Below are 112,370 nucleotides of genomic sequence, written 5' to 3'. Positions count from 1 at the left end.
CGTTTCGCGCGGGTCTGGCTGGCGGCGCGGATCTCATGAGCACCGAACTGCGCTGGCAGCGGCTGCAGGATCTGTTCCATGCCGCCTGCGAATTGCCGGAGCAGTCGCGCGAAGCCTTCGCGCACGAACACGCCGGTGATGACCCGCAGCTGCTGGACGAGCTGCTGGCGATGATCCAGATCGAGAACAGCGCCACCCGCCGCGTGCACGAACCGCTGTGCAGCACGCGCGAACTGATCGCCGCCGCCAACCACATCGCGCCCGGCACCCGCTTCGGGCCGTGGGCGGTGGTGCGCCAGATCGGTCGCGGCGGCATGGGCCAGGTGTATCTGGCGCATCGCGCCGATGGCGCCTACCAGCGCAACGTCGCATTGAAGGTGGTCGGCGATCTCCAGATGGATGCGCAGCAGCGCGCCTTCTTCGAGGTCGAACGCCAGCTGCTGGCGCAGATGGACCATCCCGCCATCGCCCAGATCCACGACGCCGGCAGTGATGACACTGGTCGTCCGTGGCTGGTGATGGAATACATTGAAGGCAGCCCGATCACCAGCTTCTGCGAGCAGGCCGGGATGTCCTTGCGGCAGCGCATCGAGCTGTTCATGCGGGTCTGCGAAGGCGTGATGCACGCGCACCAGAAAGGCGTCGTGCACCGCGACATCAAGCCGGCCAACGTGCTGGTCAGCCAGGTCGATGGCGTACCGATGCCCAAGCTGATCGATTTCGGCATCGCGATGGGGATCAGCGGCGGGCCGGTGCAACCGGCCGGCACGCCCGGCTACATGGCGCCCGAACAGCTGGATCCACAACAACGCAGCGACAGCCGCAGCGACATCTATTCGCTCGGGGCGCTGCTGTATGAAATTGTCGGCGGCCTGCGCCCACCGGACTGCGCCAGCCTGCCGCCCGGTGGCGCACGTCCCTCCTTGCAACTGGACACGCTCGACGCCGACGACATCCAGACTCTTGCCCGCCGCCGCGGCCTTGCGCCAAGGCGCCTGATCAGCACCCTGCGCAACGAACTGGACTGGGTCATCGCCCAGGCGATGCAGCCCGATCCGGCCGCCCGCTACAGCTCGGTTTCGCTGCTCAGCGGCGATCTGCAGCGTTTCCTTGATGGCTACCCGGTGCACGCCGCACCGCCAAGGCGCAGCGTGGCGATCCGCAAATTCATTGCCCGCCATCGCTCCGCCAGTGCCGCTGCACTGCTGGCGACAGCGGCACTGCTGGCCGGCATCGGCGGTATCATCTGGGGTCTGCAGAAGGCTGAACGCGAAGCCCAGCGCGCGGTCGCCACCGCCGACTTCCTCGGCACGATCCTGGGCAGCGTCGATCCGGACGTCGCTCGCGATCTGGACAAGACCCTGATGCTCAAGGTGCTGGATGAAGCCTCGCGCCGGGTCGCCACCGAATTGCAGGACCAGCCGGATGCGAAGATCCAGGTGCAGTTCGCCATCGCCGAGAGTTACACCGCGCTGGGCATGAACGCGCAGGCCATCGAGCACTTGGAATCAGCCCGCGAAACCGCGATCGCCACCCACGGCCGGCACAGCTGGACCGATCTGTTGGCGATCCAGCGCATGAGCCTGATCCTGCCACCCGAACAGGCCCTGGAGATGTTGCAGGAAGCGATTCCCTTCGCCGCCCGCCACCAGCACGGCAGCAACCGCACCCTGGCGCCGAACCTGCGATCGCGCATGTCCTGGGCACTGCGCGATCTTGGCCGCCACGAGGATGCGCTGCGGGAAAGCGAGCGCGCCTACCACGAGCTGCGCGAACTGGTACCACCGGATCATCCACAGCGTCTGGACGCCGCCCAGTACCTGGCCGCCAATCTGGCCGATGCCGGGCGTTTCGATGAAGCCATTCCGATGCTGCGCGAAGCCATCGAACGGCGCGCTGAAACCCTTGGCATCGACCACCCGCGCACCCTCGGCCAGCGCCTGAGCCTGGCCGTGTTCCACCTGCAGAAACGCGATTACGCCGGCGGTGAAGCCGAACTGAAATCGATGCTGGAACCGGTCGCCAGCCAGTTCGGCGCCGACAGCGCGATGATGATGCGGGTGCGCAACAACCTCGGCGGCGCCCTGCGCCAACAGGGCAAGATCGAAGAGGCCGGGCCGCATTACGAATTTGCCTACGACTACGCGCTGCACCGCAACGGCCCCACCCACCGCCTCACGCTGATGACCCGCCACAACCACGCCAACTGGTTGCTGGATGCCGGCCATGTACGGCAGGCGCTGGACGAGCAGCTGGCCTGTCTGGACATTGCGATGCAGACCCTCGGCCCGGACCACGGCATCACCTCCGAAATCCTGCGCGGCCTGGGACTGGCGCAGATCGCCAGCCATGATCTGGCTGGCGCACGCCAAAGCCTGGAGCGCTCACTTGCGATCAAGCGCGCGATGTATGGCGACAAGCCCGAACCGCTGGCGCGGATCAACGAGGCCCTTGCCCTGCTGCAAACCGCCGAAAACCAGCCGCCGGCGGTCGTGGAGCTGAAATAGAAAGCCCACCCACACCGGCTGCGCAAAAACCTGCCGCCGGCACCGCCTTTATCCTGCCCAGCCCGTTCGCGTGCGCATCAGCGCGGCCGGTTCGACGCCGCTAGAAAACCGGCCACCGCATCCGCATCGAACGGCCAGTCCAGCTCATTGCCGGACACCGCATCGCGCAGCACCGGCACGCGCATGCCGTAGCGCGCCTCAAGCCCTGCGTCACCATCGATGAACACGCTCTCGAACTCCGGCGTGCCGGCTGAGGCCAGCACATCCAGTGCCAGATCGCACAGATGGCAGTCGTCGCGCTGATAGAGAATCAATGACATATGGCGGTGCAACAGATGGCAAGGGCGGTGGCCGACTAGAATAGCCGGCTACCCAGACCGCACCACTACCAGGACTCGAAACTCCATGGCTGTCAGCACCTTTGACCTGTTCAAGATCGGCATCGGGCCGTCCAGTTCGCACACCGTCGGGCCGATGCGTGCCGCCGCCCGCTTTGTCTCGCACCGGCTCGAAGAAGCCGGCCTGCTGCCACGCGTCACGCGGGTGCTGGCCGAAGTCTACGGCTCGCTCGCACTGACCGGCCGCGGCCACGGCACCGACACCGCCCTGCTGCTCGGCCTGGAAGGGCAGGAACCCAACCTGATCGATCCGGATCTGATCCCTGCCGCGCTGGAGCGCATCCGCAGCGAGCGCGCACTGATGCTGGGCGGCAAGCACCGCATCGCATTCGAGGAAAAAAAGGATCTGGCGATGCACAAGCGCCAGAAACTGCCGTTCCACCCCAACGGCATGCGCTTCACCGCCTTCGACGAGGCCGGCGAAATACTGGCCACGCGCGAGTACTACTCGGTCGGCGGCGGCTTCGTCGTCAACCAGGATGAGGCCGCCGCCGACCGCATCGTGCCGGACAAGACCCCGCTGCCCCACCCGTTCGACAGCGGCGATGAACTGATCCGCCGCGCCAACGAAACCGGGCTGTCGATCGCACAGATGATGTTCGCCAATGAACAGGTCTGGCGCAGCGCCGATGAAATCCGCGATGGTCTGCGCGAGTTGTGGGCCGCGATGCAAGCCTGCGTGCAACGCGGCATCCGCTCCGAAGGCACGTTGCCCGGCGGTCTGCATGTGAGCCGCCGCGCGCCGATGCTGTACCGGGAACTGTCGACGCGCCCGGAAGCCGCGATCCGCGACCCGCTGACCACACTGGACTGGGTCAACCTCTACGCGCTGGCGGTGAACGAGGAAAACGCCGCCGGCGGACGCGTGGTGACCGCGCCCACCAACGGCGCGGCCGGCATCATTCCGGCGGTGCTGCACTATTACGACCGCTTCTGTCCTGGCTCCAACGAACAAGGCGTGTTCGATTTCCTGCTGACCGCCGCCGCGACCGGCATCCTGTACAAGGAAAACGCCAGCATTTCCGGCGCCGAAGTCGGTTGTCAGGGTGAAGTCGGGGTGGCCTGTTCGATGGCCGCCGGCGGCCTGACCGCCGCCCTGGGCGGCAGCCCCAGCCAGATCGAAAACGCCGCCGAAATCGGCATGGAACACAACCTCGGCCTCACCTGCGACCCGATCGGTGGGCTGGTCCAGATTCCATGCATCGAGCGCAACGCGATGGGCTCGGTCAAGGCGATCAACGCCTCGCGCATGGCCTTCCGCGGCGACGGCAAGCACAAGGTCAGCCTCGACAAGGTCATCAAGACCATGCGCGAAACCGGCCGCGACATGCAGGACAAGTACAAGGAAACCTCGCGCGGCGGCCTCGCGGTCAACGTCATCGAGTGCTGAACCGGCGGGCCGCGCCACCGGCACTGCCACCGGCTTCACGCGAACAGATCTTTCCGGGCGTACCGGCGCGCGGCGCAACGCCGTGCATAAGCGATATCCGGGCCGTGCATGGCCCGCTCTGCCCCTGTTCCGCAGCCCCGTCAGGGCCGAACCCGCGAAACCTGTGGACATCACCGCGCGCTTTTGCGCGTATCGCCGCACCTGCCCCGGCTGCACGCCCTGCCGCAAAGCCGGCGCCCCGAGGCATCGGCCTGCGCACGGGCGCGGTGCCGGTCCTGCTGCGCGTGTTTCCGGAGCTGCGCACGCAGCCACTGATGATCCTGGGCGAACGCCTCCTCGCCGCCGGCGACGCGGTGATGCTGCACTTCAACACCAGTGTCGCCTTCGTGGCCTGCGTGCAGCAGGGCTGGGTCGCAACCGGCCTGCGCCTGCCGATGCTGCAGAAAATGCTCAGCACCCCGACCGTGCTGGATCAGATCACGCTTCAGTCGCTGAGCAGTACCGAAGCCGAAAAGGCGGTGCACGAACGCTTCGGCGTACTGGAACACCGCATGCGGCTGCCGCTGGACACGCTCACCTGGGAGCTGGCCGCCACCTGGTTCCCCGCGTTGAAACTGCACCCGCACGGCGACCTGCAACTGCGTCTGAAACGCCTGCCCAACTTCACCCGGCTGGGTGCCGTCGGGCCGCTCGATGTGCAACTGGCGGCCGCCTGTGCGCGCACACCGCAATCGATGACTGCGCTGGCGCGCCTGTTCCCGGGCCGCGAACAGGAGGTCTACCGTTTCGCGGTACTCACCCTGCTTTCCGGTGCGGCACAGGTCACGCCCGGAGACAGCGCATCGCCCGATGCCGCCGCACCATTGCCAAACGACGCGCAGCGGCGCGGTTTCTTCAAATTCCTGCTCGACCGGCTCTTCTGAGGACCACCCGCCCATGGCTGTGTACAAACTCGTTTTCGCAGGCCCGGTCGGTGCCGGCAAGACCACCGCGGTGCAGGCGCTTTCCGACATCGAAGTGGTCAGCACCGAAAGTGTGGCCACCGACGAAACCCGTCGTCTCAAGCGCACCACCACGGTCGCGATGGACTACGGCGTGATGCGGCTGGACAACGGCGACCAGGTGCATCTGTACGGCACGCCGGGGCAGAAGCGCTTCGACTTCATGTGGGAAATCCTCGCCGAGAACGCGCTCGGTCTGGTGCTGCTGCTCAAGGGCGACGCCGCCGACCCGGTGGCCGACCTGCGCACCTACGTCAACGAGTTCCGCAGCTTCATCGATCAGACCGGACTGGTGGTCGGCATCACCCACGCCGAAGCCGCCGGCTGGCAGGTGCGCCAGCAGGTGGCGCGGGAAATGCATAGCCTGGGTCTGCCCTCGGCGGTAATGGAAGCCGATCCGCGCAGCCGCGCGCACATGGCCACGCTGGTCGGCACCCTGATCCACGGTCTGGACCCGGTTCGCGCCGGCGCGCCGGGCTGAGCACGGAACGGCAATGAGCATCGCACCTGCCGATCCGTATCTGATGCTGACCCCGGCCGGAGCCTTGCTGGCATTCGCCGATCGCACGCCGGATACGACCAGCGCCCGCTTGCAGACCCTGGTGCCGCGCGGCTCGGCGCTGCGCCGCAGCGTCTGGCTGGGCGAGGATGCGGAACGTCAGACGCTGCTGGAAGAAGGCCTGAAACGCGGCTGGCTGCACGAGATCGGGCGTGAATTGCAGGCCCCGGACGTGGTGCTGGACGATTACCTGCCGCACGCGATTGCCGGTCTTTCCGGTTCGCGCATGGCGGCGCTGGCCTCCGATGACGGCTTCTGCCTGGCGCGCGTGGGCTATGCCCAGGACGAGGCCGACACCTTGTCGGTGGCGGCGGCGGATTTCCTGGATTTCGTCAACCGCCAGAAGCAGCGCGGCTACAAGGGCACCGGCCGCGCGGTGTCATTCCACGAGAGCATCGACATGCTGATGCCGGCCACCACGTTCACCCTGTTCTGGGTCGATGGCGTGGGTTACTGGCTGATCCTGGGCGGCGAACCGCTGCTCAACAATCGCGCGCTGGTGGAGCTGATCTGGGGCATCCGCATGGCCGGCGAGAAGTTCCGGCCAGGCTGATCCGGCCATCACGATCAGTGCAGGTCGCCTGCGTTGCGATGCAGCCGCCGCGTCAGCCACGCTGGCAACGGCTCCGATGTCACCAGCCTGCTGATCGCAGCCCCGGCGTCGGCGGCATCGACCTGACCGCAGCGCCGCGCCAGCCACCACCACGCCAGCCACCAGTGGCGCTCCATCTTGCTCAGGTCCGACTGCGCCGGGGGATTGGCCGCAGGCAGCGTGCAGTGGCCGGCGTCGGCGGCACGCAGCGCCTGGACGATGCAGAGCCGGCGGGTGAAAGGAGTGCGTGTTTCCAGTGCATCGCAGTGCGCTGGGGTGAAGGCCGCCAGCAATTCCGTTGCCGAGGGATCATCGCGTTCCCACAGCATCAGGCCAAGGATGCCGGCCACCCAGTCGGTGCGGGCGCGCAAGTCCGGACGCAGCTCCTGGTGCATCGCCCAGGCCTGGTGCGCGGTCTGCAATGCGGTCTCGGTTTCGCCGGCGCCTTCCTGTGCCAGCGCCAGTTGCCCGAGCGCGTTGACGTGGCTCGAGTGCGGCTCCGGTCCCAGCGCCTGCGCGATCATCGGCAGCAGGCGTTCGTATTCGCGTGCGGACGCTTCCGGCCCTGACCAGACCCGCAGCAGCGAGGCACGGTTGGCCATCACATGCAGGGTCTGCGGATGGCGTTCGCCATAGATCGCCTGGTGGCGTTCGAGCGCCTGCTGCATCGTTGCCTGGGCCTGATCGAAATGCTCCAGGCGATGCAACAGCAGCGCCAGATCGTTGAGGATCACCGCCATGCGCGGGTGTGCCGGAGCAATGCGCCGCTGCTGCGCTTCGGCCTTGAGCAATACCTCCAGCGCCGCCTCGCGCTGCCCCTGGTATTGCAGGCTCGCAGCGAGCACGCCGAGTGCGTCCGGATGGATCGGCGCATCATCCAGACCTACGGCACTGATGCGTTCGAGCGCCTGCCGAACCATGCGTTCGGCCTCGGCCTCGCGCTTGAGTTCGACCAGCATCTCGGCGCTGCGCACCTGCAGGAACAGACGCTCCGGCCGATCCGGTGCCAACCCGGCCTCGGCCGCGAGTTGTTGCGCCTGTTGCAGGCGTTGAAAAGCCCGCACCGGATCACCGCGCTCGTAGTCCAGCAAGCCGCGATCACCCAGCGCCATGACCCAGTCCGGATCGGCGCGACCGGCGCTTTCAAAAGCGGCAAGCGCCTGATCCAGCGAGGCCTGCGCATCATCCAGCAGGCCGCGTTCCAGCTGCACCCGCCCGATCGTGCCCAGCATCTGCGCACGCACCTGCGGATGCTCGGAAAACACATCGCGGATGCGTGAAGCACCACTGCGCAACAGTTGCGAGGCGGAGGGATCCTGGCCCGGTGCGATGTCCGGGTTGGCGGCGGAAAACAGTTCCAGCACGAAATCCCGCGCGGCCGCCGCCTGCACCGCCTGCTGACGCGCCTCGCGCGCCTGCCACAGGGTTCCGGCAAGGCCGCCGATCAGGGCCAGCACGATGCCGGCGGCGGCCGCGACACCAAAGCGGTGCCGCCCGATGAACTTGCGCAGGCGATAGCCACGCCCCGGCGGGGTCGCCAGTACCGGGCGCTGCGCCAGCCAGCGATCAAGATCGGCGATGAAGGCATCGACCGAGCTGTAGCGCTGCGCCGGATCGGTCGCCAGCGCCTTCATCAATACCCGGTCCAGATCGTTGCGCAGCGCCCGCAGATGGCGCGCGGCCATGCCGGCATCGGCCCGCGCCACGCGCGATGGCAGGGTGATCGAGACATCGCCGCCACCAGGCTCGGGCGATTGCCCGGTCAGCAGGCGGTACAGCACCGCACCCAGGCCGTAGATGTCGGTGGCGGTGCTCGGCGGGCTGTCGGTGAACTGTTCGGGCGCGGCGTAACGCGGTGTCAGCGCACGCCACTGGGTCGCGGTGGCCTGGTCGTCCGGACGGATCAGGCGCGCGATGCCGAAATCCAGCAGCTGCACCTGTCCCTCGGCATCGACCAGCATGTTGGAAGGCTTCAGATCGCGGTGTATCACCAGGTTGCGGTGCGCCGCCGCGACCGCCATCGTCACCTGGCGGAACAGTTGCACGATCTGGCGTGTGTCCAGGGCACGCCGTTCGCACCAGCGGTCGATGTGTTCACCCTGGATCAGCGGCATCGCCAGCCATGGGGTGCCGTCATCGGCGACGCCGGCGTCGATCAGGCCGACGATGTGCGGATGCGCCAGCCGCGCCAGGATGTCGGTTTCGCGCCGGAACTGGGCGCTGCCGTGGCAGCCCAGGCTGGCCACGGTCAGCAGTTTCAACGCCACCACCTGGTCCGCCGCGCCATCGACACGGTGCGCGCGGTACACCACCGCCATGCCGCCGCGCGCCAGTTCGTATTCGATTTCCCAGCTGCCCAGGCGCCGCCCGGCCATCGTCTGGCGATCCGGCGGCGCGTCGTCGTTCTGCTGGCGCTGCAACAACGCGCCATCGCGTTCCAGCCAGTCCGGTTGCTGTTCCAGCGTTTGCAGCATGCGATCCAGACAGGCGCGGACCGGTGGCGGCAGCGACATGGCCGCCAGCCGTTCCACACGCGTGGCCGGGTCCAGTTCGATCAGTCCGGAAAAGATGCGATCAGCCTGGATCCAGATCTCGCGCTCGGCCGCATCCATGGCATCAGCCCCGACAGCACACGCGGCGCTTGCGGAATGGCCGACAGCTCATGCCTGCGTGTCCAGCTGCGCCAGCAGCAACGCACGCGCGCGTTGCCAATCGCGGCTGATGCTGCGTGAAGAGCGGCCGCTGGTCTCGGCCAGCTGCGCCAGCGTCAGACCGGCGAACACGCGCATTTCCACCAGCTCGCGCAGACCAGGGGAAATGGCGTCCAGCCGATCCAGCGCCGCGTCGATATCGAGCAGTTCCGGTTCGCTCACGGCCACTTCGCCGACTTCGTCCAGGGTGCAGACAGCCAGTCCGCTGCCACGCTTGGCCGCGCCGCGTGCACGCGCACGATCGACCAGGATCTGCCGCATCGCACGGGCCGCGCAGGCATGGAAATGGTGCCGGTCGATCAGATCCAGACGGCTGGCCCCGGTCAGTTTCAGATAGGCCTCGTGCACCAGTTCGGTCGCGCTGAGGGTGTTCTCGCCCGGCTGCCAGACCAGGCGCTGGGCCGCCATGGCGCGTAGGCTCGAATAGACCTTGTCGAACACCGCATCCAGCGCCTTGCCATCCCCCGGGCGGGCCGCATGCAGAAGTTCGGTGATATCGCCCATGGAATGCCGCTCCGGCTGGCAACATGTCTCCATGTTACTGGAAGCGGCCCGCCGCGCCGGGCACATGCCGGCACCGCATAAGGTGATGCGACCCGCTTCGTTCGGTTGCCGCCGACGCGTTCCTAGAATCGTGCGCCTTCCCCTTTACGGGTATCGCGACAATGAGCCGTCTTCCCATCCACAGCATCGAGAGCGCGCCGGACGCCGCGCGTGAACGCCTGCAGGCCGCGCAACAGGCCAACGGCTTCCTGCCCAACCTGCTCGGCGTCCTGGCCAATGCGCCCACCGCGCTGGAAACCTACCAGGTGGTCGGCGCGATCAACGGCCGCAACAGCCTGAGCCCGGCCGAACGCGAAGTGGTGCAGATCACCGCTGCGGTCCACAACCGCTGCGGCTTCTGCATCGCCGGCCACACCAAGCTGTCGCTGAAGAAGCTGCAACTGGCGCCGGAACTGGTCGAGGCGCTGCGCACCACCAGCCCCGTGCCCGATCCGAAACTGGACACGCTGGCGCGCTTCACCGCACTGGTGATCGAGCATCGCGGCGACGTGCCCGATGCCGCACTGGCCGAACTGCGCGCCGCCGGCTACAGCGATGCGCAGGCGCTGGATGTGGTGCTGGGCGTGAGCCTGGCCACGCTGTGCAACTTCGCCAACAACCTGGCGCGCACCCCGATCAATCCCGAATTGCAGGCCTTCGCCTGAGCCCCGGAGGCCGGCATGAGCATCGTCGAACATCACCCGGCGCGGCAGGCGGCATTGCAGGCGCTGATCCAGTCCGGACTGGCGCCGCTGGTGGACGCCATCGACCGTGAAGGCCATTACCCGGCCACCTTCCTGCGCCAGTTCGGCGCGCTCGGCGGTTTCGGTGCCGGCGTGTCGACTGGCGAAGGCGGTACTGGGCTGGGCCTGGCCGCGCAGATCGACCACATCGCGCAGGTCGCGCGCAGCTGCGGCGCCACCGCGTTCCTGGCCTGGTGCCAGAGCGTGTGCGCCTGGTATCTGTCGCACAGCGACAACGCGCAGGTGCGCGAGCGCTATCTGTCCAAGGTGGCGCGTGGCGAACTGCTGGCTGGCACCGGCATGTCGAACACCGTCAAGCACCTGGCCGGGATCGAACGGATCAACCTGCGCGCCCGCCGCGAAGGCACCGGCTACCGCATCAGCGGCAGCCTGCCATGGGTCTCCAATCTGGCGTCCGGCCATCTGCTGATCGCGGCCGCTGCGGTTGAGGAAGGGGGCTATCTGCTGTTCGCGGTGGCGCCCGATTCACAAGCGCTGACGCTGCGCCCCTGCCCCGCCTTCGCCGGCATGGAAGGCACCGGCACCTTCAGCGTGCGGCTGAAGGAAGCCTTCGTACCGGACGCCGACGTACTGGCCACGCCGGAGCGTTTCGAACACTTCATGCAGCGCATCAAGCCCGGCTTCCTGCTGCTGCAGATCGGCATCGGGCTGGGCATCGTGCAGGCCAGTCTGGAAACGATCAGCGACAGCAATCAGCGGCTTGCCCACGTCAACCAGTTTCTCGATGACCAGGGCAGCGCGCTGGAAACCGAATTCCTCGCCTTGCAGGCCATGACCCGCGCACTGGCTGCGCAACCGCGCCAGGCCGCGCCGGTCGACATCCTGCAAGCACGGGCGCGGACCTCGGAGCTGGCGCTGAAGGCCACCCAATCGGCCGCGCTGCATGCCGGTGCGGCCGGTTATCTGATGGCGCATCCGGCCCAGCGGCGCCTGCGCGAAGCAATGTTCGTGGCCATCGTGACCCCGGCGCTCAAGCACCTGCGCAAGGAAATCCAGCAGCTGCAACACGAACAGGCGGCCTGACACATGAACCTTGCCGCCGCCATCGAAGCCCGCCTTTCCCCTGTTCCATCGCCCCGCACGGCAGCCCATTCCGGCACCCCTGCTCGGGTGCTGGAAGCGCATGGCGTCACACTGGGTTATGCCGGCGCCGCTGCGGTGCTGGAAGACTTCTCGCTGTATCTGGCCGAAGGCGAAATCCTCGCCCTGCTCGGCCCCAGCGGGGTCGGCAAATCCTCGCTGCTGCGCGTGCTGGCCGGCCTTCAGCCGCCGCTGGCCGGACAGGTGCACATCCGCGGTCGCGAACTCGATGGACCGGACCCGCGCCTGGGTTTCGTGTTCCAGGACCCGTGCCTGCTGCCGTGGCTGGATCTGGAGGAAAACGTCGCCTTCGGCCTGGATTTCCGCCACCAGCCGCGCCTTTCCCTGGAGACCCGCCGGCAGCGCGTGCAGCAGGCCATCGACGAAGTCGGCCTGACGGCGGCGCGCCATCGTTTTCCATCCGAACTGTCCGGCGGCATGGCGCAGCGCACCGCGCTGGCACGCAGCCTGGCGCGCGCGCCGGAAATCCTGCTGCTGGACGAACCCTTCGCGGCGCTGGATGAAATCACCCGCGCGCAGATGCAGACGCTGCTGCTGGATGTCACCGCGCGCCATCGTGCCGCCGCGATCCTGGTCACGCACGACATCGACGAAGCCCTGCTGCTGGCCGACCGTATCGTGCTGGTCGGCGGCCAGCCCGGCTGCGTTGTCGGCCAGTGGCAACCGCAGCCGGCACAGCCGCGCGACATCACCGATCCGCAGCTGGCCGCACAGCGCGTGCAGATCCTGCAGGCGTTGCGCAGCGCCTTTCCGTCTTCCAGCTCCCCCGCCAAGGACCACGCCGCATGAGCCTGCCACCGATCGATCCGCACTGCGGTTGCGAGGACGGAATCCATTCCAGCCGCCGCCAGTTCCTGAAGCTCTCGCTGCTGTTCTCGGCCGCCACCGCGCTGCCGCTGCTGCAGGCCGGCCGCCAGGCCCATGCCGCCGATCCGGATGCACCGGTGCGCATCGGCTACCTGCCGATCACCGATGCCACCCCGCTGCTGGTGGCGCACCACAACGGCCTGTTCGAACAGCAGGGTCTGAAGGTGGAAAAACCGCGCCGCTTCCGCAGCTGGGCGCAGATCGTGGAAGCCTTCCTCAGCGGCCAGGTCAACGTCGTGCACCTGCTGATGCCGATGACGGTCTGGGCGCGCTACGGCAGCCAGGCGCCGATCAAGGTGGTGGCCTGGAACCACATGGAAGGCTCCGGCCTGACCGTGCGCCAGGACATCAACTCACTCGACGAACTGGGCGGCACCAGCGTCGCGATCCCGTTCTGGTATTCGGTGCACAACATCGTGCTGCAGCAGGTGCTGCGCGAGGCCGGGCTGGAGCCGGTCAGCAACGGCAACCCCGGCCCGAAGCAGGTCAAGCTGGTGGTGATGTCACCGGCCGACATGCTGCCGGCACTGGGTTCAAAGCAGATTTCCGGCTACATCGTGGCCGAGCCGTTCAACGCCATCGCCGAGGAACTGCAGGTCGGCAAGATCCAGCGCTTCACCGGCGATGTCTGGCGCAACCACGCCTGCTGCGTGGTAACCATGCACGAGCGGGATCTGGAACAGCGCCCGGAGTGGTCGCAGAAGGTGGTCAACGGCATCGTCCAGGCGCAGGACTGGATCCGCAACAACCGCGCTGCCACCGTCGACATCCTGGCGCGCGGCAACCCAGCCGACTACACCCCGCACGACAAGGCCGTGCTGGGCCGCGTGCTGCTGCCTTCGGCCGAACGCGATGCGCATTACCACGACAGCGGCGCGATCCTGCATCCGCAATGGCAACAGCAGCGCATCGACTTCCAGCCTTATCCGTACCCCAGCTACACGCAGAAGCTGGTGGAACTGCTCAAGCTCACCCATGTGGAAGGCCGCAACGACTTTCTCCAGGGGCTGGATCCGGCAAAAGTCGCCACCGATCTGGTCGATGAGCGCTATGTGCGCCACGCGGTCGAAGCCATCGGCGGCATCACCCGCTTCGGCGTGCCGGAAGGCTACAGCCGCAGCGAAACCTTCTCGGTGGGTGCGTGAACACCCGCCAGGCGCCCTTGCCCGGCGGCCGCCATCTGGTGCTGAGCCTGGGCGGCCTGCTGGCGCTGCTGCTGTTCTGGGGCATCGGCGTCTGGCTGCTGCGCGACGGAATGGGCATGGCGTCCGCGTTTTCGCCGGCCAAGGCGCTGTCCAGCCTGTGGCAGCTGCTGGCCGACAACCAGCTCACCTCGCATACGCTGGTGAGCCTGAAGCGGGTCGCGGTCGGGCTGTTTTTTGCGCTGCTGATCGGCGTGCCGCTGGGGCTGGCGATCGGCGCTTCGCGCAAATTCGAATCCACCACCAGCGGCGCCTTCCAGTTCCTGCGCATGGTGTCGCCGCTGTCGTGGATGCCGATCGCGGTGATGCTGTTCGGCATCGGTGATGCGCCGATCTATTTCCTGCTCGCCTTTGCTGCGGTCTGGCCGATCATCCTCAACACCGCCGCCGGCGTGCGCCAACTGGATCGCGGCTGGCTGCTGCTGGCCCACAGCCTGAGCGCCACGCGCTGGGAAACCCTGCGCCGCATCGTGCTGCCAGGCGCGCTGGGCCATATCCTGACCGGCCTGCGGCTGGCCATCGGCATCGTCTGGATCATCCTGGTGCCCTGCGAAATGCTCGGCGTCAGTTCCGGGCTGGGCTATTTCATCCTGGATACACGCGACCGCCTGGCCTATTCCGAACTGATGGCCGCCATCGTGCTGATCGGCGCGCTCGGTTTCGTACTCGATGCCGCCGCCCAGCACCTGCACCGCCACTGGATGCGCGGCCGGCATTGAACGTACACGTAGCCCGGACATCCCGGAAGAAGGAAGCAGCCGGCACTGCTAATCTGGCCGCCTGTCACCCTCCCGGAGTCGCCATGCGCCGCCTGATCCGCCACCTCAGCCTCGGCCTGGGTTTCTGCCTCGCACTGTCCGCCGCCGCCAGCGAATACGGCGGCCGTCTGGAAGGCTTCGACTATCCGCACCCGGTCAGCATCTTCACACTGGAAAGCCAGGGCCAGACGCTGGAAATGGCCTATATGGACGTAACGCCGAAAGAGCCCAACGGCGACACCGTGGTGCTGCTGCACGGCAAGAATTTCTGCGCCGCCACCTGGGAAGCCACCATCGACGCACTGGGCGAAGCCGGTTACCGCGTCGTGGCGGTGGACCAGATCGGTTTCTGCAAATCCAGCAAACCCGAGCACTACCAGTTCAGCCTGCACCAGCTGGCCGCCAACACCCGCGCCCTGCTCGCGCATCTGGATATCCAACGCAGCCACGTGCTCGGCCATTCGATGGGCGGCATGCTCGCCGCGCGCTACGCGCTGATGTACCCGCAAGCCACCAACGGCCTGCTGATGGTGAACCCGATCGGGCTGGAAGACTGGCAGGCCATGGGCGTGCCCTGGCGCAGCATCGACGACTGGTTCGCACGCGAAAAGCAGACCAGCGCCGACAGCATCCGCAGCTACCAGCGCGACATCTATTTCAACGGCGAATGGAAACCCGAATATGATCGTTGGGTGGACATGCTGGCCGGCATGTACGCCGGCCCCGACGGCGAGCGCGTGGCGTGGAACCAGGCCCTGACCTCGGACATGGTGTTCACCCAGCCGGTGGTGCATGAATTTCCCAACATCCGCGTTTCCACCACGCTGTTCATCGGCCAGCGCGACCGCACCGCCATCGGCCGCGACCTCACCCCGGAACCACTCAAGTCCCGCCTCGGCAACTACCCAGAACTTGGCCAGCGCGCGGTGCGCAGCATCCCGTTCTCGACCCTGGTTTCATTCGACGAACTCGGCCACTCGCCGCAGGTGGAAGCCCCGGAACGCTTCCACAACGCGCTGCTGGCGATATTGCGGCGCTGAGCCAGCTATGACTGCGGCTGCAACGTCCAGCCGCAGTAGCCACCCAACGCCTCAATCTGGCCCTTACCGATGATATCGGGGAGTATGGGGCGGTACGGGCGGGCGTGGACGCGACAGCTCAGTGTCACTCGCGGATGACGAATCTGCCGCCACGATATCCAAGTCATGTCCTGCACCGCTCCTTCCAGGAGCATTTGGAATCAAACCCGCCATCACATCGCAATGGATAACGAGATGAGTTCCATCGAATACCAATTCTTCACCGACCTGGAAAAAAAACTCTGGACCGCCGCCGACAAACTTCGCTCCAACCTCGATGCCGCCGTGTACAAGCACGTCGTGCTCGGGCTGATCTTCCTCAAATACGTCTCCGACGCTTTTGAGGAACGCCAGCACGAACTGCGCGAACAGTTCACCGATCCAGACCATGACTACTACATGGACCCGGACGAGTACGGCGGCCTGCTGGACTCTGGTGAAGCCACGCAGGAGTATGAAGAAAACATCGCCGCCGAGCTGGAAGTACGCGACTACTACACCGAGAAGAACGTGTTCTGGGTGCCGGTAGAAGCCCGTTGGCAGACCCTGCGCGACTGCGCGCAACTGCCACCGAAGGCGGCGTTGCCGTGGAACAAGCCCGGCAAGGACGAGCCGGAAGAAATGCGCTCGGTCGGCTGGCTGATCGACAACGCCATGGAAGCTGTCGAGCGTGAGAACGCCCGTCTGAAGAACGTGCTCAACAAAGACTTCGCCCGCGTGCAGCTCGACTCCAGCAAGTTGGCCGGGCTGATCAGTCACTTCTCGGATACCGACTTCGCTGCCCGCGAATACAAGGGCCAGCCGCTGGACCTGAAATCCAAGGACATCCTCGGCCACGTCTACGAATACTTCCTCGGCCAGTTCGCCCTGGCCGAAGGCAAGAAGGGCGGCCAGTACTACACGCCCAAGAGCATCGTTACCCTGATCGTGGAAATGCTTCAGCCGTTCAAGGGCCGCGTCTATGACCCGGCCATGGGCTCCGGTGGCTTCTTCGTGCAAAGCGAAGAGTTCATCGAGCAGCACAGTGGCAAACCGGCCAACGGCCAGGGCAAAAAAGCAGCCGGGCAGATCAGCGTTTACGGGCAGGAAAGCAACCCCACCACCTGGCGGCTGGCCGCGATGAACATGGCCATTCGCGGTATCGACTTCAACTTCGGCAGCGGCCCGGCCGACACCTTGTTGAACGACCTGCACCCGGACCTGCGCGCCGACTTCGTCATGGCCAACCCACCCTTCAACATGAAGGAGTGGTGGAACGAAAAGCTGGCCGCTGACCCGCGCTGGATCGCCGGCACGCCACCGCAGGGCAACGCCAACTTCGCCTGGTTGCAGCACATGCTCTGGCACCTCGCGCCTACCGGCAGCATGGCGCTGCTGTTGGCTAACGGTTCGATGAGTTCCAACACCAACAACGAAGGCGAAATCCGCAAGCGGCTGGTCGAGGACGACTACGTCGAGTGCATGGTCGCGCTGCCCGGCCAATTGTTCACCAATACCCAGATTCCGGCCTGCATCTGGTTTCTGACCCGCGACAAGCAGAACGGATTTGCGCTGGACAAGAAGAAGCGCGACCGGCGCGGCGAATTCCTGTTCATCGACGCCCGACAGCTGGGCTACATGAAAGACCGCGTGCTGCGCGACTTCACCCCAGACGACATCCAGAAAATTGCTGACACCTTCCATGCCTGGCAGATGCCCCCCTCTCCCCTCGTGGGAGAGGGCCGGGGAGAGGGGGCCTACCAGGACATCCCCGGCTTCTGCTACTCCGCCACACTGGAAGACATACGTAAGCATGAGCATGTGCTCACGCCGGGGCGCTATGTGGGTGCAGCAAAGCAGGAAGAAGACGGCGAGCCCTTTGCCGAGAAGATGCAGCGGCTGACAACGCAACTAGCGGAGCAGTTTGCGGAGAGTGCGAAGCTGGAAGCGGAGATCAAGAAGAATTTGGCAGGGTTGGGTTATGCAATCTAAGCCCTTCAAAGATCTGTTTGCTATTCCGCTCCGTAATGGATTGACGAAGCCCAAAGCAGTACGAGGTGCAGGGACAAAGATGGTCAATATGGGGGAGCTTTTTGCTAACCCACGGATGACAAATGTCACAATGGATCGTGTCCCGCTAAATCAGGCTGAACGAAATTCCTCGCTTCTCGCAGCTGGCGACCTATTATTTGCGCGACAGTCTTTAGTATTTGCAGGTGCTGGAAAATGCTCGATCTTCGTGAATGACGACGAGGAGGTTTGCTTCGAGTCCCACGTGATTCGGTGTCGCCTTAATCGCAACTTGGCTGACCCGGACTTCTACTTCTATCTTTTTAGTAGCTTCACTGGGCGGAAATTGATCGAATCAATCGTCGAGCAAGGTGCGGGAGCATCGGGTATTAGAGGGTCAGACTTGGCTGAGCTTCAAGTCCCGTGGGTCGACTTGGCAATACAAATTCGAGTCGCTGCTGTACTTAGACATCTCGACGACAAGATCGACCTCAACCGCCGCATCAACCAAACCCTCGAAGCCATAGCGCAATCCATCTTCAAATCATGGTTTGTCGATTTCGACCCAGTCAAGGCCAAGATCACCGCCATCGAACAAGGCCAGGACCCGCTGCGCGCCGCCATGCGCGTCATCAGCGGCAAGACCGACGCCGAACTCGACCAGATGCCCCGCGAGCACCACGACCAACTCGCCGCCACCGCTGCGTTGTTTCCCGATGCAATGGAGGACTCGGTGTTAGGCGAGATTCCGAAGGGGTGGACGCCTACGCCGATCCGTGACGTTGCTGAAGTGGTAAAGGGGAAATCATATTCAAGCAAGGATTTGGTTGATAACGATCAAGCTGCGCTCGTAACCCTAAAGTCGTTCGAGCGGGGCGGCGGTTTTCGAATGGATGGTTTTAAGCCATACGTTGGCCCTTATAAGCCCGAACAGGTGGTTCTGGCTGGCGATCTCATCGTTGCCTATACCGACGTAACGCAGGCTGCCGAATTAATTGGAAAGCCTGCTGTTGTTGTTGGCGTTGACCATTTTAAGACCTTGGTTGCTTCCCTCGACGTCGGCATCATTCGCCCATTGAATAAACGAGTCAGCCGACAGTTTCTCTATGGCCTGTTTATGACTGATGCTTTTCAATCTCACACCTTCGCGCACACCTCTGGTACAACGGTTTTGCACTTGTCCAAGGAAGGTGTTCCTTCATACTCTTTTGCTTGTCCAGACGAGCGGCTGGTCAGCTTTTTTTCGGAAACGGCAGAAGCTATGGCAATGGAAAAGCAAAGGCTAATCGATCAGAATCGATCGCTTGCAACTCTTCGCGATGCCCTCCTGCCCAAACTACTCTCCGGCGAGTTGTCGGTGGCCGATGTGGAGATTCCTGCATGACAGGCACCGTGCATATCTACTGCGACGAATCCTGCCATCTGGAAAACGACGGCATGAAGGCGATGGTGCTGGGGGCATTGTGGTGCCCGGCAGACCAACGCAAGCTGTTGTCGCGCAAGATCAAGGCATTGAAAGCCGAACATGGCTTGCCAGCCAGCTTTGAAATCAAATGGGTGAAGGTGTCACCGGGCAAGTTGCCGTTCTATCAGGCGCTGCTGGACTTGTTTTTCGATGAAGCCATGCTGCATTTCCGTGGGTTGGTGGTGCCGGACAAGCAGTTGCTGGATCATGGACGTTTTACGCAAAACCATGACGCGTTTTATTACAAGCAGTGGTACACGCTGCTCAATCGGCTGATCGACCCGGAAAAGCATTACCGCATCTTTCTCGACATCAAGGACACGCAAGGCCGCCGCAAAGTGGCAAAGCTGCACGAGGTGCTGTGCAACGCGAACTACGACTTCGACCGCAGCATCATCGAATCCATCGAGCAGGTGCAGTCGCATGATGTGCCCTTGCTGCAACTGGCGGACTTGCTGATTGGCGCGCTTTCCTATGTGCATCGTGGGTTGCATGGCAGCCCGGCCAAGCAGGCGCTGGTGGCGCATATTCGGCATCGTTCAGGTTTGACGCTGGAGCAAAGCTCTTTGTGGCGAGCCGAGAAGTTCAATCTGCTGGTCTGGAGAGCGCAGTCTTGACGCAACCGCCCGACCTCATTTCCATGAGCGCTTTTCCGGGGTGGGAAGCGTATGAGGACGCGATCTACGCAATCTATTTGGAAACCGTGGCACATGCACGGCTGACGTTTTGCGGTAGCCCGCTCAAAGTGCAATTCAGACCTGAAACCAAGTGCAAAGGCTACGGGTTCTGGCACCTGATTTCTGAAGCGCCCGATCAGCGCAACCGCAACGAGGAAGAGCGCATCCCGGATCTACGGCGTTGTGAGCGGGTACGTTGGGTGGCTTGGTGCATCCAACATGCGGATGCTGGTTCGCCTGGGTTTTCGTGGTGGGAGAACGAGCGTCGGGGGCAAACCCACGTAGTGCTTTGGGCAGAGCAGCATGACTTTGCTGTGGTGCTGGCCAAGCGGCAGACCCGGCAAGGGCCAAAGTTCTATCTGTTGAAGACGGCGTACTGCCTGCGAGGACACACTATCGGCAAGTTCACGAAGGAGCGGAACGCATGGCGGGCAGCCCAGAAAGACTGAAGCCCCGGCACATTGCTGTGCAAGGGCTTCGGATACTCCTTCTACGCGTGGTAGATGAGCTGCGCGAAATTATAACGGCCGCGCTTAGCATAAGTCAAGACAGTGAGCAAGATGTGTTGTTGTGGCGCAGGCAGATGACCAACCAGTCGCTGCGTGAGCGCTTCGGCCTGTCCGAAGGCAGCAGCAACACGGTGTCGCAGATCATCACTGCCACCATCGAGCAGGGCTTGGTCAAGAACGACCCCAACGCGCCGGGCTCGCGGCGCTATGCCAGATACATCCCGGCATGGGCGTGAGTCATTTCATCGCAAACCGGGCAGGGTTGCCCGTATTGATACAAGTTGATGATTTACATGATTTTCTTGTTTCATCGCAAACCGAAGATGGCGCTGCGGCAGCCCACTTCAAGAGACAAGAGCCTCGGCACATGGCAGATGAGGTAGCAATGGTTATGGGCAATCATCGGCCGATAGCGACATCGGAAATGGCGGGTTGGGCATGACCTACCAGCCCCCCTACACCCTCACCAGCGATATCGTCTCGCTGGTCGCTGCCATCGCGGAACAGGTGGGGCGGCTGAGTCTCTTGCCGGAGCAGGGGCTGGATTTGCGCCTGCGTCGTATCAACCGCATCCGCACGGTGACAGGCTCGCTGGCCATCGAGGGCAATACGCTATCGGAAGAGCAGATCACGGCGTTGCTGGAGGGCAAGACCGTGCTGGCGCCGCCGCGTGAGTTGCAGGAGGCACGCAATGCGCTGTTGGTGTACGAGCACTTGTCGAGTTGGGGCGGTTCAAATGAAACAGATTTGTTGGCCGCGCATCGGCTGCTGATGACGGGGTTGCTCGATCATCCCGGGCAGTACCGGGCGAGCGGTGTGGGCGTGATGGCGGGCGACAAGGTGCTGCACATGGCACCGCCTGCCAACCGTGTTCCGGTATTGATGCGGCAGTTGTTCGGCTGGCTGGGAAGCACCCGGGAGCATCCGCTGATCGCCAGCTCGGTCTTTCACTATGAGTTCGAGTTCATCCATCCCTTTGCCGATGGCAACGGGCGCATGGGTCGGCTCTGGCAAACCTTGCTGCTGTCCCGCTGGCAGCCGGCGCTGGCGTGGTTGCCGGTGGAAAGCCTGATTCATCAGCGGCAGGCGGCCTACTATCAGGCGCTTAACGACAGCACCGCTGCCACAGACTGCGCGCCCTTCATCCAGTTCATGTTGACCTGTATCCGGCAGGCGCTGGATGGCCTGACCCCGCAAGATACCCGTCAAGTCACCCCGCAAGTTGAAGCCGTGCTTGCCGTAATGCGGGGAGAAATGACGCGGCATGAAATTCAAATCGCCTTGGGGCTGGCCGATAGAGAAAATTTCCGCAAGGTTTATCTGCTGCCTGCGTTGGCAACTGGCCTGGTGGAGATGACCTTGCCAGACAAGCCGAACAGCCGAAACCAGCGTTATCGCCTGACGGTGTTGGGCCATCAACGGCAAAAAATGGAACCGCGCACCCCATGATTACCGAACAACAACTCGAAGAAGCCGCCATCGGCTGGTTTGGTGAATTGGGCTGGAGCTATGCCAACGGCCCAGAGATTGCGCCTGATGGCGACAACCCTGCGCGCACCGACTACCGCCAAGTGGTGCTGCGCGAACGCCTGTTGGCCGCGCTCACCCGCATCAACCCGCACATCCCCGCTACGGCGCTGGAGCAGGCGGCACATGAGCTGCTGACGGTCAGCGAGCCACTGTTGATCGCTCGCAACCGTCGCGTGCATCGGCTGCTGCTGGCCGGCATCCCCGTCGAATTTTCCGTGAGCGACGAGAAGCGCACCGATCTGGCGCAGTTCATCGACTTCGCCAACCCACGCAACAACGATTTCCTGCTGGTCAGCCAATTCACCGTGACTGGCACCAAGCAGCCGCGCCGTCCCGATTTGGTGGCCTTCGTCAACGGCCTGCCGCTGGCGGTGATCGAGCTGAAGAACCCGGCCAACGAGCAGACCGACATCTGGGATGCCTTCAACCAGATCCAGACCTACAAGGACGAGATCGGCGACCTGTTCAACACCAACGTGGCGGTGGTGGTCAGCGATGGCTTCACGGCGCGGCTGGGTTCTCTGACGGCCAATCAGGAGCGCATGCAACCCTGGCGGGCGATTGCCGACGAGGACGACCGGCCGCAGCTTCAGTTCGAGCTGGAAACGCTGGTGCGTGGATTCTTCGAGCCGGCGCTGTTTCTCGACTATGTGCGCCACTTCGTGCTGTTCGAGCAGGATGCCGATCAGATCATCAAGAAGATTGCGGGCTACCACCAGTTCCATGCCGTGCGCGAGGCAGTGAAAGCCACGGTGATCGCCGCCAGCAGCCCGAACAAGGGTCTTCTGGAAGTGCAGGAGCCGCGTGCCACCTACGGCAAGGAAGTCCAGCCCGGCAGCCGCAAGGCCGGAGTGGTGTGGCATACGCAAGGCTCGGGCAAAAGCATCACCATGGCCTGCTACGCGGGCAAGCTGTTGCAGCAGCCGGAGATGAAGAACCCCACGCTGGTGGTAGTGACCGACCGCAACGATCTGGACGGACAGCTTTTCGGTACTTTCTGCGCCGCCGAAGACCTTCTCAGACAGACGCCGGTGCAGGCCGGCAGCCGCGAGGACCTGCGCGAGATGCTAGCCTCGCGTGAGGCGGGCGGCATCATCTTCACCACGGTACAGAAGTTTGCCTTGCTCGACGACGAGCAAAAGCACCCGCTGCTGTCGGGCCGCAGCAATATCGTGGTGATTTCCGACGAGGCGCACCGCAGCCAGTACGGCATGAAGGGGCGGCTGGATACCAAGACTGGCAAGTACGTATTTGGCTACGCCAAGCACATGCGCGACGCGTTGGCCAACGCCACCTTCATCGGCTTCACCGGCACACCTATCGCGCTGGAGGACAAGGATACGCGGGCGGTGTTTGGCGATTACGTCAGCATCTACGACATCCAGGATGCGGTGGACGATGGCGCCACGGTGCCGATCTTCTATGAAAGCCGCCTGGCCAAGCTGGACGTGAACCAGGCCGAGATCGACACGCTCAATGCCCAGGTGGATGAAGTCATCGAGGACGAAGAGGACATCACCGCCCGCGAGAAAACCAAGAGCGACTGGGCTGCGCTGACCAAGCTGGTGGGCGCACAACCGCGTCTGGAACAGGTGGCGGCCGATCTGGTGCAGCACTTCGAGACACGCACCGCCACGCTGGAAGGCAAGGCGATGATCGTGTGCATGAGCCGTGATATCTGCGCTGAGCTGTATAGCGCCATCGTTGCCTTGCGTCCGGACTGGCACGATGCCGACCCGGAAAAGGGCGCGATCAAGGTGGTGATGACCGGCTCGGCAGCGGACAAGCCCTTGCTGCAGCCGCACCTGTACAGCCAGCAGGTGAAGAAACGCCTGGAAAAGCGCTTCAAGGACCCGGCGGACCCGTTGAAGCTGGTGATCGTGCGCGACATGTGGCTGACCGGCTTCGACGCGCCCTGCTGCCACACCATGTACGTGGATAAGCCCATGAAGGGCCACAACCTGATGCAGGCCATCGCCCGCGTCAACCGGGTGTTCCGCAACAAGCCCGGCGGCTTGGTGGTGGACTACATCGGCATCGCCAACGAGCTGAAAGCGGCGCTCAAGACCTACACCGAGTCCAAGGGCAAGGGCGACCCGACGCACAATGCGGCCGAGGCGCTGGCCGTGCTGCTGGAAAAACTCGACATCGTGCGCGGGCTGATGCATGGCTTTGACTATCAACGCTTCGAGACCGACGCGATGAAGCTGCTGGTGCCCGTGGCCAACCACCTTTTGGGGCTGAAGGACGGCAAGCAGCGCTTTCTGGATGCCATGCTGGCCGTGAGCAAGGCGTTTTCCCTGTGCAGCACGCTGGATGAAGCCGCCGCCCTGCGCACCGAGATTGCCTTCTTCGCCGCCGTCAAAGCCGCCATCGTCAAGTTCACCACGGTGGACCGCAAGCGCTCCGACGCGGACAAGAACAGCGCGCTCAAGCAGATCCTGGACAATGCCATCGTCGCAGACGGGGTGGCGGATATCTTCGCTCTGGCGGGCCTGAATAAGCCCAACATCGGCTTGCTGTCGGAAGAGTTCCTGGAAGACGTGCGGCAGATGAAGAGCCGCAACCTGGCGGTGGAACTGCTGGAAAAGCTGCTGCGCGACGAGATCAAGGCGCGGGCGCGCAACAACGTGGTGCAGGAGAAGAAGTACGGCGACCGCCTGCTGGAAACCTTGCGCAAGTACCACAACCGGGCCATTGAGACGGCACAGGTCATCGAGGAATTGATCCAGATGGCCAAGGACTTTCAGGCAGCGTTGGCGCGTGAAGCCGCACTGGGGCTAAATCCCCACGAGATCGCTTTCTACGATGCTCTGGCTAATAACGAAAGCGCCGTGCGTGACCTCGGCGACGAGATTCTCAAGAAGATCGCCGTCGAAATTACCGAAAAACTGCGCAACAGCACCACAGTGGATTGGCCGGTACGCGAAAGCGTGCGTGCCAGGCTGCGGATTCTGGTGCGGCGTACCCTACAGAAATGGAAGTACCCACCTGACAAGCAGCCTGAAGCTGTGGAATTGGTGTTGAAACAGGCCGAATCCCTATCAAACCACTGGTCCAGTCGAGATGCCCACTGAATTCGGACCACCGGTGCGTTGAAGTCAAACTCGCTGCAACCGAGCGGGAAGCCAACAACTGCAAGCAGCCGGCATACGCGCCTCAATATCCACGCCGCCTGATGGCAGGAGCCACCATGATCACCATTGAAAACCTCTCGCGCATGGAAAAGCTCCGGATGATGGAAGCCTTGTGGCGCGACCTTTCCGCCAATGCCAACGAGTTGGCATCGCCGGCCTGGCATGGTGAGGCGCTACAGCAGGCGGAAGCGGCGCTGGCCGGCGGCACCGCCCGTATGGTGGACTGGGCAGACGCCAAGGAGATGCTGCGCAAGCGCGACGGCTCGTGAACATTCGTATCCTGCGCCGCCGGATCAGTAGCGCACGCTGGCCGATGCCTGCTCTGCATCGACCACGTCAGGCAGACGACACCCTCACCTGCCTTCGCTGGCCGGCACCAGATAGTCGCGTTTCAGGGTGTCGGCGATCAGCGCGTCGGCGGTCTTGATATCAAATTCCTCCTCGCCATCGGCCAAGGCCTGGGCGTAGCGAAAGAACGGAACGAACAGGTGCGCCTGATCGACCGCGGCCTGAAGCTGGTAGTTGCTGGCCGACAGCGCCTGCCAGCTGGCGGAAACGCCTTCGGCCGGCGTCACTTCGGTGTCTTGCGTGGTGGCACCGCGCGGCTTCGGCGCATCCTGTGCCAGCGGCCAGGTGAAGGTGTAGCGGGCCGCATCGGACGATGATTCGCCCGCCATAACGGGAAGACTGGACGCGGCCAGCAGCAGGAACGGCAGCAACACGCGGAAAACGGGACTCATGGCGGCCTCCGGGCAATCGGCGGGCCGGACCACTTGAAAACCATTCTCATTTAAGCCAGGACTGCCTGCGCACGATAGGGCCGATGGCTGTTTTTCGACCTCAGCCCGCGAGGTGTGCGGACGGTCGATGAATGCCGCCACATGACTGGGCGGGCGGCGCGGCAGCAGACGTTTGCGCAAGGAATTTCCGGGCTAGCATGCGCGCTCCCTCCACCACGCCACGCCGCCATGCCCGCCTCGCCAACCTTGGCCACCTATCTGGTGCCGATCCTGATGCTGCTGTGTTCCAACATCTTCATGACCTTCGCCTGGTACGGGCATCTCAAGCACAAGGGCGCGCCACTGCTGACGATGATCCTGATCAGCTGGATGATTGCGCTGCCCGAATACATCTTCCAGGTGCCGGCCAACCGCATCGGCCATGGGGTGTATTCGCTGGTGCAGCTGAAGACCATCCAGGAGGTCATCACGCTGACCGTGTTCGTCGGCTTCAGCGTCTGGTACATGGGCGAGGCGATCCGCTGGAACCATCTGGCCGGATTCGCGCTGATGGTGCTGGCGGCATGGTTGATCTTCAAAGGCTGATCTCGAGCGCCTTGGCGGAAAGCCCCATCGCGGCCAAGGCCGCTCCTACGGAAGCGGGGCCGCTGCCTGTGCATGCGGACAGCTGATCAATATCCCGTGGGACCTGGCTTGCCTGCGATCCTGATGCCGGAGCATCGCCGGAGAACCCATCGCGCGCAGGCTCGCTTCCGCGAGGTTCAGGGAGCGCTGTGTTGTTTGATCGCGCCCCCTGCGGGTGCGCTCCTACAGCGGCGGCGACAGTGGATGGATGGGTTTTGCGGTGGCTGGATTTGCCGTTGCCGCCGATCAGCCCTTGCGTTCCTGCGCCTTGACCTGCTGCCACAGGATTTCCTGCTCGTGCAGCGCAAGCTCGTCAAAGCGTTGGCCGTTGGCTCGGGCGAGGGTTTCCATGGCGCGGAAGCGGCGTTCGAACTTGGCGTTGGCGCGGCGCAGTGCGGCACCCGGGTCGACCTTGGCGTGCCGGGCGAGGTTGACGCAGACGAACAATACGTCGCCGATCTCGTCTTCCAGCCGCTGCGGATCGGCACCCTGCGCCAGTTCGACCTGCACTTCGGCGATTTCCTCGTGCAGCTTTTCCAGCACCGGCGTGGTGTCGGGCCAGTCGTAGCCGGTGCGCGCGGCGCGTTTCTGCAACTTCTGGGCGCGCATCCACTCCGGCAACCCGGCGGCGATGCCGGCCAGCGCGCTGGGGTCCGGATCGCTGGCGGCGCGCTCCTGCTGCTTGATCGCCTCCCAGTTCTGCAGCACGGCAGCGGAATCGTGTGCGGCGCTCTGGCCGAAGATGTGCGGATGGCGGCGCACCAGCTTGTCGTGCAGCGCGTCGACCACGTCGGCGAAACCGAAGCTGCCTTCTTCCTGCGCCATCTGTGCGTGGAACACCACCTGGAACAGCAGGTCGCCGAGTTCCTCGCGCAGCGCGGCGCGGTCCGCTCGCGCGATCGCATCCGCCACTTCGTAGGCTTCTTCGATGGTGTAGGGCGCGATGCTGTGGAAATCCTGTTGCAGATCCCACGGGCAACCATGCTGCGGATCGCGCAGGCGCGCCATCAGCGCCAGCAATTCATCCATCGAGGCCATCGGTCCATCCACGCCAGGGCAGCCCGGGGTCGCCGAGCGCAATGAAATCCGGGTTCAGCAGCGACGGTCCACGGTTGTAGCGGAAGGGTTCGCCATCCAGCCCCAGCACGGCGCCACCGGCGGCCTCCAGCACGCACTGGCCGGCGGCGGTATCCCATTCTGAGGTCGGGCCGAAACGCGGGTAGACGTCGATGCGGCCTTCGGCCAGGCGGCAGAATTTCAGCGAGGAACCCAGTCCGTGGCGTTCGTGTTCGCCCAATGCGTCCAGCACCTGCACGGTGCGCGCATCCAGATGCGAGCGGCTGGCGGCCACGCGCAGCGGTGCCTGCGCCGGGCGGCGCGAGGCCAGCGCGATGTCCTGGCCGCTGGCGCTTTCGCGCAGCCAGGCACCGGCGCCGCGTTGGGCGTGGACCATGTAATCGAACACCGGCGCATAAATGATGCCCAGCAGCGGCACGCCGTCTTCGATCAGCGCGATGTTGACCGTGAATTCGCCGTTGCGCTTGACGAATTCGCGCGTGCCGTCGAGTGGATCGACCAGCCACCAGCGGCGCCAGTGACGGCGCTGTTCCCAGTCGATCGCGGCGCCTTCTTCCGACAGCAGCGGCAGCTGCGGCGCCAGTTGCGCAAGGCCGGCAGCGATCATGCGGTGCGCGGCCATGTCGGCTTCGGTCAGCGGCGACTGGTCGGGCTTGGCGGTGACATCGAAATCACTGGCGTAGACCTTCAGGATCGCGGCGCCGGCCTGGCGCGCGATCTCGATGCACTGTGCGCGCCAGTCCGCCAGTTGCGCGCGCTCGCTCATGCGCCGAGGTCCTGCGCCTGCGGCGCATCGGGCGGCAGTTCGCCACGGGCGCGCAGCGCGAGGTATTCACGCACCAGGAACATCGCCGCCAGCGAGCGGCCTTCGGAACAGTCCTCGCGCAGCATCAGCTGGTCCAGCTGGTCCAGGCGCCACGGGATCACTTCCAGTTCTTCCGGCTCGTCGCCGGGCAGGCGTTCGGGATACAGATCCTCGGCCAGCACCAGCCAGGTCTGGTGGCCCATGTAGGAAGGCGCCAGCGTCATCGCGCGCAGGATCGTGACGCGGCGCGCGCCGAAGCCGGCTTCCTCCTTCAGTTCGCGTACCGCCGCCTGCTGCGGGCTTTCCTCGCCATCGATGCGGCCCTTGACCAGACCCAGTTCGTAGCGGTGCGGGCCGCAGGCGTATTCGCGTACCAGCAGCATCGTGTCCGGATCGCGCATCGGCACCACGATCACCGCGCCACGGCCGCGCGGGGCCATGCGTTCGTAGGTACGTTCGACGCCGTTGGAAAAGCGCAGATCAAGGCGCTCGACGTGGAAGCGCCCGCCGAAATCCAGTTCGTGGCGGGCCAGGATCTTCGGCAGCTCAGCGCTCATCACGCCACCCGGAGAATCGTTCCAGCACCGGTGCATGCAGGGCCGGCACCGCCGCCAGCACGCTGCCGGTGTCCAGATCCGGCGGTGCGCCATCCAGATCGGTGAACACGCCGCCGGCCTCGCGCACGATGACCGCCAGCGCGGCGATGTCCAGGATGTTGACGTCCGATTCGATGACCACATCGACGCTGCCCTGCGCCAGCAGGTGGTAGTGCAGGAAATCGCCGTAACCACGGCCACGGTTGGCGGCGATCAGCAACTGCCCGAGGGCATCCCAGCGCGGGCCTTGCGCCAGCGATGTGAGGTTGCCGGTGGACACCACGGCATCGGCGATGGCGGCGGTCGGCGCCACATGCAGGCGCGTGACGACGCCCTGCGCATCTTCAACGAACGCACCGCCACCGCGCCGTGCCCAGGCGGTCTGACCGAACTGGCTGGCGCAGGACACACCCAGCAGCAGTTCACCGCGATGCATCAGCGCGATCTGGGTGGAAAACACCGGATTGCGCCGCACGAAACTCTTGGTGCCGTCGAGCGGATCGACCAGCCACAGGAAATCGCCTTCGCCATCGCGGCCCTGTTCTTCGCCGTGGATCGCGTGATCGGGGAAGGCATCGCGCAGCACGGCGCGGATCGCCTGTTCGGCCTCGATATCAGCCTGGGTCACCGGGCTGGCGTCGGGTTTGAGTTCGGCGCGGAAGTTGCCACGGTAATACCCGTCGATGACCTGTGCGGCGGCCGCAGCGGCGCGGCGTGCGACCTCCAGCGCGGCATCGAGGAACGCAGCATCCGGCGCAGTGCCGGCGGCCGCAGCCACGGCATTCATCGGCGCGACCCCAGCCCGCCCTGGACGTGGAACATCACGCTGCCATCGGCCTGCGGCTGGCCGATATGACGCAACGCGCGCAGCACCTGCGGATTGTCGTTGCGCGCACGCAGCGTGGCGCGGGCCTCGTAGCCCAGCAGCGTGGTGCGGAACTCGCCTTCTGCCGCCAGCGGACCGTCTTCATCGCTGAGGGTGCCGCCGAAACCGCCGCCGGGCAGCGGTCCGAATTCGGCTACCAGGGTGCCGAAGGTGGCCTGTTCCTGGCCGCTGACGGCGGCATCGTGCCAGCGCGCGCTGCCTTTCAACACGGTCGGCACGGTGTTGTTCTGCAGTTCCAGCGTATCGAGCTTCACTTCCACCTGGCCGAGCAGATTCAGTGCTGGAATGTCGAGCATCGGTTCCAGCCGGCTGGCCGGGAAACTGGCATCGACATCGCTCATCCGCAGGGTGCCGTCGCCGGCGCGCGCGACCCGGCCCTGGCCGCGATAGACCGGGCCATCGAGAATGACATCGGCATCGATCACGCCCGACAGCAGCGAGCGCGGGTGCACCTTCCAGCCCAGCACACCCAGATCATCGCCATTGCGCAGCACGCGCCCGGCTCGGCCCTTCCAGATTGTGCCCGAGACATCCTCCAGCTGCACCGGCGCGTTCGCCGGCATCGCCTTCTCCAGCACCAACCGGGCCGGCAGCAGTACCACCACGACGACCGCGATCACCAGCATCACCAGCAGCAACAACAGCAGTTTCTTCACTGTTTCAATCTCCGATCCGTTCAAGGGCCAGGCGCGCATCGACGCGGCCGACGCCGGCAGCGCGGTTGGCGTTGAAGTCGCCCAGCACCACACCCTGACGGGCGCCCAGTTCTTCCAGCCATTGCACCAGCGCGTCGAAATCCGCGCCTTCGAAATACACCCGCACCTGGTTGCCAGCCACCGGTTCGACCCGCAGCAGCGCATCGCCTACACCCGACGTGCGTGCGGTCGCGTCCACCAGTGCCAGCAACGAGCGGCCATCGCGCACCCCCGCGGTGCCGCCGCCGGCGCTGGCCAGTGCGCGCAGTTGCGGGGCGTGCGCGCGCATCCAGGCCAGATCGTTCTCGCCGGCCTGCACCCGCGTGCGCCAGGTGTCGCGGGCCTTGGCCAACGGCTCCCAGACCAGCAGCCAGCCACCGATCAGCAGCAGCGCGACCGCGCCCAGACGCAGCACGCGCTGTTCGCGCGGCGCCAACGCGTTCCACCAGTCACGCAGCGCGTTCATGCGCCGGCTCCGCGTACGCGCAGCTTGCCTTCGACACCGCCGCTGCCAGGCACCATCGACACCAGTTCGGCGCCCAGCCCGAGCGTGACGATGCGTTCACGCAGTTCGTCCAGCGTGGCGACATCGCTGCTGCGCAATGTCAGATCGAGCACGCCGTTGCGGTATTCGACCGCATCCAGCGTGTAGCGCCCGCTGCCCGACAGCACCGGTGCGATCTGCGCCAGCATCGACAGCGCGCCCTGCGGGCCGCCGTGACCGGCAAGCCGCGCCAGTTCGCCAGCCATTTGCGCGCGCGGATCGACGATGCGCTGCACCTCCGGCAGGGATTCGCGCAGCAGTGCTTCCATCTGTACGCGTTGCACTGTGTGGCGGCGTTCCAGTTGCCAGCGTTCCAGCGCCATCGCGCCGATGCCAAGGGCCACGGCGGCCAGCGCCAGGATCGCGGCCCAGCGCCACAGGCGGCGGGCGCCGGCATCACGCTGGCGCGGGGCGTAGGCGCCGCTCAGCAGATCCAGCGTCGGCGCGCTGCCGGCGGAAAGACGGCTGGCGAAATATTCCAGCGGCGAGGCGATCGCCTGGCTCTGGATGCCTGCGGCCCAGACCAGCCCGCTGGCGCTTGCGGCGGCCAGCGCATCGCCCTGCCCGAGCAAGGTCAGCGGTGCATCGGGCGCGACCGATTCTTCGATGATCGCCAGCCAGTCGCCGGCTTCCCCTACATCACCGGCCAGCACACCGGCGCGGGCGTGGCGCAGGCTGGCGGCGCTGCCATCCAGCAGCAGACCGGGGCCGTTTTCATGCGGCAACAGCCAGGATTCGGGCAGCAGATGATCGGGCGTGATGTTGTGGGCGGAGAGAGTTGCCAGCCAGGCGTCGATCCGTTCGCGCGCCACCACCGCCGCGGTCACGCTGTCGGCATCACCGCCTTCGGCCAGCGCCACATGGCAATGCTCGACCGGCATCGCGAGCTGGTCTTCGATCGCGTAGGGGATCGCCTGTTCCAGCTGGCTGCGCTGGCGTGCGATGCGCGCGGTCTGAAGCAGCAGCACATCGGCCGGAGGCACCAGCACCACGGTCTGCACCGCCTGCGTGGCCGGGAAGCCCTCGGCCGGGCCCGACAACACACGCCCGGAACGGTCCTGCGCAAGCCATTGCGCGCGGCCGTCGGGAAGCAGGCGGATCAGGTGACGATGGGACATGGCGATCTTCGTTGGAATCCCCGGATTCTAGCCGCATTCCCGCCGGCAACGATGCCCGCCGCCACGCTTTTCACCAGCGCCCGCGTGCGCGCGCCATCACGTGCACGCCGTCCGGGCGGCGTTGCAGCAGCGAGGAATAGACGAAGGGAATGCCGTCCGCCACGATCTGCGCTTCCAGCACGAACCACTGGCTGCCAACGCCGAAACCGGTCAGTGGCATCGGTCCCAGGCCCAGCTGTTCCAGTTCCTGCGTGACCGCCTCCAGCGATTCGTAATTGGCTTGGCCATCGCGCGCCAGACGCTGCGCCAGATTCAGCGTGATCGCATCGGCCAGGCTCATCCACATCGCCTCGCTGGCGAAGTTCAGATTGATCGTGGTGCCGGCCGGCAGCGCGCAGGTTTCCGCCGCCAGCACGGCGTGGATCTCCGGCGTGACGCCGGGCAGCAGGCGCAGTTCGGAAACGTGCGTGAAAGGCTGGTTGGCCGCACGCATCGGCGGGTTGCGCGCCAGCAGTGCGGAATCCTCGGCGCCGCCCGAGCGCGGAATGGCATCGGCATCGATCCAGTCCAGCACCTGCTGCGCCAGCATCGGATCGAGCTTCAGCGCACGCAGCAGGCGCTCGAAACGCGCCAGCGCGAGCGCGTCCTCACCTTCACCCGGATGCAGATTGTTGAGGTTGAAGCAGCCGTTGCGCTCGTACAGCTGGGCGAAGATGCGCACCCCGGGCAGGTCGATCGGCGGCATCGGCTGGGCCCAGATATCGCTACGACTGTCGATATGCGGCGCATCGCGGAAATCATCGCGCAGCACGCTGCCGGCCCAGGCTTCGACCCCGCGCATCAGTTCCCAGCCCTGTTCGGCGCGTTGCAGATTGCGGGTGCGGGCCTGCGCGGCCTCGCTGTGGTCCAGCAGTGCGGCGATCAGCACCGTTGCCAGCGCCACCACCAGCAGCGCCGCGATCAGGGCCACACCGCGTTGCTGCCGGGCGCTCATGCCGGCGGCTCCTGCGGCAGTTCCAGCACGCGGCGGATTTCGCCGAAATCCTCCAGCTCCAGTGTCAGCCTGACTGCGCGTGGCAGGGTTTCGCTGACGCCGTGCGGCGGTGGCCATTGGCGGTGTTCGCGCCCTTGCCCGTCCAGATAGACGACCTCCATGCGGGTGACGCCTTCAAGCAGTTCATCCTCGACCGGGCGGGTGCCGGGCGAGCGGTCCAGCACCGGCCAGCGCAAGCGCAGCAGCTGCCCGTCGCGGCGCTGGTAGGCCACGCGCTCCAGTTCGGCACGCGGCAGCGCCAGCACGTTGGCGTAGCCGTGGCGGGTCAGTTCGATGCGCTGGGCTTCGCCCTCCAGCGCCGGGCGCGGCACGCCATAGCCATCGCGGATGCCACGCCGCGCGGCACTGGTGATGTCGCGTTCGATCAGGCTGACCGCAAACTGCAAGCGGCCCAGCTGCGCCTTGGCCTGGCTGCTTTGTTCCTGCGCCTGCACGATGCTGCGCAGGCCGCCGTAGGCCAGCGCCGAGGCGATCGCGAACAGCAGCACCGCAACCAGCATTTCCAGCAGGGTGAAGCCGCGCTGGCGCGGGCCGGATTTCGGCAGCCGCCGCCGTCCTGGCGCCCTATGCGAAGCGGCCAGCACAGGCTGCCGATATGACGGAACCAGTCTCATGGCTGGCTCGCAAAGCCGGTCAGGCGCGCCGCGCTGCCGTCGGCGCGGGCCGATTCCAGTGCCACCACGTCCACATCCATGCGCCGGATCAGCGGTTCATCGGTGGCGCTGACTTCCAGCGTCCAGCGCCAGCGTCGGCCGCCCATCGTGGATTCGCCATTGCTGCGGCCCACGGCCGGAAATCCGTCTCGCAGCCGGGTTTCCGCCAGCACATTGGCCGCGACCCACTGCGCCAGCGTGGCCTCGTGCAGTTGTGCAGTGGCGCGCGCATCCAGCCCCGCCAGGCGCACCAGCGCGACCAGCGCCAGCGACAGCAGCAGCAGCGCGACCAGCACTTCGAGCAGGGTGAAACCGCGCCTGCGTGCTGCGCCACCAGCGCCGCGTATCACGGCAGAAATGGGCACACGTGATGGAGCTGGGACTGCGCGGGAATCCGATCCCGGCAGCCATCGGCAACGCGTATCGGATGGACGTTCAGCGCTGCTCACGTTGCACCTGTTGCAGCAGCAGTTCGCCATCGAGGCGGCCTTCCAGCTGCCATCGCTGCTGCGCATCGGGGCGGTCGATATGCAGCACGAACGGCGTCAGTTCGCCCGAGGACAGGCAGGCGAACGCCGGTTCGCGTTCGGGTTCGTCGGGCAGCGGCAATGCGATGCCTTCCCGATATGCGGCCAGCAGCAGATCGCGGCCGAGCGGACGGGCTCGCAGTTCGTCGCTGCCGGTGTCATCGCGCGGATGCCAGCCGTCGATTTCGAAATAGCCGAAGCGCAGGCCATCGCGCACCACGGAAAAACCGATATCGCGCCCGCCGATCAGCGCACGCTCGCACGCCAAGCGGATCAACGATTGCGCCCGGCGCGCAGCGTTTTCCACCTCGCGCTCGCCGCTGCCGCTTACCGACAGCACAGTGCCTGCGACCACCATCGCCACGATGACCAGCACCACCAGCAGTTCGATCAGCGACAAGCCGCGCGCAGCCCGCCGCCAGATTACGCCCGGATCACTCGCCCCAGCTGGTGACATCGGCATTTCCGCCCTCGCCACCGGGCTGGCCATCGGCACCGTACGAATACAGGTCGAAGTCACCACGCTGGCCCGGGCTCAGATAGACGTAGTCGCGGCCCCACGGGTCTTTCGGGATGCGGTCGATGTAGCCGCCGCTGCGCCAGTTGCGCGCTTCCGGGCTGCCACCCGGGCGGTTGATCAGTGCTTCCAGACCCTGGTTGGTGCTGGGGTAGACGAAGTTGTCGAGGCGGTAGAGATTGAGGGAAGTCTTCAAGGTGTCGATATCCGCCTTGGCTCGGGCCTGCATGGCGCGATCCGTCTCCCCCCAGAGGTTGGTCATCACTGCACCAGCCAAAATGCCGATGATCACCACCACGACAAGGATTTCGATCAGGGTGAAGCCGCGCGCATGGCGACGTGGGTTTACAGCGGGAAAGCGGCTCGGGATCATGTGCGGCTCTTTCACTTTCAAACGATGCCCGGATTCTAGCCCAATGCCCGCACTCCCCGACCTGTGCCGCCGCGATCTGGACGTGCTCTGGCACCCCTGCACCCAGATGCGCGAGCACCCGGATGTGCTGCCGCTGTTGCCGGTCGCGCGCGGCGAAGGCGCGTGGCTGATCGGCGCGGATGGCAGGCGCTGGCTGGATGCGGTGTCGAGCTGGTGGACCAATCTGTTCGGCCACGCCGAACCGCGTATCGCAGCTGCGATCGCGCAACAGGCCACAACGCTGGAACACGTGCTGCTGGCCGGTTTCACGCACGAACCGGCGGTGCGTCTGGCCGAACGCCTGCTGGCGCTGGCCCCCTCCGGACTGGCGCGCGTGTTCTATGCCGACAATGGCTCGGCGGCGGTGGAAGTGGCGTTGAAGATGAGCTTCCACAGCCATCGCAACCGGGGTGATACGCGCCGCACGCGCTTTGTCACGCTGCGCAACAGCTATCACGGTGAAACCCTCGGTGCGTTGTCGGTCGGCGATATTCCGTTGTACCGGCGCACCTACGCGCCGCTGCTGCTGGAGCCGCTGTTCGCGCCCTCGCCCGATGCGTTCAATGCCCTGCCCGGCGAAGACGCGGAAGCCTGCGCGCTGCGCTGCGCGGAGGAACTGGCAGCGCTGCTGGACGCACATGGCGACACGGTCTGCGCCTTGATCATCGAGCCGCTGGTGCAGTGTGCCGGCGGCATGCGCATGCATCATCCGGCCTGGCTGCAACGCGCACGACAGTTGTGCGATGCGCACGGCGTGCACCTGATCGCCGATGAAATCGCGGTCGGTTTCGGTCGCACCGGCACCATGTTCGCCTGCGAACAGGCCGGCATCTCGCCGGACCTGATGTGTCTTTCCAAAGGCATCACCGGCGGCTTCATGCCACTGGCGGCGGTGCTGGCGACGCAGGCGATCTACGACAGCTTCCTCGATGATTCGCGTGAGCGTGCCTTCCTGCATTCGCACAGCTACAGCGGCAATCCGCTGGCCTGCGCGGCGGCGCTGGCCACGCTGGACATCTTCGACAGCGATGATGTGCTGGCACGCAATGCGGTCACCGCCGGCAAACTCGTCGCGCATGGTCGCCACATCGCGCAACACCCGAAGATCGCGGATTTCCGCCACACTGGCATGATCCTCGCCTTCGAACTGATGGCCGACCCGGCCACGCGCACGCCCTTCCCGGCGGAAGACCGTATCGGCCTGCGCATCTACCGCGCCGCACTGCGCCATGGACTGGTGCTGCGCCCGCTCGGCGATGTGCTGTACTGGATGCCGCCCTATTGCATCACCGATGAGGACATCGCCCATCTGGCCACGGCCACGCAGGCGGCGATCCAGGAGGTTCTGCCATGCGCCTGACGCGCTGTTACATCGACACGCCGCTGCATATCGGCGCCTTCGTGGCGCTGCCCGAAGGCGTCACCGCGCATCTGACCCGGGTGCTGCGTCTGGGACTGGGCGCGCGGCTGGTGCTGTTCAACGGCGACGGCCACGATTTCGAGGCCGAGCTGTGTTCGCTGGAAAAAAAGGGCGCACGCGCCGAGGTCATCGCGATGCGCGAGGTCGCCAGCGAATCACCGCTGCGGCTGGTGCTGGCGCAGGCCGTGGCACGCGGCGAGAAGATGGATTTCGTGCTGCAGAAGGCGACCGAACTGGGCGCCGCCGGCTTCGTGCCATTGATTACCGAACGCACCGAGGTGCGGCTGGATGCGGAGCGCGGAGAAAAGCGCCGCGCGCACTGGCAGGGCGTGATCGCCTCGGCCTGCGAACAGAGCGGCCGCGCGCGTCTGCCGCAACTGGCAGCTGTCACCCCCCTGCCTGACTGGCTAGCCGCACGCGGTGCCCCGGGCAGTGAACCGGATGGCGCACATGCCACAGCTGACAGCGCTCCAGCGCCGCTGTTCTTTCTGGAACCGGACGCCTCACTTTCGCTGCGCGAGTTGCCCGAACTGGCGCGCAGCAGCGCCTGCTTCGTCATCGGCCCGGAAGGCGGCCTGGGCGATCGCGATCTGGCCCAATTGCGTACCGCCGGTGCGCAGGGCATCCGCATCGGCCCGCGCGTGCTGCGCACCGAAACAGCAGGACTTGCGCTACTGGCCGCGATGCAGGCTTTGTACGGGGATTTCTGACGCAACCTGACCGCGAGGCACCCCAACAGTCGCCTACTTCAAAGCGGATCTTTTGCAGAAGTTCGCAGTGCGCCAAGCAAAATCAATACAAAAAGAGTGACCAATGCCGTGATCGAGCTGTTGGGCACAGCAACCGGTGCCGACAGGACGGCAAGACTGACGGTCTGCGGGGGATAAATCACTCCACCCGGCCCGGTCGGCGCGTATACCAGTGTGTATTGTCCAGCAGGAAATGCGCCGATCCGGAACATCACACCCCTTGGCGGCAACGAAACACCGCAGAACGTGTGGACCTCATGCGTGAAAGTGATGATGCTGCCATCGACGTGCACCTCCACTTCATAGGCAGGTTCCCAACCCCCACAGCCATCGAACCCGAGCACTGCGTAAACCGGCTCGAATGCCATGACCGGAGATGGCAGTACACGCAGATTCGTCAGTGGCGGGGAAAGATCGCCTGCGCGCGCCACTGGACAGACAAAGAAAAGCAACAGCCCCAGCAACCAGCCGATGCCGCCTGACGAGAGCTTCACTCCCATGGATCCGGGCACTTCAAGCCGCGCGCAGCGCGTCCAGTGCAGTGATGCGGTCTTCGATCGTGGCCAGGTCGGGGATCACCGCGTCCTCGTCGTGCAGGCGTACGCGCATCATCACGCTGTCGTCCTGCATCGCCGTGATGCCTTCATCGACTTCAGGCTGTTCCAGTGCATCACGCGATACCGTCACCAGACGCGGGAAGCCCTGCGCCAGCAGTGCGAAATAGGAGTGGCGCGGATTGCCGCCCAGCGCCTTGAGCACCACGACCTTGGCACCGAATTCACCCTCGTCCTGGGCACTGCCGATCATGCGGGCATAGGAAATCACCGGCAGGCTCCAGCCGCGCCAGCGGATATGCCCGAGCATCCAGTTCGGGGCCGCGTCCATCGGCTCCGGCGGTGAATAGGTGATCACCTCGGCGACGGTGGCGTTGGGCAGCAGCACGCGTGCACCGGTGACACTGATCATGACGCCCCGGATGTCGCGGGAAGGCTGACTGCTCATCGGGATTCTCCGTCAGTGGTTGAACATGGCGATGCAGCGCTGCGCAAGATCGCGCGGCGAGCCGGTGAATTCGACGACACCACGGGCGCGGGCGCCATCCACCATCGAACTGACCACGCAGGTCTGCGGGTCCTGGGCCCAGACTTCGCCGCCACGCCCGGCCAGGTAGACCGCACCTTCGACCGCATCGCCGGCCATGCCGCTGAAGATGATGGCGGTGGCACGGTTGCCGAACAGATCGGCGACCGACTGCAACACGGCATCGATCGAGGGGCTGTATTGCGGCGGCGCCGGATGTGGCTCGAACGTGACCTGGCCATTGCTGTCGACCGATACCCGGTCGCTGGCCGGAACCACCAGCACTTCACCGTGGCGAGCGGTGCTGCCAGCGGCCGCCACCTTCACCGGCAGCGGCGAGGATTTCTGCAACTGCTGGGCGAGACGCTCGAAATAGCCGGATTCCAGATGCTGGACCAGCAGGAACAGGGCCGGGAACTGGTCGGGAAACTCCGACAGGAAGGTGCGCACCGCATCCGGGCCACCAATCGATGCACCCAGCACGATGACACGCTCGATGGCGCCGCCGGCGGTGGCCGGAACCACGGTCATTTTCGAGTCACCCAGATCCGTTGCAGCCGCGAGCGAGGCATCCTCGGCAACTGCCGGCGCTTCCTCGGGTGATTCCACCAGGCCCATCGCCACCAGCAGCGGATCGATTTCGGAATCCGCAGTGTCCGCTGCAGGGGTCGCTTCTTCTTCGCCTTCTCCTTCCAGCGGTTCAAGGCTCAGCCCGGAGAGGGAGCCGAAGTCGTAGCTCGGCTTTTCGGGTGCGGGCTGCGCATCGCCGGCGTCAGCGTCCTGTTGCTCCAGAGGCGCCAGTGACAGCGAGGCGGCACCTGCCAGCAGGGCTTCGGAATCGCGCCCAGGTGCGGCTTCCGTCGCTGTTGCGGCACTGGACTCGGCTGCCGGTGCTGCGGGCTCATCCTGTTCCAGATGGCTGAAATCCAGACCGGCCGGCACCTCCTCGCCCGCCGGCGTGTTGCTGGCTTCCAGTGCGTCCAGCTGTGCGGCAAGCGCGGCGACGTCGTCGTCCAGCGCCAGGTTTTCGTCGAAGCCGCTTTCATCCGAAGACACGTCCCAGGCGGCGGCATCGAAACCGCCTCCGGTGGCGGCTTGCGTATCGCCAGTGGCGTCCGGCTCTTCGCCAGCTTCGGAGGAAAGCTCGTTGATATCCCAGGAAAAGTCAGCCTCCAGATCCTCTGCTGCCGGGGCGGGCGTATCCGCGCCGGCACTTCCCGCAGAAACCGGATCCGGCGCCTGGCCGCTGTCCGTGGTGCTGAAGTCGATGCTGAAGCCGGCAGCTTCGCCAGCGGCTGCGGTATCGACCTGTGGTGTTTCAAACGATGCAGCCCCGGGCGATTCCGCAGCCGGCTCCGCGTCGAAATCCTCGAAGCTGTAATCGAAGGTTTCTTCCACCGCTGCTGGCGATTCGTCCTGCCGCGCAGTTCCGGCGCCGACATCCGGTTCCACGGATGCGGCATCGGCTGGCGATGTGACCATGTCCAGCGTGCCGACATCGATACCGGCAAGGCTCTGCTCTTCCACCGACTCGGGAGTCGGCGGCAGGCGCTCCGGTGGCGGGCTGTCCTGCAGCGTGAGTGCGTCTTCCAGCATGGAGAAGTCGATCTCCAGACCGGCGTCGTCGGCAGGCGTGGGATCGTTGCCAGATGACATGCCCGCCACTTCGGTCTGTGCGGCCGACGCTGGCGACAGCATTCCGGAAAGTTCGTCAGCCGGCACTGCATCGGAAGCATTGTGTGCTTCGTCGCGGAACGTGTCCATGGACTGTTCCGGTGCCAACTGCGCAGGTGTCGGCACGGCGCCGGGCGTGGGCATCAGATCGCGCGGTTGTAGCAGTTCGGCGCCTTCCGGCGGCGGCGGCATGGTGTTGTCGTTGCCCAGCACCTTGGCGGCCAGGTGTCGCGCCCAGCGCGCCAGATCCCAGCCTTCCAGGCTACGGCTGACGCCGGCCTCGTTGAACACGACATTGATCGCCGGGTCGTCGAACAGCGCCTGCAGGTGGTCCAGATCGTCCTCGGCACCTTCTTCCAGGTTGACGATCACCACGTTGGGCGCGGCATCCAGCACGTTGGCGCCGGACACGCTGGCCGGTTCGCCTTCAAAGGCGACCGCCGCACCCAGTTCCTCCAGCGCCTGACGCAACTGGTGGCGTGCACCGTCATCGCGCCCGAGCAGCGCGACGACGCAGGAATCAACCGAGATCGCCACGCTGCACCTTCAGGATTTCGTCCACATTCCGCATCAGATCGGCCTCCTGGTAGGGCTTGCCAAGGTAACGGTCCACACCGATTTCGAACGCGCGCTGGCGATGCTTTTCGCCGGTACGCGAGGTGATCATGATGATCGGGATGCCGCGCAGACGCACGTCATTACGCATATGCGTGGCCAGCTCATAGCCGTCCATGCGCGGCATTTCGATGTCCAGCAGCATCACGTCCGGCACCCGGTCGGTGAGTTTTTCGATCGCGTCCACACCGTCCTTGGCGGTGAGCACTTCGTAGTTGTGGCGTTCCAGCACGCGGCCGGTGACCTTGCGCATCGTGATCGAATCGTCGACCACCATCACCAGCGGCACACGCCGCACCGGGGCGGCCGGCACCACGACTTCCGGTTCGTCGGTCCTGGCCTGCGCGTTGTAGCGGCGCACCAGCGGGGCGACGTCGAGGATCACGATGACGCGACCGTCACCCATGATCGTGGCGCCGAAGATGCCAGGGATCGAGCTGACCTGGGCGCCGACCGGCTTCACCACGATTTCGCGGCTGCCGATGACATGGTCCACGCAGATCGCCGAACGCAGATCACCGGAGCGCGCCAGCAGCAGCGGCACCTGCAGGCTGTCCTCGGCCCGCGCCGCACCCTGGCCCAGCAGCTTTCCCAGATCGTGGATCTGGTAATCCTCGCCGGCGTAGACGAAGGTCGGCGAGCCACTGGCCAGCTGGGCATCCAGCTCACTGCGGTCGATGCGCGCCACGCCCTGTACCGAGGCGATCGGCACCGCGTAGGAGGTATCGCCCTGCTCGACGAATACGGCCTGGGTCACCGCCAGCGTGAACGGCAGGCGGGTGGTGAAGACCGAACCCTTGCCCCGCTCCGAATCGATGCCCAGGGTGCCGCCGAGCTGGCGGATTTCGCTGTGCACCACGTCCATGCCGACGCCACGCCCGGCGACCTTGCTGACCGACGAGGCGGTGGAGAAGCCGGATTCCAGGATGAAGCCGTACAGCGCCTGATCGGATACCTGCGCGTCGGCCGCAAGCAGGCCACGATCAATCGCCTTGCGGCGGATTGCGTCGCGGTCCAGGCCACGGCCGTCGTCGGTCACCTTGATGACCACTTCCGAGCCTTCGCGCAAGACCGAAACCTTGATCGTGCCCTCTTCCGGTTTGCCGGCGGCACGCCGTTCTTCCGGCGTTTCCAGACCATGCGCCAACGCGTTGCGCAGCATGTGCTCCAACGGTGCGGTCATGCGGTCCAGCACGCTGCGGTCCATTTCGCCCTGTGCGCCTTCGACCTTGAGTTGGGCCTTCTTGCCCAGTTCGGCGGCGGTCTGGCGGATGATGCGGCGCATGCGCGGCACCAGCGAATCGAACGGCACCATGCGGGTGCGCATCAGACCTTCCTGCAGGTCCGAGCTCACGCGCGACTGTTGCAGCAGCAGCGTTTCGTACTGACGGGTGTGGTCTTCCAGCGTGCTTTGCAGGCTGACCAGGTCGGCGGCCGACTCGGACAGCGCGCGAGAGAGCTGCTGCAGGGTGGAGAAGCGGTCCAGTTCGAGCGGATCGAAGGTTTCTTCGCCGCCCATTTCCGCTTCGCGCTGGTAGCGCGCGACGATCTGCGCCTCGGTTTCGATTTCCAATTTTCGTAGCTGGCCGCGCAGACGCTCGGTGGTCTGCTCCAGTTCCGCCAGGTTGCCGCGGAACAGGCCCAGTTGCTGCTCAAGGCGGGCGCGGTAGATCGCGACTTCACCGGCGTAGTTGACGAGGCGGTCGAGCAGGTCGGCGCGGATGCGGATCTGCTCCTGCGGCGCACGCACGCCAACGTCTTCGTCATCCAGCGCGGTGGGCGCCAGATCCAGCGCGGTCGGTTCGGCCACGGCGGCCTCGACGGCGGCGGCGACTGCTTCCGGCGCAACCGTTTCGGCGGCGATCTCCGGCACCAGTTCGTCCAGTTCCAACTCCGGCTCTTCGCCACGCGCGAGCATTTCCACACGCTGGATCAACAGCGTCGGCGAGGTCAGTGCGCGGCGTTCGCTGACGCGCGCGGTCAGGCGGTTGAGGCGGTCGAAGGCCAGTTCCAGCACGTCGATGCCGTAGGACGGCAGTTCACGTTTGCCCTCGGCCACGATCTCCAGCAGGCTTTCCATCACATGGCCAAGATCGCCGATCGGATGGATGCCGGCCATGCGCGCACCACCCTTGAGGGTGTGCAGATCGCGTTGCAACGCGACCACGACCTCCTGGTCATTCGGCGACTCGCGCAGCTGAACCATGAAACCGTCGGAATGGTCAAGGATGTCGGTGGCCTCCTCGACGAAGATGTCCAGCAGTTCCTCGTCCATGTCGGCCAGCATCAGCGGGCCTTCCGGATCCGGATCGGCAACATCCAGGCCGGCGAGGAAATAGACCGCCAGCTGTGCATCACGGCTGCTGACAGCGCCGGTTTGCGGTGCCTCCTGTGCTGCAGCCAGCACATCATCTTCCGTCTCGACGCTGTCGGTTTCGCTGATGGCAGGTTCGCTGGCGGAGATTTCCTGCGGCGGGTCGTCAAACGTTTCCACGGCCTTGGTGATGGCGTCGACAGCCATGTCAGCCACGGTGGGTTCGAGCGCGGCCGCATCGGTTTCCGCAGGTTCTGCGGCTTCCTCGACGCTGCTGATCGCCGCTTCATCAGCGGATTCAACCGCTGCATCCGTTTCGGCCACATCCTGCGCCGGCGTCGCATCCTCGAAGGTGACGTCCTCGAAGCGGACCTCTTCCGGCTCGTCCATGTCACCGGGCTGCGGTTGGGCATCGGCAACGCCGGCGTCGACGGGTGTGTCCCCATCGTCGGAACGCGACTGCTGCTCCAGGCTGTCGACATCAAAGCCTTCGATCTCGATCCCGATATCGGGCGTGAAGGCCTCTGCGGCCGGCAGCTCCACCGGCTCGCTGGTTTCAAAGAAGGTATCAGCCGAGACGATGCCGCCAGTTTCTGCCGGCGAAGCGTCAATCTCGGATGCCTGTGGCTCTTCCGCCGCTGCGCCGGTATCGGCCACCTGCTCCCCGGTACTTGCGTCCGCATCGGCAGTGGCATCGACGAAGCCGGCGACCAGGCCACTGGACAGCGCTTCCGCTTCCGGCGTCTCCGCCTCGGGTTCAGTGGTGTCGTGCGGCGTTGCGGCCGGTTGTTCCTGACTGGCGGCGGACTCGTCGGCCAGCCAGCGGCGGATCATGTCGTCGACGCCTTCCGCCGCTGCATCGGGCTCGCTGGCGGCAGGATCGATTGATTCGAGCGGCGCTGCAGGTTCATCGGCGACAGACGGGTCGTCGACGGCGAGCGGCTCGGGCTGGACGGATTCGCTGTCGAACCCGGATTCAACCACGTCGAGCCAGTCATCCGACGGCGTTTCGGATGCTGTCGTTCCGGAGGAAACCAGATCGACCCATTCGGTTTCGATCGCCGCCGGGACTTCGTCTGGCGTATCGTCTGCTTCGGCCACATCAGGCTGCGATGCGGCAGGAGTGTCTTCTTCGGAAATCCCTTCGGCCGGCGCCGCGAAGTCCGCACCGGCCTCGGCCTGCGGCGTGGTGGCTGCGCCATCGGCGAGGAATGCGGCGGCCTCCTGCGCGATGCCGTCCAGGCCGATGCCGTCCAGTGCGATGTCCTGACCACCCAGGGCGTCCAGTGCCACGGCATCGAAGGGCTCATCGCCCGCAGCCGCGTGTGCAGCTTCGTCCTGCGCGCCTGCGGTTTCGGCGATTTCATCCTGCCCGGACTCGGCGCTGGCAGGCGCGGCGATGGCATCGTCGAGCTGCTCCAGGGTCTGCTCGAGATCTTCACCGAGGTCGACCGACACGGCAGTGCTCAGGTCCGGCATGTCTCCGGCATCGTCCGCCGGATGGGCCGGCACGGCGGTGCCGGTGGCATCGGGCAACTGGTCGCGCTCGGCCACGATGCGGGCCGCGATGTCGGACAGCGGAGTCAGGCGCGGCGCCGGGGAATCCAGTTCCTCCAGCACATTGCGCAACGCGCGCGTGGCATCGCCCAGTGCCGAGGCACCCGCCGGCGACAAGGCCAGGCCATGTGCAAGTGCACGTTTGAGGTAGTTTTCCAGCGGCGCGGTGACTTCGGTGACCACCGGAACCTCGGTCATCGCGAACGCGCCGTTCATGGTGTGCACGGCGCGCACCAGGGCATCGTCGACCGGCCGCTCGCCCTGGGCGAGGAACGCATCGACGGTATCCAGATGGCCGGACACCTCCGGCTTGAGGATATCGAACAGCACCGCATCGATCGCGGCGACCGCGATCCGGTCCGTTTCGGGAGCAGCGCTGTCGGCACCGATATCGGCATCGGCATCCGGCTCGAAGGCGGCAAGCGCTTCTTCCAGCTCGGCTGCGACCTGCTGCGCCGGTTCCTCTGCGGGTGCATCGGCGGTTGGTGCTTCAGGCTCGGGCACGGACGGCTCTTCGATCTGTGGAGCGGCGGTTTCCGGCACGACCACGTCGACCGGTACCACCGGTGCCGCGACCGCTTCGGCGGCAGGCGGCGCAGGCACGTAACGGGCCTGCTCGCCGGCGGCGAGACGATCGGCAACATCCTTGATCGCCTCAAGATCCGTGCGCACGCTGCGTTCACCACGCAGCGCGGCAAGAACTTCCGGCAGCACATCGTTGGCCGCCTGCACCAGCTCCAGTACCGGCTGCGTGGGCTGGATGGTGTTGTCCAGAACACGGTTCAGCATGTTCTCGATCTTCCAGCTGAACTCGCCCAGCGTCAGCGCGCCAACGAGGCGGCCGCTGCCCTTCAGGGTATGGAAGACGCGGCGGATCGACTTGACCTGCTCCAGGTTGCCAGGATTTTCGAGCCAGCCACCGAGCAGTTCGCCCAGGTTTTCGATTTCCTCTTCGACTTCCTCGACGAAGACCTCGCGGATCTCCTCGTCGATTTCGTCGGAGGTGGCCTCGAAACCACCGATGATGATGCCGTCCGCTGCCGGCTCTTCCGCCGCCGCGGGTTCGGCCACCTCGGGTGTTGCCGGCTCGGCGGGCGTGACGGGCATTGGCTCCGCCGCCACGGGTTCGGGAACGGCAACCGCCGGCGGCGGGGTGATGTCGCCGACAGCGGGCGCAGCGGGCTGCGGCTCCGGCACCTGTTCGGGCTCAGGCTCGCGGGCCTGCGCCGGAGCCGCTGCGGCCGGAGTTTCCGCAGGCGTGGCGTGCGCCGCATCCTGCGCGGATTGCACCAGTGCTGCGGTTGCATCGAAGGCAGGATCGTCGAGCGCGATATCGGGCGCCAGTGCAGCCGCCTCGCTGCTCGGAATCGGCCAGTAGCCGAGCTTTTCCAGGCTGGATTGTGCCGTGACCAGAATGCGGTCGCGGCCCGGGCGCAGTTCGGCCTGGGCTTCGAGGAAGTATTCGAGACTGGCCAGCGCATCGGCCAGGGTTTCCATCTGCACCACGCCCGGCACACGGCGATTGTCGAGCAATTCGACCTGGGTGAAGCGGCTGACCGCGTCCAGGTAGTCCGCCGCCGCAGGCAGTTCCACGATGCGCAGCGCGCCGGCCACCTGCGACAGCAGCTCCGGCGCGTCCTGCAGCTGGCTGGCGTCCCAGCTGGATTCGATGTAACCGATAAAGCACTGTTTGGCGCGGGTGAAGTTGACCTGCGCCTCCTTCACCAAGGCCTGCATCACGCGCCGGGTTTCGATCGAAGGCAACGGCATTGCGCCTTCGCCACCTTCTGCGGCCGGCACGCCGCCCAGATGCTGGACCTGGTCATCGAGCGAAGCTTCCACGTACAGCAGCGCGCCGGCGATATCCAGCAGCGTGCTTTCATCGGCCGTGCGGGTGCCATCCACCACCGCCTGCATCGCGGCGCGCTGTTCCTGCACCACGCGGCGTGGCACGCCCAGACCGAGCATGCCGAGGGTGTCGGAGACACGATCCAGCACTTCGGCCTGATCGGCCAGCTGGGCGGTGTCGGCGCTGGGATTGCGCAGGTGCAGGTCGAGCGCGTCCTTGACCCGCAGCAGGTCTTCCTTGATCGCGCTGGAAACGGTATCCAGCAACGAACGGTTGTGCCCGCTCAGGCTGCTGCGCGCATGATCGATTTCGGCCTGGCTGGGCAGCAGTGCGCCGAGGTTGAAGACGTCGCGCAGTTCACCGATACGGCCATGCTGTGTCGGTGCATGGGCCACGAAATACAGCAGGTTGCGGGTCAGCTCGCGCGGCGGATCGGCGCGGAAGCTCTTCTCGCCCGAATCCACCAGACGCTTGATCTCGCGTTCGACCTTGCCGACCGTCTGCTTGAGCTGCGGACTGGGTTCGAACGCCTTGGCACGCAGCGCTTCCAGCACCCCGGCGGTAACCCAGAACAGGCGCCGGGCTTCTTCCTCGGAGATCAGTCCGATCAGCTTGTCGCAGGTATCGGCCAGACGCGCCAGGCTGGTATCGACATCGTCATTGCGGAACCACTTCAACAGCGCCAACTGGAACTGGTTGCGCAGCGGCTCCACCTGGGTGGCCAGTTCGGCATCGGACAGCGGCTGTGCCGGCGCCGCCACCGCACCGGGAAGCTCCTGGCCCAGATCGGGCGTGAACAGCGCGATTTCCGACAGACTCTTCTCCCCGCGCGCGGCGCGCAGGTCGTTGAGCAGCGGCAGCAGCACGATCGGAATATCCTTGTGTCCGCTCTGCAGGCGCTCCAGGTAGTCCGGCAGCTGCACCATGCCACGCATCAGCGCGGCATAGGCTTCGTCCTTCTCGGCCACCTGCCCGTCCAGCAAGGCAGCGGCCAGGTGTTCCATCTCCTCGGTGACCATCGCCGCGCCGTACAGCTCGACCATGCGCAGCGTGCCCTGCACCTGGTGCAGGTAGGTGGCGCAAAAGCGCATCTGGCTGATGTCGGATGGGTCCTCGACATAGGCCTCAAGCGCCTGTCGGGCCTGCTTCAGGGTCTCGTCGAGTTCGCCCTTGACCCAGGCAAGCGTGGTGAAATCAATGTCGTCTTGCGGCCTCATGCCCGGGTCTCTTTGGTATCGCTGATGTAAGCCAGGGTCTGGCGGCTGCCGGTCCGGCGCATGTCGGGGCGGCTCCAGCCGGACACTTCTCCCGGGCCGAGCACCAGCAGCCCGCCAGGCTGCAGCAGTCCGGCCAGGGCATCGAGCATCTGTCCCCGTCGTTCGCGCGCGAAATAGATCAGCACGTTCTGGCAATAGATGATGTCGAGCTTGCGCAGCGGTGCACGCGAGGCGTGCAGCAGGTTGACGCAGGCGAACCCGACGCGTTTGCGCAGCCGTTCGTCAATGCGGAAGGTTTCACCGTCGGGCTGGGCGTGGACCCCGTTGCGGTAGGCCGCCGGAATCTCCGACAGGCGCCGCATCGGGTACTCGGCATGGCGCGCGAGGGTCAAGGCCGCCTGACTGACATCGGTGGCGGTGACACCGAAACGGTGCGGCGGCGTGGCGCGCGACAGCTCGGCATCCAGCACCAGTGCCAGTGAATAGGCTTCCTCGCCGGTGGAGCAACCCAGTGACAGGGCCTGCAGCGAGGCATCGGGCGCAGCGGTTTCCAGCCACTGCGGCAGCCATTCGTCGCGGATCAGCTCGATCGACGGCAAGTGACGGAAGAAATGCGTCTCGTGCACCGTCAGATGGTCGACCAGCGAGGCCCACTCCATGGCGCCGCGCGCACCACTGACCAGTTCGTCGTAATAGATGTCGAAACGGGTATGGCCAGTCTCGCGCATGCGCCGGCGCAGGCCGGTTTCCAGGAACGGCTTGCGTTCGGGCGGCACGATCACGCCAGTGCGCGCCTCCAGCAGGCGCACCCAGCGATCGAACTCGGCATCGTCCAGCGGACGCATGAGCGCCGTGGGTGCCGATGTCGCAACACTAGCCATTCCGCTGCAACCCCCCTTCCGCCGTCACTCAGCCCGGCAGCTTGAAGTCCGCCACCGAGCGGCGCAGGTCGGCAGCCAACTGTGCGAGGTTTCCAATCGATTCGGCGGTCTGGCTTGCGCCGACCGACGTCTGCGTGGTGATTTCCTGAATCACGTTCATCGTCGCGGAGATGTTGGTCGCCGCAGCCGACTGCTGACGCGCCGCTTCGGAGATGTTCTGAATCAGGTCGGCCAGGTCGTTGGACACGGTCTCGATCTCGCCCAGTGCCAGGCCGGCGTCCTCGGCCAGACGCGCACCAGCAACCACCTCGGCGGTGGTCTGTTCCATCGAGGACACTGCTTCGTTGGTGTCGGCCTGAATCGTCTGCACCAGCGTTTCGATTCGCTTGGTCGCGTTGGCCGAGCGTTCTGCGAGGCGCTGCACTTCGTCGGCCACGACCGCGAAGCCACGGCCCGCCTCACCGGCCGATGCGGCCTGAATGGCGGCGTTCAGCGCCAGGATGTTGGTCTGCTCGGCAATGTCGTTGATCAGTTCCACGATCGAACCAATTTCCTGCGAGCTTTCACCCAGACGCTTGATTCGCTTGGAGGTTTCCTGGATCTGGTCACGGATCGAGTCCATGCCCTGAATCGTCTGGCGCACCACTTCGGCGCCCTTGGCGGCAATCTGCACCGAGCGCTGCGCCACGTCGGCGGATTCGGCCGAGTTCTTGGACACTTCGTCGATCGAGACCGCGATTTCGTTGATCGCAGCCGAGGCCGAGGTGATCTGCTGCGCCTGGTGCTCGGCCGCTTCGGCCAGATGCATCGCGGTGGCCTGGGTTTCCTGTGCGGCGGCAGCCACCTGCACGGCGGTTTCGTTAATCGTCGTTACAAGCGAGCGCAGCGCCTCGACCGCGAAGTTGATCGAGTCCGCGATCGCGCCGGTGATGTCTTCGGTCACCGTCGCGCGTACCGTCAGGTCGCCTTCTGCGAGCGAGCCCATTTCGTCCAGCAGGCGCAGAATCGCCTCCTGGTTACGCTGATTCAGTTCCTGCGTCACGCGGAAGCGCTTGACCTGGTCGCGGTACAGGGTGAACAGCAGGCCGAGGATCGCGATGATCGCGGCGGCACCGGCGGCAATACCGATCCACACGCTCGGGAACGGACGGCTGCTGGGCAGATTGATGAAGCTCTGGTTGAGGTTTTCCGCCGAGACCAGTAGTTCCACCGAGGAGCTGGAGATTTCGTCGGCGGCTTCCTTGACCTCGAACAGGTCGTTGGACGCGTTCAGGATGGTGTCGACGTTTTCTTCGATTTCACTGTAGAGCGAGGACACGCGCGCCAGCGACTGACGCGCGGCCGGGGCGTCGACACGGCGAATGTTCTGTTCCGGCAGGCCGTTGAGCAGGCCGCCCAGCACCTGGCTGAAAAGTGTGGCATCGCGCGAGAAGCGGTCGGCCGCCGACGTTGCCGCGGTACCGCCCTGCAGAATCTGGGTCACGTGGCGCAGCATGCGGTCAGCCAGCACGATCTGGCGGTAGGCGGTCGACATCTGCGAGAAGGTGACGTTGCCGGACTCGCCCATCGCACGGACGACTTCGTCCATCTCCGCCTGGATCAGCGGCACGTTGCCGGCGAACTGCTGCGCGGTATCAGTCAGGCCCAGCACCAGCTCCTTGCTCTCCAGGATACGCAGCGCGGCGGCGTTCATCGGCGACCAGGTATCGGTCAGCCGCTGCAGCGGCACCCCGACCACGGAATCGCCGGCGTAGGCCGGGTTGTCTTCGCCGCCGCGATTGAGCGCATCGAGATTGCTCTGGATGCGTTCGCGCGTGCTTTGCAGCTCATCGAACGCATCCACACCACCGGAGGCGGCGTCCTGCGCGGCCTTGGCCACCTGCTGCGACAGCACGCGGATGTCGGCGACGCGGTCACGCGCGCGTCCCTCCTCACCCGAATACTTCGCCGACAGCACGGCGTTGGCGATCAGCGCCAGCAATGCGATTACCAGCAGGAAGATCCAGAAGTTGATCATTCCGCTGCGTTCTTTGCCGCTACCGGCGCCCAATGTGCTCATTGCAAGAACCTCACCCTGAAATGCGTCGTTTGCCGCCTTACGCGGCAGCCGCCTGCCGGAATTCCGGCGTGCGCGTCAATCGTGCCATATCGAAAACACCCCAGACCGCATCGCCGACCCGATAGGCCTGCTGCACGAACGGGGCATAACGGCCCTCACCGATCTGTCCCACCTCGGTGATCTGGCCCTGATGGAAGTTGCGCTGCCCGAGCAGTTCGTCGATCAGCACCGCGACGTTGCCGCCGCTCTGCCGCACGACCAGCGCCCGGGTGCCCGCGTGCTGCACGGTGCGCTCGCCTTCCAGATACTGTTTGAGGTCCACCACCGGCAGCAGCGAACTGCGCAGGTTGGCAACGCCGATCAGCCAGACATCGCCGCCGGGCACCTGCGTGAGCGGCGGCACCGGGATGATTTCGACCACTTCGGAAAAACTGGACGCCAGCAGCCGCGAGCCAAGCCGGAACGCGATCCCGCGCCACATGCCGGGCGCGTCGATCTGGTCCGGCACACCGGGCACATGCTCGAGGCTGCGGTGTTCGTAATCGAACAGCACATCGAACGGACCCTGCCCCATCGCACCCATCATGACCGGGCACCCCGACTGATGACCGGGCGGCACAGGCCGGCAGCATACGCCGACGCCCGCATCAGGCGCTTGCCGGTTCTACTGGCGATGTAAGGATTCATTGCCATGCTCCCCCCGAAGAGTTGGCGGTCACGCAGCCGGCACATGTCGCCGGATCGCCGAGAGTAGCTCTTCCCGAGTAAAAGGCTTGGTGAGGTACTGCTCAGAACCGACGATCCGCCCCTTGGCCTTGTCGAACAGGCCGTCCTTGGAGGACAGCATGATCACCGGCGTGGACTTGAACAACTGGTTGTTCTTGATCAGCGCACAGGTCTGATAGCCATCCAGGCGCGGCATCATGATGTCCACGAAGATGATCTGCGGCTGGTTGTCGGCGATCTTGGCCAGCGCCTCGAAGCCGTCGGTGGCCGTGAACACCTCGCACCCTTCCTTCTTGAGCAGGGTTTCGGCTGTCCGGCGTATGGTCTTGGAGTCGTCGATGACCATGACCTTCATGCCGGTCAGGTCGGCCGTTTCCGCGTTGCGATCCATCCAGTGGTTCCTCTGTAGCGCCGCCAGCAATTGCGGTGCAGTTGGTTCTATATCGCAATGGATGTCGACTCCTGTCAAGGCGTGCCCCCGGATTGCCCCGACATCCCGGGTGTTAGTATAGACGAAGGTCCGCAGCATCGCGGCCGACTTCATCGAAAAGGTGCGTACGTGACGCTGGAAGTCATCGTGGTGATGGACCCGATCGGGTCGATCCGGATCACCAAGGACACGACGTTCGCGATGCTGCTGGAGGCCCAGCGGCGCGGACATCGGGTGTCGGTGGCCGAGATCCGGGATCTGGGAATCGAAGGCGGACGCGCGATCGTCCACGCCCGCCAGGTCACAGTGCGCGACGATCCGGAAGACTGGTATTCGGCGCAGCCGGCGCAGCGCCGGGCGCTGGCGGATTTCGATCTGGCCTTCATGCGCACCGACCCGCCGGTCGACGCGGCCTACATCCACGCCACCCAGATCCTGGGCCTGGCGCAGCGCGAAGGTCTGCACGTGTTCAACGACCCGCAGGGCCTGCGCGACATGAACGAGAAGCTGGCGGCGCTGCTGTTCCCGCAGTGCTGTCCGCCAACGCTGGTCGCGGCGCAGGCGGCCGCATTGAAGGCATTCGTCGGCGAACACGGCGACTGCGTGCTGAAACCGCTGGACGGCATGGGCGGGCGTTCGATCTTCCGCGCCCGCGCCGGCGAGGCCAACCTCAATGTGATCCTGGAAACCCTGACCGATGGCGGACGCCAGTTCGCGATGGCGCAGAAGTACCTGCCGGAAATCACCGAAGGCGACAAGCGCATCCTGCTGATCGACGGCGAGCCGGTGCCGTACTGCCTGGCGCGGATCCCGCAAGGCGACGAGTTCCGCGGCAATCTGGCCGCCGGCGGACGCGGCGAAGGCCGGCCGCTGAGCGAGCGTGACCGCTGGATCGCCGCCCAGGTCGGGCCGGAACTGAAACGGCGCGGCATGCGCTTCGTCGGCCTGGACGTGATCGGTGACTGGCTGACCGAAGTCAACGTCACCAGCCCGACCTGCATGCGCGAGCTGGATGCGCAGTACGGTCTCAATATCGCCGGCGACCTGTTCGAGCGGATCGAGGCTTCGATCGCGTGAGTCAGCGTCCGGCCGTCACCACCGGGGACCGACTTGCCGCGACCCTGGTGTTTTCCATCATCGCTCATGGCGTGCTGGCGCTGGGTGTAGGCTTTGCCATCGACGATGCGGCGCCGGTCCTGCCGACGCTGGATGTGATCCTGGTGCAGACCCATTCCAACGAGCCGCCGGACAAGGCCGATTTCCTGGCCCAGGCCAACCAGAGCGGCGGCGGTGAAAGCGAAACCCCGGAACGTCCGAGCGAAATGCAGCCGGCGCCGGCCCCGAACCCGACACCCGGCATCGCACCGGTGCCGCTGGAGGCCGGCTCGCCACGGCCGCAAACGCGTGAAAGCGAGGCCATCGTCGCGACAAAGGCAGCCGGGCGCGAGCAAGTCGACACTACGCGGCTGGTGCCCACACCCAGCACGCCGCTGCCGAGCAACCGTGAGCTGATCGAGCGCAGCCTGGAAATGGCGCGTCTGGCGGCTTCGGTGGAGCAGCGCGAGAACCGCTACGCCAAGCGCCCCAAGCGCAAGTTCGTCTCGGCCAACACGCGCGAATACGAGTACGCCGCCTACCTGCGCGCGTGGCAGGCGCGGGTCGAGCGCATCGGCAACCTCAATTATCCGGACGAAGCCCGCCGCCGCAGCCTGCTCGGGCAACTGGTGCTGACCGTGGCGGTGCGGCGCGACGGCAGCGTCGAGGACATCACCATCGTGCAGCCCAGCGGCGTGCCGGTACTGGACGAGGCCGCAATCCGCACTGTGCGCCTGGCCGAACCGTTCGGCCCGCTGCCCGATACCGGCGACGGCACCGACATCCTGCACATCACCCGCACCTGGCACTACCTGCCCGGCAATGTGATGGAAAGCCGCTGAGCGGCATTATCACGCCCAGCTGGAACCTCTCCTCCCCATCGGTCTGACGCACTTCCGGCAAAACCCCCGACAAGGCGCGCGGCTCGCGTGCTTCCCTGTCAAGCCGCAGGGCCTAGAATATCGCCCATGGACGCCCCCCCTTCCCTCGCCAACCACTTCCTGATCGCGGTGCCGGGCATGGACGACCCGAATTTCAGCCAGGGCGTGGCGCTGCTGTGCCATCACGACAGCAACGGCGCGATGGGGCTGATGCTGAACCGGCGCTCGGATTTCGTCTTCGGCGAAGTGCTGGCACAACTGGGCATCCAGACGACGGACAGTGACCTGTCGAGCCTGCCGGTGCTGGTCGGCGGCCCGGTCGCGCCGGAGCGAGGTTTCGTGCTGCACAGCCCGGAAGGCGGCCCATGGGATTCCACCTACAAGGTGTCCGAGCAGATCCACATGACCACCTCGCGCGACATCCTGGACGCCATCGCCAGCGGCAAAGGCCCGGAGCGCATGGTGATGGTGCTCGGCTACGCTGGCTGGGATGCGCAGCAGCTGGAAGACGAACTCAAGCAGCATATCTGGCTGTCGGTCGAGGCCGAGCCGGCCATCGTGTTCGAAACCGAACTTGACGGCCGCTGGAACGCCGCCACCCGCCTGATCGGCATCGACCCGGCCGCGCTCGCCGGCTACAGTGGCCACGCATGAACAGCGGCCCGGCCACTCCGGTCTGCGTGCTCGGTTTCGATGTCGGCGCGCGCCGCATTGGCGTGGCGGTGGGCAACACCATCTCCGCCACCGCACGCGCGATCGCGATGGTGGCCGCGCATGATGACGGCCCGGACTGGCCGGCCGTGGATGCCCTGGTACGCGAATGGCGTCCGGAACTGATCATCGTCGGCGAGCCGTTGACACTGGAAGGCGAGGCGCAGCTGGCCACCCACATGGCGCGTCGCTTCGCCCACACTGCGGCCGAGCGCTACGGGCTGCCGGTGGAACTGGTCGACGAACGTTCCACGTCGCGCGAGGCCGACCGCCGTTTCGCCGAACAGCGCCGCAGCGGCCAGGCCCGACGCCGGGACGCCAAGGCGTTGGACGCACTGGCCGCGCAGATCATCGTCGAACGCTGGCTTGGCGATCCGATGCTGCCACGCTGATCTTTCCCAGTAACCCCCATCGCCTGCACCTGCCCGGAGCCACCGATGCGCCACCTGCTTACGCTGCAAGACCTTCCACGCGACACCCTGGAACGCCTGCTCGATGCCGCCCAGGCACTGCGCCCGGACGCCTTGCGCCGCGGCCCGCATCGCCCGCTGCGTGGCCTGACCGTGGCCAACCTGTTCTTCGAACCCTCGACCCGCACCCGCGCCTCGTTCCAGCTCGCAGCGCAACGACTGGGCGCGGATGTGGTCAATTTCGACGCGGAAAGCTCTTCCACCCGCAAGGGCGAAACCCTGGTGGACACACTGCGCAATCTGGAAGCGATGGGCGCCGGGCTGTTCGTGGTACGCCACACCCACAGCAATGTACTGACGGCCCTGGCCGCTGCCGCTGCCGAGAACAGCAGCGTGGTCAGCGCCGGCGACGGACGCAGCTCGCATCCGACCCAAGGCCTGCTCGACATGCTGACGATCCGCCAGCACAAGGGCGAGTATTTTTCGCGGCTGTCGGTGGCTATCATCGGCGACATCCGCCACTCGCGCGTGGCGCGGTCTGACGTGGAGGCGCTGCGCACCCTGGGCGTCCGCGATATCCGGATTGCCGGGCCTGAAAGCCTGCTGCCGGACGCCGATGCAGAAGCCTTCCACGGCACCCGCACCTTCCATGATCTGGCGCAGGCGCTGGATGGTTGTGACGTGGTGATGATGCTGCGCCTGCAACGCGAGCGCATGGACGAAGGGCTGGTCAGTTCGCTGGAGGAGTACTACCGCGACTGGGGCCTGTCACCCGAAGCGCTGGCGCTGGCAAAACCCGATGCCATCGTGCTGCATCCGGGCCCGATGAACCGCGGCGTGGAAATCGCCGATGCCGTCGCCGATGGACCGCAATCGGTGATCCTGGATCAGGTCTCCAACGGCGTCGCGGTGCGGATGGCAGTGTTGGAAGCACTGGCGCGTTAGCGCTCCAACACCGGGATTGGTGATTCGGGATTGGGGATCGGCAAGAGCAAAAACCGAGGGTGCCGACGCTTTTACGAATCCCTAATCCCGCCCCCGGATCCCGAGACCGGCGAAGCCGGTCTCATCACCGACCTCACCTGGACTCCATCACCTCCACGCCGTCCAGGCCCTGGCTCAGCGTGTGTGCATCGCCGCCCTGTGCCAGCTTGATGCGCAGGCGCACTTCGTTGGCCGAGTCGGCGTGGCGCAGTGCGTCTTCGTAGGAAATCTCGCCGGCCTGGTACAGCTCGAACAGGCTCTGGTCGAAGGTCTTCATACCGAGGTTGGTCGATTCCTTCATGACCTCCTTCAGCTTGTGGATCTCGCCGTCGCGGATGTAGTCCTGCACCAGCGGGGTGCCGAGCATGATTTCCATCGCCACGCGGCGACTCTTGCCGTCCGGGGTCGGAATCAGCTGCTGCGCGACCACGCCCTTGAGGTTCAGCGAAAGATCCATCAGCAGCTGGCTGCGGCGGTCTTCGGGGAAGAAGTTGATGATGCGGTCCATCGCCTGGTTGGCGTTATTGGCGTGCAGCGTGCACAGGCACAGATGGCCGGTTTCGGCGAAGGCGATGGCGTGATCCATGCCTTCGCGGGTGCGCACCTCGCCGATCATGATCACGTCCGGCGCCTGGCGCAGGGTGTTCTTCAGCGCGTTCTCCCAGGAATCGGTGTCGATGCCGACTTCACGCTGGGTGATGATGCAGCCCTCGTGCTTGTGCACGAATTCGATCGGATCCTCGATCGTGATGATGTGGCCGGTCGAATTGAGGTTGCGGTAGCCGATCATCGCGGCCAGCGACGTCGATTTGCCGGTACCGGTGGCGCCGACGAAGATGATGATGCCGCGCTTGGTCATCGCCAGCGTCTTGATGATCGGCGGCAGGCTCAGTTCCTCGACCGTCGGGATCTTGGTCTCGATCCGGCGCAGCACCATGCCGACCTGGTTGCGCTGGTAGAAGCAACTGACACGGAAACGCCCGACTCCGGACACGCCGATGGCGAAGTTGCATTCGTGGGTTTTCTCGAACTCCTCGCGCTGGGCCGGCGTCATCACGTTCAACACCAGGTCGCGGCTCTGCTGCGGTGTCAGCGGCTGCTGCGTGATCGGGCTGAGCTTGCCGTGCACCTTCATCGAAGGCGCGACACCTGCCGTGATGAACAGGTCCGACGCCTTCTTGTGCGCCATCAGCTTGAGGAACGAGGTGAAATCAATGCTGCTCATGGTGGTTCCCTTGGAGCCGGGAATGGGGATTCGGGATTGGGGATTCGTAAAAGCGACATCCCGCCCTGATGCAACAACCCGGCTTTGACCAAATTCCCGTGGAGCTGGAATTCAGGGTTGGGGACTGGAGGCTCGTAAAAGCATGGCTACCAGCGGCTCTTGCGAATCCCCAATCCCGAATCACTAATCCCGGCTATTCAAAAATACGCTTGTCCTTCGCATATTCACGCGCCGAAACGCGTGTGATCAGGCCGCGCTTGACCAGATCCTGCAAACACTGGTCCAGTGTCTGCATGCCGACGTTCTGACCGGTCTGGATCGCCGAATACATCTGCGCGACCTTGTCCTCGCGGATCAGGTTGCGGATCGCCGGCACCGCGACCATGATCTCGTGCGCCGCGACGCGGCCGCCACCGACCTTCTTCAGCAGCGACTGCGAAATCACCGCGCGCAGCGATTCGGACAGCATCGAGCGCACCATCGGCTTTTCGCCGGCGGGGAACACGTCGATGATGCGGTCGATGGTCTTGGCCGCGCTGGAGGTATGCAGGGTGCCGAACACCAGGTGTCCGGTTTCCGCAGCGGTCAGCGCCAGGCGGATGGTTTCCAGATCGCGCAACTCGCCGACCAGGATGTAATCCGGGTCTTCACGCAGCGCCGAGCGCAGCGCCTCGTTGAAGCCGTGCGTATCGCGGTGCACTTCGCGCTGGTTGATCAGGCATTTGTTCGAGGTGTGGACGAATTCGATTGGGTCCTCGACGGTGAGGATATGGCCGTATTCGTTCTTGTTGATGTGGTCCACCATTGCCGCCAGCGTGGTCGACTTGCCCGAACCGGTCGGGCCGGTGACCAGGATCAGGCCCTGCGGCTGGTCGATCAGTTCGCGGAACACCTTGGGCGCGGCCAGGTCGTCCAGCGTCAGCACCTCGGAGGGAATGGTACGGAACACCGCACCGGCGCCACGGTTCTGGTTGAAGGCGTTGACGCGGAAACGCGCCAGGCCGGGAATCTCGAAGGAGAAGTCGACTTCGAGCAGCTCCTCGAAATCGCGCCGCACCTTGTCGGACATGATGTCGTAGACCAGCGAATGGACCTGTTTGTGGTCCAGCGCCGGGATATTGATACGGCGCACGTCGCCATCGACGCGGATCATCGGCGGCAAGCCGGCCGACAGGTGCAAGTCCGAAGCCTTGTTCTTCACCGAAAAGGCGAGAAGTTCTGCGATATCCACGTGCCTGTCCCCTTGGGTCGTTTTCCAGTCCGGCGTAGTCGTGATCCGGTGGTCCGTCCGCGCCCGCAGCCCGAACGCCGGGCGGCGGTGCGATCAGTGAATCCGGCCGGGCCGAGTATAGCGCGCAAGCCCGGCCCTGCCAGAGACCGCAGCCCTGCGAATGGCGGGGCCGGTCTGCATCAGTGGCCGCCGCCTTCCAGCGCCTTCAGTTCGGAAAGCAGACGCGTGGCCGCTTCCTTGCCGTCGGCATACAGCATGCGGGTGTTGTCGGCATAGAACAGCGCGTTTTCGATCCCGGCAAACCCGGTGCCCTTGCCGCGCTTGATGACGATGGTCTGGCGTGCGTCCACCACATCCAGGATCGGCATGCCGAAGATCGGTGAGGACTTGTCGGTCTTGGCGGCCGGGTTCACCACATCGTTGGCGCCGATCACGATCGCCACGTCGGTGGTCTTGAACTCCGGATTGATGTCGTCCATGTCCGCAATCAGATCGTAGGGCACACCGGCCTCGGCCAGCAGCACGTTCATGTGACCGGGCATGCGACCGGCAACCGGGTGGATCGCGAACTTCACGTCCTTGCCGGCTTTGATCAGCGCTTGCGACAGATCCCAGATCTTGTGCTGGGCCTGCGCCACGGCCATACCGTAGCCGGGTACGAACACGACCTTTTCAGCCAGATACAGCAGCGCGGCCACATCGGAGGCTTCGATCGGCTTCTGCGAACCGGCGATTTCCTGACCGCCGTCGTCGCCACCGCCGAAATTGGAGAACAGCACATTGCTGATCGGCCGGTTCATCGCCTTGGCCATCAGCTGGGTCAGCAGCAGGCCGGCCGCGCCGACCACCATGCCGGCGATGATCAGCGCCTCGATGCCGAGCACATAGCCTTCGAACGCCACCGCCAGGCCGGTCAGCGCGTTGTAGAGCGAAATCACCACCGGCATGTCGGCACCGCCGATCGGCAGCGTCATCAGCACGCCCACCAGCAGCGCCAGCACGAAGAACGCGACCACCAGCGGGATGTCCAGATCCACAATGATCCACGCGCCCAGCGCGAGCGTGGCCAGGAACACCAGCAGGTTGAAGTACTGCTGGCCGGGGAAGGTGAAACGCTTGTCCAGACGCCCGTCGAGCTTGGCCCAGGCGATCACCGAACCGGAAAACGAAATCGCACCGATCAGCGCACCGATCACGCCCAACACCATGCCGGAGCGCGTCATGCAGTCATGCGCGGCCAGCGCCTGCGCATCGCAGCTGCCGGTGAAGGTGGCCGCGTTGAGCAGTGCCGCAGCACCGATCGCCGCTGCCGAGCCGCCGCCCATGCCGTTGAAGATCGCGACCATCTGCGGCATGTCGGTGATCGGCACCTTGCGGCCCCAGACCCAGAACACACCGGACAGCGCCAGCGCCAACACCATCAGGCCCAGATTGAGCGGTTCGATACCGTGCCCGCCCCAGGTCGAGGGCGCGATGAAGGTCACCGCCGTGGCCAGCACCATGCCCCAGCCGGCCTGCACGATGCCGGCGCGTGCGGTCACCGGCGAGGACATGCGCTTCAGGCCGAAAATGAACAGCAGTGCCGCGAGCAGGTAGCTGGCCTTGGCCAGCAGATCGAGCATTGTTTCCATCGCCATGTCAGCCGCCCCCCCCGCTGCCGCCCGGCTTCTTGCTGGTCTTGAACATGTCCAGCATGCGCTCGGTCACGACGTATCCGCCGACCGCGTTGCCGGCGCCCAGCAGCACCGCGAGAAAGCCGATGGCGCGCTCCAGGTTGGTATCGGCATGCGCCAGCGCGACCATGCCGCCGACCACGACGATGCCGTGCACGAAGTTGGAGCCGGACATCAGCGGGGTGTGCAGGATCACCGGCACGCGCGAAATGATCTCGTGCCCGAGCAGGGCCGCGAGCAGGAAGATGTAAAGCGCCACGAAACCGTCCATCAGAGCGTTCCCCCGAAAACCTGCGTACCAGTATTCATGCCGCGCCCTCCACCTTCTGCCGGGTGGCCTCGTGGCGGATCGCGCCCGCGTGGGTCAGGCAGGTCTGGGCGATCAGTTCGTCCTCCCAATCCAGCGTCAGCGCGCCATCACTGAGCGAGAGCGCGAGGAAGTTGTAGAGGTTGCGCGCGTACATCTCGCTGGAATGGATCGCCCCCCGACTCGGCAGGTTCAGCGGCCCGGCGATCGTGACGCTGCCGTGCACAAAGGTTTCGCCGGGCCGGGTCAGTTCGCAGTTGCCGCCGGTTTCGGCGGCCAGATCGACGATCACCGCGCCCGGCTTCATGCCTTCCACCATCGCGGCGGTGAGGATTTTCGGTGCCGGACGGCCCGGCACTGCGGCGGTGGTGACGACCGCATCGATGTTCTTCAAATGGTCGGCCAGACGCTGCTGCTGCTCGGCGCGTTCTTCCGCGGTCAGCTCGCGCGCGTAGCCACCCGAACCGGCGGCCGAAACGCCGAGATCAAGGAACTTCGCGCCCAAAGACTCGATCTGCTCGCGCGTTTCCGGGCGCACATCGAAACCTTCGACCTGTGCCCCGAGACGGCGCGCGGTGGCGATGGCCTGCAGACCGGCAACACCGGCGCCGACGATCAGCACCTTCGAGGGCCGGATCGTGCCGGCTGCGGTGGTCAGCATCGGGAAGAACTTGCCGGAAAGCTCGGCCGCGATCAGCACCGCCTTGTAACCGGCCATGCCAGCCTGCGAACTGAGCACATCCATCGCCTGGGCGCGGGTGGTGCGTGGCAGCAGTTCCATCGCGAACGCGGTGATCTTGCGGTCGCGCAGCGCCTTGATCCGCTCCGGATCGGCGTGCGGCTGCATGAAACCGATGACGATGCTGCCTTCACGCAGCGCGGCGATCGTTTCCAGCGACGGCGGCTGCACCGTCAGCAGCACATCGGCGCGTGCCAGTGCGGCACCGGCGTCGGCTTCGACCTGGACGCCGGGGAAGATGGCATCGGGCTGGTTGGCGCCACTGCCGGCGCCGGCCTCGATAACGACCTGTGCGCCCAAGGCCTGGAGTTTCTTCGCCACTTCCGGCGACAGCGCGATACGACGCTCGTTCGGCGCACGCTCGCGCACTGCGACAACGGTGACCGCCATGTATTCCCCTTCCGGCAAGCGCTGATTGAACAGCGGGCTGCTGGATGCTACCGCATCGCGGGGGCGGTGGTCATCGCGTTGATTGGCGGCTCAACGAATGCGCGCCGCCACCCGCGATCAGGCGCCTGTGGACGGTGCCTGGGCACCGGAACGCAGCCGTCCCAGCACCTGGCTCATGGCATGTTCGAAGGCCGCATCTGTCTGGCGGATATTGAGCCGGCCTTCGCGCATCATCACCGCCAGCTCTTCGGGCGAGGCCACGCAATAGCGCAAGCCGCGACGGTTGACGAACAGCATGCGGTTGGAAATCGGGCTCAGCCACGACAGCTTGGCCGGCACCGTGGTGCCGTCCTCCTCGGTGAACTGGATCCAGGCGCCGATCTGCAGCTTGCGCACACGCTCGGCATCGGCCTCCTCGAATTCCAGTTCCGGTTCGGGTTCTTCCTCCTCGACTTCGACCGGGGCCACGGCTTCGGGCAGGGCTTCGACCGGCGGCGCGTTGCGCTCCAGCGTGGTCACCACCTCGGCCTCGGTTTCCTGCACGTCTTCTTCCGCGCGGCCTTCGGCATTGACACCGAGCGCGCGGCGCAGCGACAGCATGACGTCATCGGCGGCATTGCCGACACAGCCGGCGCTGACCAGGATCGGCTCGATCTGGCTGCGCAGCCCGTTGAAACCCTCCAGCTTGGCCGCCGGCGTATCCAGTTCGGCCAGCGCCGCCAGGCTTTCGCCCACCGCGACCGCCTGCGGGTATTTGTCCGAACCGGTGCCGTCGTCACGCAGCGCGCACAGCGTCAGGTGATGCGCCCAGTAGCGGCGCAGGAAGGCATCCAGCGCTGCGGGCAGGTCGGGATGGCGTTCAAGCACGCCGCGCAGGTCTTCCAGTGCCACCGCGCGCGCATGTTCAAGCCGCTCCTTGCCACGCTGTGCTTCGGCGGTGCGACGCTCGGCCAGCGCCACACGACGGCGGTGTTGTTCGATGAACTCGCGGAACTCCTGCTCCAGTGTTTCGAAGATCGCGATGTCCTCGTTGAATTCGGCCACCAGCTTGTCGATGGTGGCCTCGACCCGGGTCATCAGCTCGCGCTCCTGCGGCGCCTCGCCGGCATTGCCTTCGCAGGCTTCGGCCAGCGAGTTCAGCAGGCGGCGCGCAGGATGGGTCTTCTGCAGGAACATGCGGCGATCCAGCATCGCGACCTTGATGAAAGGCACGATCAGGCGCCCGATCAGCTGGCGCGAACTGGTGTTGAAGTCGCGCTCGTCCAGCAGCACGTCGAACAACATGCCGACCAGATCGATCGAATCCTCGTCAGCCGGCGTCATGCGTGACTGCGGATCGACACCCAGCTGCTCGGCGCCCTTCATCAGCTCGCGCTTGAGGTGCTGGGTGATCGAGGTGTTGGGATCGCTGACCGCTTCCTGCAGCGAGACCGGCATCTGGTTCTGGAACATGCTCAGCACCGAGAGCACTTCATCAGCGCTCATTTCCGGAGCCGGCTCGGCGCCGGCCGGGACGGCAGCGCCGGAAAACTCACCGTCCAGCCTGGCGTGGACCCGGCGGTAGCCGCTCAGAAGCTCGTGCAGGCTGGCGAAGATGGACTGTTCGGCCGGGGTTTCCGGCACCCGCACATACCGCGCACCGGCGGCCATGCCGCCGGCCGGCACGCCGTATCCATGACCATGCCCTTCCGGCGCATGCCGCGCCTGCGGCTCGGCCTCATGCATGTCCTCTTCGGGGTGGGCCTCGCTGCGCGGACGCAACGGGCCGCGTGACTGCAACGGCGTGCGTGCGTAGGTCGGCTTGATTTCGGCCGCGATGCCCGCTTCAACAAGGGCGCGGTTGGTGTCGTTGTAGAACGAGGCCAGGCCACGCGCCATCTCGCGCTCGTAAAGCTTGAACAGCAGCACCTTGATGCGAATCGAAACCTCGCATGGCTGCATCGCATAGCGGAAGGCGTATGCCACGTGCGGCGGCGCAATCGGATTGGATTTTTCGTCCAGCCCGTCGATGCCGGCGACGATGCCGATGCGGTAGTTGAGCTGGGTCAGCGTGGTGTTGAACATCCGCCCCAGCGCGGTGGCGATCATGCTGGTGCCCAGCTGTTCTTCCAGCTGCTCTTCGGATACCAGGCTCAGTTCGCGCGATTCGGTCAGCGAGCGTTCCAGGTCCACTTCCAGCGGATTGCGCCGTTCCAGCGCGGTGAACGCGTTTTCCATGTGCTCGGAAAAACGCTGCTCGATCACCGGGCGCTGCTTGCGCAGTTCGCGCATGGCATCGAAGTAATCCTGGTTGCTGACCGTGCCGTCGGCGCGCTGGACGAAATCGAACAGGGTGTCGTCGGCCTTCTCCAGCACATCGGCCACCAGCGTGCCCAGACGCTTCAACGCGCGGGTGCGGATCGACGTCAGCAGTGCGTTGCCCTCGCCACGGCCTGCTGCAACCCGGGCATTGAGGTCAACGATCTTGTCTGTGGGAGACGGCGCCGTCATGGTGGATTCTCCAAGATCACGGTTCTGTCCCCGGATTCCCGAAGACACTGTAAGCTGGATTGTACCTTCAGGGTTGTGAACCTTTTCCCGCTTCCCGCCCGGATCCGAACCATGTCTCCGCTCCATTTCCTCAATCAGCGCCGCTCGGTGCCGGCGCCGAAACTCGCCGCACCCGGCCCCGATCGCCAACAGCTCGAACAGATCCTGGGCGCCGCAATGCGCGTACCCGACCACGGCCGGCTCGAACCGTTCCGCATCCTGGCCATCGAAGGCCCGCAGCGCGACACGCTCGGCGCGTTCCTGGCCCAGCGCGCGCTGGAGCTGGACCCGCAGACACCACCCGCGCAGCTGGACAAGGACCGCAAGCGCTTTTCCCATGCGCCGCTGGTGCTGGCCGTCATCGCCTGTCCGCAGCCGAACCCGAAGGTGCCGGAAATCGAGCAGCTGATGACCACCGGCTGCGTCTGCTTCGCACTGTTGCAGGCCGCACAGGCATTTGGGTTCGGCGCGCAATGGCTGACTGGCTGGGCGGCACGCGATGCGGCGGTCAAGGCACGTTTGGGCATCGCTGAGGACGAGTCGATCGCCGGCTTCATCCACATCGGCCAGGCCAGCAACGTTGTCGCGGAACGCAGCCGGCCCGAGCTTTCCTCCCATTTCAGCAGATGGCCTGGATGATGCAGACGTTGCATCTGGTCGATGCCAGCCTTTACGTGTTCCGCGCCTGGCATTCGCTGCCCGCCGAAGAGTTCACCGATGTGCAGGGCGCCCCGGTCAATGCGCTGCACGGATTCGCCCGTTTCCTGCTGGAACTGCTGGAGCGCGAGCAGCCGCAGCACATCGCGGTGGCCTTTGACGAATCGCTGGAAAGCTCGTTTCGCAACGAGCTGTATTCGCCCTACAAGGGCAATCGCGAACCGGCACCGGCCGAACTGAAACGCCAGTTTCGGCTGTGCCAGCGTTTCACCGCAGCGCTGGGCCTGACGGTGCTGGTGGATCCGCGCTACGAAGCCGACGATCTGATCGGCACACTGCTGCACCGCCAACGCGGGTACGGTTATCGCGGCATCGTGGTATCGGCCGACAAGGACCTTTCCCAGCTGCTGGTCGGCAATGACGAACAGTGGGATTACGCGCGCCAGTTGCGCTGGAGCGCAACCGGGGTCAAGTCGCGCTACGGCGTGCATCCACACCAGATTGCCGACTATCTCGGACTGACCGGTGACGCCATCGACAACATCCCCGGCGTGCCCGGCATCGGCGCCAAGACCGCCGTGGCGCTGCTCGAACACTTCGGTTCGCTGGATGCACTGCTGGAACGGCTGGACGAAGTGCCCTTCCTGCGCCTGCGCGGTGCCGCCTCGCATGCGGCGCGGCTGCGCGAACATGCCGAACTGGCCCTGCTGTGCAGGCAATTGGCCACGATTGCGCTGGATGCACCGCTGCCGGATGGCCTGGACGATGCACAACGCCGACGCGGTGACGTGGCCGCACTGGAAGCATTGGCCGACGAGGTGCGCTTTGGCCCGATGACCCGCCGCCGTGCGCTGGCACAGCTGGACTGAGCCGGCAGCGCGTCGGAAACAGCTACCCAGCAGCCCGATCAGCGAGTCATCGCGCCCACGCGTCCGAAAACACCAGGCACGGCGGCACAGCGCCCGCCATGCCCGGCTTGTGCGAAGTCCTTACTGCGCCTGCGGCGGCACGTAATCGGCATCAATCCGGATGATGCGCGTGCCTTCCAGCTGATCCTTGTTGCGCACCAGACCGAAGCGATCGTAATTGTCGAGCTGGCTGTTGCCGACCACATAGATCGAACTGCCGTCCATCGCCGCCTTGCCGACCTTGGCGAAGGCCGGGTTGCTGGCCTCAACCGGCGTCACGCCGGTGATCGTGCGGCCATCGTCAGACAGCCCGAAGCGCATCACGCGCGGCGGGGTCATGCCCGACTGCACCGCCACCAGACTGCCCTCGAACCAGAACAACGCCTCGATGCCCTGCAGCGAGAGCTTGGTCGGTACGCGCACATCGAAAGCCTTCAGCGTGGCCAGCTCGATGCCGACGATGCCGCGCTCGTAGTCGGCCAGATACAGGTTCTTTCCGTCACCGGAAACCGCCAGCGCGCGCATCGCCGGGAACGCCGGCGCATGCACCAGTCGGCGGAACTGGTCGTCGCGGACCTGGTACAGCGCGCTGTTGATGATATCCAGCGCATAGATCTCGCCATCCACGCCCAGCGCCAGCGAGGCCAGCATGAAGATGTTGCCCTGGCCCTCGGGCGACAGGAAGCTGCGGATGAACTTGCCGGTCTTCAGGTCGAATTTGAAGATGCCGGCGCGGCCGACATCGACGCCCGGCTTGTAGCCTTTGAAGTGCGGCACCGCACTGGAGGCGACCCAGAGAAAGCCGCGCTTGGCGTCGACCACGAAATCCAGCACCGCCCACATGCCGTTGTCGGCATCGGCCGACACCAGCGGCACCAGCTTGCCGTCCTTTTCCACGCGGTAGACCTTGCCCTCGCGCGCGCCGCCGACCAGCAACTGCTTGCGTGAAGCATCCCAGCCCACGCTTTCGATCAGCAGATCCTCGCGTGGCAGGGTGTGCAGCACCGTGCCTTCACCATACGGCGCACGGTTGGCATCGAAATTGTCGACGATGTAGTCCCAGACCTGGGTGGTGGCGATGTTGGCGAAGCGCTCGTCACCGCGCAGATCGTAGGCATAGCCGGTGTTCTGAAGGTCGATCAGCAGGGTGTAGGCCTCGCTCTTGCGGTCCTCGCGCGCCAGCGTCACGACCTTGTCCAGACGATAGGCGCCCATGTGCGGACGCAGCGCGATACGCCGGTCCAGCGCCGCCAGTTCGGCTTCCAGATCGCCCTGCTGGCGGAAGCGGGCCACCAGCTGGGTCAGCATGGCGGGCTCCTCGACCTTGGCGATTTCCGCCAGCAGCGTCTGACGGGTGCTGTCCGTGGCTTCGGACGACACTGCGGCAGCCGGGGCCTGTGCCGCTTCTTGGGCCTGCACCAGGCCAAACCCGAGCGCGAGGGCCAGGGTGACAACAATTCGATGGGTCATGGATCAAAACCTGATGGGTGAACCTGTCTGCGACCACGGCCGCAGCTGCTTGGTTCCCGCACGTGTGCGGGACTGTCCGGAACGGTCATGCCGCGTCACAGTGCTTGCGGCACAATGGTGGCCTTGGTCAACGACGCGGGGGGGCGAAAGATGGAACAAACCGAGATACTTTACAACGGCGAGTACCTGCGCATGCGCCGGCGCGGCAACTGGGAATACGCCGAGCGGACCAATGCCAGCTCGGCGGTGATCATTGTCGCGGTGACGCCACAGGACACCCTGCTGCTGGTCGAACAGTTCCGCATCCCGATCAATGCTCCGAGCATCGAGATGCCGGCCGGCCTGGTCGGCGATGTCGACGATGACGAATCGATCGAAACCGCCGCCGAACGTGAACTGCTGGAGGAAACCGGCTGGCAGGCGGGCCGCATCCAGTACCTGATGACCGGCCCTTCATCCTCAGGCATGAGCAATGAACAGGTCGCCTTCGTGCGGGCGCTGGACCTGGTCAAGGTCGGCCCCGGCGGCGGCGATGAAACCGAAGACATCATCGTGCACGAAGTGCCGCGACGCGACGCCGCCGCATGGCTGCACGCGCGCATGGGCGAAGGCTACTGGATCGATCCCAAGCTCTACGCCGGGCTGTACTTCATCGACCACAACCCGGACGGCAGCCCGGCCTGAACAGACTGGGCTTTGCCCGCCTCAGCCCAGCAGGCGCGCCAGCGCCACTGCCAGCAGCAACGCCGCCACCGCGATCCACGCTGCGATTGCAAGCAGACCGGCCGAGGACAACCGCGCCAGGCGACTACCCGCCGCCGCACGGCGCGCAGCACCACGCAATGCCAGGCCGGCACCGACCAGCGCCAGCACGAAAGCAGAAATCCGCGCGATCCAGACCAGCGCCACGCCGGTCGGATCCTCATTCGTCGCTGTTGCGGCAGACGGGGAGCGTCCGCTTCCGGATGTTTCCACGGCGATCGCCGGCAACAGGTCGAAACGCACCCGCAGATCGCCTACCTCCGGCGCAGCGCCTTCCGGCGCGCTGACGAACCATTCGCCCTCGGCCCGGAACACCGCCTGCAGATTGTCCGGCAGGACCACGCCTGACGGCGGCACATGCACCCAGCCGGCAACCTGCGTTTTCGCCGAATCCACCGCCAGCGCCGGCACATCCCCGAAATTGCGGCTGCGGTACGGCAACGGACCCGGGTTGGCGTGACTGTCGGCCAGCGCATAGCGGCTGGAATCGATCGGCCGCGCCGCCCACAGCAGTTGGTAGTCGCCATGGTCCACGACAATCTGGTCCGAAGGCGCCAACGGCACGCTGGCCACTTCGCGCCATTGCAGCATCTGCACCACGCGCCGCAGTGCCAGGCCCTGACCGCGCACGCCGAAGGCTTCGTCGACCAGCTCCACTGCGGCAGACGGCGCCACGGCGGCAACCGGCGGCGCCACGGGCGGTTCAACTGCCGCGCCCTGCGGCGCCTGCGCCACCAGCCGTGCCATCCACAACACCGCCACCAGCAGCAACGCCAGGCCGAACAACAGCAACAACAGACCGGCGCCGCTGCGCCCGTTCTGGCGGGAAGATCGAGGGTTCATCGCGCTGTTTTCCGGGTCCGGCCGCTCAGCGGTAGATCAGCGCCGGCTCGTCACCGGTCGCCGCCTTGCCGACGGATTTCCAGCGCCGGTCGCTGCCGGCCTGAACCTCCCCGCTGCGCTGGTCCCACAGCACCACCTGCATATTGCCCCAGGTCGAATCGGCCACGCGTACTTCATGACCACGATCGCGCAGCTGCTGGATCTGCGCCTCATCCAGCCAGCCCGGCTCCAGCGTGATGACATCCGGCACGAACTGGTGGTGATAGCGCGGACGGTCGGCGGTTTCCTGCGCGCCCTTGCCATCCATCAGCTCCATCAGGCCCAGCATCACCATCGTGATGATGCGGCTGCCACCGGGAGTGCCGAGGGCGGCGATGCGGTCACCGCCGCGCAGGAAAGTCGGGCTCATCGACGACAGCGGGCGCTTGCCCGGCTCCACCGCGTTGGCGGCATCCCCGATCAGGCCGAAAGCATTGGGCACGCCCGGCGCGGCGGCGAAATCGTCCATTTCGTTGTTCAGTACGAAACCGGTGCCGGGCACCACGAAGGCATTGCCGAAGGTCAGGTTCACCGTCTGCGTGACCGCGATCAGATTGCCTTCCACATCGACGATGGAAAAATGCGTGGTGTCCGGCCGCGCATCCTGCTGGCCAACCGGCGGCAGCAGTTCGCTGGGCATCGCGCGGCCCGGATGGATCGAAGCCCGCAGCCCGGCGGCGTAGTCCAGGCTGAGCATGCGCTGCACCGGCACCTCGACGAAATCAGGATCGCCAAGGAACTGCGCGCGGTCACGGTAGGCGCGGCGCATCGCCTCCACCACCAGATGCATGCGGTCCACCGGCGCCATTGCCGGATAGTTGTAGCCGGAAAGAATGTTCAGCATCTGTCCCAGCGCAATGCCGCCGGAAGACGGCAGCGGCGCGGTGACCAGGGTGTAACCACGATGCTCGATACGCAGCGGTTCGCGTTCGATCACCTGATACTGGGCGAGATCCTCCAGGCTCCAGATGCCGCCCGCCTTTTGCACGCCATCGACCAGTCGCTGAGCCAGCGGCCCGGCATAGAAACCATCGCGGCCATGCCTGGCGATACGCTCCAGCGTGCGGGCGTAGTCCGGGTTTTTCAGCGTGTCACCGGCCTTGACCGGCTCGCCGCCACGGAAGAACAGTTCGCGCGCGCCGCTTGAACGTGCCAGCACCTCACTGCGCCAGGGCAGCATCTGTGCGGTCTTTTCACTCAGCACCCAGCCCTTGCGCGCCAACCGGATCGCCGGTGCCAGCGACACCGACAACGGCACCCGGCCGTAGTGTTCGGACAGGTGCACCAGACCGGCCGGCGTGCCCGGGATCGCGGCCGCCAGCGCGCCGTCGATGGTGCTGCGCGGGCGAACCTTGCCCTCCTCGTCCCTGTACATGTCGCGGGTCGCGGCCAGTGGCGCGCGCTCGCGCGCATCGACGAACACTTCGCGCCCGTCCTGGGCACGGCGCAGCAGCATGAAACCGCCGCCGCCGATACCCGAACTTTCCGGCTCCACCAGCCCCAGCATGGCACTGACCGCGATCGCGGCATCGAAGGCGTTGCCGCCATTGGCCAGCACTTCCAGGCCGGCATCGGTGGCATAGGCATTGGCCGTGGCGATCGCGGCCTGGCGCGGAAGTACCGGCTCGCTGCCCTGGCGCGCGTGGGTGAGTGGCGCCGCCAGCAGCAGGCCAAGAAAAAGAACGAGCAGTGGACGCAGCTTCATGCCGTCACCCCGGTCAGTTGCAGGTACTTTTCCATCAGTTCTTCCTGGGTTTCGGGGTGATCCGGATCCGGATCGATGCATTCCACCGGACATACCTCCACGCATTGCGGAGTATCGAAATGACCCACGCACTCGGTGCAATGCGAGGCGGCGATCTCGTAGATCGTCTGGCCCTGGGTGATCGCATTGTTGGGACAGACCGGTGCGCAGACATCGCAGTTCACGCACAGGTCGTTGATGAGCAAGGCCATCGCGCCAGCACCTGCCGTTGGAAAGGCCATCCATGATGGCGCAGCGCGCCGCAACGTGGCCGGAACGGGCCGGCCACGCCGCGGCAGCGGATTACTTGACTTCGTGGAACACCACGTCGGCGCCGCTGGGCTCGACCGCGGCCTTGACCCGCTCCAGATCCTCGGCGTTGCCGATGAACAGCACCCGCACATCCTTCATCGAACCGGCCTGCACATGCCCGAACGCATCGGCGATCAGGTCGGCCATGCGCGAGGACTCGGGCGAACCGAAGGCCAGCATGTTGCCCGGCAGCACACCACGCGCCACCGAACCGGCCACGTTGTCGGCCTGGCGCTCGTACTGCTCGTCGAAATCGGCCGCATCGGCCGACGGCAGGTAGTACATGTACGGGCTGGACCGGATGCCATCCATATTGCGCTTGGCCACGTTCACCAGATACAGCTTCCAGGCCTGGGCATCACTGCTGGGCGGCACCGGCAATGCCGCTGGAGCCGCGGCCTCGGCCGGCGCCTGCTGGGCCTGTTCCGCACCTTGCTGGCCGCAGCCGGCAACGAACAATGCCCCGACGATCAGGGCGGCAACAGCGATCTTGTTGGTCATCTCATCCACCTTTTTGCTTGGTTCTGGAAAAAACATCGTTGCAGCGCGCCATGCATGCCGGCGGCTGCACCTGGCGCCCCGGATCAGCCGCCCCACTTGCGCTTCAATGCCGCCTGCACCGCAGGATGCACGAAGCCGGAAACATCGCCCCCCAGCCGCGCCACTTCACGCACCAGCGAGGAGGAAATGAAGCTGTATTTTTCCGCCGGCGTCAGGAACAGCGTCTCGACATCGGGAATCAGATGCCGGTTCATGCTCGCCAGCTGGAACTCGTATTCGAAATCGGACACCGCGCGCAGCCCGCGCAGCATCACCCCGCCACCGACTTCCTTCACGAAATGCGCCAGCAGCGTCTTGAAACCGCGCACTTCGACATTGGCCAGCCCAACCAACGCCTGCTGCGCCAGTTCGATCCGGTCCTTCAACGGAAAACCCGGCCCCTTGGCGGGACTTTCAGCCACGCCGACGATGACTTTCTCGAACAGCGGCGCAGCGCGCGCGATCAGGTCGATATGGCCATTGGTGATCGGGTCGAACGTGCCCGGATAGACCGCGATGCGTTGTCGTGCAGAACTCATGGACTGGCTGCCGGTTCCCCGCCGGTGAAGGATTCGAGTGTAGCAGGCGCACCGCCCTGCGAGGCATCCATGACGCGTCGCAGCAGGCAAAAGCGCACGTCACGCGTGCTGCCCTCGCGATGCGGTACAAAACCTTCGATCCGCGGCGGCGGCGCATCGCGTGCCGACTCCAGGTAAAGCCATGCGCGTGGCGCCAGCCAGCGCGGCAGCGCGTCCAGCACCGGCTGCCACAGCCCGGCCGCGAACGGTGGATCCACGAACACGATGTCGAACTGCGCCGATACCGGCCCGGCCAGCCACGCCAGCGCATCGGCCGCCACGATTTCGACCTGCCCCGCATCCAGCCGCTGCGCCGTGGCACGCAGCGAGGCCGCCGCGGCGGCATCGCGTTCGATCATCACCACCTGTGCCGCACCACGCGAAGCCGCCTCGAATCCCAGCGCGCCACTGCCGGCGAACAGATCCAGACAGCGCGCACCGCCGATTTCCGCCTGCAACCAGTTGAACAGTGTTTCACGCACCCGGTCCGAGCTGGGCCGAAGACCGGCCGCATCAGGCACTTCCAGCCGGCTGCCGCGCCATTGCCCGGCGATGATCCGGACCTTGCCGCTGCTGCCGGACGGACTTGTCGACCTGCGCCGCATCAGCAGTCCGCGCGCGCATCGCGCGCTTCATCGGGGGGAATGGGGGCCAGTGCTACCATGCCCGCCATTCTCCAACAGTCGCGCCCCGGATGCTCCGTTTTTTCCGCAAGAAGCCTGCCAACCCGCCCGCCGATGACGCTGCCAAGCCCGCCGGCGACAGCGCCGGGCAGGACCTGCCCGTGCGGCAGGACAATATGCCGCAGCAGGCTGCACCCGAAGCCGCTGCGCCCGACGTCATTGCTTCGGAGGCCCAGTCTGTCGCGCCATCCGGAACCGGTGCCTTCGCGGCTGAACCCGATACCGCGCTGGCCACTCCTGCGCCGGCCGGGACTGTGTTCGACGAACCCGCTTTCGACAAGCCCACTTCCGACGAACCTGCCCAAATCGCGTCTGCCGTCGCCGAACCCAGCGCCGCCGAACCCGTCATCACCGGGCCGGCCGCACCCGCCCGTGCCGAACCGGCCGCCGCCAGCTGGCGCGAGCGCCTGCGCAACAGCGGTTTCGCGAAAAGTTTCTCGACCCTGTTCTCGCGCCAGCCGGCGCTGGACGAGGATTTCCTTGAAGAACTGGAAACCTGCCTGCTGACCGCCGATGTCGGCATCGCCGCCACCACGATCATCATCGACGACCTGCGCCAGCGCATGGCGCGCAACGAATTCAACGATGCTCGCGGCCTGCTCGATGCCTTGCGCGGCGAGCTGATCGCACTGCTGGTGCCGGTGGCCGAACCGCTGAACATCTACACCGGCGCCAAGCCCTTCGTGATCCTGACCGTGGGCGTCAACGGCGTCGGCAAGACCACGACGATCGGCAAACTGGCGCGGCGTTATCTGGACGAGCGCAAGAGCATCATGCTGGCCGCCGGTGACACCTTCCGCGCCGCCGCGGTCGAACAATTGAAGACCTGGGGCGAACGCAACGGCGTGCACGTGGCAGCCCAGGCCAACGGCGCCGATCCGGCGGCGGTGGTCTACGACGCCTTGCAGACCGCACGTGCACGCAATGTCGATCTGCTGATCGCCGATACCGCCGGCCGCCTGCACACCCAGCAGGGCCTGATGGACGAACTGGGCAAGATCAAACGCGTGCTCGGCAAGCTCGATCCGACCGCCCCGCACGAGGTGTTGCAGGTCATCGACGGCACCACCGGCCAGAATGCGATAAACCAGGTGCGCCACTTCCACAAGGCGGCCGGCGTCAGCGGCCTGATCGTCACCAAGCTCGACGGCAGTGCCAAGGGCGGCGTGATCTTCGCGCTGGCACGCGAATTCGGGCTGCCGATCCGCTATGTCGGCCTCGGCGAAGGCGTGCACGATCTGCGTGCCTTCGATCCCTACGCCTTCGTCGATGCGCTGCTGCCCGAGTCGCTGGTCACCCGCTGAGGCCCGGCACATGCTCCCGGCCGATGCCCGCATTCCGAAGGCAACCGTCCGGGACAGGCCGCAGCTCCGGCCGCTGCCGGAACGCCTGCACCGCATCATTCACGCCGCCACCGGAGCATGCCGATGCGCCGCCGCTGGCTGATCCCGCTGATCCTGCTGGCGCTGGCGCTCATCGCCTTCCTGATGCTGCGCGCGCTGCTGCAACCCGAACGCCTCAGCGCCTTCCTGCTGCGCCAGGCCGAACAGGCCACCGGGCTGGAACTGGCGCTGGATTCTCCGGCCGATATCGGCCTTTTCCCGGATCTGCATATCGAACTGGACGGCCTGCGCGCGCAGGCGCCGGGCGCCGAGCAGCCGCTGTTGCGCGTGGCGCGGGTCGAAGCCGCGCTGCCGTGGTCGAGCCTGCGGGGTGGCGACATCACCCTGCTCGGGCTGCGGCTGCGTTCACCGCAGCTGGATCTTCCCGCCACACTCGAATTCTTCGCGCGCGATACCGATGCCGGACCGCCACCGCCGCTGCGCCTGCCACAGCTGGATGCACCACTGGAAATCCGCGATGGTCAGATCAACGCCGAAGGCTGGTCGCTGCAGGCGCTGGACCTGACCTTGCCCTCCCTGCATGAGGGCCGCCCCACCCGGCTCAGCCTGCGCGGCCGCGTGCAGCTTGAACAGGGCAGCCACACCCTGGCGCTGGAACTGGCCACCACGCCGCGCGCCGATGGTGACCAATTGCATCTTTCGCCGCTGACACTGGATCTGGTGATCGATGCGCTGCCGGCCTGGCGCCCGCATGTGGAAGGCGAACTGCGATGGAATCCGGCCGGTCTTTTAACTTTCGACCTGCGCAGCCTGATCGCGCCCTGGCCCGATGACTGGCCGCCGCTGCCACTGCCCCCGGCCGACGACGATGCGGTGGCACTGGCGCTGCGCTACGACGGCGACAGCGCACTAAGCGGCCGGCTGGAATTCAGCCTGCTGCGCGGCGAAGACGGTCTGCGCGGCCAGGCCACGTTGAACCAGACCCTGGCCTGGCTCAGCAGCGAACGCGATTCACCGTTGCCGCCGGCGCAGGCCGACATCGACATCCCGCGCCTGGAGTACGGCCCGGTGCAGGCCAGCGGCATCCGTATCCAGCTGGACCCGGCCGAAGAAGCTTCGGCCGATCCACCATGATTTCCCGTCTTTGCCAATGAATCTTCCGCTGCACCCCACGCCTCCCACCGCCGCTGACGCCGGATTCGCTGATCGGTTACTGCACTGGTTCGAGCGCCACGGCCGCCACGACCTGCCCTGGCAGCATCCGCGCAGCGCCTACCGCGTCTGGCTGTCGGAAATCATGCTGCAGCAAACCCAGGTGCAGACTGTGATCCCGTACTTCGAGCGCTTCGTCGCCGCGCTGCCAGATGTCGCCACGCTGGCCGCCGCGCCGCAGGATCAGGTCATGGCACTGTGGTCCGGTCTGGGCTACTACGCCCGCGCCCGCAACCTGCACGCCGCCGCACGTATCTGCGTGGAACAACACGACGGCGAACTGCCCGCCGATATCGACGCGCTGATCGCACTGCCCGGCATCGGCCGTTCCACCGCCGGCGCGATCCTGGCGCAGGCGCACGGACTGCGTTTCGCGATCCTGGACGGCAACGTCAAGCGCGTACTGACCCGCTGGGCCGGCATCGAAGGCTGGCCCGGACGCCCGGCAGTGGAAAAACAGTTATGGGCACTGGCCGAAAATCTGCTGCCGGACGCCCGCCTGGCCGATTACACCCAGGCGATCATGGATTTCGGCGCCACACTGTGCACCCGCGCCGAACCGGCCTGCGCGATCTGCCCGCTGCAGCACGATTGCAGCGCCCGCAACCACGGCCTCACTTCCAGCCTGCCCACGCCCAAGCCAGCAAAGTCCGTGCCTACACGCGAATGCGCGATGCTGCTGGCGCTGGATGAATCCGGCCGCGTGCTGCTGCAAAAACGCGACAGCCCCGGCGTCTGGAGTGGCCTGTGGAGCCTGCCCGAAGCCGCCGATGTCGCGCAGTTGCAACAACAGTTCGACACATGGCTGCACGCCCCCGGCCCGCCCACCGCGCTGCCGCGTTTCGAGCATGTCTTCAGCCATTACCGCCTCGGCATCACGCCCTGGCTCCAGCGCGGGGTGAACCTGCGCCCGCGTATCGCCGACAATGGCCCCACCCTGCGCTGGGCTGCAGCGGCCGAATGGCCGGACATCGGCCTGCCCGCACCGATCCGCAAACTGCTTCAATCGCTGGAGTTGAAATGAGCCGCACCGTGTTCTGCGTCAAGCAGCAAAAACAGACCGAAGGACTGGACTTCGCCCCGTGGCCCGGCCCGCTGGGCGAACGCGTATTCAACAACATCGGCAAACCGGCCTGGGCCGAGTGGCTCGCCCACCAGACCATGCTGATCAACGAAAACCGCCTGACCCCGCGCGACCCGAAAACCCGCGAATTCCTGCAGGCGGAAATGGAGAAATTCCTGTTCGGCGAAGGCGCGGAAAAACCGATCGGCTATGTTCCGCCGGAGGCGTAGGCCGGCTGTCCGACACAACTGCGCCAGGCGCGCCTGCCCAATGCACCCAGTCCCTGAGCCATCCAGCCCTCGCGTGAAACCATAGGGAGTTCCAATGTCCATCGCCTACTGTTGCATCCTGATCGCCGCGCTGCTGCCTTATGTCTGGGTCGCCTTCGCCAAGACCGCTGCGCCCGGTTACAACAACAAGAATCCGCGTGGCTGGATCGCCAGGCAGGACAGTTACCGCGTGCGCAACGCGCATGCGGCGCATCTGAATGCGTTCGAAGCGTTTGCCCCATTCGCCGCGGCGGTGCTGATGGCGCAGCTGGCCGGCGTCTCACCGGCATTGATTTCGAAACTGGCTATCGCGTTCATCGTGGCGCGCGTGCTGCACGGCGTGCTCTATCTGCGCGCAGTGGCGTTGATGCGCAGCTTGGCGTGGCTGGCCGGCATGGCCTGTGTCGTCGCGCTGATGGCGCTGGCGATGGTCAGCATCGGTGGTTGAAGACCGCGATGCCGGGCGTGGCCGTGATCCGGCAACAACCACAAGCCACGCAGGGCTGTCCGGTGCTACGGCTCGCGTACGTACACCAGGCCGTCTTCGACCTTGAGCGGATAACTGCGGACCGGTTCGTAGGCGGGTGGGCACAGGGCTTCGCCGCTGCGCACGTTGAAACGGGCGCCATGCAGCACGCATTCGATCTGGCCGGTAGCCGGATCGAAAGGGCCGGCCGACAGTTCAAAATCCTCGTGCGTGCAGCGGTCTTCCAGCGCGTAGAACTGGCCGTCGTGATTGACAACAACCAGCGCAACATCGCCGAACCAGGCGACATGGGTTTCACCGGGCAGCACTTCGGCGGTGGCACACAGTACGGTCCAGTCCTGACTCACAACGCTTTCTCCAGCATTTCGAACCGCAGATCGTCGCGCAACGGCGTGCCATAGCGCTCGTCCCCATACGGGAAAGGCAGCTTGCGGCCGGTGCGGCGGTAGCCTCGGCGTTCGTAGAAGGCGATCAATTCCTCACGCAGGTCGATCACCGTCATGCGCATGCGCGCGGCATGGAATTCGTCGCGCACGATGCGTTCGGCCTCGGCCAGCACGGCTTTGCCGACACCGCCGCCCTGCGCGTCCGGGCGTACTGCGAACATGCCGAAATAACCCTGCCCGTCCTGGATCGCGACATGCGCGCAGGCCATCAGCACCTCGCCCTGCCAGGCCAGCAGGATGCGGCTGGAAGGGCGTTCGATATCGGCCTGCAACACTTCCGGCGCGACGCGCTGGCCATCGAGCAGATCGGCCTCGGTGGTCCAGCCCTGGCGGCTGACATCACCACGATAGGCCGACTCCACCAATGCCACGATCGCCGGAATATCGGCCGCAGTGGCACTACGGTAACGCAATGCGGAAGCATCGCCGGAGCCGCTCATGCCAGCAGCCCGCGCACCTTTTGCAGTGCCGTGATGAAAGCGTCGATTTCCGCGTGGGTGTTGTAGAACGCGAGCGAGGCGCGGCAGGTGGCGGGCACGCCGAAATGCTGCATCAGCGGATGCGCGCAATGGTGGCCCGAACGCACCGCCACGCCCTGCAGATCCAGCAGTGTGGCCAGATCATGCGCATGCGCGCCTTCGACCAGGAAGCTGACCACGGCGGTGCGCTGGCGCGGGTTGCCGAAGATGCGCACACCCGGCTCGCGCTCCAGCGCGCTGCGCAGGTAATGGCCCAGTTCATGCTCGCGCGCGGCAATCGCCTCCATGCCGATGCCGTCGAGGAAATCCACTGCGGCGGCGAGGCCGACAAAGCCGGCGATGTTCGGCGTGCCGGCCTCGAAGCGGTAGGGCGGATCGTTGAACACGGTGCCTTCGAAGCGCACCTCGCGGATCATCTCGCCGCCGCCCAGGAACGGCGGCATCGCCTGTAAATGTTCGCGCCGTGCCCAGAGCACGCCGGTGCCGGTCGGGCCGCACATCTTGTGGCCGGTGATGGCGTAGAAATCGCAATCCAGCGAAGGAATATCCAGGCCCAGATGCGGTGCGGCCTGCGAGCCGTCGACCACGCTGGTGATGCCGCGCTTGCGCGCCTGGCGGCAGATCTCGCGCACCGGATTGACCGTGCCCAGCACATTGGAAACATGCGCCAGCGAAACGATGCGCACCTCCGGCGTCATCTTCGCCAGCATCGCCTCCACATCCAGATCGCCATTGGCGTCCAGCTCGGCCACCTTGATGACCGCGCCGGTGCGTTCGGCCACCAGTTGCCACGGCACGATGTTGGCGTGGTGTTCCATGCGCGTCAGCAGGATCGCGTCGCCGGGCTTCAGGCGCGGCAGCGCGTAGCTGTAGGCCACCAGATTGATCGCGAAAGTGGTGCCGCTGCACAGCACCAGTTCATCGGGTTGCACCTTCAGGAACGCAGCCAACCGGCGGCGGGCGCCTTCGTAGGCCGCCGTCGCCTCGCTGCCCAGCGCATGCACGGCGCGACTGACGTTGGCGTTGTGCTGCCGGTAGAAATCATCGACCGCCTCAATCACCGTTGCCGGCTTCTGCGAGGTATTGGCCGAATCCAGATAGATCAGCGGCTTGTCGTGCACCCGCCGTTGCAGCAGCGGGAATTGGGCACGGATCGCGGCCCAGTCCGGGGTGGTGGTGGCGACACCTTCAGCGTGTACGGCGGTGCTCATGCCAGTTCCTCCAGGCGCCGGTCCAGTTGCCCGGCAGCGAAGCCACGCATGGCCTCGTCTTCGATCACCGCCAGCGCCTCGCGCCCGAACGCGGCGGTCAGGATGCGCCGCGCCTGCATTTCGTCCAGCCCGCGACTGCGCAGGTAGAACAGCGCGGTCGGGTCAAGATTGCCGACGGTGGCGCCGTGCGCGGCCTGGACTTCGTCGGCGTGGATTTCCAGCACCGGCTGGGTGTCAATCTCGGCATTGTCGGACAGCAGCAGGTTCTTGTTGGAAAGCCGCGCGTCGGTGCCGTCGGCGCCGGCCTGGATCAGGATGCCGCCGTGGAACACCACGCGCGAACGCTGTGCCGCCAGCCCGCGCCAGTTGAGCTGGCAGGCGGTGTCCGGCGCGTTGTGTTCGATCCCGAGGCGGGTGTCCAGATGCATGGTGCCGCCGCCCAGCAGCACGCCGTTGGCATGCAGTTGCGCCTGCCGTCCGTGCAGTCCGACGTTGAGTTCATGCCGGCTCAGGGCCGCGCCCAGTTCCAGATCCACGCGGCGGTACTGCGTGGCTTCGGCCAGGGTGGCGTCGGTGCGCTGCATCAGCGTGGCGCTACCGCTCTCGGACTGGATCCGCAGATGCGCCAGCCCGGCCTGCGCACCGAGCCGGATCTGGCTCAGCGCATTGCCCAGATGGCGGTGTTCGCCCAGCGCCAGATGGTGTTCGACCACGCGCGCCTGCGCGCCGGGGGCAAGATCGATCACATGGCGCAGCGCGAAGCCGCGATCGGTTTCATCCGGCACGCTGATGAACACCAGATGCAGCGGCTGCGGGCAGTCAACGCCGGCTGCGACCTGCAACCACGCGCCTTCGGTGGCGAGCGCGGCATTCAGGCGCGCGAAGACTTCGTCGGCGGCATCGAAACGGCGTGCGAGAAATTCCGCGTGCGGCGCGACACCCCGTTCCAGCGCCTGCGACAGCGGCTGCAACTGGACGCCCTCCGGCAGGCCGGACAGCTCCGACAGCGCCGGTGCGAACACGCCGTTGGCGAATACGATTCGCGGTCCGTCCGGCAGTTCCAGCGCGGCGGCATCGAAATCCGGCAAGGTGGTAACGGGACTGAAATTGCGCCGCTCCAGCGCACGCAGCGGGGTGTATTTCCAGCGCTCGTTACGGATGCCGGGAAGACCATCGGCCAGCGCCTGCTCCAGTGCCGCGCCGCGTGCCGATGCCAGCCCGCCGGCGTCGCGCCGTGGCAGTGTGTCGAAACCTTCGGCCAGGGATTGCAGCAGCGCGCTCATGCGGCCTCCGGTCCGACGCGCTGGCGGATCCAGTCGTAGCCGTGTTCTTCCAACTGCATCGCCAGTTCCGGGCCGCCGGATTCGACGATGCGGCCATCGGCCAGCACGTGCACTGCATCCGGCTTGATGTAGTCCAGCAGGCGCTGGTAGTGGGTGATGATCACGAAGGCGCGATCCGGTGAGCGCAGCGCGTTGACGCCTTCGGCCACAGCCTTGAGCGCGTCGATGTCCAGGCCGGAATCGGTTTCATCCAGCACCGCCAGCTTCGGCTCCAGCACCGCCATCTGGAAGATTTCGTTGCGCTTCTTCTCGCCGCCGGAAAAACCCTCGTTGACGCCGCGATGCAGCAGCTTGTCATCCAGGTGCAGCACCGCGAGCTTTTCCCGCACCAGCTTCAGGAACTGCATCGAATCCAGTTCCGGCTCGCCGCGTGCCACGCGCTGGGCGTTGAGCGCGCTGCGCAGGAAGTAGGTGTTGTTCACACCCGGAATCTCCACCGGGTACTGGAAGGCGAGGAAGACGCCGGCGGCGGCGCGTTCTTCCGGCGCCAGCTCCAGCAGATCGCGGCCATCGAAGTTGACGCTGCCGGCAGTGACTTCGTAGCCGTCGCGGCCGGCGATGATATTGGCCAGCGTCGACTTGCCGGCGCCGTTGGGGCCCATGATGGCGTGCACTTCGCCGGGCTTCACCTCCAGCGTCAGGCCTTTGAGGATTTGGCGGTCGCCGCCGACGGTGGCGTGCAGGTTGTCGATTTTCAGCATGGTCATGGCTTCGTGGTTCCGGTGCGCGCTTGGCGCGGATGAAAGGGGTTCCAGGTGGCGTCGGGTGGTTCAGTTGCGGGTGGCCGGTGTGGCGAACGCGCTGCCGGGGCCAATGCCGGCACAGGCTGAAGGCAGCTCATCGGGCGCGCGCTCGCGGCGCATCCGTGGCGGCAACCAGGCTTCGCAGAGGAATTCCAGGCGCTGGCGGCGCAGCGATGCGCGCAGATATTCCAGACGGCCCAGATAACCCGAACCGTGGGTGACGGATTCATGTTCGCCAGGACCGAGCGGGAACAGCGCGTCGGTGTCGATCTTCATCTGCTTTTCCCAGCCAGCCTGGGCGGCGCGCAATCCGGCGATATACTGCTCGCCCCGGTCTTCATCGCTGTCGGCATAGGCTTCGGCCACTTCCGCGATCACCGCATCGATCGCGTCGCTGGCCTTTGCGTTTTCGACAATCTGGCACGCCGTCACGCCCATCTGGCTGGAACTGGTTTCACACAGCTCTATCCAGGACTGCAAGGTGTCCTGCGCAGCATCGTCCGGTGCAGCGGCGGCGGTCGCTGTAGCAGCCAGCAGCGCCAACGGCAGCAGCGCGATGCTCATCCGACCGAGCCTTCCAACGAAAGGTCCAGCAGCTTCTTGGCTTCCACCGCGAACTCCATCGGCAGCTCGCGGAACACCTGCTTGCAGAAGCCGTCGACGATCATCGACACCGCATCTTCCTCGCCGATGCCGCGCGAGAGGCAGTAGAACAGCTGGTCGTCGCTGATCTTGGAGGTGGTGGCCTCGTGTTCGAGGATGGCGTCGGGGTTCTTCACTTCCACATACGGGAAGGTGTGCGCGCCGCACTTCTTGCCGATCAGCATCGAATCGCACTGGGTGTGGTTGCGCGCACCGCTGGCGCCGCGCTCGATCTTGACCAGGCCGCGATAGGTGTTCTGCCCATGACCTGCGCTGATGCCCTTGGACACGATCTTGGATTTCGTGTTCTTGCCGATGTGGATCATCTTGGTGCCGGTATCGGCCTGCTGGCGGTGATGGGTCAGCGCGACCGAGTGGAATTCGCCGGAAGAATCGTCGCCGCGCAGTACGCAGCTGGGGTATTTCCAGGTGATCGCCGAGCCGGTTTCCACCTGCGCCCAGACCACCTTGCTGCGTGCGCCACGGCATTCGGCGCGCTTGGTGACGAAGTTGTAGATGCCGCCGACGCCGTTTTCATCGCCCGGGTACCAGTTCTGCACCGTCGAATACTTGATCTCGGCATCTTCCAGCGCGACCAGTTCCACCACCGCGGCGTGCAACTGGTTTTCGTCGCGCATCGGCGCGGTGCAGCCTTCCAGATAGGACACGTGGCCACGGTCCTCGCAGATGATCAGGGTGCGCTCGAACTGCCCGGTGTGGCCGGCGTTGATGCGGAAGTAGGTGCTGAGCTCCATCGGGCAGCGCACGCCCTTGGGGATGAACACGAAGCTGCCATCGGAAAACACCGCCGAGTTCAGCGCCGCGAAGAAGTTGTCGCGCACCGGCACCACGGTGCCCAGATACTGGCGTACCAGTTCCGGATGGTCCTTGATGGCCTCGGACATCGAACAGAAGATGATGCCCTTGTCGGCCAGTTCCTTGCGGAAGGTGGTGCCGACCGAGACCGAATCGAACACCGCGTCCACCGCCACGCCGGCAAGTTTGGCGCGCTCGTGCAGCGGCACGCCGAGCTTGTCGTAGGCATCCAGCAATTCCTGCGGGACATCATCCAGCGATTCGTACCTCGGGCCTTTCGGCGCCGAGTAGTAGCTGATCGCCTGGAAATCGATCGGCGCGATCTTCAGCTTGGCCCACTGCGGCATCGGCATCGTCAGCCAGTGGCGGTAGGCGGCCAGGCGCCATTCGAGCATCCACTCGGGCTCGTCTTTTTTGGCCGAAAGGGCGCGGATGGTGTCCTCGTCCAGCCCGGCCGGCAACGAATCGGATTCGATGTCGGTGATGAAGCCGGCGTCGTAGCGACGCCCGAGCTGTTCGTGGATTTCCTTGTTGGCGATGGGTGCTTCAGCGAGTTCGGTGGCCATGACGGGCTGCCTTGTGCGATTCAGGAGGTGGCCAGGCGCAGGTCGATGCGACGCTGGCGGGAAGGAGGTGGAAGCGGTTCGAGCATCTGCGCCAGGGTCATGCCGCGCAGGGTGTCGGCGATGACGTCGTTGACCAGACGCCAGTGCGGCGCGACGCCGCAGAAGGTTTCGTGTTCGCAGCGCGAGTGTTCGCCGCTGCATTCGGTCATTTCCAGCGGACCTTCGATCGCCTCGACGATTTCCAGCAGGCTGATCTGCATCGGCGCCTGCGCCAGGCGGTAACCGCCATTGGCGCCGCGCAGGCCTTCGACCAGACCGCTCTGGGCCAGCGCCTTGAGCACTTTGCTGACCGTGGCCGGCTCCAGCCGGGTACGTTCGGCCAGCATGCTGGCGCTGTGCACGGTGTCCGGCGCGGTGGCCAGCACGGTCATCAGCAAGGTGGCGTAGTCGGTCAGGCGGGTGACGCGGATCATGGTGTTTTCAGGCTCGGCCGCGCGCTGCGGGCCGTTGCGGAAAGATAGGGGACCGAAATTGTACCCTTTTGCCCGGGAGCCCGGCAATACGGCAGCCCAGCCACCATTCATTGCCGCCGGTCACGTGCTTGCGGCAAGCTAGGGGTTGTTCTGGCGACCAAGCCCTGCCGTGCCCCGCACCCGCCTCGCACTTTCCCTCGCCTCGCTGCTGTCCGGCGGCCTGGCCCTGCTGCCGCCATCGACTGCGGCCGCGATCGATTACGACCCCGCGATGTGGGTGCAGTGCAAGCCGAATGCGCTGTACCAGTTCCATCGCCCGGATCTTGGCTCCGAGGCCGACCGGGAAACCGGTGAAACCTCGATCTTCGCCGAGCATTTCGACATTCGCGACCAGCAGAACTACCTGCTCAGCGGCGATGTGGAAATCCTGCGCGCCGATCAGCGCGTGGCGGCTGCGCTGATGCGCTTTGATCCGCAAACCGAAACCTGGCAGGCCAAGGGCGACGTGCAATACCAGGACGCCGGCATGCTGATCGGTGCCGAGCGCGCCGAAGGCCGGCTCGAAGAGGACTACGCCTCGCTGCAATCACTGCGCTACCAACTGCTGAGTGCGCGCGGCAACGGCGAGGCCGAACTGGCCACCAACCAGGGCGATCACAGCCAGCTGCAACAGGTGTCCTACACCACCTGCGATCCGGATGACCGCCAGTGGCTGATCCGCGCCCGCCAGTTGGACATCAACCAGGCCGACGGCATCGCCACCGCGCGCCACACCACGCTGCGCCTGGGGAATGTGCCGATCCTGTACCTGCCGATCGCCAGCTTCCCGATCGACGAGCGGCGCAAGACCGGCTTCCTGTTCCCGTCACTGGGTGCTTCGCGCTCGCGCGGAGTGGATATCACGGTGCCGTACTACCTGAATCTGGCGCCGAATTTCGACGCCACCCTGGCACCGCGCCTGATGACCAAGCGCGGCGTGATGCTGGGCGCGCAGTTCCGCTATCTCAGCGACAACCATCGTGGCGAAATCTACGGCACCTGGTTGCCCAACGACGACCAGACCGGCCGCGACCGCGGCACCGTGACCTGGGAGCACCGCGGCCAGCTCGGCGCGCACTGGCAGCTGATCTCGGATCTGAACCACATCTCCGACGACCGCTATTTCGAGGACTTCGGCGATTCGCTCTCGACCGCCGCCACCAGCCTGCTGGAAAGCCATGTCGGCCTGCACGGGCGCGGGCGCTACTGGACCGCCAGCGTCAGCCTGCAGGGCTGGACCATCGCAGATCCGTACACCCCGGACACGGCCGAACCGTTCCGCCGCCTGCCACGCATGCTGTTCCGCTGGGACCAGCCGCTGGCCGCCGGCGTGGTCGGTGGGGTACGCAGCGAGGCGGTGGTGTTCGACCACAGCCAGCGCCCGGGCGCCATGCGTGTGGATGTGCACCCCTACGTCGCGTTTCCGTATGAACGCGCGGCCGGCTTCTTCCGTCCGGAAATCGGTGTGCGCCACACCGCCTATTCGCTCGACAGCGATTATCTGGAGCGCTTTCCCAGCACCTCGCCCTCGCGCACCACGCCGATCCTGAGCCTGGATACCGGGCTGGTGTTCGAGCGCCCGATGAGCTTCTTCGGCCAGCGCATGCTGCAAACGCTGGAGCCGCGCCTGTATTACCTGAACGTGCCCTACCGCGATCAGACCGATCTGCCGATCTTCGATACCCAGGAGCTGGGTTTCAGCTGGGGCCAGCTGTTCCGCAACAACCGCTTTGCCGGCGGCGACCGCCAATCCGACGCCAACCAGGCCACGCTGGCGGTCAGCACCCGCCTGTTCGATGAAGCCAGCGGACAGGAGCGGCTCTCGGCCAGCCTCGGCCAGATCCGCTATTTCCAGGACCAGAAAGTGCAGATGCCCGGCGTTTCGCGGGTGGACCGCGCCGGTTCGGCCTGGGTCGGGGATATGGAACTGATGCTGGACGACCGCTGGAGCGTTGGCGTCAGCCAGCAATGGGATCCGGATCAGGAGATTTCACACCTGTCCACGCTGCGCAGCCAGTACCGCTGGGGCCAGGCCGGCGTGCTGAATTTCGCCTACCGCTTCCGCCGCGACGGCCGTACCGGCAACCCGGACCGGGTCACGCTGGAGCAGTTCGACATTTCCACCCTGATCCCGCTCAACGAGCGCTGGCGCCTGGTCGGGCGCTGGAACTACTCGCTGCTGGACCATGCCACGGTGGAAGCCTTCGCCGGCGTGGAGTGGGAAAACTGTTGCCTGGCTGCGCGCGTGCTGGGCCGGCATTACGTGCGCAATATCGAAGGCGAACGCAACACCAGCATCTATCTGGAACTTGAATTGAAGGGCCTGTCCACGCTCGGACGCAAGTCCGGCGAGCTGCTGGAGCGTGCTATTCTCGGCTACACCTATTGAGCCACGCCTGTGGCAGGCCGGCACGCATATGCGTTGCGCCTGCGGCGGCGCCATGCAGGCCGGTGGCAGGACATGCGCGGTCTGCCGCCAGTACCGCCAGGCCGCACCGGCGCTGCCGTCTTCACACCCCACATTACCGCCATCGATGCTGGAATCATGAGCCGACTTCTTCCTTCCCTCCTCTTTTTCATTTTCCTGCTGGGCACTCCGCTTGCGGCCCAGGCCCAGGCCCTGCAGCTGGATCCGGTCGAAAGTATCGTGGCCGTGGTCGAGGAGGACGTGATCCTGCGCTCCGAGCTGGATATGGCGGTCAACAACGTCACCCGTCGCCTGGCCGGCCGCACCGATCAGTTGCCCCCGCCCAATGTGCTGGAACGGCAGGTGCTGCAACAGCTGATCATGATGCGCCTGCAATTGCAGCGCGCCGAGGCCATGGGTCTGCGCGTGGGCGATGTGGAGCTGGACCAGACCATCGGCCGTATCGCGCAGCAGCAGGGCGCAAGCATCGACCAGTTGCGCCAGCAGGTGCGCATGGACGGCCTGAGCTATGAGGCGTTCCGCCAGCAGGTGCGCGATGAACTGGTGATCTCGCGCTTGCAGCAGAACTTCGTACAGAGCCGCGTGGTGGTCAGCGAAACCGAAATCGACAATCTGCTGGCCAGCCGTACCGGCTCCGAATTGCAGATCCACCTGGGCTATCTGCTGGTGGCGCTGCCCGATGGCGCGACCCCGGACCAGATCGAAGTCGCGCGCGACAAGATCGACGGCGTGCGCCAGCTGATCGAACGTGGCGAGATGGATTTCGCGGCCGCGGCGATGCGCTATTCCGACCACCAGACTGCACTGGAAGGCGGCAACATGGGCTGGCGCAGCTCAGACGAAATCCCGCCGCTGTTCACCCATGCACTGGCATCGATGCAGCCGGGCGAGGTCTCGCAGCCGCTGCGCGGCCCCAGCGGCTTCAGCCTGATCCACTACATCGACAGCCGCGACCAGAGCCAGGCGATCGAAACCGTCACCGAATACCACGCCCGCGGCCTGATGGTGAGGGTCGGCGAACTGGTCACGCGTGAAGAGGCTCGCACGAAGATCGACGCGCTCCGCGCCCGGATCGCGGCCGGAGAAGACTTCGCCACCGTGGCACGCGAAGCTTCCGACGACCAGATCACCCGCAACCAGGGCGGCGACATGGGCTGGTTCCCGCTCAGCGCCTGGGGCCCGGCCGTGGCCAATGTGCTGGGATCGCTGGAAGATGGCGAACTGTCCGAGCCCTTCGCCAGCGATGTCGGCTGGCACCTGATCCAGCGTCTGGAAACCCGCGAGCAGGACATCACCCGCGAAGCCCAGCGCAAGCGTGCGCGCGAAACCATCGTGGCGCGCAAGGCGGATGAAGAGTTCGACCGTTTCCTGCGTCAGTTGCGTGACGAGGCCTACATCGACGAGCGCCTGGGCAGCTGACCGCTGCCCCGCTCCGGCCACCGCATCCGGTCAATGCCCGCATCCGAACCGCCGCTGCTCGGCCTGATTCCGGGTGAACCGGCCGGCATCGGGCCGGAACTGTGCGTGCGGCTGGCGCATACCCCGTTTGCCGCACCGCTGCTGGCAATCGCCGATGCCGAGCTGCTGCGCGACGCCGCCAGCGCCATCGGTCTGCCGTTGGAACTGCTCGAACCCGACGCCACGCAAGTGGCGCCCGGCCAGCTGCGCGTGCTGCACCGCGCGCGTGCACAAGCCAGCCATTTCGGTCAGCTCGACCCGCGCAACGCCGCCTACGTACACGACAGCCTGCTGGAAGGCGCCCGCCTTGCCGCTGCGGGCGAGCTGTCCGGGCTGGTTACCGGCCCGGTGCACAAGGGCGTATTGAACGACGCCGGCATCGCCTACACCGGCACCACCGAACTGCTGGCGCAGCAGGCCGGCTGCGAGGTGGTGATGATGCTGGCCTCGCCGAAGATGCGCGTGGCGCTGGCCACCACCCACCTGCCGCTGCGCGCGGTGCCGGCGGCGATCAGTGCCGAAGGCCTGCGCACCACGTTGGAAATCCTGCACGCGGCGCTGCTGTCGGATTTCGGCATCCTGGCGCCCCGTATCGCGGTGCTCGGACTGAACCCGCACGCCGGCGAAGGTGGCCATCTCGGCCGCGAGGAGATCGATGTCATCGCACCTTTGCTGGAGCAATTGCGTGCACGCGGCATGGATCTGATCGGCCCGCTGCCGGCCGACACCGCCTTTCTGCCGGACAAGCTCGCCGGCTTCGATGCGGTACTGGCGATGTACCACGACCAGGGCCTGCCGGTGCTCAAGTACAGCGGTTTCGAGCAGGGCACCAACATCACCCTGGGGCTGCCCTACGTGCGTGTCGCGGTGGATCACGGCACCGCGCTGGACCTGGCCGGCAGCGGCCACGCCGATGCCTCCAGCCTGATCCTGGCGGCGCGCCAGGCGCATGATTTCGCCCGCCGCCGCCACGCGCATGCGCCGCGCCTGCTGGTCTGACCCCCGAATTTCCGGAACACGCTCCGCATGTCCTCCCATCAGGCAAAGAAACAGCTCGGCCAGCACTTCCTGCACGATGCCGGCATCATCGACCGCATCGTGCGTGCGGTCGACCCGCAGCCGGGCGAACACATCGTCGAGATCGGCCCCGGCCAGGGCGCGCTGACGATCCCGATGCTGCGCCGCCACGGCGGGCTGGACGTGATCGAATTCGACCGCGACCTGATCGCCGGCCTGCATGACATCAGCCAGCGCATCGCGCCCTTGCAGATCATCCACGCCGACGTGCTGACCGTGGACCTGACCGCGCTGGCCGGCGACGGGCGCATCCGGCTGATCGGCAACCTGCCCTACAACATTTCCTCGCCGATCCTGTTCCACGCGCTGGAGCACGCCGATGCGATCATCGACATGCATTTCATGCTGCAAAAGGAAGTGGTCGACCGCATGGCCGCCGGCCCGGGCAGCAAGGTCTACGGCCGGCTCTCGGTGATGTTGCAGGCCTATGCGCAGGTGCAGTCGCTGTTCAAGGTGCCGCCCGGTGCATTCCGGCCACCGCCGAAAGTCGATTCGGCTGTGGTACGGGTGATTCCACGTACCGCGCAGGACATCGCCGTGCGTGATCGCGCTTCGTTCTCGCGCGTGGTGCAGGCCGCATTCGGCCAGCGCCGCAAGACCTTGCGCAACGCTTTGTCCAGCGTCTGCGACGTGGCGCTGATGGAAAGCGTCGGCATTGATCCGGGCGATCGCGCCGAGCGCATCGATGTGGCCCGATTCATCGCGCTGGGCAATGCCGTGCACGAATCACTCAGCCGCGTCTGAAGCGCAACCTGCGGCAACCGCTCACCCGATATCGTCGCGTTGCCGCCCGCAAGCGCGCCAGCCTTTGTAAACTTGCCCCTATGGACACATCTTCCCCACATGCGATCGACGTGGCCGTGGTCAGCCGCTATCTGGACGACCAGTCCACACCGGCCGAGCACCGCTACGTTTTCGCCTACACCATCCGCATCCGCAACTGCGGCCAGGTTCCGGCACAACTGCTGGCGCGCCACTGGGTCATCACCGATGCCAACGGCAAGGTGGAAGAAGTGCGCGGTGACGGCGTGGTCGGCGAACAGCCCTGGCTGCGCCCCGGCGAGCATTTCGAATACACCTCCGGCGCGGTGCTGGAAACCAATGTCGGCACCATGCGCGGCAGCTATCTGTGGCTGGCCGACGACGGCACCCGCTTCGAAGCGAAGATCCCGCAGTTCACACTGTCGATCCCGCGCACGCTGCATTGAACGGGCGCCCGGAACGATGACCACCTGGGCCATTGGCGACCTGCAGGGCTGCTACGACGAGACCTCACGCCTGCTGGATGCGATCAACTTCGACCCGGCCCGGGACCATCTGTGGTTCTGCGGCGATCTGGTGAACCGTGGCGGCCAGTCGTTGCAGACCCTGCGTCTGGTGAAATCGCTGGACATCCACAGCGAGGTGGTGCTCGGCAACCACGACCTATCGCTGCTGGCGATCTCTTTGCGACGCGAGGAGGATCAGGCGCGGGTCAATCCGGATCTGCGCGAAGTGCTGTTCGCACCGGACCGCACCGAACTGCTGGAATGGCTGCGCATGCGCCGCCTGATCCATGTCGACCGCCGTCTGGGCTGGGCCATGGTGCACGCCGGACTGGCGCCGCGCTGGAGCGTGGACATCGCACAGCGCCATGCCGAGGAAGTGCACCAGCGGTTGCACGGCAAGCAGTTCGGCAAACTGCTTTCGGGCATGTACGGCAACCAGCCGGACACCTTCCACCCACGCCTGGCCGGACCGGACCGCATGCGCGCGATCATCAACGTGTTCACCCGGATGCGCTTCTGTTCTCCGCGCGGCACGATCGCATTCGACGACAAAGGCCCGCCCGGCACGCAGAAACCCGGCATCTATCCGTGGTTCTCGGTGCCCGGCCATGCACCGCGCGGCATGAACATCGTTTTCGGCCACTGGTCCACACTGGGCCTGTCGATCAGCCACAACACCGTGGGCCTGGACACCGGCTGCGTCTGGGGCGGCAAGCTGACCGCGATGGCGCTGGACGAGGATACGCCGCGTTTCGTGCAGGTGCCGGGCAGGGAAAACGGTGCGCCGACCGTTGTCAGGAACCCACCGCGCGGCCGACGCGGCTGATTCTGCTGCTGCCGCACGGCGACCCGCTTTTTGCAAGCGGTGCCCAGTCCCGGATCAGGGATACAGCAAGCCCTTGCTCCAGATCCCTTCCTGCAGACGGTAGACGCGCCGTTCATGCAGCCGGAATGGCACGCCGTACCAGAATTCGAAGGCTTCAGGCGCCACGCGGTAGCCGGACCAGTGCGGCGGTCGCGGCACCGGGCCATCGGCAAACTGCTGTTCGAACTGCGCGTAGCGTGCTTCGAACACGGCGCGCTCGGCCAGCGGCTCGGATTGCAGCGAGGCCCAGGCGCCGAGCTGGCTTTCACGCGGGCGGCTGGCGAAATAGGCGTCGGCTTCCTGCGCCGTGACCGGCGCCACACTGCCCTCGATGCGCACCTGCACCTGATCGCGCAGGGTTTTCCAGTGGAACAGCAACGCCGCCTGCGGCTCTACCGCCAGCGCCCTGCCCTTGCGGCTCAGGGTGTTGGTGTAGAACACGAAGCCGCGCTCGTCCACGCCCTTGAGCAAGACCACGCGGGCCGAAATCCGGCCATCGGCGCCGACCGTGGCCACCGTCATCGCGGTCGGCTCCGGATCGCCGGCGGCACGGGCTTCATCCAGCAGGCCGATGAAGGTGGCGATGGCCTCGGCTTTCAGATCGGGATTCATCGTGACGGGCTCAGGCACGTTCAAGGCGGTAGCCATGCTGGTAGACCGCGTTCAGACGCCAGCCATATTCGCCGGACAGGCCGAGCTTCTTGCGCAGGCGGCTGATATGGGTATCCACGGTGCGGGTGGCGACGTCGCCGCGGATGTTCCAGATGCTTTCCAGCAGCGATTCGCGACTGACCACGCGACCACGGCGGCGGAACAGGAACAGCACCAGCTCGAACTCGCGGTCGGTCAGCGGCACCTCTTCGCCATTGATCTCGACCCGGCGACGCTCCAGATCGATCCGATACGGCTCCACATCACCCTCGTCCATCGCTTCTTTTTGAACATTGGTACGGCGCAGCAGAGCCCCAACCCTAGCCAGCAGCTCGCCTTGCGTGGCCGGCTTGCTGACGTAGTCGTCGGCGCCTTCACGCAGGCCGGCGACGATATCGGCCTCGCTGCTGCGCGCGGTCAGGAACAGCACCGGCAGCGCCGAACCACCCTCGCGCAACGAGCGCAGGATCGTCAGGCCGCTTTCATCGGGCAGGTTCCAGTCCAGGATCAGCAGATCCACCGACACCGCGCCCTGCTTGCGGCGGAACTCCGCGCCGCTGGGGTAGTGCCGCACCAGATAACCGGCCTCGGTCAGCCAGTAGCCGAGCAGCTGGCTCTGGTCCTCGTCGTCTTCAAGCAGTCCAATCAGGTTGCGATCGGTCATTGCGACTCTTCTCCCGGCAGCCCTTGCGGCGGTGATGCTGCATCACGGCAGCGCTGTTTCCAATTCGTTGCCAAATACTCAGGCCGGCGACGACAGTTCCGGATCCTGCGCCGGCGGCGGCCCAGGGCGCTTGCGCTTGGGCAGGTAGCGCAGCCAGATCAGCCATACCGCCAGCGCATCCAGCACGATCAGCGCCTGCCACAGGTACAGATGGAACCAGTCGAACATCACCTGGCTCCACTGGCCCATGTAGAACAGGCTGATGATACGCACGATGTTCAGCGACTGGATCGCAAAAAAGCCCAGCACGATGCCGACGATCTTGTGCTTCCATGGTGACGGAAACGCGATAATCGCCGAGATCAGGATGATCACCGCCTCGATACCGTCGCAGCCCGGCGCGATGCCGACCGCAAAGCCGTTGACCTGGTCCTGGATCACCACGCCGTAGGAAATCACGTCCTTGTCCCACAGTTTGATCAGGAACGCGCTGACACTGGCCAGCACGCCGGTGAACGGCTCGGTCACGTAGGCATGACCGAAGGTGCTGATGCGCAAGGTAAAAAGCGTAATCAGCAGACCAAGGAAAAGCAGAAAGAAGCGGATCATCCGGGCCTTTGGCGCAAACGGCCAATGATGGGGAGCAAGGGCCAATGCTAGCATCGCCGGCATGAAATCCGCGCCAAACCTCATCCTGATCGGCCCGATGGGATCGGGCAAATCCTCGATCGGCCGCCGCCTTGCGCAACGTCTGGGACTGCCGTTCGTGGACGTGGACCGGGAAATCGAGCACGCCACCGGCGCCAGCATCCCGTTGATCTTCGAGCTGGAAGGAGAAGAAGGCTTCCGCGAGCGCGAACGCGATGTGCTGGCCCGCGTCTGCGCCGGCCATGGCCAGGTAATCGCCACCGGCGGCGGCGCGGTGCTGTTGCCCGCCAACCGCGAACTGATGCCGACGCGCGGTTTTGTCGTGCACCTTTCGGTAACGCTGGACAACCAGCTGCGGCGGCTGGTTCAGGATCGCAACCGGCCGCTGCTGCAACACCCGGACCGGCGCGAACGCCTGCGCCAGCTTGGTGAACAACGCGCCCCGCTGTATGCCGCCGTCGCCGATCTTGAATACGATACCGGCCGCAGCGGCGTACGGCAGGCGGTGGAGCGCCTGGAAACCCTGCTGCAACAACACTGGCAGCTGTCCGCACCACAACCGCCCGCACCAGAGATCCCGGCTCCCGCACCGATGGATACCGCACCGTGAAACCCGATCCGATCCGCCGCCTCGATGTCGAACTGGACACGCGCCGCTACCCGATCCGGATCGGCCCGGGCCTGCTCGACCATGATGACTGGCCCGGTCTGATCCGTGGTCGCCACGTGCTGGTGATCAGTGACGGCAATGTCGCACCGCATTATCTGGAACGCGTGCTGGAACGGCTCGCAGGCTACAGCGTCGCTATCTTCGTCGTACCTCCCGGCGAAGCGGAAAAAACCCTGACGCGCTTTTCCGAAGCACTGGCCGAACTGGCGCGCATGGGAGCCAGCCGCGACGCCACCGTGCTGGCACTGGGCGGCGGTGTGGTCGGTGATCTTTCCGGCTTCGTCGCGGCCTGCTGGATGCGCGGCATCGCCTTCATCCAGTTGCCGACCACGCTGCTGGCGATGGTCGATTCCTCGGTCGGCGGCAAGACCGCAGTCGATCTGCCGCAGGGCAAGAATCTGGTCGGCGCCTTCCACCAGCCGGCCGCCGTCATCGCCGATACCGCCACGCTGGCGACATTGCCGGCGCGCGAGCTCTCGGCCGGTCTGGCCGAAGTGGTGAAGTACGGCGCGCTGGGCGATGCAGAGTTCTTCACCTGGCTGGAAGCCCACGCCGAAGCACTGCTGGCACGCGAACCGGCCGCGATCGGCACCGCGATCGAGCGCAGCTGCCAGCACAAGGCCGCGATTGTGGCACGCGACGAAACCGAACAGGGCGAGCGCGCCCTGCTCAACCTCGGCCATAGTTTCGGCCATGCCCTGGAAACCGCCGATGCCTACGGCGGCCTGCTGCATGGCGAAGCGGTCGCCATCGGCATGGTGCTGGCAGCGCAGCTGTCCTCGCGCATGGGCATGGCGCCGGCGCGGGACGCCGAACGGCTGGCCGCGCTGCTGCAACGCATGAATCTGCCCACCACGCTGCCGCCCGACGCGGATCCGGCGCAGCTGCTGGCACTGATGCGGCTGGACAAGAAGAACCTCTCCGGCCGCCTGCGCCTGATCCTGTGGCACGGGCTGGGCCGGGCCTGCATCGTTCCCGATGTCGATGAGGCCATCGTGCTGGCCTGTCTGGAGCAGGCTCGCGACGAGGCCGCCCGGCCGTAAGCGGCACCGACCCGGATGCGGCGCTAGAATGGGCGGATGCGCCTCTACATGCAGCAATCCGCCGCCGGCCAGCCCGCCCCCCGTTTCGTCCGCCTGCTGCTGGAACAGGACCTGCTGGGCAGCTGGGAACTGATCCGGGAAACTGGCCAGCTCGGCGGCAAGAGCCAGTTGCGGCGCGAATTGTTCAGCGACCGGGCGCAGGCCATGGAGGCCTTCGAAAACGCCCGCACCCTGCACCTCAAACGCGGCTTCGCCATTCCGGACGAGGCCACCGGGGACGCCTGAGTCCCGCTCCAACCACGGAACCCGAGCATGAAGAATGATCGTTTCCTGCGCGCGCTGCGGCGCGAGCCTGTCGACTGCACCCCCGTCTGGATCATGCGCCAGGCCGGGCGTTACCTGCCCGAATACCGCGCCACCCGCGCCCGCGCCGGCAGCTTCATGGGCCTTGCAACCAACCCCGAGCTGGCCTGCGAAGTCACGCTGCAACCGCTGGAACGTTTCGAGCTGGATGCCGCGATCCTGTTTTCCGACATCCTCACCATCCCCGACGCGATGGGCCTGGGCCTGTCGTTTGTCGAAGGCGAAGGCCCGAAGTTTGAACGCCCGATCCGCACCGAAGCCGACATTGCGAAGCTGGCCGTCCCCGACATCGGCACCGAACTGCGCTACGTCACCGATGCGGTCTCACTGATCCGGCGCGAACTGGACGGCCGGGTGCCGCTGATCGGCTTCTCCGGCAGCCCGTGGACGCTGGCCTGCTACATGGTCGAAGGCGGCAGCAGCAGCAATTTCGCCCGCATCAAGACGATGATGTTCAACCAGCCCGCCGCCCTGCACCGCCTGCTGGAGGTGGTCACCGATGCGGTGATCGCCTATCTGACCGCGCAGCGTGAAGCCGGCGCGCAGGCCTTGCAGATCTTCGACACCTGGGGCGGCGTGCTGTCGCCGGCCGCCTACCGCGAATTCTCGCTGCGCTACCTGCAGCGCATCGCGGCCGAACTGCCGCGCGGCGAAGGCGCCGAACGCACCCCGATGATCCTGTTCGGCAAGGGCAATGCCGCGCATCTGGAAGAACTGGCCGCCACCGGCACCGAAGGCGTCGGCGTGGACTGGATGACCACACTGGAAGAAGCCCGCCGCCGCACCGGCGACAAGGTCGCGCTGCAGGGCAACCTCGATCCGGCCACGCTGTTCGCCGCGCCCGACACCATCCGCAGCGAAGTCGGCAAGGTGCTGCAAAGCTACGGCCACGGCTCCGGCCACATCTTCAATCTCGGCCACGGCATCACCCCGGACGTACAGCCCGACCACCTGAAGGTGCTGGTGGACGCCGTGCACGAACTGAGCCGCCCATACCACACGAGCGCCTGAACCAGGTCACGCCACGCCTGTTCAACTGCGATTGATGCAGGCGTGGCCGCAGGGCGTTATCATGCGCGCCCACTTTTTGATCCCTTCATCCGAATCAAAGGATATCGCCCCATGAGCAGCCACCTCTTCACGTCCGAATCGGTCTCTGAAGGCCATCCGGACAAGATCGCCGACCAGATCTCCGACGCCGTTCTGGATGCAATCCTGGCGCAGGATCCGGCCGCGCGCGTGGCCTGTGAAACGATGGTCAAGACCGGCGTGGCGATCGTCGCCGGCGAGGTCACCACCAGCGCCTGGGTCGATATCGAAGCCATCACCCGCAAGGTCATCAACGAAATCGGCTACACCAATTCCGATGTCGGTTTCGACGGCCACACCTGTGGCGTGCTGAACCTGATCGGCAAACAGTCGCCCGATATCGCCGCCGGCGTCGACGGTACCGCGAAGAAGAAGAAGAAGCCCGAGGAACAGGGTGCCGGCGACCAGGGCCTGATGTTCGGCTACGCCTGCAACGAAGCGCCCGAGTTCATGCCGGCGCCGATCTACTACAGCCACCGTCTGGTGGAACAGCACGCCAAGATTCGCAAGAAGAAGAACTCGCCGCTGCCGTGGCTGCGCCCGGACGCCAAGAGCCAGGTCACGCTGCGCTATGACGGCAACGACGTGGCCGGCCTGGATGCCGTGGTGCTGTCGACCCAGCACGACCCGGGCATCAAGCACAAGGACATCGTCGAAGGCGTCTACGAACACATCCTGAAGCCGGTGCTGCCGCCGGAATGGCTCAAGAGCCTGGGCAAGAACAAGATCCACATCAACCCGACCGGCATCTTCGTGATCGGCGGCCCGGTGGGCGACTGCGGCCTGACCGGCCGCAAGATCATCGTCGACACCTACGGCGGCATGGCCCGTCATGGTGGCGGTGCATTCTCGGGCAAGGATCCGTCCAAGGTCGACCGTTCCGCCGCCTACGCCGCCCGCTACGTGGCCAAGAACATCGTCGCCGCCGGCCTGGCCGACAAGTGCGAAATCCAGGTTTCCTACGCCATTGGCGTGGCCGAGCCGACCTCGATTTCGGTGACCACCTTCGGCACCGGCAAGATCGACGATGCCAAGATCGAAAAGCTGATCCGCCGCCATTTCGACCTGCGCCCGTATGGCATCCTGCAGATGCTGGACCTGGTGCATCCGGTCTACCAGTCGACCGCCGCTTATGGCCATTTCGGCCGCAAGCCGTTCGAGCACACCTACCGCTGGGAGGAGAGCGTGAACGGCGAGCTGATCAAGAAGTCCCGCACCGCCACCGCCTTCTCGTGGGAAAAGACCGATCGCGCCCAGGCGCTGCGCGAGGAAGCCGGGCTCAAGGGCAGCGTCAAGGCGAAGTGATACGCCCTGCTGTCTGCACCAACGAAAACGGGTCGCTGATGCGGCCCGTTTTCTTTTGTCGTACAGGTACATGACAAGCACCGGGCAATGCCGCAGCGCTTGCCGATGGGTCGTGGTCGGAACTGGCAGTCACCTGCCCACGACGTCAACGCCCTAGGAAACGCCTGAACAAGCCGTCATCCCGGCGAAGGCCGGGATCCAGCTTTTTCAATAACCTACCGAAGAACTGGATGACCAGCCATTCGGCTGTTGAAATCCCGGCTTTCGCCGGAATGACGTTACGAGACTTGCGTGCGACTGGACGCGGGCTCTAGTCAGGCCCACCCTCGATCTCCGCCTGCATCGTCGCCAGCAGCTTCACCATGCCCGCCGCCTGCCCGGCACAGACCTGATAGGCCGGCGCACGCTGGTGAGCCGATTGCCGCAACCACGCCGTCCAGCCCTGTTCCAGCGCCAAGGCCTGGCGCGCGATCTCCGGATAGCCATAGGTGCCGGCCGAGCCGGCCAGACGATGCAGCTGCTGGTGGAAATCCTCGGCCTGTGCTGTTCCTGCGTCTTCGTCGCACAACGCATCCCATGCGCCACGCAACGCGTCCCGCTTGTCACCCAGCGAACGGTGGTACTGGCGATAAAGCTCATCCAGGCGCGACACGGGACACCATCCACATCGAAAATCCGACGCCAGACTATGCCAGTACTCGCCAACGATGAAGATGACGTTGGTATCAGCGACATACGCCGTAGCATGGTGGTACTGTCCAGAATGCAGGCCAGCCCGGCCCGCGTTCATCAAGGACCCCGGAAACATGTCAGGTATCGCAGAAACCTTGCTCTCCTCGCTGGATGCACGCTCGGTGCAATCGATTTCGCAACAACTGGGCCTGAGCCCGCAGAACACCGGCAACGCCATCCAGGCGGCACTGCCGATCCTGCTGGGCCAGATGGCCAACAACGCCTCCCAGCCCGAAGGCGCCGCCGCGCTGCTGGGTGCCGCGCAACGCGACCACGCCGGCGTCGATATCAGCGGCCTGCTTGGCGGCCTCATGGGTGCACTGGGCGGCGGCGGATCCGCCTCCGGCAATGGCGCCGGTCTGGGCGGCGGCATGGCCATCCTCGGCCACATCTTCGGCGGCGGCTCCGGCGTGCAGCGCAGCGCCAACCCGGCGGTGCCGAGCGTGCCCGGCCTTGATGGCGCCAATTCGGCCAAATTGCTGGCCATACTGGCGCCAATGGTGATGGCCGCACTCGGCCGCATGGCACAAAGTGGCCAGGTCAACGCCAATTCGCTCGGCGGCCTGCTCGACGGCGAAAGCCAGCGCGTGGCGCAGGCCCCGCCTTCGGCCCTGGGCGGCCTGATGAATTCGGTGCTGGACCGCGATGGCGACGGCAAAGTCGATCTGGGCGACATGCTCAAGTCGGCGCAGTCGCTGGGCTCGCTGTTCGGCAAGCGCAACTGATCCCTTCCCCACCACCCCAAAGGAGACACCACCATGGGCATCTTCAGTTTCGTCAAGAGCGCCGGTGAAAAGCTGTTCGGCCGCAACCCGGCCCAGAAGGCCGCCGACACGCTGGCCGAGCACATCCGCAAGTTCAACCTCGGCAACGACAGCGTCAAGGTCGAACAGGACGGCAGCACCGTGCGCGTCAGCGGCGAAGTCGCCACGCAGGAGGAAAAGGAAAAGATCCTGCTGGCACTGGGCAACGTCGAAGGCGTGGAAGAGGTCGATGAATCGATCACCGTGACCACCCCGCCCGCCGCCGAAGGCAGCGAAGAAGCCGCACCAGCCGAGCCGGAAGCGCAGTTCTACACGGTCAAGAAGGGCGACACCCTGTCGGCGATCTCGCGCGAGTTCTACGGCAACGCCAACCTCTACAACCGCATCTTCGAGGCCAACCGCCCGCTGCTCTCGCACCCGGACAAGATCTATCCGGGCCAGGTGCTGCGCATTCCGCCGAAGGAAGGCTGATCCGCACGCGCGCTCCCGCTGCCGGGAGCGCGCCACCTGTGTTGCGGCACACTGCCAAACACATCAATCCCGGAAAATGGTGCCGCTTGTCCGACTCGAACGGACGACCTACCGCTTACAAGGCGGTTGCTCTACCAACTGAGCTAAAGCGGCATTGACGCGACCGGCACGCGGCGCCGGTGCAAGGCCGGCAATTCTACCCGAATCCTGTGCCTTATCGGCAGCCCACCGAGTTGGCCGAGACGCCCGGATAGCTGGATACGCGCGATTGCCAGTCGAAGCCGGCTTCGACCACCAGATCAATCCAGTAATGCGGGATCTCGTCGGTACGCGGCTGCAACTGCGCATCGAAACCGAGTGCGCGTACCTGTGCGTGGCGCTGCTCGGCATTCTTCACTTCACGGAACAGGCCCAGCGAAATGGTGTTCTCGCGCTCACCGGCAGTGACCACGTAGTAATCGCGCAGGCCCTTGCCGGACAGTTCGCGTGCAGTCGCCAGCGCGACATCGCGTGAACCCTGTGCCGGCAGATAGACCCAGTAGCCACGGCTGGCCAGCGCGCGGGTTTCGCGGAACTGCAGGCGCTCGGCACTGGGCGTGAAACTGGTCATCGCGCGGCGCAGGTCGGCCTGGGTCAGGAACGGGCCAACTTCCAGACACCAGAGCCGATCCAGCCCCGGTGTGGGCTCGGGCGGACCATCCGGCTCGGGCTGGATCGCATCCGCAGCCCGTTCTTCTTTCGGCTCCTCTTCGCTGAGCAGTACCAGCGTTGGGATATCCGACGCCTGTTCCGATACCAGCGGGCCGGCATCCACTGCCGCAGCCGGACGCAGCCACAGCCACAACGCCACGCTGGCATTCATCGTCAACAGCACGGCAATGAGGGCACGGGCAAGCATCAGCGGGGGATTTTCCGGAGTGGCACGGGACGCGGGATGACGCCAGACATTCTAGTGCCTGCACCGGATTTCGTTGTGTATGGCCAGTGCCGGCAGTGCCGGATATTCAGGCCCGGCCCTCTCCGGTTCGATGTGAAAGAGGCGGCATTGCAGCACGACGCCAGCCCACTTCACCACTCAGACCAGCCCACCTTCGACGGCATCGGCCCAGCAGGCCATGCCTTCCAGCACCAGATCCGGGCGGAATTCGTGCGGTGCCAGCCACGGGCGCAATGCGTCGGCGCCACCACCGGACACCACCAGCCGCACCGGCTGGCCAAGCTCGTCAGCCAGCATCTGGCGGCTGCGTTCGATCAGCGCGATGCCGCCCAGCACGCTGCCGCTTTCAATGCAATCCTCGGTGCTGCGCGCGAACCAGCTGACTTCGCCGTGACTGCGCTCCAGCTGCGGCGCACGCGCGTACAACGCATCACGCATGGCCTCGGGTGTGGGTGCGATCAGGCCGCCACGGTGGTCCCCGCCCGGTGCGAGCGCATCGATCGTCAGCGCCGAACCCACACTGGCGACCACGCAGGGCGCATGCTGTTCGGCATGCAGCGTCAACAGACCGAGCCAGCGGTCCACACCCAAGCGTTCCACTCTGGCATAGGCCACGCGTAAACCGAGCGCCTGCTCGCGTGTGACGATGCGCTGCACCGTATGGCCGGCACGTTCGAATACATCCAGCACCAGCGCGGTCAGTTCAGGGCGCGCGACGCTGGCCAGCCACAGACTGTCCGGGATCGCGGTGACTTCGACCCAGGCTGCAAGCTGTTCAACGAAATCCACTTCGGCATGCGGAAACGCCCGCACCCGTTGCACCCGGCGGCCATCGGCCAGCGCGAATTTCAGCCGGGTGTTGCCCAGATCGATCAACAGCTTCATGCCGGCCTCACTGAAACCTCGGCGCTGGAAAACCTGCGCAACTTTCCATCCACTACAACCTGTAACTGCCCCTGCGCATCAATGCCCTGCGCGATGCCGTCCAGCACCGTGCCCTCGCCGGCCAACACCCGCACCGGCAGAGAAGCCAGCACATCCAGTGCCTGCCATTGCATCTGGAAGGCGTCCATACCATCGCGCAGAAACAGATCCAGCGCATGGTTCCAGCCGGGTACCAGCGCGATGGCCAGCTGTTCGCGCGACAGGGTGCTGCCCAGCTCGCGCAGATCCACGCAATCCTGACCAATCGCCTGACGCGCCTCGTCCGGCAGCGCGATATTGATGCCGATGCCGGCGACAATGCCGCGCCCGGCGCAGCTTTCGACCAGGATGCCGCCGAGTTTGCGCCCATCCACCAGCAGATCATTCGGCCATTTCAGGCCCACCGTCGACAAGCCTGCTGCACGCAGGGCCAGCGCCGCCGCGACACCCAGCGCCAGCGTCACGCCCGGCGCCCAGCGCCGCCCTTCCGGCACATGCGCCAGCATTGAAAGGGCCAGCGTGGCACCCGGCGGCGCGGACCATCTGCGGCCACGCCGCCCGCGCCCGGCACTTTGCCGGTCGGCGATCACCACGCTGCGATCGGGCAAGCGTGCGGCATCGCGGATCAGCGCCGCCTGGGTCGAATCCAGACAGGCGTGCACACGCGTCCGCGCGAACAGCGTCGCGCCCAAGCCGGCCGCCAACACGGCGGCATCCAGTGCTGTACCCGATTCGACCACGAAACCTCCGCTCCCAAGGCCGCACATGGTAACCGCCCCGACCGCGCGAAACCGGCGCGACCAGGTCACGGAACACGCCACCGAAAACACGCTAGAATCGGGAAACCGCTTCCGGAATCACACCGGAAACCCACGATTGCCCGTGCCGCACGGTGCCTCCAACCCGGCATCACCCGGCCACGCCAGATGGATGCGATCATGACCCTTCGCCTGCTGCTTTCGAGTTTTCTCCTGGTCCTGGGCTTCAGTGCACAGGCATCGATGGACAACGTCCGCAGCGCCAGCGGTGATTCCGGCGCCGGCTGCCCGCCCGCCAATCCGGTCACCGCAGCCGAGGACGAGTTGATCAAACCCGAGCCGGCCTCGACCATGCCCGGCAAACCAGTCACGCCGCAGACCGCACCGAGCCCGTCCACGACGCGCCCCGGCCTGCGCTGGCACTCGTTCCTGCCGGGCATGATGAAATAGTGGCGTGCCAGCGGGCGTTGCCGGCGCCTGCGCTGCGGATCGTCGGCATACACATGAACCATCGCCCAGCGGCACTTCATCCAGCCGGAACCTGCACCGGCTTCCGTACTCCAATGCGTTGCCGGCACTGGCGCGCCGGGTGCGGACCTCACTCCACCGCATCCGGCCGCCGCCAGTGACGCCATCATGAACTGGCTTTCGCGCCTGCTCGGCACCCGCCCCACCCCGCAACTGATCGATGACGCACTCTGGCAGGCGCAACTGGCGCGCATGCCCGGGCTCGAAGACCTGCCCGCCGAACGCAACGCGCGCTGGCGCGAACTGACCTCCCGCTTCCTCGCCGACAAGGCAATCAGCGCCGCCGGCGATTGCGAACTGTCCGATGCCGACCGTGTGCTGATCGCGATGCTGTGCTGTGAACCGGTGCTGGATCTGGGTTACCGCTGGCTGCGCGGCTGGCACGAGGTGATCGTGTATCCCGGCGAATTCGGCGTGCGCCGCCATCACGTGGACGAAGACAGCGGCGTGGTGCACGAATGGGATGACACGCTTTCCGGCGAATGCTGGGAGCAGGGCCCGGTGATCCTGTCGCTGGCCGACACGATCCAGGCCGCCGAGCAGCCGCTGAGCGGCTACCAGGTCGTGGTGCACGAGATCGCACACAAGCTCGACCTGCTCGATGGCAGCCTCGACGGCGTGCCGCCGCTGCACGATGCCGGCTGGCATGCGCAATGGGCTGCGGACTTCCAGAGCGCCTATGACCGTCTGTGCGCTCAGCTGGAAGCCGGCGAAGAGCCACCGATCGATCCCTACGCCTGCGAGGCGCCGGACGAATTCTTCGCGGTCGTGTCCGAATACCACTTCACCGATCCGGAGCTGCTGGCCGAACATCTGCCGGCAGTGGCCGCGCATCTGGCGCGCTTCTACCACCCCGCCCTGCTGGCGGCCTGAGCGCGTCCTGCTGAGCCAGGGAACACCTGAACAAGCCGTCATTCCGGCGAAAGCCGGGATTTCAACAGCCGAATGGCTGGTCATCCAGATCTTCGGTAAATTATTGAAAAAGCTGGATCCCGGCTTTCGCCGGGATGACGTTGAAAGGCTTGATCAGAGCTTCCCTAGATCGTCGGCGCGAAACGCACCACGAAACTGGCTCCACCCAGTTCGGTTGAACGCTCCACCGCCAGTTCGCCGCGATAGGCCTTGACCAGATCCTGCACGATGGCAAGGCCGATGCCGTGGCCATGCACGCGCTCGTCGCCGCGCACACCGCGCTGCAACAGGCGTTCGACATCCGCCGGCGCGATGCCGGGGCCATCGTCTTCCACCGTGATCAGGATCGCAGCGCGGCGCTGCGGTGCAATCGTCATTGCACGTACCGTCAGCAGCACCCGGTGACGTGCCCATTTGAAGGCGTTTTCCAGCAGATTGCCGAGCAGCTCCATCAGATCGCCCTGCTCACCGTAGAAACAGGCGGCCGGGTCGATATCGAACTCGCACAGCACGTTCTTGTCGGCGTAGACCTTTTCCAGGCTCAGCACGATCTCTTCGGCACAGGGCTGGATCGGCAGCGGCGCGGCGAAGGTCTGGTGGCCGGACGTAGCCGCGCGAGAGAGCTGGTAGGCGACGATCTGGTTCATCCGCGTGACCTGCTCGCCCAGCGTCTTGCGCACCTCGTCCTGGGAATGGTCCGAGTCCAGCTCGCTGCGCACCACCGCCAGCGGCGTCTTCAGGCTGTGCGCAAGGTCGGCAAGAATGTTGCGATTGCGTGCGATCTGCTCGCGCCCGACATCGATCATCTCGTTGAGGCTGTCGGTCAGCAGTGTCAGTTCCTGCGGATAGTGTCCTTCCAGCCGCTCCTGCCGGCCGGACGTGACTCGCTCCATGTCCGTCACCACGCGCCGCAACGGCGCCAGGCTCCAGCGCAGTGCCAGCGTCTGCACCACCAGCAACAGCACCCCGGCGGCACCCAGATACACCCACAACGCACGGCGGAAGGCGTTGACCTGACGGTCCATCATCACGGTGTTCTCGGCCACGTGCACGGTGACGTTGACCGCCTTGATGTCGCTGATCTCCCAGGCCATGCCCATGCTTTGGCGGTAAATCGGGCCGGACGGCGTGTCGATCGGCCCTTCGTAGCGCTCTTCGCCAGGCTTGAGCGCCTCGTGCAACGGCAGATCGCGGCCCAGTGCCGAATCCGATTCCCAGCGGAAGTCATCGGCCAGGATCGCGGCGTACAGGCCGCTGCCGACGCTGGACAGGCGTGCATCGGGCGGAATATCGGGCGGGATGATGTCGCCGTTGCGCAGCAACTCGGTGCCGCGCATATAGGCCCAGGCGTAGTTCTGCAGACGCTGGCGCAGCGTGCTGCCGGCCGCTTCGACGAAGGCCTGATCCAGTGCATAACCGGTCAGGCCGAGAAACGCGACCACGCCAACGCTGGCCGCCAGCAGCTGGCGTACCTGAAGCGAGAATGCCCGTCCGCTCATGGGCCCCTGCGCCGGGGCTTATTCGTTGCGCGGGATGGCAAAACGGTAACCGCGCCCGCGCACGGTTTCGATCGGCTTGAGCGTGCCTTCCGGATCCAGCTTCTTGCGCAGGCGGCCGATGAACACTTCCAGCACGTTGGAATCACGATCGAAATCCTGCTGGTAGATGTGCTCGGTCAGGTCGGCCTTGGATACCAGCTCGCCGGCATGCAGCATCAGGTATTCGAGCACCTTGTACTCGTAGCTGGTCAGGTCCACGCCGACTTCTTCGACGCTGACCGTCTGCGCCGCCAGATCCAGCATGATCGGGCCGCATTGCAACTGCGGCTGGCTCCAGCCGGCGGCACGACGCAGCAGCGCGTTGAGGCGCGCGAGCAGTTCTTCGACGTGGAAGGGTTTGACCAGATAGTCGTCGGCACCGGCCTTCAGGCCTTCGACCTTGTCCTGCCAACTGGAGCGCGCGGTCAGGATCAGGATCGGGAACTTCTTGCCCTCGGTGCGCAGCAGACGCACCAGATCCATGCCGGACATCTTCGGCAAACCCAGATCGATGATGCCGACGTCGAAGGGCACTTCACGGCCCAGATAGATGCCTTCCTCGCCATCGCTGGCGGCATCCACCGCATAACCTTCGCGCTTGAGCCGGGCGGCCAGGGTTTCGCGCAGGGGGGCTTCATCTTCCACCAGAAGAATGCGCATACGGGTCTCCTCTCAGTGCTTGCGGGGTGCCATGACAGCGGCGTCGTTCAGGAAAGAGTGTACCCGCCGCCCGCCAACATGAACATCGCTCACGGCGGAGGCGGGGCCAATGTCATGAACGGTGGTTCAGCGACGGTCATCGCCCTGGCGTTGCCGCGACGGGACAGGCCGGCGAGCATCCGCTGCAGCTTCGCGGCGCTGCTGGCTCGCACCCTGGTTGTTGGGCGCATCGCGGCGGGGCTCGTCCCACATCACGCGGACCCGGCCTTCCGGGGTGTAGACCTTGATGCGGTTGACCTCGCGGCCGCCCTGATGGCGCCGTTCGGCGGAGAGGACGCGGCCACCGGTCTCGCGTTCCACCCGGTTGACCGACTCGGGCAGGCTGTTCCTGTCCTTGGCGAACGCGTCGGCGCCGAGCACAAGCCCGACCGATGCAAGCGCAATGATGAGTGAGGAATGACAAGCCATGGAACGTGATCTTCACCAATGGAAACACAACGCCGCAAGCCGCGTCCGCTGCCGACGCCGGAAAACCGGGCCGGAAACCGTGGGGCCGAGTCTGGTTCGGACGCGGTGAATCCGGTCTGAACTTTTTAACGCAATCCTTACGCACACGATAGTGGATACTTGCGTGCCCGACATATATTGCGCTGCAACATTGCGCATGGGTGACGGCATCCGCCGCAGATCTCAGAAGATCTCCGCCACGCAGCAACGCAAGGAGCCACCGGCCTTTTCGATCTCGTCCAGCGCCACCGCGTGCAGTGCGAAGCCGTTCTTCTGCAGCGCGCCACGTGTGGCCGGACGCAAGGAATCGGCACCCTGCTCACTGATGAACACCGTATCGGCCGTCAGTGCGATGCAGTTGCCGGCAAACGCATTCTTTTCCTGCGCATCCAGCAGGATCGCAGCCTCGCCGTAGGCCGCCGCAATCGCTTCGCCCTGGGCCGGGTCGGAAAACCCCTGCGGGCACAGCACCAGCGCGCGCGAGGCCAGCACGCTCATCACCACATTGGCGTGGTATTCGCCCGGCGCCAGCTCGAACGTGACCAGCCGTCTCAGCCCGAACGCCTCCGCCATCGCCGCCGCGCCCGCCGGATCGCAGCGTTCGGACAGGCCGCAGTACCCGATGCCGCGCCCCCGGTCGATGACCATAGAGCCGGTCAACTCGCAGATGCCCGGCTGATCACGCAGGTCGATTTCGGCATAGCCCAGCACACCGGTGAAGAAGCCCCGGATGTCGCGCCGCTGCGCTTCGGCCTGGCGCACCGGATGGCGCATATGCCCGAGGATCAGCCGCCCCTGCGCCGTGGCGAACACATTGTTCGGGAACACCGCGTCCGGCGTGGCCGGATCGCCGGCAAAGCAGATCGTCGGAAGATGCTGCGCCAATGCGCGGTGCAGCGCGCGGTGCTGGGCCAGCGCGCGCTCCGCATCGACGCTGCGGGTGACATCCATATAGGTATTGTCCGTGGCCGACTGTTCGGCCAGCGCGAAGCCTTCCGGCGTCACCAGAAACGCGGCACGTGCGCAGACGGGGAACTCCACCGGCTCCAACGGCACCGTGCCGGCTGAGGAAACCCTAGTTTTCATGCCGCCTGCGCCACCTGACGCACCGCATCCAGCGCACGTTCGATCAGGCCGGCGTCGGTCCCCGCTGTGGCGCCGCCTTGGCTCAGCACCTGGCGAAACAGGCGCCCGCCCGGCTGTCCGTGGAACAGGCCCAGCACATGCCGGCCGATGTGCTTGACCGCCACGCCCTGCGCGCATTGCGCCCGCACATACGGCAGATAGGCCAGCAGCAATTCCTCGCGCGAACGCAGCGGCGTGCCGGCCAGCGCCGCATCCAGCCGATGCAATACATAAGGATCGTGATACGCCGCACGCCCCAGCATCACGCCATCCACGTGTTGCAACTGTTCCAGCGCGGCACCCACCTGCGCGATGCCACCATTGATCAGAATGCGAAGCTGCGGCCGCTCGCGTTTGAGCCGATGCACCAGCTCATGACGAAGCGGCGGCACCTCGCGGTTTTCCTTCGGGCTCAGTCCTTTGAGCCAGGCCTTGCGCGCATGCACGATGAAGGTGTCGCAGCCGGCTGCCGCCACGGTGTCGATGAAATCGCGCAGGGTGTCGTATTCCTCCTGCTCATCCACGCCGAGGCGACATTTGACCGTCACCGGCACGTCGACCACCGCCCGCATCGCGGCCACGCATTCAGCCACCAGCGCCGGCTCGCGCATCAGGCAGGCACCGAAACGCCCGGCCTGCACCCGATCCGACGGGCAACCGACATTCAGATTGATCTCGTCATAGCCCCACTCCGCCCCAACCCGCGCCGCCTGCGCCAGCAGTTCCGGCTCGCTGCCACCCAACTGCAATGCCACCGGATGCTCGCTGGCATCGAAACCCAGCAAGCGCTGGCGATCACCCAGCATCACCGCGTGCGCATGCACCATTTCGGTATACAGCCGCGCACCGGGCGCCAGCACGCGATGAAAGGCGCGGCAGTGACGATCGGTCCAATCCATCATCGGAGCCACACTCACACGCCATGCCCCATAAGACGCTGATGTTTCGACCTTTTTGGGACTGGTTGCGCCAATCTCCGGCATTTTTCCACTGCTCCACTGTCTTTACGATTCAATGACTTGCAGAACCACTTCGATACATACTGCTCCCGTACTGCTCCGTTTTCTCTGGAGCAGTGACTTAGGGAGCAGTGAGTCATGGCAACCATCATCGCACGCCGCCTCAAGGACGGTTCCAGGAGCTACCGGGCAACCATTCGCATCATGCGAGGCAACGCCGTTCTCCATCAGGAGACACGCAGTTTCCGTGCCAAGTCGCTCGCTGTTCAATGGGCACGAGAGCGTGAAGGAACGCTCAAACGCCACGGCACCGGTGAAAAAGCGGTCGCGGCACTACCCCTGGCAGACGGCATCAGCATCACTTCCCTCATCGACCGCTACGTCAAGGAGTTCAGCAACATCCAGCGCTGGGGTCGCACCAAGGAGCACCACCTGCGCCTACTGCAAAGACTCGTCGGCGAATGGGACGCTTCCACCCTGACTACCGATCAACTGGTGGAACACGTGCGCCAGCGCCGTCTCTCGGGCACCGGGCCATCGACCTGCAACAACGACCTCATCTGGATCCGAACCGTGCTCAAGACGGCCCGGGCCGCCTGGGGCCTGCCGGTCAACTTGCAAGCCGTGGAGGACGCCAGCCACGCCTGCCGCCACCTCAAGCTCACCGCCAAATCCCGCAGCCGAAGCCGGCGCCCGACGGAGGCTGAAATCCAGAAACTGGCCGCATGGTTCGGTCGTGGCGACGGCCGTCGCCAGATCCCGATGCACGAGATCATGGCGTTCGCCATCGTATCCGCCCGGCGCATGGACGAAATCTGCCGACTGCGCTGGGACGACATCGACCGAGACGCCATGACCATCGTGATTCGGGACATGAAAGATCCCGAACACACCATTGGCAATGATGTCGCCGTCAAGCTCACCCAAGAGGCCTTGGCGATCATCAACAGGCAGCCGAGAACGGGGCCGCTGATCTTCCCTTACACCTCCAAGTCCGTCAGCGCCGCCTTCACCCGTGCCTGCCACATGCTGGGCATCAAGGATCTGCGCTTCCACGACCTTCGCCACGAAGCCACCTGCCGCCTGTTCGAGGCCGGATACCAGATCCACGAAGTGGCACACTTCACCGGACACCGAAGCTGGGCGACGTTGAAGCGGTATACCAACCTGAAAGCGGCGGATATCAAGCTGCGCGAGTAACAGTGGGCATCGGCCGCTGGGGAAAATGGCAGTCTCGGCACTGAGCCGATCCCCGCATGTGCGGGGGAGACCGGATACGTGGGATGCGGCCAGTGCGGCGGCGGGGTCGATCCCCGCGTGTGCGGGGGAGACCTGACACGTGGAATGCGGCGAGTGCAGCGGCAAGGTCGATCCCCGCGCGTGCGGGGGAAACCGCGGGATCGGCGCGCGAAGAATCGACATCACGGGTCGATCCCCGCGTGTGCGGGGGAGACTGCTGCGCGCTCTGCCTTGGCGTCCTGATCCAGGGTCGATCCCCGCGTGTGCGGGGGAGACATGCCGGCATCGAGCTTGAGCAGAAAGGCTTCGGGTCGATCCCCGCGTGTGCGGGGGAGACGTGAGCGTGGCTGTCACGGGCCGGTCGGGGTTGGGTCGATCCCCGCGTGTGCGGGGGAGACGCACGAGAAGTCGGCCGCGCCGATACCTACAAGGGTCGATCCCCGCGTGTGCGGGGGAGACAGTCGGATCAGCGCCGGACCGCCGTTCCACGTTGATCGATCCCCGCGTGTGCGGGGGAGACAGACCGCCGCCATCCTCGCCCTCGCGCTGCTGGGGTCGATCCCCGCGTGTGCGGGGGAGACCTAGGCATGCAGCTGGGCATCCTCAATGCCGAAGGTCGATCCCCGCGTGTGCGGGGGAGACCTCCCGCCTTTTCTGGCGGGCTGGTGGCTGTGAGGTCGATCCCCGCGTGTGCGGGGGAGACGTGGCTGACCGGCCGTCGCCCCAAATCCAGAAGGGTCGATCCCCGCGTGTGCGGGGGAGACCGGTATTCGGTGATTTTCATAGTCTCTCCGGGAGGTCGATCCCCGCGTGTGCGGGGGAGACCTTGTGCGGCACGGGCTCGACGATCTCCACGAGGGTCGATCCCCGCGTGTGCGGGGGAGACGCGAAGATCAAGCGCGCCGTGATCTGGTCCGAGGGTCGATCCCCGCGTGTGCGGGGGAGACATGTACTGCGTCTTGTTGGACTGAAGCCGGTAGGGTCGATCCCCGCGTGTGCGGGGGAGACGGCACAGCGGCTGATTGCCAGCCGGCGCAGTCGGGTCGATCCCCGCGTGTGCGGGGGAGACGGGAACACCCGCAGCACACCGCGCTTCGGATCGGGTCGATCCCCGCGTGTGCGGGGGAGACCAGGATCGCGACCAGCGCGGTGGCGGCGGCGAAGGTCGATCCCCGCGTGTGCGGGGGAGACGATTTCGAATTCGCCCATCAGCTGGCGCAGCAGGGTCGATCCCCGCGTGTGCGGGGGAGACTTCGCAACGCTGGCACCGGCCGGCTGCACGTAGGGTCGATCCCCGCGTGTGCGGGGGAGACGCATACGTGCTCGCCGTTTTGTAGTCTCGAAAGGGTCGATCCCCGCGTGTGCGGGGGAGACTGCCGGCCATTGGTGATTCTGACGATGTAGACGGGTCGATCCCCGCGTGTGCGGGGGAGACTATTCGGCGCTGCTGCTGGCGGGAGTCGCGACGGGTCGATCCCCGCGTGTGCGGGGGAGACCGGGCGGTTTAGGCGGTCCCCGTCTAATACGTGGGTCGATCCCCGCGTGTGCGGGGGAGACCCGAACTACGGCGAGCAGGTGCGGGCGATCTTGGGTCGATCCCCGCGTGTGCGGGGGAGACCCGGCACCAGTCGTCGCCACGCCGGTCGAAGGAGGTCGATCCCCGCGTGTGCGGGGGAGACGCATTGCGATCTGTTCGCGGCCGCTGGCTGTCGGGTCGATCCCCGCGTGTGCGGGGGAGACCCTGACATGTACCACGTCGCAATCCAACACTGGGGTCGATCCCCGCGTGTGCGGGGGAGACACTCGCCCGCAGCGCTGGCTCGGGCCTGTCGGAGGTCGATCCCCGCGTGTGCGGGGGAGACGAAAACGTAACCGCCATCAGCGCGGCATGTAAAGGTCGATCCCCGCGTGTGCGGGGGAGACGTGCGCTCGGGCAGGCGCACGACTTGAGCAGTGGGTCGATCCCCGCGTGTGCGGGGGAGACTACTGTGCGGCCCGCCCGAAACCGATGTTGTAGGGTCGATCCCCGCGTGTGCGGGGGAGACTCTTCATGGTAAGTGATTGAGTCCACTTATTAAAACAAGTTTTCAAAGAACATTGGACGCGTTCAGGTTCTGTAGGCCAAGACCAAACCATCCAACTCCACAAATGCGATCGGAGGGCTGCCCAGTGTCCTCACCGTTTGACCACCGGGGACGGCCTTATCCTGCCAAAGCATTACCACCGAGGCGGCCTGTTCCGCAGGGAACCAATCATTGAGCACCTCCCAGATTCTGTTACGCACAGCCGGAGACATTCGAGGGATGCTGTAAACCCCTGGTGCCAACTCCAGCATCGCAGACGCCAAGAACCCACGAACACGCATTGATACGTTACGTGTCACTACTACGGTCATCGACATCGAACAGTTCCTTTATCCGGTCAATCATGCGTGGGATGAGCTTTTCCTGCCGGAAAAGCTTGGCTGCTCGTCGCCGCACCTCTCGTTCGAGGTTGACAGAGTCGCTGTCGATGAAGGCGCGAGCCGCGCCAAACGCCATAGGAATGGTCACATCGACGCGGTAGAGGTCGGCAACGTCCAGCGTGAAAGCATTACTGGACTCTTCGTGGATGAAGCCAAGAGGCGGCAGCGCCCCGACCGCAGCGACGGCAAGATCGGCAGCGGCCTCCACGAAGGTAGCTGCATGGTTGAGGGCTTGGTTGGGAGGATCGGCGGCGTTCGGATTCTGTCTGTCGTATCGGCGTCCGTTCCACTCGATGCCGAAGCGCTGGGCGACAAGCTTGTAGCTCTCCTTGATCCGGCCACCCTCGATGCCTCGAAGTGTTTCTATTTGACGATGAGGAAGCACGCGTCCGAAGCGCCAAGCGTAGAGTCGTCGGGCAGTATCCAATCTCCGAATGGGATCAGCCCAGAGCTTCGCATGAGCTCGCGCAACGTCCGAACGCCCTTGACCTAGCGGCGGGGCGGTATAGCTTTTGACACCCGCTTCTCCAATTGCGGCGATCAGGGTGCCGTGCCGTGCGCACAGTCGAAGAACGTCCTGGGTAATGCTTGTTCCGGGCCCGAGCAAGATAAGTGAGACTGCTTGGTAGGGAATCGCGTAATCCCCAGCATCCAGCGTTTCGCTCTTGGCGGCCACGAATCGCAATGTGCCGTCCTCCACCGACAACCTGCCGTATTCCAGCCATAACAGGCCGTGCCGGTCGGTGTGGGGGATGCGCGAGGCCGCCAACCCGAGCCGCCCACGCATGAGGCCGGGTGTAGAACTCATCTTGAAGGCGACAATAAGACCATGCCAAATCCAAAGGCACGGTGGCGACCTATTCCGCGCGCGAGCAACGCAGC

General features: G+C 65.5%; 111 protein-coding genes, 1 tRNA gene, 2 pseudogenes and 1 CRISPR repeat array (2 of these 115 cut by a window edge). Of the genes and pseudogenes, 53 read left to right on the top strand and 61 right to left on the bottom strand.

The features are described from left to right. Together WDB66_RS01785 and WDB66_RS01780 are read left to right on the top strand one after the other, a co-directional pair. Positions 1-39, top strand: the 3' end of a protein-coding gene (locus WDB66_RS01785) for an ECF-type sigma factor (protein ID WP_339396709.1). Its footprint begins 516 nt before the window's first position; only the last 39 of its 555 coding nucleotides appear in the window; the start codon falls outside the window, past its left edge; the stop codon is at positions 37-39. Further along, positions 36-2,507 carry a protein kinase domain-containing protein gene (locus WDB66_RS01780; protein ID WP_339396708.1) on the top strand — a complete coding sequence of 824 codons (2,472 nt, stop codon included), beginning with the start codon at positions 36-38 and terminating at the stop codon, positions 2,505-2,507. The genes WDB66_RS01785 and WDB66_RS01780 overlap by 4 nt, the downstream gene beginning before the upstream one ends. Positions 2,508-2,584: 77 nt before the next feature. On the opposite strand, the gene WDB66_RS01775 is transcribed toward WDB66_RS01780, so the two are convergent. Beyond that, positions 2,585-2,827 (bottom strand): glutaredoxin family protein, encoded by a 243-nt coding sequence (locus tag WDB66_RS01775; RefSeq protein WP_339396707.1) that lies wholly within the window; start codon positions 2,825-2,827, stop codon positions 2,585-2,587. Positions 2,828-2,912: 85 nt separating this feature from the next. Here WDB66_RS01775 and WDB66_RS01770 point away from each other — a divergent pair, with 85 nt between their 5' ends. The 4 genes from WDB66_RS01770 to WDB66_RS01755 all read left to right on the top strand — a co-directional run bounded on the left by WDB66_RS01770 (position 2,913) and on the right by WDB66_RS01755 (position 6,408). Beyond that, positions 2,913-4,295 carry an L-serine ammonia-lyase gene (locus WDB66_RS01770; protein ID WP_339396706.1) on the top strand — a complete coding sequence of 461 codons (1,383 nt, stop codon included), beginning with the start codon at positions 2,913-2,915 and terminating at the stop codon, positions 4,293-4,295. A gap of 266 nt (positions 4,296-4,561) precedes the next feature. Next, positions 4,562-5,218: a hypothetical protein gene (locus WDB66_RS01765; RefSeq protein WP_339396705.1), complete on the top strand. Its 657-nt coding sequence runs from the start codon at positions 4,562-4,564 to the stop codon at positions 5,216-5,218. Between the two features lie 13 nt (positions 5,219-5,231). Then, positions 5,232-5,777, top strand: a complete 546-nt coding sequence (locus WDB66_RS01760; RefSeq protein ID WP_339396704.1) for a GTP-binding protein — start codon at positions 5,232-5,234, stop codon at positions 5,775-5,777. Positions 5,778-5,790: 13 nt separating this feature from the next. Continuing rightward, entirely contained in the window at positions 5,791-6,408 is a 618-nt protein-coding gene (locus WDB66_RS01755; protein WP_339396703.1) for a hypothetical protein, read from the top strand. A 14-nt stretch (positions 6,409-6,422) separates the two neighbouring features. On the opposite strand, the gene WDB66_RS01750 is transcribed toward WDB66_RS01755, so the two are convergent. Both WDB66_RS01750 and WDB66_RS01745 read right to left on the bottom strand, forming a co-directional pair. Then, positions 6,423-9,059 (bottom strand): serine/threonine-protein kinase, encoded by a 2,637-nt coding sequence (locus WDB66_RS01750; RefSeq protein WP_339396702.1) that lies wholly within the window; start codon positions 9,057-9,059, stop codon positions 6,423-6,425. A gap of 48 nt (positions 9,060-9,107) precedes the next feature. Beyond that, positions 9,108-9,662, bottom strand: a complete 555-nt coding sequence (locus WDB66_RS01745; RefSeq protein WP_339396701.1) for an ECF-type sigma factor — start codon at positions 9,660-9,662, stop codon at positions 9,108-9,110. A gap of 161 nt (positions 9,663-9,823) precedes the next feature. Between WDB66_RS01745 and WDB66_RS01740 the strand changes: the two genes are divergently transcribed. From WDB66_RS01740 to WDB66_RS01670, 15 genes are all read left to right on the top strand, one after another. Then, complete coding sequence (locus WDB66_RS01740; RefSeq protein ID WP_339396700.1) at positions 9,824-10,366, top strand: carboxymuconolactone decarboxylase family protein; 543 nt, start codon at positions 9,824-9,826, stop codon at positions 10,364-10,366. Between the two features lie 15 nt (positions 10,367-10,381). Continuing rightward, positions 10,382-11,488, top strand: a complete 1,107-nt coding sequence (locus WDB66_RS01735) for an acyl-CoA dehydrogenase family protein (protein ID WP_339396699.1) — start codon at positions 10,382-10,384, stop codon at positions 11,486-11,488. 3 nt (positions 11,489-11,491) lie between these two features. Continuing rightward, positions 11,492-12,355 (top strand): ABC transporter ATP-binding protein, encoded by an 864-nt coding sequence (locus WDB66_RS01730; RefSeq protein WP_339396698.1) that lies wholly within the window; start codon positions 11,492-11,494, stop codon positions 12,353-12,355. Then, on the top strand, positions 12,352-13,578 hold the full coding sequence (locus WDB66_RS01725) for an ABC transporter substrate-binding protein (protein WP_339396697.1): 1,227 nt from the start codon (positions 12,352-12,354) through the stop codon (positions 13,576-13,578). Before WDB66_RS01730 ends, WDB66_RS01725 begins: the two co-directional genes overlap by 4 nt. After that, complete coding sequence (locus WDB66_RS01720) at positions 13,575-14,354, top strand: ABC transporter permease (RefSeq protein ID WP_339396696.1); 780 nt, start codon at positions 13,575-13,577, stop codon at positions 14,352-14,354. Before WDB66_RS01725 ends, WDB66_RS01720 begins: the two co-directional genes overlap by 4 nt. 95 nt (positions 14,355-14,449) lie before the next feature. After that, positions 14,450-15,433, top strand: a complete 984-nt coding sequence (locus WDB66_RS01715; protein WP_339396806.1) for an alpha/beta fold hydrolase — start codon at positions 14,450-14,452, stop codon at positions 15,431-15,433. 234 nt (positions 15,434-15,667) lie between these two features. Continuing rightward, complete coding sequence (locus WDB66_RS01710) at positions 15,668-17,443, top strand: class I SAM-dependent DNA methyltransferase (protein ID WP_339396695.1); 1,776 nt, start codon at positions 15,668-15,670, stop codon at positions 17,441-17,443. After that, entirely contained in the window at positions 17,433-18,845 is a 1,413-nt protein-coding gene (locus WDB66_RS01705) for a restriction endonuclease subunit S (protein WP_339396694.1), read from the top strand. Before WDB66_RS01710 ends, WDB66_RS01705 begins: the two co-directional genes overlap by 11 nt. Then, complete coding sequence (locus WDB66_RS01700; RefSeq protein WP_339396693.1) at positions 18,842-19,543, top strand: DUF3800 domain-containing protein; 702 nt, start codon at positions 18,842-18,844, stop codon at positions 19,541-19,543. The genes WDB66_RS01705 and WDB66_RS01700 overlap by 4 nt, the downstream gene beginning before the upstream one ends. After that, positions 19,540-20,052, top strand: coding sequence for a hypothetical protein (locus WDB66_RS01695; RefSeq protein ID WP_339396692.1), 513 nt, complete (start codon positions 19,540-19,542; stop codon positions 20,050-20,052). Before WDB66_RS01700 ends, WDB66_RS01695 begins: the two co-directional genes overlap by 4 nt. A 134-nt stretch (positions 20,053-20,186) precedes the next feature. Beyond that, entirely contained in the window at positions 20,187-20,348 is a 162-nt protein-coding gene (locus WDB66_RS01690) for a hypothetical protein (protein ID WP_339396691.1), read from the top strand. After that, entirely contained in the window at positions 20,345-20,554 is a 210-nt protein-coding gene (locus WDB66_RS01685; RefSeq protein ID WP_339396690.1) for a hypothetical protein, read from the top strand. Before WDB66_RS01690 ends, WDB66_RS01685 begins: the two co-directional genes overlap by 4 nt. Then, positions 20,551-21,561: a Fic family protein gene (locus WDB66_RS01680; protein ID WP_339396689.1), complete on the top strand. Its 1,011-nt coding sequence runs from the start codon at positions 20,551-20,553 to the stop codon at positions 21,559-21,561. Before WDB66_RS01685 ends, WDB66_RS01680 begins: the two co-directional genes overlap by 4 nt. Continuing rightward, complete coding sequence (locus tag WDB66_RS01675; protein ID WP_339396688.1) at positions 21,558-24,719, top strand: type I restriction endonuclease subunit R; 3,162 nt, start codon at positions 21,558-21,560, stop codon at positions 24,717-24,719. The genes WDB66_RS01680 and WDB66_RS01675 overlap by 4 nt, the downstream gene beginning before the upstream one ends. Before the next feature lie 116 nt (positions 24,720-24,835). Next, the gene (locus WDB66_RS01670; RefSeq protein ID WP_339396687.1) at positions 24,836-25,048 is read left to right on the top strand and encodes an addiction module protein; all 213 of its coding nucleotides are present in this window, start codon (positions 24,836-24,838) and stop codon (positions 25,046-25,048) included. An 84-nt stretch (positions 25,049-25,132) separates the two neighbouring features. Here the strand turns inward: WDB66_RS01670 and WDB66_RS01665 are convergent, their stop codons facing one another. Beyond that, positions 25,133-25,519, bottom strand: a complete 387-nt coding sequence (locus WDB66_RS01665; RefSeq protein WP_339396686.1) for a hypothetical protein — start codon at positions 25,517-25,519, stop codon at positions 25,133-25,135. Positions 25,520-25,747: 228 nt separating this feature from the next. Here WDB66_RS01665 and WDB66_RS01660 point away from each other — a divergent pair, with 228 nt between their 5' ends. Beyond that, positions 25,748-26,104 (top strand): DMT family protein, encoded by a 357-nt coding sequence (locus WDB66_RS01660; protein ID WP_339396685.1) that lies wholly within the window; start codon positions 25,748-25,750, stop codon positions 26,102-26,104. A 288-nt stretch (positions 26,105-26,392) separates the two neighbouring features. Here WDB66_RS01660 and mazG read toward each other — a convergent pair. The 12 genes and pseudogenes from mazG to gspG all read right to left on the bottom strand — a co-directional run. Next, a pseudogene (gene mazG, locus WDB66_RS01655) lies at positions 26,393-27,181 on the bottom strand (nucleoside triphosphate pyrophosphohydrolase); the annotation flags it as partial. Next, positions 27,165-27,986 (bottom strand): 3'(2'),5'-bisphosphate nucleotidase CysQ, encoded by an 822-nt coding sequence (cysQ, locus tag WDB66_RS01650; protein WP_339396684.1) that lies wholly within the window; start codon positions 27,984-27,986, stop codon positions 27,165-27,167. The pseudogene mazG and the gene cysQ, both read right to left, overlap by 17 nt. Continuing rightward, a complete protein-coding gene (gene nudE / locus WDB66_RS01645) occupies positions 27,983-28,582 on the bottom strand; it encodes an ADP compounds hydrolase NudE (protein WP_339396683.1) in 600 nt (199 codons plus the stop codon). Before nudE ends, cysQ begins: the two co-directional genes overlap by 4 nt. Next, the gene (locus tag WDB66_RS01640) at positions 28,572-29,408 is read right to left on the bottom strand and encodes an inositol monophosphatase family protein (RefSeq protein ID WP_339396682.1); all 837 of its coding nucleotides are present in this window, start codon (positions 29,406-29,408) and stop codon (positions 28,572-28,574) included. The genes nudE and WDB66_RS01640 overlap by 11 nt, the downstream gene beginning before the upstream one ends. Continuing rightward, entirely contained in the window at positions 29,405-30,163 is a 759-nt protein-coding gene (locus WDB66_RS01635; RefSeq protein ID WP_339396681.1) for a type II secretion system protein N, read from the bottom strand. Before WDB66_RS01635 ends, WDB66_RS01640 begins: the two co-directional genes overlap by 4 nt. Positions 30,164-30,167: 4 nt before the next feature. Next, on the bottom strand, positions 30,168-30,668 hold the full coding sequence (locus WDB66_RS01630) for a type II secretion system protein M (protein WP_339396680.1): 501 nt from the start codon (positions 30,666-30,668) through the stop codon (positions 30,168-30,170). Next, a complete protein-coding gene (gene gspL / locus WDB66_RS01625; protein WP_339396679.1) occupies positions 30,665-31,864 on the bottom strand; it encodes a type II secretion system protein GspL in 1,200 nt (399 codons plus the stop codon). Before gspL ends, WDB66_RS01630 begins: the two co-directional genes overlap by 4 nt. A 70-nt stretch (positions 31,865-31,934) precedes the next feature. Further along, positions 31,935-32,858, bottom strand: coding sequence for a type II secretion system minor pseudopilin GspK (gspK, locus tag WDB66_RS01620; RefSeq protein ID WP_339396678.1), 924 nt, complete (start codon positions 32,856-32,858; stop codon positions 31,935-31,937). Then, positions 32,855-33,532, bottom strand: coding sequence for a type II secretion system minor pseudopilin GspJ (gene gspJ / locus WDB66_RS01615; protein ID WP_339396677.1), 678 nt, complete (start codon positions 33,530-33,532; stop codon positions 32,855-32,857). The genes gspK and gspJ overlap by 4 nt, the downstream gene beginning before the upstream one ends. After that, positions 33,529-33,936, bottom strand: a complete 408-nt coding sequence (gene gspI, locus WDB66_RS01610) for a type II secretion system minor pseudopilin GspI (RefSeq protein WP_339396676.1) — start codon at positions 33,934-33,936, stop codon at positions 33,529-33,531. The genes gspJ and gspI overlap by 4 nt, the downstream gene beginning before the upstream one ends. A 70-nt stretch (positions 33,937-34,006) precedes the next feature. After that, positions 34,007-34,555 (bottom strand): prepilin-type N-terminal cleavage/methylation domain-containing protein, encoded by a 549-nt coding sequence (locus WDB66_RS01605; RefSeq protein ID WP_339396675.1) that lies wholly within the window; start codon positions 34,553-34,555, stop codon positions 34,007-34,009. Continuing rightward, positions 34,533-34,988 (bottom strand): type II secretion system major pseudopilin GspG, encoded by a 456-nt coding sequence (gene gspG, locus WDB66_RS01600; protein WP_339396674.1) that lies wholly within the window; start codon positions 34,986-34,988, stop codon positions 34,533-34,535. Before gspG ends, WDB66_RS01605 begins: the two co-directional genes overlap by 23 nt. A 43-nt stretch (positions 34,989-35,031) precedes the next feature. Here gspG and WDB66_RS01595 point away from each other — a divergent pair, with 43 nt between their 5' ends. After that, positions 35,032-36,387: an adenosylmethionine--8-amino-7-oxononanoate transaminase gene (locus tag WDB66_RS01595; protein ID WP_339396673.1), complete on the top strand. Its 1,356-nt coding sequence runs from the start codon at positions 35,032-35,034 to the stop codon at positions 36,385-36,387. Then, positions 36,378-37,157 carry a 16S rRNA (uracil(1498)-N(3))-methyltransferase gene (locus WDB66_RS01590; RefSeq protein ID WP_339396672.1) on the top strand — a complete coding sequence of 260 codons (780 nt, stop codon included), beginning with the start codon at positions 36,378-36,380 and terminating at the stop codon, positions 37,155-37,157. Before WDB66_RS01595 ends, WDB66_RS01590 begins: the two co-directional genes overlap by 10 nt. 38 nt (positions 37,158-37,195) lie before the next feature. Here the strand turns inward: WDB66_RS01590 and WDB66_RS01585 are convergent, their stop codons facing one another. From WDB66_RS01585 to pilG, 8 genes are all read right to left on the bottom strand, one after another. Continuing rightward, entirely contained in the window at positions 37,196-37,690 is a 495-nt protein-coding gene (locus WDB66_RS01585; protein WP_339396671.1) for a hypothetical protein, read from the bottom strand. Positions 37,691-37,709: 19 nt separating this feature from the next. Further along, a complete protein-coding gene (locus WDB66_RS01580) occupies positions 37,710-38,198 on the bottom strand; it encodes a chemotaxis protein CheW (protein WP_339396670.1) in 489 nt (162 codons plus the stop codon). Positions 38,199-38,210: 12 nt separating this feature from the next. Beyond that, the gene (locus tag WDB66_RS01575) at positions 38,211-40,487 is read right to left on the bottom strand and encodes a chemotaxis protein CheB (protein WP_339396669.1); all 2,277 of its coding nucleotides are present in this window, start codon (positions 40,485-40,487) and stop codon (positions 38,211-38,213) included. Then, positions 40,471-47,502 (bottom strand): hybrid sensor histidine kinase/response regulator, encoded by a 7,032-nt coding sequence (locus WDB66_RS01570; protein ID WP_339396668.1) that lies wholly within the window; start codon positions 47,500-47,502, stop codon positions 40,471-40,473. The genes WDB66_RS01575 and WDB66_RS01570 overlap by 17 nt, the downstream gene beginning before the upstream one ends. Further along, positions 47,499-48,347, bottom strand: a complete 849-nt coding sequence (locus WDB66_RS01565; RefSeq protein ID WP_339396667.1) for a CheR family methyltransferase — start codon at positions 48,345-48,347, stop codon at positions 47,499-47,501. The genes WDB66_RS01570 and WDB66_RS01565 overlap by 4 nt, the downstream gene beginning before the upstream one ends. A gap of 64 nt (positions 48,348-48,411) precedes the next feature. Further along, complete coding sequence (locus WDB66_RS01560; protein ID WP_339396666.1) at positions 48,412-50,442, bottom strand: methyl-accepting chemotaxis protein; 2,031 nt, start codon at positions 50,440-50,442, stop codon at positions 48,412-48,414. Between the two features lie 37 nt (positions 50,443-50,479). Next, positions 50,480-51,016, bottom strand: coding sequence for a chemotaxis protein CheW (locus tag WDB66_RS01555; protein ID WP_339396665.1), 537 nt, complete (start codon positions 51,014-51,016; stop codon positions 50,480-50,482). Positions 51,017-51,157: 141 nt separating this feature from the next. Beyond that, positions 51,158-51,559 (bottom strand): twitching motility response regulator PilG, encoded by a 402-nt coding sequence (pilG, locus tag WDB66_RS01550; protein ID WP_339396664.1) that lies wholly within the window; start codon positions 51,557-51,559, stop codon positions 51,158-51,160. Positions 51,560-51,727: 168 nt separating this feature from the next. On the opposite strand from pilG, the gene gshB reads away from it, so the two are divergent. The 5 genes from gshB (at position 51,728) to WDB66_RS01525 (ending at position 55,640) form a co-directional block, all read left to right on the top strand. Continuing rightward, on the top strand, positions 51,728-52,675 hold the full coding sequence (gshB, locus tag WDB66_RS01545) for a glutathione synthase (protein WP_339396663.1): 948 nt from the start codon (positions 51,728-51,730) through the stop codon (positions 52,673-52,675). Beyond that, positions 52,672-53,535 carry an energy transducer TonB gene (locus tag WDB66_RS01540; RefSeq protein ID WP_339396662.1) on the top strand — a complete coding sequence of 288 codons (864 nt, stop codon included), beginning with the start codon at positions 52,672-52,674 and terminating at the stop codon, positions 53,533-53,535. The genes gshB and WDB66_RS01540 overlap by 4 nt, the downstream gene beginning before the upstream one ends. A 126-nt stretch (positions 53,536-53,661) precedes the next feature. Further along, a complete protein-coding gene (locus WDB66_RS01535; RefSeq protein WP_339396661.1) occupies positions 53,662-54,228 on the top strand; it encodes a YqgE/AlgH family protein in 567 nt (188 codons plus the stop codon). Beyond that, a complete protein-coding gene (gene ruvX / locus WDB66_RS01530) occupies positions 54,225-54,677 on the top strand; it encodes a Holliday junction resolvase RuvX (protein ID WP_339396660.1) in 453 nt (150 codons plus the stop codon). The genes WDB66_RS01535 and ruvX overlap by 4 nt, the downstream gene beginning before the upstream one ends. A 45-nt stretch (positions 54,678-54,722) precedes the next feature. Beyond that, positions 54,723-55,640: an aspartate carbamoyltransferase catalytic subunit gene (locus WDB66_RS01525; protein ID WP_339396659.1), complete on the top strand. Its 918-nt coding sequence runs from the start codon at positions 54,723-54,725 to the stop codon at positions 55,638-55,640. 133 nt (positions 55,641-55,773) lie between these two features. Here WDB66_RS01525 and WDB66_RS01520 read toward each other — a convergent pair whose 3' ends face one another. The 6 genes from WDB66_RS01520 to WDB66_RS01495 all read right to left on the bottom strand — a co-directional run bounded on the left by WDB66_RS01520 (position 55,774) and on the right by WDB66_RS01495 (position 63,734). Beyond that, a complete protein-coding gene (locus WDB66_RS01520) occupies positions 55,774-56,904 on the bottom strand; it encodes a PilT/PilU family type 4a pilus ATPase (protein ID WP_339396658.1) in 1,131 nt (376 codons plus the stop codon). A 193-nt stretch (positions 56,905-57,097) separates the two neighbouring features. Beyond that, positions 57,098-58,135: a type IV pilus twitching motility protein PilT gene (locus WDB66_RS01515; protein ID WP_339396657.1), complete on the bottom strand. Its 1,038-nt coding sequence runs from the start codon at positions 58,133-58,135 to the stop codon at positions 57,098-57,100. Between the two features lie 179 nt (positions 58,136-58,314). Next, the gene (locus WDB66_RS01510; RefSeq protein ID WP_339396656.1) at positions 58,315-59,772 is read right to left on the bottom strand and encodes an NAD(P)(+) transhydrogenase (Re/Si-specific) subunit beta; all 1,458 of its coding nucleotides are present in this window, start codon (positions 59,770-59,772) and stop codon (positions 58,315-58,317) included. Position 59,773: 1 nt separating this feature from the next. Beyond that, positions 59,774-60,082 carry an NAD(P) transhydrogenase subunit alpha part 2 gene (locus WDB66_RS01505; protein WP_339396805.1) on the bottom strand — a complete coding sequence of 103 codons (309 nt, stop codon included), beginning with the start codon at positions 60,080-60,082 and terminating at the stop codon, positions 59,774-59,776. 31 nt (positions 60,083-60,113) lie between these two features. After that, positions 60,114-61,244, bottom strand: a complete 1,131-nt coding sequence (locus WDB66_RS01500; protein ID WP_339396655.1) for a Re/Si-specific NAD(P)(+) transhydrogenase subunit alpha — start codon at positions 61,242-61,244, stop codon at positions 60,114-60,116. 117 nt (positions 61,245-61,361) lie between these two features. Then, positions 61,362-63,734 (bottom strand): DUF1631 domain-containing protein, encoded by a 2,373-nt coding sequence (locus WDB66_RS01495; RefSeq protein ID WP_339396654.1) that lies wholly within the window; start codon positions 63,732-63,734, stop codon positions 61,362-61,364. Positions 63,735-63,845: 111 nt separating this feature from the next. Here WDB66_RS01495 and WDB66_RS01490 point away from each other — a divergent pair, with 111 nt between their 5' ends. Both WDB66_RS01490 and WDB66_RS01485 read left to right on the top strand, forming a co-directional pair. Then, the gene (locus WDB66_RS01490; protein WP_339396653.1) at positions 63,846-64,412 is read left to right on the top strand and encodes a nitroreductase family protein; all 567 of its coding nucleotides are present in this window, start codon (positions 63,846-63,848) and stop codon (positions 64,410-64,412) included. Then, positions 64,409-65,299, top strand: a complete 891-nt coding sequence (locus WDB66_RS01485) for a 5'-3' exonuclease (protein WP_339396652.1) — start codon at positions 64,409-64,411, stop codon at positions 65,297-65,299. Before WDB66_RS01490 ends, WDB66_RS01485 begins: the two co-directional genes overlap by 4 nt. 120 nt (positions 65,300-65,419) lie before the next feature. On the opposite strand, the gene WDB66_RS01480 is transcribed toward WDB66_RS01485, so the two are convergent. Next, a complete protein-coding gene (locus WDB66_RS01480) occupies positions 65,420-66,808 on the bottom strand; it encodes a hypothetical protein (protein ID WP_339396651.1) in 1,389 nt (462 codons plus the stop codon). A gap of 150 nt (positions 66,809-66,958) precedes the next feature. Here WDB66_RS01480 and WDB66_RS01475 point away from each other — a divergent pair, with 150 nt between their 5' ends. Next, the gene (locus tag WDB66_RS01475) at positions 66,959-67,492 is read left to right on the top strand and encodes an NUDIX hydrolase (RefSeq protein WP_339396650.1); all 534 of its coding nucleotides are present in this window, start codon (positions 66,959-66,961) and stop codon (positions 67,490-67,492) included. Between the two features lie 21 nt (positions 67,493-67,513). On the opposite strand, the gene WDB66_RS01470 is transcribed toward WDB66_RS01475, so the two are convergent. The 6 genes from WDB66_RS01470 to rsmD form a co-directional block, all read right to left on the bottom strand. Continuing rightward, entirely contained in the window at positions 67,514-68,413 is a 900-nt protein-coding gene (locus WDB66_RS01470) for a hypothetical protein (RefSeq protein ID WP_339396649.1), read from the bottom strand. Between the two features lie 25 nt (positions 68,414-68,438). Next, positions 68,439-70,157, bottom strand: coding sequence for a gamma-glutamyltransferase (gene ggt, locus WDB66_RS01465; protein WP_339396648.1), 1,719 nt, complete (start codon positions 70,155-70,157; stop codon positions 68,439-68,441). Continuing rightward, a complete protein-coding gene (locus WDB66_RS01460; protein WP_339396647.1) occupies positions 70,154-70,408 on the bottom strand; it encodes a YfhL family 4Fe-4S dicluster ferredoxin in 255 nt (84 codons plus the stop codon). The genes ggt and WDB66_RS01460 overlap by 4 nt, the downstream gene beginning before the upstream one ends. 91 nt (positions 70,409-70,499) lie before the next feature. Beyond that, on the bottom strand, positions 70,500-71,009 hold the full coding sequence (locus WDB66_RS01455) for a hypothetical protein (protein WP_339396646.1): 510 nt from the start codon (positions 71,007-71,009) through the stop codon (positions 70,500-70,502). A gap of 83 nt (positions 71,010-71,092) precedes the next feature. Further along, positions 71,093-71,587, bottom strand: a complete 495-nt coding sequence (gene coaD / locus WDB66_RS01450) for a pantetheine-phosphate adenylyltransferase (protein ID WP_339396645.1) — start codon at positions 71,585-71,587, stop codon at positions 71,093-71,095. Continuing rightward, a complete protein-coding gene (rsmD, locus tag WDB66_RS01445) occupies positions 71,584-72,231 on the bottom strand; it encodes a 16S rRNA (guanine(966)-N(2))-methyltransferase RsmD (protein ID WP_339396644.1) in 648 nt (215 codons plus the stop codon). Before rsmD ends, coaD begins: the two co-directional genes overlap by 4 nt. Before the next feature lie 89 nt (positions 72,232-72,320). Here rsmD and ftsY point away from each other — a divergent pair, with 89 nt between their 5' ends. The 5 genes from ftsY to WDB66_RS01420 all read left to right on the top strand — a co-directional run bounded on the left by ftsY (position 72,321) and on the right by WDB66_RS01420 (position 76,644). Beyond that, positions 72,321-73,613 (top strand): signal recognition particle-docking protein FtsY, encoded by a 1,293-nt coding sequence (gene ftsY / locus WDB66_RS01440; RefSeq protein WP_339396643.1) that lies wholly within the window; start codon positions 72,321-72,323, stop codon positions 73,611-73,613. Positions 73,614-73,736: 123 nt separating this feature from the next. Then, the gene (locus tag WDB66_RS01435) at positions 73,737-74,786 is read left to right on the top strand and encodes an AsmA family protein (RefSeq protein ID WP_339396642.1); all 1,050 of its coding nucleotides are present in this window, start codon (positions 73,737-73,739) and stop codon (positions 74,784-74,786) included. A gap of 16 nt (positions 74,787-74,802) precedes the next feature. Next, positions 74,803-75,888 carry an A/G-specific adenine glycosylase gene (gene mutY / locus WDB66_RS01430; RefSeq protein WP_339396641.1) on the top strand — a complete coding sequence of 362 codons (1,086 nt, stop codon included), beginning with the start codon at positions 74,803-74,805 and terminating at the stop codon, positions 75,886-75,888. Further along, positions 75,885-76,157, top strand: coding sequence for an oxidative damage protection protein (locus WDB66_RS01425; RefSeq protein ID WP_339396640.1), 273 nt, complete (start codon positions 75,885-75,887; stop codon positions 76,155-76,157). The genes mutY and WDB66_RS01425 overlap by 4 nt, the downstream gene beginning before the upstream one ends. 94 nt (positions 76,158-76,251) lie before the next feature. Further along, positions 76,252-76,644, top strand: a complete 393-nt coding sequence (locus WDB66_RS01420) for an MAPEG family protein (RefSeq protein ID WP_339396639.1) — start codon at positions 76,252-76,254, stop codon at positions 76,642-76,644. A 65-nt stretch (positions 76,645-76,709) separates the two neighbouring features. Here WDB66_RS01420 and WDB66_RS01415 read toward each other — a convergent pair whose 3' ends face one another. The 8 genes from WDB66_RS01415 to WDB66_RS01380 all read right to left on the bottom strand — a co-directional run bounded on the left by WDB66_RS01415 (position 76,710) and on the right by WDB66_RS01380 (position 83,402). Continuing rightward, positions 76,710-77,030: a non-heme iron oxygenase ferredoxin subunit gene (locus WDB66_RS01415; protein ID WP_339396638.1), complete on the bottom strand. Its 321-nt coding sequence runs from the start codon at positions 77,028-77,030 to the stop codon at positions 76,710-76,712. Beyond that, on the bottom strand, positions 77,027-77,569 hold the full coding sequence (locus WDB66_RS01410) for a GNAT family N-acetyltransferase (RefSeq protein WP_339396637.1): 543 nt from the start codon (positions 77,567-77,569) through the stop codon (positions 77,027-77,029). The genes WDB66_RS01415 and WDB66_RS01410 overlap by 4 nt, the downstream gene beginning before the upstream one ends. Further along, complete coding sequence (locus WDB66_RS01405; RefSeq protein ID WP_339396636.1) at positions 77,566-78,819, bottom strand: cysteine desulfurase; 1,254 nt, start codon at positions 78,817-78,819, stop codon at positions 77,566-77,568. The genes WDB66_RS01410 and WDB66_RS01405 overlap by 4 nt, the downstream gene beginning before the upstream one ends. Further along, positions 78,816-80,102 (bottom strand): Fe-S cluster assembly protein SufD, encoded by a 1,287-nt coding sequence (gene sufD / locus WDB66_RS01400; RefSeq protein WP_339396635.1) that lies wholly within the window; start codon positions 80,100-80,102, stop codon positions 78,816-78,818. The genes WDB66_RS01405 and sufD overlap by 4 nt, the downstream gene beginning before the upstream one ends. Beyond that, a complete protein-coding gene (gene sufC / locus WDB66_RS01395; protein WP_339396804.1) occupies positions 80,099-80,863 on the bottom strand; it encodes a Fe-S cluster assembly ATPase SufC in 765 nt (254 codons plus the stop codon). Before sufC ends, sufD begins: the two co-directional genes overlap by 4 nt. 69 nt (positions 80,864-80,932) lie before the next feature. After that, complete coding sequence (locus tag WDB66_RS01390; protein WP_339396634.1) at positions 80,933-81,469, bottom strand: hypothetical protein; 537 nt, start codon at positions 81,467-81,469, stop codon at positions 80,933-80,935. Continuing rightward, on the bottom strand, positions 81,466-82,929 hold the full coding sequence (gene sufB, locus WDB66_RS01385) for a Fe-S cluster assembly protein SufB (RefSeq protein WP_339396633.1): 1,464 nt from the start codon (positions 82,927-82,929) through the stop codon (positions 81,466-81,468). Before sufB ends, WDB66_RS01390 begins: the two co-directional genes overlap by 4 nt. A 20-nt stretch (positions 82,930-82,949) precedes the next feature. Next, positions 82,950-83,402 carry an SUF system Fe-S cluster assembly regulator gene (locus WDB66_RS01380; RefSeq protein ID WP_339396632.1) on the bottom strand — a complete coding sequence of 151 codons (453 nt, stop codon included), beginning with the start codon at positions 83,400-83,402 and terminating at the stop codon, positions 82,950-82,952. Between the two features lie 169 nt (positions 83,403-83,571). Between WDB66_RS01380 and lptD the strand changes: the two genes are divergently transcribed. From lptD to WDB66_RS01350, 6 genes and pseudogenes are all read left to right on the top strand, one after another. Beyond that, complete coding sequence (gene lptD, locus WDB66_RS01375; protein ID WP_339396631.1) at positions 83,572-85,830, top strand: LPS assembly protein LptD; 2,259 nt, start codon at positions 83,572-83,574, stop codon at positions 85,828-85,830. Between the two features lie 156 nt (positions 85,831-85,986). Continuing rightward, positions 85,987-87,288: a peptidylprolyl isomerase gene (locus tag WDB66_RS01370; RefSeq protein WP_339396630.1), complete on the top strand. Its 1,302-nt coding sequence runs from the start codon at positions 85,987-85,989 to the stop codon at positions 87,286-87,288. A 33-nt stretch (positions 87,289-87,321) separates the two neighbouring features. Continuing rightward, a complete protein-coding gene (gene pdxA, locus WDB66_RS01365) occupies positions 87,322-88,326 on the top strand; it encodes a 4-hydroxythreonine-4-phosphate dehydrogenase PdxA (RefSeq protein ID WP_339396629.1) in 1,005 nt (334 codons plus the stop codon). 27 nt (positions 88,327-88,353) lie between these two features. Beyond that, complete coding sequence (rsmA, locus tag WDB66_RS01360) at positions 88,354-89,148, top strand: 16S rRNA (adenine(1518)-N(6)/adenine(1519)-N(6))-dimethyltransferase RsmA (protein ID WP_339396628.1); 795 nt, start codon at positions 88,354-88,356, stop codon at positions 89,146-89,148. Between the two features lie 80 nt (positions 89,149-89,228). Beyond that, positions 89,229-89,612, top strand: coding sequence for a Co2+/Mg2+ efflux protein ApaG (gene apaG, locus WDB66_RS01355; RefSeq protein WP_339396627.1), 384 nt, complete (start codon positions 89,229-89,231; stop codon positions 89,610-89,612). Positions 89,613-89,628: 16 nt separating this feature from the next. Next, positions 89,629-90,492: pseudogene (locus WDB66_RS01350) on the top strand (symmetrical bis(5'-nucleosyl)-tetraphosphatase); the annotation flags it as partial. Between the two features lie 60 nt (positions 90,493-90,552). Here WDB66_RS01350 and pdxH read toward each other — a convergent pair. The 3 genes from pdxH to xrtH form a co-directional block, all read right to left on the bottom strand. Further along, the gene (pdxH, locus tag WDB66_RS01345) at positions 90,553-91,149 is read right to left on the bottom strand and encodes a pyridoxamine 5'-phosphate oxidase (protein WP_339396626.1); all 597 of its coding nucleotides are present in this window, start codon (positions 91,147-91,149) and stop codon (positions 90,553-90,555) included. A gap of 10 nt (positions 91,150-91,159) precedes the next feature. After that, positions 91,160-91,852 carry a response regulator transcription factor gene (locus tag WDB66_RS01340; protein ID WP_339396625.1) on the bottom strand — a complete coding sequence of 231 codons (693 nt, stop codon included), beginning with the start codon at positions 91,850-91,852 and terminating at the stop codon, positions 91,160-91,162. A 78-nt stretch (positions 91,853-91,930) separates the two neighbouring features. Next, positions 91,931-92,461, bottom strand: coding sequence for an exosortase H (gene xrtH, locus WDB66_RS01335; RefSeq protein WP_339396624.1), 531 nt, complete (start codon positions 92,459-92,461; stop codon positions 91,931-91,933). A gap of 61 nt (positions 92,462-92,522) precedes the next feature. On the opposite strand from xrtH, the gene WDB66_RS01330 reads away from it, so the two are divergent. The 5 genes from WDB66_RS01330 to metK all read left to right on the top strand — a co-directional run bounded on the left by WDB66_RS01330 (position 92,523) and on the right by metK (position 96,970). After that, positions 92,523-93,110 (top strand): shikimate kinase, encoded by a 588-nt coding sequence (locus WDB66_RS01330; protein WP_339396623.1) that lies wholly within the window; start codon positions 92,523-92,525, stop codon positions 93,108-93,110. Then, entirely contained in the window at positions 93,107-94,213 is a 1,107-nt protein-coding gene (gene aroB / locus WDB66_RS01325) for a 3-dehydroquinate synthase (protein WP_339396622.1), read from the top strand. The genes WDB66_RS01330 and aroB overlap by 4 nt, the downstream gene beginning before the upstream one ends. A 48-nt stretch (positions 94,214-94,261) precedes the next feature. Then, complete coding sequence (locus tag WDB66_RS01320) at positions 94,262-94,498, top strand: WGR domain-containing protein (protein ID WP_487932215.1); 237 nt, start codon at positions 94,262-94,264, stop codon at positions 94,496-94,498. 27 nt (positions 94,499-94,525) lie between these two features. Then, a complete protein-coding gene (hemE, locus tag WDB66_RS01315; RefSeq protein WP_339396620.1) occupies positions 94,526-95,587 on the top strand; it encodes a uroporphyrinogen decarboxylase in 1,062 nt (353 codons plus the stop codon). Between the two features lie 111 nt (positions 95,588-95,698). Then, a complete protein-coding gene (gene metK / locus WDB66_RS01310) occupies positions 95,699-96,970 on the top strand; it encodes a methionine adenosyltransferase (RefSeq protein ID WP_339396619.1) in 1,272 nt (423 codons plus the stop codon). Between the two features lie 310 nt (positions 96,971-97,280). Here the strand turns inward: metK and WDB66_RS01305 are convergent, their stop codons facing one another. Further along, entirely contained in the window at positions 97,281-97,622 is a 342-nt protein-coding gene (locus tag WDB66_RS01305; protein ID WP_339396618.1) for an Hpt domain-containing protein, read from the bottom strand. 154 nt (positions 97,623-97,776) lie between these two features. Here WDB66_RS01305 and WDB66_RS01300 point away from each other — a divergent pair, with 154 nt between their 5' ends. Next, complete coding sequence (locus tag WDB66_RS01300; protein ID WP_339396617.1) at positions 97,777-98,427, top strand: DUF937 domain-containing protein; 651 nt, start codon at positions 97,777-97,779, stop codon at positions 98,425-98,427. A 33-nt stretch (positions 98,428-98,460) separates the two neighbouring features. Next, positions 98,461-98,937 (top strand): peptidoglycan-binding protein LysM, encoded by a 477-nt coding sequence (gene lysM, locus WDB66_RS01295; RefSeq protein WP_339396616.1) that lies wholly within the window; start codon positions 98,461-98,463, stop codon positions 98,935-98,937. Between the two features lie 77 nt (positions 98,938-99,014). Here the strand turns inward: lysM and WDB66_RS01290 are convergent. The 4 genes from WDB66_RS01290 to WDB66_RS01275 all read right to left on the bottom strand — a co-directional run bounded on the left by WDB66_RS01290 (position 99,015) and on the right by WDB66_RS01275 (position 101,538). After that, positions 99,015-99,090 (bottom strand) — tRNA-Thr (locus WDB66_RS01290). Positions 99,091-99,151: 61 nt separating this feature from the next. Then, on the bottom strand, positions 99,152-99,835 hold the full coding sequence (locus WDB66_RS01285; RefSeq protein ID WP_339396615.1) for an SPOR domain-containing protein: 684 nt from the start codon (positions 99,833-99,835) through the stop codon (positions 99,152-99,154). Between the two features lie 177 nt (positions 99,836-100,012). Next, positions 100,013-100,759, bottom strand: a complete 747-nt coding sequence (locus WDB66_RS01280; RefSeq protein WP_339396614.1) for a type III pantothenate kinase — start codon at positions 100,757-100,759, stop codon at positions 100,013-100,015. Next, a complete protein-coding gene (locus tag WDB66_RS01275) occupies positions 100,756-101,538 on the bottom strand; it encodes a biotin--[acetyl-CoA-carboxylase] ligase (RefSeq protein WP_339396613.1) in 783 nt (260 codons plus the stop codon). The genes WDB66_RS01280 and WDB66_RS01275 overlap by 4 nt, the downstream gene beginning before the upstream one ends. Positions 101,539-101,736: 198 nt before the next feature. On the opposite strand from WDB66_RS01275, the gene WDB66_RS01270 reads away from it, so the two are divergent. Together WDB66_RS01270 and WDB66_RS01265 are read left to right on the top strand one after the other, a co-directional pair. Continuing rightward, positions 101,737-102,006: a hypothetical protein gene (locus WDB66_RS01270; protein WP_339396612.1), complete on the top strand. Its 270-nt coding sequence runs from the start codon at positions 101,737-101,739 to the stop codon at positions 102,004-102,006. Positions 102,007-102,192: 186 nt separating this feature from the next. Continuing rightward, on the top strand, positions 102,193-102,957 hold the full coding sequence (locus tag WDB66_RS01265; RefSeq protein WP_339396611.1) for a M90 family metallopeptidase: 765 nt from the start codon (positions 102,193-102,195) through the stop codon (positions 102,955-102,957). Between the two features lie 164 nt (positions 102,958-103,121). Here WDB66_RS01265 and WDB66_RS01260 read toward each other — a convergent pair whose 3' ends face one another. The 5 genes from WDB66_RS01260 to dusA form a co-directional block, all read right to left on the bottom strand. Continuing rightward, positions 103,122-104,495: an ATP-binding protein gene (locus WDB66_RS01260; protein WP_339396610.1), complete on the bottom strand. Its 1,374-nt coding sequence runs from the start codon at positions 104,493-104,495 to the stop codon at positions 103,122-103,124. A gap of 18 nt (positions 104,496-104,513) precedes the next feature. Continuing rightward, positions 104,514-105,194, bottom strand: coding sequence for a response regulator transcription factor (locus WDB66_RS01255; protein ID WP_339396609.1), 681 nt, complete (start codon positions 105,192-105,194; stop codon positions 104,514-104,516). A gap of 126 nt (positions 105,195-105,320) precedes the next feature. Then, entirely contained in the window at positions 105,321-105,662 is a 342-nt protein-coding gene (locus tag WDB66_RS01250; protein WP_339396608.1) for a PepSY domain-containing protein, read from the bottom strand. Positions 105,663-105,884: 222 nt separating this feature from the next. Next, entirely contained in the window at positions 105,885-106,787 is a 903-nt protein-coding gene (locus WDB66_RS01245; RefSeq protein ID WP_339396607.1) for an arginine deiminase-related protein, read from the bottom strand. Next, positions 106,784-107,809, bottom strand: a complete 1,026-nt coding sequence (gene dusA, locus WDB66_RS01240) for a tRNA dihydrouridine(20/20a) synthase DusA (RefSeq protein WP_339396606.1) — start codon at positions 107,807-107,809, stop codon at positions 106,784-106,786. Before dusA ends, WDB66_RS01245 begins: the two co-directional genes overlap by 4 nt. A 114-nt stretch (positions 107,810-107,923) precedes the next feature. Between dusA and WDB66_RS01235 the strand changes: the two genes are divergently transcribed. Next, positions 107,924-108,985 carry a tyrosine-type recombinase/integrase gene (locus WDB66_RS01235; RefSeq protein ID WP_339396605.1) on the top strand — a complete coding sequence of 354 codons (1,062 nt, stop codon included), beginning with the start codon at positions 107,924-107,926 and terminating at the stop codon, positions 108,983-108,985. A gap of 43 nt (positions 108,986-109,028) precedes the next feature. Next, positions 109,029-111,069: direct repeats of the CRISPR family, unit length 28 nt; unit sequence GGTCGATCCCCGCGTGTGCGGGGGAGAC. Positions 111,070-111,131: 62 nt separating this feature from the next. On the opposite strand, the gene cas2e is transcribed toward WDB66_RS01235, so the two are convergent. The 3 genes in view from cas2e to WDB66_RS01225 are tightly spaced (at most 37 nt apart) and all read right to left on the bottom strand, a layout consistent with a single transcriptional unit that may run on beyond the window. Next, complete coding sequence (gene cas2e / locus WDB66_RS15185) at positions 111,132-111,359, bottom strand: type I-E CRISPR-associated endoribonuclease Cas2e (protein WP_489670807.1); 228 nt, start codon at positions 111,357-111,359, stop codon at positions 111,132-111,134. Positions 111,360-111,396: 37 nt separating this feature from the next. Beyond that, on the bottom strand, positions 111,397-112,296 hold the full coding sequence (cas1e, locus tag WDB66_RS01230; RefSeq protein ID WP_339396604.1) for a type I-E CRISPR-associated endonuclease Cas1e: 900 nt from the start codon (positions 112,294-112,296) through the stop codon (positions 111,397-111,399). After that, a protein-coding gene (locus WDB66_RS01225) for a type I-E CRISPR-associated protein Cas6/Cse3/CasE (RefSeq protein ID WP_339396603.1) crosses the window boundary here: on the bottom strand, positions 112,293-112,370 show its 3' end. 621 nt of this gene lie beyond the right edge of the window; 78 of the gene's 699 nt are visible here — the last part of the coding sequence; its start codon lies off the right edge, out of view; the stop codon is at positions 112,293-112,295. Before WDB66_RS01225 ends, cas1e begins: the two co-directional genes overlap by 4 nt.

The organism is Denitratimonas organivorans, from assembly GCF_037478135.1.
In the GTDB taxonomy this organism is placed as follows: Bacteria; Pseudomonadota; Gammaproteobacteria; order Xanthomonadales; family Xanthomonadaceae; genus Denitratimonas.
This window is presented reverse-complemented; position numbering and strand designations above follow the sequence as displayed.

What these genes read in the sequence shown, in the direction of transcription:
- WDB66_RS01780 (WP_339396708.1), top strand. Translation starts at nt 36, where the DNA reads ATGAGCACCGAACTGCGCTGGCAGCGGCTGCAGGATCTGTTCCATGCC.
- WDB66_RS01775 (WP_339396707.1), bottom strand. Translation starts at nt 2,827, where the DNA reads ATGTCATTGATTCTCTATCAGCGCGACGACTGCCATCTGTGCGATCTG.
- WDB66_RS01770 (WP_339396706.1), top strand. Translation starts at nt 2,913, where the DNA reads ATGGCTGTCAGCACCTTTGACCTGTTCAAGATCGGCATCGGGCCGTCC.
- WDB66_RS01760 (WP_339396704.1), top strand. Translation starts at nt 5,232, where the DNA reads ATGGCTGTGTACAAACTCGTTTTCGCAGGCCCGGTCGGTGCCGGCAAG.
- WDB66_RS01755 (WP_339396703.1), top strand. Translation starts at nt 5,791, where the DNA reads ATGAGCATCGCACCTGCCGATCCGTATCTGATGCTGACCCCGGCCGGA.
- WDB66_RS01750 (WP_339396702.1), bottom strand. Translation starts at nt 9,059, where the DNA reads ATGGATGCGGCCGAGCGCGAGATCTGGATCCAGGCTGATCGCATCTTT.
- WDB66_RS01745 (WP_339396701.1), bottom strand. Translation starts at nt 9,662, where the DNA reads ATGGGCGATATCACCGAACTTCTGCATGCGGCCCGCCCGGGGGATGGC.
- WDB66_RS01740 (WP_339396700.1), top strand. Translation starts at nt 9,824, where the DNA reads ATGAGCCGTCTTCCCATCCACAGCATCGAGAGCGCGCCGGACGCCGCG.
- WDB66_RS01735 (WP_339396699.1), top strand. Translation starts at nt 10,382, where the DNA reads ATGAGCATCGTCGAACATCACCCGGCGCGGCAGGCGGCATTGCAGGCG.
- WDB66_RS01730 (WP_339396698.1), top strand. Translation starts at nt 11,492, where the DNA reads ATGAACCTTGCCGCCGCCATCGAAGCCCGCCTTTCCCCTGTTCCATCG.
- WDB66_RS01725 (WP_339396697.1), top strand. Translation starts at nt 12,352, where the DNA reads ATGAGCCTGCCACCGATCGATCCGCACTGCGGTTGCGAGGACGGAATC.
- WDB66_RS01710 (WP_339396695.1), top strand. Translation starts at nt 15,668, where the DNA reads ATGAGTTCCATCGAATACCAATTCTTCACCGACCTGGAAAAAAAACTC.
- WDB66_RS01705 (WP_339396694.1), top strand. Translation starts at nt 17,433, where the DNA reads ATGCAATCTAAGCCCTTCAAAGATCTGTTTGCTATTCCGCTCCGTAAT.
- WDB66_RS01700 (WP_339396693.1), top strand. Translation starts at nt 18,842, where the DNA reads ATGACAGGCACCGTGCATATCTACTGCGACGAATCCTGCCATCTGGAA.
- WDB66_RS01690 (WP_339396691.1), top strand. Translation starts at nt 20,187, where the DNA reads ATGACCAACCAGTCGCTGCGTGAGCGCTTCGGCCTGTCCGAAGGCAGC.
- WDB66_RS01680 (WP_339396689.1), top strand. Translation starts at nt 20,551, where the DNA reads ATGACCTACCAGCCCCCCTACACCCTCACCAGCGATATCGTCTCGCTG.
- WDB66_RS01675 (WP_339396688.1), top strand. Translation starts at nt 21,558, where the DNA reads ATGATTACCGAACAACAACTCGAAGAAGCCGCCATCGGCTGGTTTGGT.
- WDB66_RS01670 (WP_339396687.1), top strand. Translation starts at nt 24,836, where the DNA reads ATGATCACCATTGAAAACCTCTCGCGCATGGAAAAGCTCCGGATGATG.
- WDB66_RS01665 (WP_339396686.1), bottom strand. Translation starts at nt 25,519, where the DNA reads ATGAGTCCCGTTTTCCGCGTGTTGCTGCCGTTCCTGCTGCTGGCCGCG.
- WDB66_RS01660 (WP_339396685.1), top strand. Translation starts at nt 25,748, where the DNA reads ATGCCCGCCTCGCCAACCTTGGCCACCTATCTGGTGCCGATCCTGATG.
- cysQ (WP_339396684.1), bottom strand. Translation starts at nt 27,986, where the DNA reads ATGAGCGAGCGCGCGCAACTGGCGGACTGGCGCGCACAGTGCATCGAG.
- nudE (WP_339396683.1), bottom strand. Translation starts at nt 28,582, where the DNA reads ATGAGCGCTGAGCTGCCGAAGATCCTGGCCCGCCACGAACTGGATTTC.
- WDB66_RS01640 (WP_339396682.1), bottom strand. Translation starts at nt 29,408, where the DNA reads ATGAATGCCGTGGCTGCGGCCGCCGGCACTGCGCCGGATGCTGCGTTC.
- WDB66_RS01630 (WP_339396680.1), bottom strand. Translation starts at nt 30,668, where the DNA reads ATGAACGCGCTGCGTGACTGGTGGAACGCGTTGGCGCCGCGCGAACAG.
- gspL (WP_339396679.1), bottom strand. Translation starts at nt 31,864, where the DNA reads ATGTCCCATCGTCACCTGATCCGCCTGCTTCCCGACGGCCGCGCGCAA.
- gspK (WP_339396678.1), bottom strand. Translation starts at nt 32,858, where the DNA reads ATGAGCGCCCGGCAGCAACGCGGTGTGGCCCTGATCGCGGCGCTGCTG.
- gspJ (WP_339396677.1), bottom strand. Translation starts at nt 33,532, where the DNA reads ATGAGACTGGTTCCGTCATATCGGCAGCCTGTGCTGGCCGCTTCGCAT.
- WDB66_RS01605 (WP_339396675.1), bottom strand. Translation starts at nt 34,555, where the DNA reads ATGTCACCAGCTGGGGCGAGTGATCCGGGCGTAATCTGGCGGCGGGCT.
- gspG (WP_339396674.1), bottom strand. Translation starts at nt 34,988, where the DNA reads ATGATCCCGAGCCGCTTTCCCGCTGTAAACCCACGTCGCCATGCGCGC.
- WDB66_RS01595 (WP_339396673.1), top strand. Translation starts at nt 35,032, where the DNA reads ATGCCCGCACTCCCCGACCTGTGCCGCCGCGATCTGGACGTGCTCTGG.
- WDB66_RS01590 (WP_339396672.1), top strand. Translation starts at nt 36,378, where the DNA reads ATGCGCCTGACGCGCTGTTACATCGACACGCCGCTGCATATCGGCGCC.
- WDB66_RS01580 (WP_339396670.1), bottom strand. Translation starts at nt 38,198, where the DNA reads ATGAGCAGTCAGCCTTCCCGCGACATCCGGGGCGTCATGATCAGTGTC.
- WDB66_RS01570 (WP_339396668.1), bottom strand. Translation starts at nt 47,502, where the DNA reads ATGAGGCCGCAAGACGACATTGATTTCACCACGCTTGCCTGGGTCAAG.
- WDB66_RS01565 (WP_339396667.1), bottom strand. Translation starts at nt 48,347, where the DNA reads ATGCGTCCGCTGGACGATGCCGAGTTCGATCGCTGGGTGCGCCTGCTG.
- WDB66_RS01560 (WP_339396666.1), bottom strand. Translation starts at nt 50,442, where the DNA reads ATGAGCACATTGGGCGCCGGTAGCGGCAAAGAACGCAGCGGAATGATC.
- WDB66_RS01555 (WP_339396665.1), bottom strand. Translation starts at nt 51,016, where the DNA reads ATGGGGCAGGGTCCGTTCGATGTGCTGTTCGATTACGAACACCGCAGC.
- pilG (WP_339396664.1), bottom strand. Translation starts at nt 51,559, where the DNA reads ATGGATCGCAACGCGGAAACGGCCGACCTGACCGGCATGAAGGTCATG.
- WDB66_RS01535 (WP_339396661.1), top strand. Translation starts at nt 53,662, where the DNA reads ATGGACGCCCCCCCTTCCCTCGCCAACCACTTCCTGATCGCGGTGCCG.
- ruvX (WP_339396660.1), top strand. Translation starts at nt 54,225, where the DNA reads ATGAACAGCGGCCCGGCCACTCCGGTCTGCGTGCTCGGTTTCGATGTC.
- WDB66_RS01525 (WP_339396659.1), top strand. Translation starts at nt 54,723, where the DNA reads ATGCGCCACCTGCTTACGCTGCAAGACCTTCCACGCGACACCCTGGAA.
- WDB66_RS01520 (WP_339396658.1), bottom strand. Translation starts at nt 56,904, where the DNA reads ATGAGCAGCATTGATTTCACCTCGTTCCTCAAGCTGATGGCGCACAAG.
- WDB66_RS01510 (WP_339396656.1), bottom strand. Translation starts at nt 59,772, where the DNA reads ATGGCGATGGAAACAATGCTCGATCTGCTGGCCAAGGCCAGCTACCTG.
- WDB66_RS01500 (WP_339396655.1), bottom strand. Translation starts at nt 61,244, where the DNA reads ATGGCGGTCACCGTTGTCGCAGTGCGCGAGCGTGCGCCGAACGAGCGT.
- WDB66_RS01495 (WP_339396654.1), bottom strand. Translation starts at nt 63,734, where the DNA reads ATGACGGCGCCGTCTCCCACAGACAAGATCGTTGACCTCAATGCCCGG.
- WDB66_RS01490 (WP_339396653.1), top strand. Translation starts at nt 63,846, where the DNA reads ATGTCTCCGCTCCATTTCCTCAATCAGCGCCGCTCGGTGCCGGCGCCG.
- WDB66_RS01485 (WP_339396652.1), top strand. Translation starts at nt 64,409, where the DNA reads ATGATGCAGACGTTGCATCTGGTCGATGCCAGCCTTTACGTGTTCCGC.
- WDB66_RS01480 (WP_339396651.1), bottom strand. Translation starts at nt 66,808, where the DNA reads ATGACCCATCGAATTGTTGTCACCCTGGCCCTCGCGCTCGGGTTTGGC.
- WDB66_RS01475 (WP_339396650.1), top strand. Translation starts at nt 66,959, where the DNA reads ATGGAACAAACCGAGATACTTTACAACGGCGAGTACCTGCGCATGCGC.
- WDB66_RS01470 (WP_339396649.1), bottom strand. Translation starts at nt 68,413, where the DNA reads ATGAACCCTCGATCTTCCCGCCAGAACGGGCGCAGCGGCGCCGGTCTG.
- ggt (WP_339396648.1), bottom strand. Translation starts at nt 70,157, where the DNA reads ATGAAGCTGCGTCCACTGCTCGTTCTTTTTCTTGGCCTGCTGCTGGCG.
- WDB66_RS01460 (WP_339396647.1), bottom strand. Translation starts at nt 70,408, where the DNA reads ATGGCCTTGCTCATCAACGACCTGTGCGTGAACTGCGATGTCTGCGCA.
- WDB66_RS01455 (WP_339396646.1), bottom strand. Translation starts at nt 71,009, where the DNA reads ATGACCAACAAGATCGCTGTTGCCGCCCTGATCGTCGGGGCATTGTTC.
- coaD (WP_339396645.1), bottom strand. Translation starts at nt 71,587, where the DNA reads ATGAGTTCTGCACGACAACGCATCGCGGTCTATCCGGGCACGTTCGAC.
- rsmD (WP_339396644.1), bottom strand. Translation starts at nt 72,231, where the DNA reads ATGCGGCGCAGGTCGACAAGTCCGTCCGGCAGCAGCGGCAAGGTCCGG.
- ftsY (WP_339396643.1), top strand. Translation starts at nt 72,321, where the DNA reads ATGCTCCGTTTTTTCCGCAAGAAGCCTGCCAACCCGCCCGCCGATGAC.
- WDB66_RS01435 (WP_339396642.1), top strand. Translation starts at nt 73,737, where the DNA reads ATGCGCCGCCGCTGGCTGATCCCGCTGATCCTGCTGGCGCTGGCGCTC.
- mutY (WP_339396641.1), top strand. Translation starts at nt 74,803, where the DNA reads ATGAATCTTCCGCTGCACCCCACGCCTCCCACCGCCGCTGACGCCGGA.
- WDB66_RS01425 (WP_339396640.1), top strand. Translation starts at nt 75,885, where the DNA reads ATGAGCCGCACCGTGTTCTGCGTCAAGCAGCAAAAACAGACCGAAGGA.
- WDB66_RS01420 (WP_339396639.1), top strand. Translation starts at nt 76,252, where the DNA reads ATGTCCATCGCCTACTGTTGCATCCTGATCGCCGCGCTGCTGCCTTAT.
- WDB66_RS01410 (WP_339396637.1), bottom strand. Translation starts at nt 77,569, where the DNA reads ATGAGCGGCTCCGGCGATGCTTCCGCATTGCGTTACCGTAGTGCCACT.
- WDB66_RS01405 (WP_339396636.1), bottom strand. Translation starts at nt 78,819, where the DNA reads ATGAGCACCGCCGTACACGCTGAAGGTGTCGCCACCACCACCCCGGAC.
- sufD (WP_339396635.1), bottom strand. Translation starts at nt 80,102, where the DNA reads ATGAGCGCGCTGCTGCAATCCCTGGCCGAAGGTTTCGACACACTGCCA.
- sufC (WP_339396804.1), bottom strand. Translation starts at nt 80,863, where the DNA reads ATGCTGAAAATCGACAACCTGCACGCCACCGTCGGCGGCGACCGCCAA.
- WDB66_RS01390 (WP_339396634.1), bottom strand. Translation starts at nt 81,469, where the DNA reads ATGAGCATCGCGCTGCTGCCGTTGGCGCTGCTGGCTGCTACAGCGACC.
- sufB (WP_339396633.1), bottom strand. Translation starts at nt 82,929, where the DNA reads ATGGCCACCGAACTCGCTGAAGCACCCATCGCCAACAAGGAAATCCAC.
- WDB66_RS01380 (WP_339396632.1), bottom strand. Translation starts at nt 83,402, where the DNA reads ATGATCCGCGTCACCCGCCTGACCGACTACGCCACCTTGCTGATGACC.
- WDB66_RS01370 (WP_339396630.1), top strand. Translation starts at nt 85,987, where the DNA reads ATGAGCCGACTTCTTCCTTCCCTCCTCTTTTTCATTTTCCTGCTGGGC.
- pdxA (WP_339396629.1), top strand. Translation starts at nt 87,322, where the DNA reads ATGCCCGCATCCGAACCGCCGCTGCTCGGCCTGATTCCGGGTGAACCG.
- rsmA (WP_339396628.1), top strand. Translation starts at nt 88,354, where the DNA reads ATGTCCTCCCATCAGGCAAAGAAACAGCTCGGCCAGCACTTCCTGCAC.
- apaG (WP_339396627.1), top strand. Translation starts at nt 89,229, where the DNA reads ATGGACACATCTTCCCCACATGCGATCGACGTGGCCGTGGTCAGCCGC.
- pdxH (WP_339396626.1), bottom strand. Translation starts at nt 91,149, where the DNA reads ATGAATCCCGATCTGAAAGCCGAGGCCATCGCCACCTTCATCGGCCTG.
- WDB66_RS01340 (WP_339396625.1), bottom strand. Translation starts at nt 91,852, where the DNA reads ATGACCGATCGCAACCTGATTGGACTGCTTGAAGACGACGAGGACCAG.
- xrtH (WP_339396624.1), bottom strand. Translation starts at nt 92,461, where the DNA reads ATGATCCGCTTCTTTCTGCTTTTCCTTGGTCTGCTGATTACGCTTTTT.
- WDB66_RS01330 (WP_339396623.1), top strand. Translation starts at nt 92,523, where the DNA reads ATGAAATCCGCGCCAAACCTCATCCTGATCGGCCCGATGGGATCGGGC.
- WDB66_RS01320 (WP_487932215.1), top strand. Translation starts at nt 94,262, where the DNA reads ATGCAGCAATCCGCCGCCGGCCAGCCCGCCCCCCGTTTCGTCCGCCTG.
- hemE (WP_339396620.1), top strand. Translation starts at nt 94,526, where the DNA reads ATGAAGAATGATCGTTTCCTGCGCGCGCTGCGGCGCGAGCCTGTCGAC.
- metK (WP_339396619.1), top strand. Translation starts at nt 95,699, where the DNA reads ATGAGCAGCCACCTCTTCACGTCCGAATCGGTCTCTGAAGGCCATCCG.
- WDB66_RS01300 (WP_339396617.1), top strand. Translation starts at nt 97,777, where the DNA reads ATGTCAGGTATCGCAGAAACCTTGCTCTCCTCGCTGGATGCACGCTCG.
- lysM (WP_339396616.1), top strand. Translation starts at nt 98,461, where the DNA reads ATGGGCATCTTCAGTTTCGTCAAGAGCGCCGGTGAAAAGCTGTTCGGC.
- WDB66_RS01285 (WP_339396615.1), bottom strand. Translation starts at nt 99,835, where the DNA reads ATGCTTGCCCGTGCCCTCATTGCCGTGCTGTTGACGATGAATGCCAGC.
- WDB66_RS01280 (WP_339396614.1), bottom strand. Translation starts at nt 100,759, where the DNA reads ATGAAGCTGTTGATCGATCTGGGCAACACCCGGCTGAAATTCGCGCTG.
- WDB66_RS01270 (WP_339396612.1), top strand. Translation starts at nt 101,737, where the DNA reads ATGACCCTTCGCCTGCTGCTTTCGAGTTTTCTCCTGGTCCTGGGCTTC.
- WDB66_RS01265 (WP_339396611.1), top strand. Translation starts at nt 102,193, where the DNA reads ATGAACTGGCTTTCGCGCCTGCTCGGCACCCGCCCCACCCCGCAACTG.
- WDB66_RS01260 (WP_339396610.1), bottom strand. Translation starts at nt 104,495, where the DNA reads ATGAGCGGACGGGCATTCTCGCTTCAGGTACGCCAGCTGCTGGCGGCC.
- WDB66_RS01255 (WP_339396609.1), bottom strand. Translation starts at nt 105,194, where the DNA reads ATGCGCATTCTTCTGGTGGAAGATGAAGCCCCCCTGCGCGAAACCCTG.
- WDB66_RS01250 (WP_339396608.1), bottom strand. Translation starts at nt 105,662, where the DNA reads ATGGCTTGTCATTCCTCACTCATCATTGCGCTTGCATCGGTCGGGCTT.
- WDB66_RS01245 (WP_339396607.1), bottom strand. Translation starts at nt 106,787, where the DNA reads ATGAAAACTAGGGTTTCCTCAGCCGGCACGGTGCCGTTGGAGCCGGTG.
- dusA (WP_339396606.1), bottom strand. Translation starts at nt 107,809, where the DNA reads ATGCCGGAGATTGGCGCAACCAGTCCCAAAAAGGTCGAAACATCAGCG.
- WDB66_RS01235 (WP_339396605.1), top strand. Translation starts at nt 107,924, where the DNA reads ATGGCAACCATCATCGCACGCCGCCTCAAGGACGGTTCCAGGAGCTAC.
- cas2e (WP_489670807.1), bottom strand. Translation starts at nt 111,359, where the DNA reads ATGCTGGAGTTGGCACCAGGGGTTTACAGCATCCCTCGAATGTCTCCG.
- cas1e (WP_339396604.1), bottom strand. Translation starts at nt 112,296, where the DNA reads ATGAGTTCTACACCCGGCCTCATGCGTGGGCGGCTCGGGTTGGCGGCC.